A 104,166-nucleotide genomic window follows, 5' to 3' on the forward strand; every position below is an offset into this window, starting at 1 on the left:
CGCCGCCGGTCTGGCCGCACGCTGCGAGGTCCAGGTCGCCTACGCCATCGGCAAGGCAGAGCCCGTCGGTCTCTTCGTCGAGACCTTCGGCACCGCCAAGGTCGACGTCCAGAAGATCGAGGACGCCATCGCCGAGGTCTTCGACCTCCGCCCCGCCGCGATCATCCGCGACCTCGATCTGCTGCGCCCGATCTACGCCCAGACGGCCGCCTACGGCCACTTCGGCCGCGAGCTCCCCGACTTCACCTGGGAGCGCACCGACCGCGTCGACGCCCTGCGCGCCGCCGCCGGCCTGTAAGCGGCGCAGCCCGCCCGACGAACGGCCCCGGACCCTCGTGGTCCGGGGCCGTTCGATGTCAGTGGGGTTTGCTAGAAATGCCTGTGTGAGCAGCGCGAACGAGTCCCAGCCGGAACAGCTCGCCCTGATCCGGGAAATGGTCGCCGAGGCGAAGGCCAAGGCGCCCAAGGCGAAGCCGCGCACCTGGCGGGGGGCCGCCGTGGCCGAGGAGCTGCCCGTCGCCCGGGTCCTCGTGAACAAGGGCGTCCTCCACCTCGACCGGCTCTTCGACTACGCCGTGCCCGCCGAGCTGTCGGAGGCCGCCCAGCCCGGTGTGCGCGTCCGGGTCCGCTTCGGCGCGGGCGGACACCGGGTGCACGGCGGCCGCCGCGAGGGCGGCGGGCTCATCGACGGTTTCATCGTGGAACGGCGTGCCGAGTCCGACTACGAAGGGGCCCTGGCCGCCCTCGCCCAGGTGGTCTCGCCCGAGGTGGTCCTCGGCCCGGGCATGCTGGCCCTCGCCCGGGCCGTCGCCGACCGGTACGCCGGAAGCCTGGCCGACGTGCTCCAGCTGGCCCTGCCCCCGCGCAGCGCCCGGGCCGAGGCCAGGCCCTCGCCCGCACCGCTGCCGCCGCCCCCCGCTCCCGAGCCCGGCGGCTGGACCCGCTACGGCGCCGGGCCCGCCTTCCTGCGGGCCCTGGCCACCGGAGGCACCCCGCGCGCGGTGTGGACCGCGCTGCCCGGTCCCGGCTGGGCCGACGAGCTCGCCCGGGCCATGGCGGCCACCCTCGCCTCCGGGCGCGGTGCCCTCGCGGTGGTGCCCGACGGGCGCACCGCCGCCCGGGTCGACACCGCCCTCACCGCCCTGCTGGGCGAGGGGAGGCACGCGCTGCTGACCGCCGAGTCCGGCCCCGAGAAGCGCTACGGGCAGTGGCTCGCGGTGAGCCGGGGTTCCGTCCGCGCCGTGGTCGGCACCCGGGCGGCGATGTTCGCCCCCGTGCGCGACCTCGGGCTGGTCGCGGTCTGGGACGACGGCGACTCCAGCCACAGCGACGACCACGCCCCCTTCCCGCACGTGCGGGAGGTGCTGGAGCTCCGCGCGGTCAGCGACGGCTGCGGCTTCCTGGCCGGGAGCACCAGCTGTACCGTCGAGGCCGCCCAGCTGGTGGAGTCCGGCTGGGCCCGGCCGCTCGTCGCGGACCGCGAGACCGTACGGGCCGTCGCGCCCCGCATCCGGACCGTCGGCGACGAGCTGCTGGCCCGGGACGGGGCGGCCCGCGCCGCCCGGCTGCCCAGCCTGGCCTGGGAGACCGTACGGGAGGGCCTGAAGAGCGGGCCCGTACTGGTCCAGGTGCCGCGGCGCGGGTACGTGCCCCGGCTGGCCTGCGAGCGCTGCCGGACGCCCGCCCGCTGCACGGTGTGCGCCGGGCCGCTGGAGGCCCCCGACGAGCGGGAGCTGCACTGCGGCTGGTGCGGGCGGGCCGAGAGCGCCTGGCACTGCGAGGAGTGCGGCTCCTTCCGGCTGCGGGCCCAGGTGGTGGGCGCGCGGCGGACCGCCGAGGAGCTGGGCCGCGCCTTCCCCGCCGTTCCCGTACGGACCTCCGGGCGCGACCACGTGCTGGACGAGGTGCCCGACCGGCCCGCGCTGGTGGTGTGCACCCCGGGCGCCGAGCCGGTCGCGGCGGGCGCCGGTTACGCGGCCGCGCTGCTGCTGGACGGCTGGGCGATGCTCGGCAGGCCCGACCTGCGGGCCGGGGAGGACGCCCTGCGCCGCTGGATCGCCGCCGCCTCGCTGGTCCGCGGCGACGGGCAGGTGGTGGTGGTCGCCGAGCCGACGCTGCGGCCCGTGCAGGCCCTGGTGCGCTGGGACCCGGTCGGGCACGCCGTGCGGGAACTGGCCGAGCGGGCCCAGCTGGGCTTCCCGCCGGTGTCCCGGATGGCCGCGGTGGCCGGCCGGGCGGACGCGCTGGAGGCCTTCCTCGAAGCCGCGGACCTGCCGGCGGACGCGGAGGTCCTGGGGCCCGTACCGCTGCCCGCGCGGCGCGGCGAGCCCTCCCCGGGGGAACGGGCACTGGTGCGGGTCCCGCCGGGGAGCGGGGCCGCGCTGGCCCGGGCGCTGAAGGAGGCGCAGGCCGCCCGGCTGGCGCGGGGGGTTCCGGCGGGGGAGGCGGTCCGGGTCCGGATCGACCCGCCGGACATCGGCTGACCCGGCGCACGCACCGGGTCCGGTGGCCCGGAGCGGGAGGGCGCGGGCACCGGTCGGGCCCGGACGTGCGAAACCCCGGCGGGGCGGCCACTGGGCCGCCCCGCCGGGGGTGGGTACCGCGCCGCGCCCGGCCGTCGGGGGTCGGCGTCCCGGCGGAGGCGGGCGGCGGTCAGCCGTTGCGGGGGCCGGGGAAGGCCGAGGTGCGGCCCGCCGGTACGGCCGTGGCGCCGGCCTGCGCATCTTCGCGCACGGGTTGCGGGGGAACCGAGCGCGCCGCCGGGATGGTGGGGACCGGTCCCAGGGTGCGGGTCGTGGTGCCCTCGGACAGCGGCTCCGCGGCCTCGGCGGCCTGCGCGCGGCGTGCGCCGTAGCGGCGGTGCACGGCCTGCTTGGTGACGCCGAGCGCCGAGCCGACGGCGTCCCAGGAGAAGCCGAGGGAGCGGTCGAAGTCCACCGCGGCGGTGACCAGCGTCTCGACGCTGTCCCTCAGCTCCTGCGCGAGCCGGACGGTGGGGGCGGGGGCCCTGCCGTAGACGACGAAGCCCGTGGAGGGCCCTGAGCGGCGCGGACGGTACACGTTTCCGAGCTGGGCCGTGAGCGTCCGCAGCGCGTCCACCTGCCGGCGAACCCGCTCGATGTCCCGCACCAGGAGGTGCAGGCTGGCCCGTGCTTGGGCGTCATGGGTGGCGTGGTCGGCCATGGAGAAGCCTCTCGAACCGGTGCTGGAGAGCGGATCGGGCCGCAGACACCGTTCTTGATCGCGGCCCGTTTCGGTCAATCTCTCTTGACCAACGCGTCAGCGGGCGCCCAGGTCACGCACTGGGGGCGTGTCGGCATATGCGAGGGGCGCGCGTGTGTGCGTACGCCCCCCGATACCGCAGGTGGGCCCGGGTGGGCGTCCCATAGACTGGTGTGCTGCTGACAGCCGAGATAGCGAGGTAGGACCCAGTGAAGCTCGTCTTCGCAGGCACCCCCGAGGTCGCCGTACCCGCCCTGGACGCCCTGATCGCCTCCGGGCGCCACGAGGTCGCTGCCGTCGTCACCCGGCCCGACGCCCCCGCCGGGCGCGGGCGGCGCCTGGTCGCCAGCCCCGTCGCCGAGCGCGCCGAGGAGGCCGGCATCGAGGTCCTCAAGCCGGTCCGGCCGCGCGACGAGGAGTTCCAGGCCCGGCTGCGGGAGATCGCCCCGGACTGCTGCCCGGTCGTCGCGTACGGGGCGCTGATCCCCAAGAGCGCGCTCGACATCCCCCGCCACGGGTGGGTCAACCTGCACTTCTCGCTGCTGCCGAGCTGGCGCGGGGCGGCTCCCGTCCAGCACTCGATCATGGCGGGGGACCAGGTCACCGGTGCCTCCACCTTCCGCATCGAGGAGGGCCTCGACACCGGTCCGGTCTTCGGGGTCCTCACCGAGGAGATCCGCCCGACCGACACCAGCGGCGACCTGCTGACCCGCCTCGCCTTCGCCGGGTCCGGACTGCTGTCCGCGACCATGGACGGGATCGAGGACGGCAGCCTGCGCGCCATGGAGCAGCCCGCGGAGGGAGTCTCCCTCGCGCCGAAGATCACCGTCGAGGACGCCCGGGTCGACTGGAACGCGCCCGCGCTGCGCGCCGACCGCGTGGTGCGCGGCTGCACTCCCGCCCCCGGGGCCTGGACCGTCTTCCGCGGTGAGCGCCTCAAGCTGATCTCCCTCGGGCTCGTTCCCGAGCGCACCGACCTGGCCCCCGGCGTGCTGGCCCCGGCCAAGAACAACGTCCACGTGGGCACCGGCTCGCACGCCGTCGAGCTGCTCTGGGTGCAGCCGCAGGGCAAGAAGCCGATGAAGGGCGCCGACTGGGCCCGCGGGGTGCGCATCGCTCCCGGCGAGCGCCTGGGCGCGCCCGTCGTAGGCTGATCCCGAGCCTCCCCTTCGCAACCGCACCTCGTAACCCCGGAGCACCTTTCACGTGAGCGAACAGCCCCGTCGTCGTCCCGCCCCCAAGACGGGCGCCGGCAAGCAGGCCAAGCCCTACCGCCGGCCGCAGAAGGACCCCGTCCGGCTGCTGGCCTTCGAGGCGCTGCGGGCGGTGGACGAGCGCGACGCGTACGCGAACCTGGTCCTGCCCCCGCTGCTGAAGAAGGCCCGGCAGGACGAGCGGTTCCAGGCGCGCGACGCGGCCCTGGCGACCGAGCTGGTCTACGGGACCCTGCGCCGGCAGGGCACGTACGACGCGGTCATCGCCGCCTGCGTGGACCGGCCGCTGCGCGAGGTGGACCCGCCGGTCCTGGACGTGCTCTCGCTCGGCGCGCACCAGCTGCTGGGGACCCGCATCCCCACCCACGCGGCGGTCTCCGCCAGCGTGGAGCTGGCCCGCGTGGTGCTCGGCGACGGGCGGGCGAAGTTCGTCAACGCCGTGCTGCGCAAGATCGCCGCCCACGACCTGGAGGGCTGGCTGGAGCGGGTCGCGCCGCCGTACGAGGAGGACGCCGAGGAGCACCTGGCGGTCTACCACTCCCACCCCCGCTGGGTGGTCAGCGCCCTGTGGGACGCGCTGGGCGGTGGCCGTGCCGGGATCGAGGACCTGCTGGAGGCCGACAACGAGCGGCCCGAGGTGACGCTGGTGGCACGCCCCGGCCGGTCCACGCCGCAGGAGCTGCTGGAGGCGGTCGGCGAGGACTCGGCGCTGCCGGGGCGCTGGTCCCCGTACGCCGTCCGGATGGCCGAGGGCGGCGAGCCCGGCGCGCTGGAGGCGGTGCGCGAGGGGCGCGCCGGTGTGCAGGACGAGGGCAGCCAGCTGGTGGCCATGGCCCTGGCGGCGGTCCCGGTCGAGGGCCGTGACGAGCGGTGGCTGGACGGCTGCGCGGGTCCGGGCGGCAAGGCGGCGCTGCTGGGCGCGCTGGCGGCGCGGCGCGGGGCGTTCCTGCTGGCCTCCGAGAAGCAGCCGCACCGGGCGCGCCTGGTCGAGCGGGCCCTGTCCGGGAACCCGGGTCCGTACCAGGTCATCACGGCCGACGGCACCCGGCCGCCGTGGCTGCCGGGCTCCTTCGACCGGGTCCTGATGGACGTCCCCTGTTCGGGCCTGGGGGCGCTGCGGCGCCGTCCGGAGGCCCGCTGGCGGCGTCGCCCGGAGGACCTGGAGGGCTTCGCGCCGCTCCAGCGGGCCCTGCTGCGCGAGGCCCTGTCCGCCGTGCGCGTGGGCGGTGTCGTGGGCTACGCGACCTGCTCCCCGCACCTGGCGGAGACGCGGGTGGTCGTGGACGACGTCCTCAAGGGCCGGGGCGCCGGGGCGCAGCCGGTGGCGGCCGAACTGATCGACGCCCGTCCGTACATGGAGGGCGTACCGGCGCTGGGCGACGGCCCGGACGTCCAGCTGTGGCCGCACCTGCACGGTACGGACGCCATGTACCTGGCCCTGCTGCGCCGGACGGCCTGAACTCCCGGGCGGCGGTGGTCACCCTTCCACGGAGCGCCGGCCGCGGATCGGCGACAGCAGCGTCGGTACGAAGGAGAGCGCCAGGAGGGCCGCGCCGGCCCAGAGGGTGGTGCGCAGGCCGGCGAGCTCCGCGAGGAGACCGGAGGCGGCCGAGCCGAGGGCGATGGCGCCGGTCAGCATGAACCGGAAGGTGGCGTTCATGCGGCCGAGGAGCGGGTCCGGGGTCAGGTGCTGGCGGAGGCTGACGCCCAGGACGTTGCCGCTGCCGATCGTCACGGTGGACACGAGCCAGCCCGCCCCGGCCGCCCACAGCCACGGCCCCCGGTCCGCCATCGGGACCAGCAGGGCCGCCGGCGTCAGGCTCAGGGTCAGGGCGGTGCCGTAGCCCGCCCGGGCCGCGAAGGGCCGGGCCAGCCGGGCGCCGCACAGCAGCCCGGCCCCGCCCGCGGCCCAGAACAGGCCGAGCGCCCCGGCGGAGAGGCCGAGCTCGGCCACGAAGAGCACCGGCAGCATGGCGTTGATCATGGAGCCGCCCAGGTTGTTCAGACTGGCCGTCAGTGCCAGGGCACGCAGCTCGGAGTGGCCCAGTACGTGCCTCAGCCCCTCGGAGATCTGCGCGCGCAGCGGGATCCGCGCGGCGGCGGGCGGCTTGGGGACCGGACGGACGCTCAGCATCCGCAGGCCGGAGCCGAGGTGCCCGAGGGCCGCGCAGGCCAGCGCGACGGGGGCGGTCAGCAAGGCGATCAGGGCGCCGCCCGCGCCCCGGCCCGCGATGTTCGCGACGGCCATCAGGGTCGCCAGGGCGGCGTTCGCGCGGACCAGGCCGCCCCGGCCGACGAGCTGGGGCAGGGCGCTCTGGGAGCCGACCTCGCCGAACACGGTGGCGCAGCCGGTGAGGAGCACGACGGCGTACAGCTGGGGCAGGGTGAGCACGTCCAGCCACCAGGCGAGCGGGAGCGAGGCGACGAGCCCGGCCCGGGCGAGGTCGGCGGTGATCAGGACCCGGCGGGTGCGCAGGCGGTCCACCCAGGCGCCGGCCGGGAGGCCGATGAGCAGGAAGGCGGCGGTGGACAGGGCCGCGAGGGCGCCGACCTGGGCGGGGCTCGCGTCGAGGGCGGTCAGGGCGAGCAGCGGGACGGCGATGTATCCGGTGTTGGCGGCGAACTGGCTCAGGGCCGCGGCGCCGAACAGGGCGCGGAAATCGGGATTGCGCCAGGGGCCGTCGTCGGCGGGGGGAACGGTGGGGGAACCGGTGGCGGGGGCGGTTGTCATGTACGTAACGGTGACCGCGACCCACCGCGAAGGACAAGCGAGTATCGGTGTCTTGATCAATTAAGCTGTGCTACGAGAACGGCGAGTTCCGGGGCCGTGGCCGGAAGTGTCCGGGAGCATGGCAGGCTTGGGGCATGGCCGTTCAGATCAATCCCAGCATCCTGTCCGCCGACTTCGCCCGTCTCGCCGAGGAGGCCAGGGCCGTCGAGGGGGCCGACTGGCTGCACGTCGACGTCATGGACAACCATTTCGTCCCGAACCTGACCCTCGGCGTGCCGATCGTGGAATCCCTCAGCCGGGCCACGGACATCCCGCTGGACCTGCACCTGATGATCGAGGACCCGGACCGCTGGGCGCCGCAGTACGTGGAGGCCGGGGCCGGCTCGGTTACCTTCCACGCCGAGGCCGCCGCGGCCCCCGTGCGCCTCGCGCGGGAGATCCGGGCCAAGGGCGCGCGGGCGGCCATGGCGCTCAAGCCCGGCACCCCGATCGAGCAGTACGAGGACATCCTCCCCGAGCTCGACATGGTGCTGATCATGACGGTCGAGCCCGGCTTCGGCGGCCAGTCCTTCCTCGACATCATGCTCCCCAAGGTCCGCCGGACCCGGGAGCTGATCGCCAAGCACGGGCTCGACCTCTGGCTCCAGGTCGACGGCGGGGTCTCGGCCACGACGATCGAGCGGGTCGCCGAGGCCGGCGCGGACGTGTTCGTGGCGGGCAGCGCGGTCTACGGGGCGGTCGACCCCGCCGCCGCGGTCCGCACCCTGCGCGAGCAGGCGGGCGCGGCCATCGCCGCCGCGCCCTGGGCCTGCGACCACTGAGGCGGGCGCCAGGGGACGGCTCGGTGAACGGAAGCCGTCCAGGCTGATCAATGGCCGTTGGATCTGACAGGATGAACGGCGAGTCGAGAGTGTGAACACGACAGTGTGAACAGCAGTGAGGAGAGCGCGGTGTCTGCAATGTCGGCGGGACGGTCAGCCCTGCGGATGGGACCCGCGGAGCTGGTGCAGGCGGCGGCCATGGCGCGCCGCTTCTACCTGGAGGGCAAGTCCAAGATCCAGATCGCCGAGGAGTTCGGCGTGAGCCGCTTCAAGGTGGCCCGGGTCCTGGAGACCGCCCTCGAACGCGACCTCGTACGCATCGAGATCCGGGTACCCGCGGAACTGGACGCGGAGCGCTCGGACGCGCTCCGCGCCCGCTACGGGCTGCGGCACGCCGTCGTGGTGGAATCGCCCGCCGACGCGAGCGAGGACGCCCCGGACCCGGAGAACCTCGGCGCGGTGGCGGCCGACCTGCTCGGTGAGCTCGTCAACGAGGGCGACGTGCTCGGGCTGGCGTGGGGGCGGTCGACCATCCACATGGCCGCCTCCCTGCACCGGCTGCCCCCCTGCACCGTCGTCCAGCTGACCGGCGTGTACGACGCCGGGACCGCCGAGCGCGGCTCGGTGGAGGCCGTACGCAGGGCCGCGCAGGTCTCGGGCGGGGACGCGCACCCGATCTACGCCCCGATGCTGCTCCCCGACCCGGCGACCGCGGCCGCGCTGCGCAGCCAGACCGGGATCGCGCGGGCCTTCGAGTACTTCGACAAGGTGACCGTCGCGGCCGTGTCCATCGGTTCCTGGGAGCCGGGGATCTCGACCGTCCACGACATGCTGACCGACGAGGAGCGGGCCCACTACGCCTCGCTCGGCGTCGCCGCCGAGATGTCCGCCCACCTCTTCGACAAGGAGGGCCGCCGGGTCGGACGGGACCTGGGCGAGCGCTGCATCACCGTCGAGGCGGACCGGCTGCGCCGGATCCCCGAGGTCGTGGCGATCGCGGGCGGGTTGCGCAAGGCCTCCGCCATCGGCGCGGTGCTCCGCTCCGGGCTGGTGACCAGCCTCGTCACGGACACGGCGGTCGCCGACTACCTGCTGACCGAGTCCGAACCCGGGCTGCGGCCGGCCCTGGACCGGGCCGACCCCGACGACTGACGGGGACGCCCGGACCGGGCCGGCGCCGACGGCAGACGGGCGCGTTCCAGCCGGTGCCGCGGGGGCGTCCGGGGCGAAGGGTGCGCAATCGAGACCTGCGCATGGGGCCGCGGGGCGCTCCGGGGGCGCATACTGGTTGTGATGACCAAGTCAGCAGTACCTCGCCGTCATTTGCCGTCAAGCCCGTTCAAGGCCCCCGCTGAGCCGCCCCTGAGGCGGTTCGACGTCGGCGACCGGGTCAGTCACGACGAGCACGGCCTCGGCCGTGTCGTCGGTGTGGAGGAGGGGGTCGCCGTCCTCGTCGACTTCGGATCGGTCCAGAAGCGCATCCTGAGTCCTTACTTCAAGATGTCCGCACTCTGACACCGCCTGGCTGTTCGCCACCGGATCGGATATTTGGCACGATCGGGGCATGATCCTCAGGAGCGTGCCCCGATCGTTGACGCGTGCGCTCGGAGCTCTGTTCCTGTGCGCCGCGCTGACCGCTGCCCTGGCGGGCTGCGGTGCCAAGGACGCCCCGGCGCGGCTCCCGTCCGCGGCGAGCACCGCCGCCGCCCCCGCGTGGGCCGAGGGAATGCCGACCGTACGGGCCGACGCGCTGCCGCCGCAGGCCCGCGAGGTGCTTGCGCTCATCGACAAGGGCGGCCCGTACGCCCACCGGCAGGACGGGACCGTCTTCGGCAACTTCGAGAAGGTCCTGCCGAAGCGCGAGCGCGGCTATTACCACGAGTACACGGTGCGCACGCCGGGCGAGCGCGGCCGCGGGGCGCGGCGGATCGTGACGGGTCAGGGCGGGGAGTTCTACTACACGGACGACCACTACGAGACCTTCAAGGCGGTTCTGCGATGAGCCTCGACCCGCGGCCGCTCGCGCCCGCCCTGGCCGCCGCGCAGGAGGCCGGCTGGAGCGTCGTACGGCTGGACCTCGACGGCGTGCGGAGCAAGGCGGCGCTGATGCGGCGCTGCGCGCGGGCCCTGCGGGCGCCGGAGTGGTTCGGCGGGAACTGGGACGCGCTGGCCGACGTGCTGGCCGACCTGTCCTGGCTGCCCGAGGCGCCCGGGCGGCTGCTGGCGGTGACCTCGTGGCGCGGCTACGCCGCCGACCGGCCGGACGACTGGGACACCCTGAGGGAGATCCTGGAGGGGGCGGCGGACTTCTGGCGGGAGCAGGACGGCGCTCCCGCGCTGACGGTGCTGCTGGCCGGGCCGGAGCCGCACTGAGGCACCGGCGCCTGCGCACCGGCGCGGAACGGGCCCGCCTGCTGGTCGACGTAGGACGCCGAGCGGTTCGCCGCCAAGGGGGTGCCCGCCGGATCGGTGGTCACCGCCCTGCTGGTGCCCGCGGCCGGCCCGGCCGCCGCCTTCGAGAAGGCCGCCGACCGGGCCACCCGCTGTGCGCCGCCGCCGTACGGATCACCCCCGACGGGCCGCGCATCGCGGTCACCGGAGCGCCCCCCGCCCCCTGCGCCTGCGCGGCGTCGAGGACCGGCTGCGCGGGGGCCCGTACGGGACGGGGACGGTGCTCGCGGCCTTCCGAGCCGAGCCCCGGGAACTGTTCGTCCCCGGGCGCGGCACCTTCGGCCGCATACCTGGGCCACCTCGCGGGCGTGCTCACCGCCCGCGCGCGCTGGCCCGGGCGGCCCTGATCACCGCCTGACCGCCCGCAGGGGACGCCAGGAGGAGGGGAGTTGCCCAGAGTGCCGGAACCGGCCGGGACGAGGACCGCCGGAGGGACCGGGCGGCGGTGTGCCGCCCGCGCCGCGAGAGCGTCCGGCTTCCCGTGCGGGTGCGGTGTACGGGCCCGGTTTGTGGCGGCCGGTGCCGCCGAAGGAGACGGGCAGGGAGCCGTCGACCTCCCCCTCCACACCCTCTGAAGGGGAGTCGAACACGGTCAAGCGCCGAGCCCGCCCAGGCCGATGTCCACGGCCGTCCCGGCGCTGTCGGCCTGGGCGCCCAGTGCGGGAACTGATCGACTCGCTGCGCTCCCGGCGGCGGGTCGTCGAATGGACCCGCCACGGCCGCACCGAGGGTGCGGTGACCCTGCTCACCTCGGCCGCCATCCCCGCCACCCCCGGAGAGGAACGCCCCGCGACCGCCCGGTCCGTCCCGGCCGCCCCGCTACCAGGGCCCGGCCCCGGCGGCGCCCGGCCGCCGGCCGTACTGCCGCCCCGGCCGCTGATCCCCGGGCAGTCGGCGCGCCGCGCCCACATCCCCTGACGCCCGCCGGCACCACCGGGGCGGGCCCGGTGCCCGAGCCGGGCCCGGGCCCGGCCCCCCGGCCACCGAACCGACGGCTCCGCCGGGCTACCCGGCCCCGCCCTTCACGTGGTCGATGACCTCGCGGAACTCCGCCGTCGGGGAGAACTCCACGAACTCGGTGTCCTCCAGCGCCACCGGGACGTGCCCGGGCGACCAGTAGTAGGCGTCCCCCGCCCCGTACTCCTCGTCCCCCTGGGCGGTGCGCATCCTGAGGCGGCCCTTGAGGATGTACCCCCAGTGCGGACACTGGCACATGTCCTCCGGCATCCCCTTGAGGGGCTCGCTCATGTCCGTCCCCTCGGGAAGGCGGAAGAACCCCACGGTGAGGTCCCCGCCGATCTCCTTGAGCCGTATCTCCAGGCCGTCGCCCTCCAGCTCGAGGGGCGTGCCTTCCCGCGTCGTCTTCGCCATGGGTCCTCCCGCCAGACCGGTGGAATCGTCCTCCTCCCACTCTCCGTCCGGCGGTCCGCGCCCGCCCGGCGGGACGGAGGTCCCGTAGGAAACGACCAGGCGGCCCGGAATGTCCTGGACGATCGGCCGGGGCGGCATGAACGCCAGGTCGTGGGAGAATGAAGTACGTGCGTTTCCTCGGCTGGCTGCCCCGTCGAGGCCGTAGAAAGATCCTTCGATCGACTGGGATGTTCAGCACGTGCGTTTCCTCAATGACCTGAAGCCGCCGTACGACCTGACGTACGACGATGTGTTCATGGTGCCGAGCCGCTCCGCGGTCGGCTCCCGCCAGGGCGTGGACCTCTCTTCGCCCGACGGCACCGGCACCACCATTCCCCTCGTCGTGGCGAACATGACCGCCATCGCGGGCCGCCGGATGGCCGAGACCGTCGCCCGCCGGGGTGGAATCGTCGTCATCCCCCAGGACATCCCGATCGAGGTCGTCACCGACGTCATCTCCTGGGTCAAGACCCGCCACCTCGTGCTCGACACCCCGATCACGCTGGCGCCCACCCAGACCGTCGCCGACGCGCTGTCGCTGCTGCCCAAGCGGGCCCACGGCGCCGGCGTGGTCGTCGACGCGGACAACCGCCCGGTCGGCGTGGTCACCGACCACGACCTCACCGGCGTGGACCGCTTCACCCAGCTCTCCGAGGTCATGTCGAAGGAGCTCTTGCTCATCGACGCCGACATCGACCCCCGCGACGCCTTCAACCAGCTCGACGCGGGCCACCGCAAGCTGGCCCCGGCCGTCGACGAGGACGGCAAGCTGGTCGGCATCCTGACCCGCAAGGGCGCCCTGCGCGCGACCCTCTACACCCCGGCCACCGACGCGAACGGCAAGCTGCGCATCGCGGCCGCCGTCGGCATCAACGGCGACTTCGTGGGCAAGGCCAAGCAGCTGCTCGACGCCGGCGTGGACACCCTCGTCATCGACACGGCCCACGGCCACCAGGAGTCGATGATCAACGCGATCAAGGCCGTCCGCGCCCTGGACCCGAAGGTCCCGATCGTGGCCGGCAACATCGTCGCCGCCGACGGCGTCAAGGACCTCATCGAGGCCGGCGCCGACATCATCAAGGTCGGTGTGGGCCCCGGCGCCATGTGCACCACCCGCATGATGACCGGCGTGGGCCGCCCGCAGTTCTCCGCGGTGCTGGAGTGCGCGGCCGAGGCCAAGAAGTACGGCAAGCACGTCTGGGCCGACGGTGGCGTCCGTCACCCGCGCGACGTGGCGATGGCGCTGGCCGCCGGCGCCTCCAACGTCATGATCGGCTCCTGGTTCGCCGGTACGTACGAGTCCCCGGGCGACCTCCAGCAGTCCGCCGAGGGCCACCTGTACAAGGAGTCCTTCGGCATGGCCTCGGCGCGCGCCGTGCGCAACCGCACCTCGGAGGAGTCGGCCTACGACCGCGCCCGCAAGGCGCTGTTCGAGGAGGGCATCTCCACCTCGCGGATGTTCCTCGACCCGGCCCGCCCGGGCGTCGAGGACCTGATCGACTCGATCATCGCGGGCGTCCGCTCCTCCTGCACCTACGCCGGTGCCGGCTCGCTGGCCGAGTTCGAGGAGAAGGCCGTCGTCGGCATCCAGTCCGCCGCCGGCTACGCCGAGGGCAAGCCGCTGCACGCCAGCTGGAGCTGACAGATCCCGTACCCGTGGCCCCCTTCCCCGCCGTGCCGGCGGGGAAGGGGGCCACGGGCGTTTCCCGGGAAGGAAGGGTCAGTCCTGCCGGGGGTCCGGACGCCCCGGACCCGGCGCCGAGGTGTGGACCCCCGGGCGGTACTTGGGGATCCGGACGGTGACCTTCATCCCGGCCCCGACAGCCGTCTCCACGACGAGCCCGTACGCGTCCCCGTACACCTGGCGCATCCGCTCGTCGACGTTGGGCAGCCCGATCCCCGAGGCGGACCCCGCCCGGTCCCCGGCCAGGATCCGCCGCAGCCGCTCCGGATCCATCCCCACGCCGTTGTCCTCGATGGTCAGCACCGCCTCCGCGCCCGCGTCCCGCGCAGCGATGGTGATCCGGCACTCCTCCGTGGAGTCCTCCACCCCGTGCTTGACGGCGTTCTCCACCAGCGGCTGCAGACACAGGAACGGCAGCGCCACCGGCAGCACTTCAGGCGCCACCTGCAAGGTCACCTTCAGCCGGTCACCGAACCGGGCCCCGGCCAGCGAGAGATACCGCTCGATCGACCGCAGCTCCTCGGCCAGCGTGGTGAACTCCCCGTGCCGGCGGAAGGAGTAGCGCGTGAAATCGGCGAACTCCAGCAGCAGCTCCCGCGCCCGCTCCGGATCCGTCCGCACGAACGAGGCGATCGCCGCGAGCGAGTTGAAGATGAAGTGCGGGGAGATCTGCGCCCGCAGCGCCTTGATCTCCGCCTCCATCAGCCGGGTCCGCGCCCGGTCCAGCTCCGACAGCTCCAGCTGTACGGAGACCCACCGCGCCACCTCCGTCGCGGCCCGCACCAGCACCGCCGACTCCCGCGACCCGTACGCGACCAGCGCCCCCAGCACCCCGTCCTCACCGGTCAGCGGCGCGAACACCGCCCACTTCAGCGGGCACCCCGGCCGCTGGCACTCCGTGCGCAGGCTCTGGCTGCGCCCCGACTCCAGCATCACCGCCACCCGGGCCATCGCCCGCCGCTCGTGGTGGTCGGCGCCCGGCCCGTCCCAGGCCAGCACCGTCTCCCGGTCCGTCAGGCACAGCGCCTCCGTCCCGAGCAGCGACCGCAGCCGCCGCGCCGCCTTGCGCGCGGCGTCCTCCGTGAGACCCGCCCGCAGCGGGGGAGCGGCCAGCGAAGCGGTGTGCAGCGTGTGGAAGGTGGCCCGCTCGACCGGTGTGCCCAGGTCCAGCCCCGCCACCCGCTCCCCGCGCCGCGCCTGCCACCGGCCCCCGGCCCAGCCCGCCCCCAGCAGCAGCGCCGCCCCCGCCACCGCCGGCACCAGCTCCGCCGCCCCCGCACCCGTCACCGGGCACCCCCCGCCGCCCGTTCCCCGGCCACGCCCTCGGGCAGGTGCAGCCGCGCCAGCGCGGCCGCCGTCCCCGCCGGAACCCGGGACCGGGTCGCCAGCGACACCAGCACCATCGTCAGGAACCCCAGCGGCACCGACCACACCGCCGGCCAGGCCAGCAGCGCGTGCGCCCACCCCCTCGGCGCGACCCCGCCCCGCGTCAGCAGCACCGCGCCCAGCGCGGCCCCGCCGCCCGTGAGCAGCCCGGCGACCGCCCCCGGCGGGGTCAGACCCCGCCACCAGATCCCGAGCACCAGCAGCGGGCAGAACGAGGACGCCGACACCGCGAACGCCAGCCCGACCGCGTCCGCCACCGGCACCCGGGTGCTCACCGCCGCGCCCGCCAGCGGCACCGCCATCGCCACCACCACCGCGAGGCGGAAACTCCCCACCCCGCGCCGGGGCAGCACGTCCTGGTGTAGCACCCCCGCCACCGCCATCGTCAGCCCGGAGGCCGTCGACAGGAACGCCGCGAAGGCGCCGCCGGCCAGCAGCGCCCCCAGCAGCTCCCCGAGCAGCCCGCCCAGCACCCGCTCCGGCAGCACCAGCACCGCCGCGTCCGCGTCCCCGGTCAGCGCGAGCTCGGGCGCGTAGATCCGGCCCAGCGCCCCGTACACCTGGGGCAGCAGGTAGAAGACCCCGAGCAGTGCCAGCACCACCAGGGTGGTGCGCCGGGCGGCCCGCCCGTCCGGGCTGGTGTAGAAGCGCACCGCGACGTGCGGCAGGCCCATCGTGCCGAGGAAGGTGGCCAGGATCAGCCCGTACGTGGCGTACAGCCGGTACTCGCCGTCGCCCCCGGACAGCGGCTGCGGCCGGCCCGGCGCGTCCGGTGCCGCGCCCGCCGGCGAGGCGGTGTCGGGAACCGCCGTCCCGGGCCGGAACTCCAGCCGGGCGCCCGCCTCCACCGTGTGCCGGCCGGGCGTCAGGGTCAGCGGGGCGTCCGCGTGGTCGCGCCCGTCCACCCGGCCCGTCACCGTCACGGCAAGCGGCGCGTCCACCGACAGCCGGACGTCGTGCCCGAGGGTGACGGCGGTGTGCTCCCGGAAGACAGCCGGGGCGTCGAAGGAGGCGCGCGGCGCCCCGTCCCCGGCCCAGGCCGCCAGCAGGAAGAAGGCCGGCACCAGCAGGGCGCAGAGCTTGAGCCAGTACTGGAAGGCCTGGACGAAGGTGATGCTGCGCATCCCGCCCGCCGCGACGGCCGCCGTGACCACGGACGCTACGACCACCCCGCCCGCCCAGTGCGGGGCCCCGGTCAGGACGGTCAGGGTCAGCCCCGCCCCCTGGAGCTGCGGCACCAGGTACAGCCAGCCCACGCCGAGCACGAACACCACCGCGATCCGCCGCACGGCCCGCGACTGGAGCCGGCCCTCCGCGAAGTCCGGCAGCGTGTACGCGCCCGAGCGCCGCAGCGGAGCCGCGACCAGCACCAGCAGCACCAGGTACCCGGCCGTGTAGCCGACGGGGTACCAGAGCATCCGCGGTCCCTGGAGGAGCACCAGCCCGGCGACGCCGAGGAAGGAGGCGGCGGAGAGGTACTCCCCGCCGATGGCCGCCGCGTTCAGCCGGGGGCCGACGGTGCGCGAGGCCACGTAGAAGTCCGAGGTGGTCCGGGATATCCGCAGCCCCAGCGCGCCGACCAGCACCGTCACCACGACGACGGCGGTGACCGCGGTCAGCGCGTACGTCTGGTTCACCGGAGGGTCCTTCGACGGGGGAGGGGATCCCGGGGAGTCTACGCAGCGCCTCCGCGCGGCGACAGGCCCGTTCCGACCCGCGCCCCTGTCCGTTCCGCCCGGTGCGCGGGCGCGCCGTCACACGGCCGGATCGCGGTGTTCCGCGCAGTCGCGCAGGGCGATCTCCAGCTCCACGTACGACTCCTCCGCGCGCCGGAAGGCCAGGATCAGGGACGCCTCCGCACGCGGCGGGAGCCGGTGACGGGTGCCCTCCTGGGCCTCGTACAGCACGTCGGCCCAGCGGGCGGCCGCGCTGCGCAGCCCGGCGAGCAGCTCCTCGGCCTCGGCGGGTCCCGGGGGCGGGGTGCGGGGCAGTCCGCTCAGCGCGTCCAACAGCGCCTCGATCTCGGACATATCGCTCCTCCCGGGCCGGATGGTCCACGATATGCCCGCCCGGCTCCCGCCGTGGGTCACTCCGGGAACCCCTGCGGCCGACGGGCCCGGCGGATCGCCGTACGCCCCTCCCGGCGCGACGAACGGCGCGCCGGCACGCCGGGCGGTCGCAGGGCGGCCTAGCCCGTCGCCTGGCGCATCAGCAGGTCCCGGAGCTGGCGGGCGTGGCGGCGGCTGACCTGGAGTTCGGCCGGGCCCACGCGGACGCTGGTGGTGCCCGCGTCCAGCCGGAGTTCGTCGATCCGGCCCAGCGCCACCAGATGCCGGCGGTGGATCCGTACGAAGCCGTGCGGGGCCCAGCGTTCCTCCAGGGCGGACAGCGGGATCCGCACGAGGTGGCTGCCCCCGTCCGTGTGCAGCCGGGCGTAGTCCCCCTGGGCCTCCACGTACGCGATGTCCGCGATGGCCACGAACCGGGTGACCCCGCCGAGTTCGACGGCGATCTGCTCCGGGGTCCGGTCGGTGGCGGGCGCCCCGGGAGCCGGCCTGCGCGGCGCCGGCACGGCCTGCCGCTCCGGCGCCTCCTCCCGGGCGGGCCCGGCGAGCAGCTCGCGGGCCCGCCGGACCGCCTCGGCCAGCCGCTCCGGCCGCACCGGCTTGAGCACGTAGTCCACGGCCTTGAGGTCGAAGGCCTGCACCGCGAAGCCCTCGTGCGCGGTGACGAACACGATCAGCGGCGGCCGGGCGAAGCCGGCCAGCAGCCGGGCGATGTCCAGCCCGGTCAGCCCGGCCATCTGGATGTCCAGGAAGACCACGTCGATGGCGTCGGGCCCGTCCGGCCCGCTCTCCACCGCGCGGGTGATCCGGCGCAGTGCCCCGGTGGCGTCCGAGGCGCCTTCGGCGCTGCGCACCCGGGGGTCGGAGCGCAGCAGGTAGAGGAGTTCCTCCAGGAGCGGCTTCTCGTCGTCGACGGCCAGTACGCGCAGCATGGGCCGAGTCTAGGTCGTCTCTCGCGGGCCTCGCCGGTCAAGCCGGGCACGGGCCGTGCGCGGGCGAACGGTGCGCGGCCCCCGCCCGGGGGGAGGGAGGCGGGGACCGCGCGGTTCCGGGTGGGGGCGGGGCTACGGGGCGCTGATGAGCGCCCCGTCGGGGGCGACGGCGTACCAGGTGCCTCCGACGCCCTGCCCGTTGGTGTCGCCGGGCTTCTTGTCGCCGGCGAAGGTGTAGAGGGGCCAGCAGTTGACCGTCTGCTGCTTCTTGCCGTCCGGGCGGTCCAGGACCAGGTAGTTCTTCTCGGTGATCCCCTTGGTGTCGGCCCGGTCCACCGGCGGTACCACCGGCCACTTGGCCAGGCAGTCCCCAGTGCACTTGGAGACCATGGGCCAGGCGGTGTCCGGCTTGAAGCGGTAGACGGTCATGCCGTTGCCGTCGACGATGTGGTCGCCCAGTACGGGGTCCTTGGCCACGGTCAGGGCGGCCGGGGCCCGCCCGGCCGCGGGGGGAGCGGCAGCCGCCGCCTTCGCGGCCTTCTTCCCGTCGGGGGCGAAGGCGAACCAGGTGCCGCCGACGCCCTGCCCGTTCAGGTCTCCGGCCTTGGTGTCCTTGGCGAAGCGGTACACGGGCCAGCCCGCCACCGTCAGCTGCTTGCCGCCGTCCTTGCGGACCACCTCGCCCAGCAGGGCCGGGTCCATGCCGGAGGCGGCCGTGACCTCGCCCGCCGCCACCACCGGCCAGGCCTTCGCGCAGTCCCCTTCGCAGGTGGAGGCGGGCGGCTTGGCGGTGTCCTTGTCGAAGCGGTACAGGGCGAAGCCCGCGCTGTCGGTGAGCACCTGCCCCAGCTGGTCGGTGGCCGCGATCGCCAGCTGCCCGGCCGGCTTGGCGTCGCCGGCCTCCTGGGCGGCCTGCTGTCCCCCGGCGTAGGGGTCGGCGGCGGGAGCCTGGACGGAGGCGGCCCCGGCCGGCCGGGTCGCGCCGTCCTTTCCGTTCGCGCCGCAGGCGGTCGCCGCCAGGGTGACGACGACCGCGACGGCGGCCAGGGAAGTTCCGCGCTTGATGCCCATGGTGTTCACTCCCACGTATGTGTCCGCCGGGTCCGCGACCTGTCCGGTGCGTCCGCGTCGTCGCGTCCTCGGACCCCGGCTGCTTGTGGGGGACACGGCGCCGCGGGGGCGCCCTGTTCAGCGGGAGCGGTATGGCGTGTTTCACTCACCGGGCGTCGAACCCGGCCCGTCGCAGGGCCGTGACCACAGCGAGGCCGAGCACCTGGTGCCCGGCGTCGTTGGGGTGCAGTCCGTCCGCGAGGTGCTCGGGTCCGAGCACGTCCCGCCCCGGCAGCAGCGCCAGCCGGCCGTCCCCGGCGGCGACCCGGTCCCGGACGGCCCGCTCCATGGCGTCCCGGAGCGCGCCCAGGGTGGCGCCGACGCGGTTGGGGGCGCGTTCGGCGTCGGGACGCAGCACGGGGGACAGGAGCAGCAGGGGGGTCCGCGGGTGGCCCTGTCGGACCAGGTCGAGGAACACGCGCGTGGTCTCGTACAGCAGCGGTGCCGTGAAGGGCACCCGGGACCAGCAGTTGGTGCCGAAGGCGAGGGTGAGGACGTCGGCCGGGAGCGCGGCGATCTGCTCGGCGGTGGCGAGTTCCCCGCACGCGGCGCCCGCGTAGCCGAGGTTGACGGTGTCGAAGCCCAGCTCGCGGCCCGCGACGGCGGGCCAGCCGTGGGCGGGGCGGGTGGACCACCAGCCCTCGGTGATGGAGTCCCCGTGCACCACCCAGCGCGGGGCCGCGGGGGCGGGGACGAGCTCGCCGCCGATCCCGCGCAGCCCCAGGACCAGCGGGGACTGTCCCTCGGGCGGGTACAGGGTGAAGGGGCCCCGCTGCCGGGGCAGGTCGAGGCGCACCACGGATTCCGCGGCGGGCTCGGTGAAGACCTCGGTGAGCGGCCCGTGCCGGTTCCACAGGGCGAAGCCGTGCGCGAGGTCGCGCAGCGCGTCGGCGGGGCCGGGCACGGTGGCCCGGTAGCGGACCTCCACCGCGTGCGCCGTCCGCGTCGTGAACTCCAGCCGCACCCCGATCGGGAGGGTGGCCCGCTCGCCGGTGTCCCAGGGCAGCCGCATGGTGTCGGCCGGGTCGGCGCGCACCGGGCGCCCGCCGTCCAGCCAGGCGACCCCGCGCAGGAAGGGTCCGGGGTCCTGCCACGGCCCGTCGGGGCCCAGTGGTGCTCTCACTCCGCGTCTCCGATCGTCGGGTACGGGGACGGCGCGCCGTCCCCGCCGTCCACGACCGGCGTCTGCCCCGTCGCGGCCGGGGCAGCGGCGGGGCGGGGAGGTGCGGGGCGCGGGCGGTGCCGGCGGTCCCGGCGGCCCGGGCCGGCCCGGCGGGGTGCGGGGGTGATCCAGTGGAACGGGTTCGGGTCCAGGAGGCACGCTGCGACAGATCTGACGAGGTGTCAAGAAAGGCGTCCCGAGGGGGGCCGTGCAGCGATCGATCATCAGTGCGCAACAAACGTCCATGCCGGACGGATCCGCGCAACGATCGTCCGCCAATGTGCAAGGATGGTGCATTACGGGCGGTATCACTCAGCTCGTAGGCTCACCCCCTGTACGTGGAGTGGCGCAGACCGCCTGCTCGGCGGTCCCCCCATGCCCAGACGGCCCGAACCCGTCTGTCAACTGCTCCGGACCGCTGCGGTCGACGCCCGACCCGTCCCCATCCGCAGTGTCAAAGGAGTCCCCCGTGCTCGACCAGGGCCAGGCACCCCCGCTCTCCCCGGAGACGCGCAAGCCCGTGAACCCGCTGCTGCGCCGCAAGCCCGTCGAGCGACTCGTCGCCGAGGGCGGCCAGGGCGAGGGCGGCACGCTGCGCCGCTCGCTCACCATGTGGCAGCTGACGATGATCAGCATCGGCGCCACCCTGGGCACCGGCATCTTCGTCGTCCTCGGCACCGCGGCCCCCAAGGCCGGCCCCGCCGTCACGATCTCCTTCGTGATCGCGGGCCTGACCGCCCTGTTCTCGGCACTGTCCTACGCGGAGCTGGCCGGCTCGGTCCCGGTCTCCGGCTCCTCGTACTCGTACTCGTACGCCACCATGGGCGAGCTCGTCGCCTGGATCTGCGGCTGGTGCCTGATCCTGGAGTACGCCGTCTCCGTCGCGGCCGTCGCCGTCGGCTGGGGCCAGTACCTCAACGAGTTCCTCGACGGGACCATAGGCGTCACCATCCCCGAATCCGTCTCCGCCCCGCTGGGCGAGGGCGGCCTCATCAACCTGCCGGCGCTGGTCGTCGTCCTGCTGTCGATGGTCTTCCTGATGCGCGGCGCCAAGGAGAGCGCCACCGTCAACTCGATCATGGTCGCGGTGAAGATCGTCACCCTGCTGCTCTTCATCGGCATCGGTGTCCTCGGCATCAAGGCCGGCAACTACACCCCGCTCGCCCCGCTGGGCATGACCGGCATCGCCGCCGGTGCCTCCACCCTCTTCTTCTCCTACATCGGTTTCGACGCCGCCTCCACCGCCGGTGAGGAGGCCAAGAACCCGAAGAAGGACCTGCCGCGCGCGATCATGCTCTCGCTGGGCATCGTCACCGTCCTCTACGTCCTCGTCGCCTTCGTCGCCGTCGGCGCCATGCCGTGGCAGGACTTCGAGGGCACCGAGGCCGCGCTCGCGCAGATCATGACCGACGTCACCGGCACCAGCGTCTGGGGCGTCGTCCTCGCCGCCGGCGCCGTCGTCGCGATCTTCTCCGTCGTCTTCGCCGTGCTCTACGGCCAGACCCGCATCCTCTTCGCGATGTCCCGCGACGGCCTCGTCCCCAAGGTCTTCGCCAAGGTCGACGAGAAGACCGGCGCCCCCCGCGCCAACGTGGTGATCGTCTCCGTGTTCTGCGGCGTCCTCGCGGCCTTCATCCCGCTGGGCAAGCTCGCCGACGCCACCAGCATCGGCACCCTCTTCGCCTTCGGTCTGGTCAACGTGGCCGTCATCATCCTGCGCGTCAAGCGCCCCGACATGCCGCGCTCCTTCAAGGTGGCGCTCTTCCCCGTCACCCCGATCCTGGGCTTCCTCGCCTGCGGCTTCATGATGTTCAGCCTCGATATGGCCACGTGGATGGTCTTCGGTGGCTGGATGGTCGCGGGCCTCGTGTTCTACTTCCTGTACGGCATCCGCCGCTCCCGACTGGCCATCGAAGAAGTGGCCACAGCAGAGAAGTGATCCGCCCGCAGTGCGACTGAACGATCTCGACGAACGCATCGTGCACGCCCTTGCCGAGGACGCCCGCCGCTCCTACGCGGACATCGGCTCCGAGGTCGGGCTGTCGGCCCCGGCGGTGAAGCGGCGCGTGGACCGGCTGCGGGCCGAAGGCGCCATCACCGGCTTCACCGTCCGCGTGGACCCCGCCGCGATGGGCTGGGAGACCGAGGGCTTCATCGAGATCTACTGCCGCCACAACACCTCGCCGGACGACATCCGGCGAGGGCTGGAGCGGTACCCCGAGGTGGTGTCCGCGTCGACCGTCACCGGCGACGCGGACGCCCTCGTCCAGGTCTTCGCCTCCGACATGAGGCACTTCGAGCGCGTCCTGGAGCGCATCGCGGGCGAGCCCTTCGTGGAGCGCACGAAGTCCGTACTCGTCCTGTCCCCCCTGCTGCGCCGCTTCACCTCGGGCGCACCCGCCTGACCGAGGCCGTCAGCGCGGCTGTCACAGGCCCGTGCCAGGATCCGGCACATGAAGATCCAAATCCCGCCGCCGGCCGACCCGCGCACCTCGACCGTCTACGCCGACTGGGCCCGGGCCCACGACCCGGCCGCCGGGCCGGCGGCCGCCGCCCTGCTCGACGAGGTCGGGCGGACGATCCACCGGGCGTACGAGAAGCCCGGACGGTTCGTCGACGGCCTCGAACGGCGGGTACGGGAACTGGCGCCGGCCCACCTCCCCTGGTTCTGGGACACCGTCGGGCACCGGCTGGCCGCCTGGCACCTGCGCTCCGCCGCCCGCGCCTACGCCCTGGCCCGCAAGGCCGAGGACACCCACCGCCTCCCCGTCGACCCCGACTGGCACCGCGCCAACGTCCTGCTGTACGCCCGCGCCGGGGCCCTGCCCACCGCCGCGCTCAGCGCCCACCAGGCCTGGCTGGCCGGAGCCCTGGAACCGGGCGCCGCGCACGAGGAGTACGTACGGGTCCTGCACGCCTGGGCCGCCTCGCCCGGGCAGCTCCCCGCCGACCTGGCCCGCCGCGTCCGGCTCTCGGCCCGCGCCGCCGGCCTGGACGCCGCCGAGGAGGCCCGCGTCCTGGGCCTCGTGCTCGCCGCCGCCCGGGGCAAGGAGATCCCCGACCGGCTGCTGGACGCCGCCACGCCCCTGCTGACCGCCCACCCCCCGGCGCCGGACGCCGCCACCCTGCTCCTCGACCTGTTCCCCGAGAGCCGCGGCGACGCCTCCTCCTGGCTGCGCCTGCTCCTCGGCTGCGGCGCCGCCGAGGCCGCCGCCGCCGGGCGGATCGCCCCCGAGGGAGGCCTCACCGGCTGGTTCTCCCGGTACGCGGGCTGCTACGCCCACGGCCGCAGCGGCGGCGGGGTCATGCGCCAGCCCATGCCCGCCGAACTCTTCGCCCTGCTCGCCCTCTTCGCCCCCCGGCTGCGCGCCTCCGGGACCCCGCTGCGGCTGCACGAGGACCGCTACCGCTACCGGGGGCTGGACGCCGACCTCCTCGACGCCTGCCTCGCCGAGGGCATCGCCGTCGAGGACCCCGGAGTCGCCGTCGAGCTGGTGTTCTGGGGCGGCCGCTCCCGGCGCGACCTCAAGACCCTCGCGGCCGACCCCGTCTTCGGGCCCCGCCTGGAAGGCACCGTCCACGCCGGCCTGCGCGGCACCGGCACCGCCATCAGCCGCCTCCCGCACAACGCGGGCATCGCCGCCGAGGTGCACGGCCGCGTCGAGAACCTCCTCGGCGCCCTGCGCGGCGGCGGCCTCGCCGCGGCCGACGAAGCCGTCGACGAACTCCGCACCCTCCTCGACCGGCCCACCGCCCGCGCCCTGGACGGCATCGACGAAGCCCTCGCCGCACTCGACCTGACCGGCCCGCTCGGCCGCGCCCTGCGCGCCGGACTCCCCGAGGAATACGGCTGGCACGCCCTCGAAGAGGCCGTCGCCGGCCTCGGCGGCCCCGCCGCCGTCACCGGAGTGACCTGCACCTGGCCCCTCCTGACCGTCTACGGCCCCGACCGGGCCGTCACCGTCGACCACGCGGGCCCGCGCGCCTCCTGCTCCTTCCGGGCGCCCGAGGGCGCGAGCGCGCTCACCGTGCACTACGTCGGCGGACGGTTCCTCGTCGCCTGGACGGACAAGCCCAAGGGCACCTTCGGCGAGCTCGCCTTCTGGACCGACCGCCCCCACGAGGTCTTCGAGCCCGAGCAGAAACTCGGCCTGCGCCGCTACGGCGGCATGATCCAGGGCGGCCTGGGCTACCACTTCGAAACCCCGGACGGCGGCGGACGCCACGAGGGCGGCTCCGTCCTGCGCCCCGGCGGCCGGGAGGGCATCGGCTCCTACGACTTCCAGATGACCGACGGCCGCCACTACTGGAGCACCGGCGGCCTCGGCCGCCGCCGGGAGGCCCTCACCCGCGTCGACCCGCACACGGGCGAGCCCCGACCGGACACCGCGCCGCCGGACTTCCACGCCCGGGCCGAGCTCCCGGCCGGCACGGAACGCTTCGAGGACTCCTGCCAGACCCTCGCCGTCCTGCCCGCCGGCGCCCCCGCGTCCCCGCTCGGCCAGGACGGCCGCCTCACCGGCTTCCGCGTCCTCAACCGCACCCCCTACCCGGGCCCCTCGCCGACCGAGTTCCTGCTGGAGGGCGTCGACGGCCGCCGCGCCGCCTACCGCAGCCGGCGCCCGGGCCGCAAACCCTGGGCGGTGCTGCGCATGCCCCGGGGCGGCGAGGACGCCGTGCTCGTCGGCCAGGAGTCCATCCGCTGCCACGCCGCCGAGGACAACTCCCTCCTGTGGCAGGTGCACGGCTTCCCCGGCTCCGACCGGCGCCGCACCCCCGGCTTCGGCGAAGCCGCGGGCCCCGTCCCGCCCCCCGCCTTCTGGCACTTCCTCACCCCGCGCTGCGAGACCTCCTCCACGACCCTGCGCGCCCTGGACGACACCGCCGTACGGGCCCTGCTCGACGCCGCCGTCGCCGGGGACCCGGCCCCCGCGCTGCCCGGCGGGCTCGAACCGCGCATCGCCGCCGGTGCCGGGCGGGCCGCCCTGCTCGCCGCCGACGTCCTGCGGCGCCTGGGCGAACTCGCCCGGCGGGTCGCCGTGATGCGCGCCGAGCCGGTCGTCTCCCTGTGCGCCGAAGTCCCCGACTCCGTGCTCGTCCCCGCCCTCCACCAGCTCGTCCCGCACCGCCCCCGCCGCTACGACGAGCCCGCGCCCGCCCCGCGGCCCGCGCTGCTCACCGCCGTCGCCGCCGACGGGCGCCACCTGCGCGGCGAGATCGGCGACGAGGCGCGCGTCCTGGCCCGGCCCGCCGCCCCCGGGACCTGGGAGCCGCTGGTCGGCGGGATCGGCGCCGTCGCCTGGCGGGCCGCCGTCGCGACCACCCCCGACGAGGAGCGGACGGCACTGGCCGCACTGCTGGAGACCTGGAGCGGGCAGCCCTTCGCCGAGGCCGGCGGCACCTGGCGAACCGGCCGGGCCGGGGAGGCGGCGCTGGCGGCCCTCCGGGCAGCAGGGCAGACCCTGGCCTCCGGAGCCGCCCGCGACGGCCTGGCCCCCTTCCTCCAGCGGGCCGCGGACCCCGCCCCCGCCGACGCCCGGGACTGCGTGACCGCCACCGTCGAGCACGACGACTCCGTACGCCTGCCCCGGCTGCTGGAGCTGCTCGCCGGGCGCGGCCCGCTGGCGGTGACGCCCGCCGCCCGGGAGGCCTTCGCGCGGCTGACCGGAGTCCGGGTCCCGGTGGCGGGCCTGGTCCTCGCCGGGTTCCCCGGCCGCGAGGACCACCGCGCGCACCTCGCGCTGCTGGCCTCCGTTCCGTTCAAGGCCGGCCGGACTCTCGCCGAGGAGTACGACGCCCTCTGCCGCCGCCTCGGCGACGCGGGCCGGCGCGCGGTCCTCGCCGCCGGCGTCCCGGCGGACCCGGCCGAGCTGTGGGAGCCGGACGGGACGCTCCGGGCCGCCGAACGGATGGCCGGCGCCTGGACCGGGCTCCTGGGCGCCGAGGAGTACGTGGACGAGGAACTCGCCGCCTCCCTGGAGGCCGAGCTCGGCCTGCCCCCGGCCTGGGCCCGCGCCCTGCCCGCCGGACGGGCCCCCGCCGGGGCGTCCTTCGGCGAGGACGGCCTGGTGCTCGCCGGTACCCGGACCGGCGGGATCCACCTGCACCACGCCGGGCCGGACGGCGCCGCCGGGGACTGGATCGACGCCGGGCGGCCCGCGCACCGCGAGGCCGCGTCCGTGATCGCCTGGGCGCTGACCGAGCGGCCCGTCGGGGACCCGGCCGCCCGGGGCGCCCTGGCCCTGTACGGGCGGCTGCGGGCCCAGCTGGAGGGTCCCGGCGCCCTCGTCCCCCTCGGCGGCTTCTTCGACGAGCTGGCCGGCATCGCCCGGACCGACCCGGAGTTCACCCCGTACGCGGGAGCCGTCCTGCCCTCCCCGCAGCTCCCGCGGGAGGGGGTGGCCGGGCCCTCCGCCCTCCTGGACGACGGGCTGTTCGTGGTGGCCGTGCCCAGCGGCGACAGCTTCCTGCGGCCGGCCGCCCTCGCCGACCCGCGGCGGACGGCCCGGGCCGAGCGGCTGGCCGCCACGGTGCGGGAGGGCTACCTGCTGACCGTCCTGCGACGGCACCGGGACCTCTTCGACGGCCTCGCCCGGCTGGCGGCCCGCGCCACGGACACACCGGTCCCCGAGGGCCGCTACGAGGCCGATCCGGCCCTCAGCGCCCCCGAGCTCGTCGCGGAGGCCGCCGAATCCCTCGGGGTCGGGCCCGACGCCGCCGCCCTCTACCTCCAGCTGCTGGCCCTGGCCCGACCCACGGACCGCGCCGTCCGCCGCTGGAACGGCTGGACGGCGGCGCGGCACAAGGCCGCGCAGGCGGAGCTGGCGGCGTCCGGCGCCGTGGAGAGCGGCAAGCGGCCCCGCGCGGGACGCACCCTGTTCGTCCCGGGCGGGTGGACGGAGCTCAGGGCCCCGCACCTCCCGGTGGAGCACGCCAAGCTGGCCGCGCACCTGGCGTCGGCCTCCGGTACGACGCTCCACGCCCCGCTGCTGCGCCTGCTCGCGCCACTGCCCCCGCACGAGCTGTTCGCCCGGGCCTGGGCGGCGGCGGCCGCCGCCGGAGGGGCGCTCACACGGTGACGGGGTGCTGTGCGGCGGGGCCGGTCAGCGCGCGGCGCTCCTCCTCGGTCAGCCCGCCCCAGACGCCGAAGGGCTCGCGGGTGCGCAGCGCGTGCTCCAGGCAGGCCGCGCGGACCGGGCAGCCCGCGCAGACCTGCTTCGCGGCGCGGTCCCGGTCCTCGCGTTCCTCACCCCGCTCACCGGCGGGGTGGTAGAACCGGCTGGGTCCGAGCGCCCGGCAGGCGGCCCGGGACTGCCACTGCCAGTGGTGGAGGGCGGCGCCGGGCAGACGTGAGAGGTCGGTCATGGTGGCTCCTTCCAGTGGCCTCGTCCCGCGTCTGACCGCTCGGAGCGCACTGAAACCCGCAACCGCCGCACCGGCGGGAAGCGGGAGCGCGGCGGCGGTCCTGACGACCGCTGATCTGCTGCGTGTTCATCGCCACGGCCGTCTTCCCGCCGCCCGCGCTCCCGTCCCGCCGACGCTACGGACACCTGCGGCGGGACTCAATGAACCCCGTGTTAAAGCGTGTTACGGATGATCGTTTCCTGCCTCGGGGAGCGCACGCCGATGAAGACCGGCTCGCGGCGCAGGGTGAAGCCCATCGACTCGTACAGCCGGACGGCGCCCGTGTTGTCCGCCATCGCGTGCAGGAAGGGCAGGTCGCCGCGGTCCCGGATCACGGCCGCCACCGACCGGATCAGCCGTCCCGCCAGTCCCCGGCCGCGGAAGTCCGGGTGGGTGCACACCGCGCTGATCTCGGTCCAGCCCGGCGGCCGCATCCGTTCCCCGGCCATCGCCACGAGCCGGCCCTCGTGCCGGATCCCGAGATAGGTACCCAGCTCGACGGTGCGGGGCAGGAAGGGGCCCGGCTCGGTCAGCCGCACCAGCGCCGTCATCTCCGCCACGTCGCCGGGGCCGAGCCGGACCGCCTCCGGCGCGTGCTCCGCCCGTACCGCCCGGCCGTCCAGCTGGACCCCGGGGATGCGCAGCACCGTCTCCCAGTCCGGCGGCGGGGTCGGCAGACCGGTCAGCCAGACCTCCTCGCCCGGGCCGGTCAGCGCGGCCAGGTCCGCCCAGGCGGCGGGGTCCTCCGGGTCGGCGAGGGAGGCGAAGGGGTTCACCTCCGGGAGGTAGCGGGCGGCCCCGCGCCCCGAGTACTCGGCGAAGGCGCGGTGCGGGCCGTTCAGGGCGGCCCACACCGGGTTGTCGAGCGGGGAGGCTGGGTTCTCGGCGGCCATGCGGTGCGGGATCCTTCCACGGGGGGTCGGCCGCAGGCTACGCTCCCGGGCCCCGCCCGGGCAGCCGGTTCGTCCCGCGGCCGTCAGCTCCCGCACCGCCCCCACCGGCCCTCCCGCACGCCCCCACCGGCCCTCCCGCACCGCCCCCACCGGCCCTCCGGGACCGCCTCCAACGCGCCGCGCAACGAATCTCCGCACATCGGGCGGAAAGCGCAACGAATCGATGCGCCCAGCGCAACGCTCAAGGCTTGTCCAGGTCGAACGTGCGAACGTACCGTTTTACGACCCCCACCCCACCTGTCACAGAGGTACGCCCATGCCCCCGCTGCGCACCGCACTCCTCCAGAGCTCCGGACGGCTCGGCGACACCGCCGAGAACCTGAAGCGGCTCGACGAGGCCGCGGCGCGCGCCGCACAGGGCGGGGCCGGGCTCCTCGTGACCTCGGAGATGTTCCTGACCGGCTACGCGCTGGACCTCCAGGAGGTGCCGGGGTACGCCGAACCGGCCGACGGCGAGTCCGCCCACGCCGTCGCGGGCATCGCCCGCCGCCACGGGATCGCCGTCCTGTACGGCTACCCCGAGCGGGACGGCGACACCGTCTACAACTCGGCGCAGCTGATCGGCCCCGACGGCGTCCGGCTGGCGAACTACCGCAAGACCCACCTGTTCGGCTGCTTCGAGCAGGAGGCCTTCACCCCCGGCGACACCCCCGTCGTGCAGGCGGACCTGAACGGCCTCCGCGTCGGCATCATGATCTGCTACGACGTGGAGTTCCCCGAGAACGTACGGGCGCACGCGCTCGCCGGGACCGACCTCCTCCTGGTCCCGACCGCGCAGATGCACCCCTTCCAGTTCGTCGCCGAACAGCTGGTCCCCGTACGGGCCTTCGAGAACCAGATGTACGTCGCGTACGTCAACCGGACCGGCCCCGAGGGCGAATTCGAGTTCGTCGGCCTCAGCTGCCTGACCGGCCCCGACGGGGTCACCCGCGCCCGGGCCGGCCGCGGCGAGGAAACGGTGTTCGGGGAGGTCGATCCCGAGCTGCTGAAGGCCTCGCGCGAGACCAACCCGTACCTGCGCGACCGCCGCCCCGGGCTCTACGCCTCCCTCGCCTAGGCCCTCCCGCTCCCCCTCCCCGCCCTCCCGCCCCGCCCGCCCTGCCGCAAGGAGACGTGCCCCCATGACGTCCACGGTGCCCACCACCGCCGTTCCGCACAGCGACGGCCAGCCGCCGATCACCATGTTCGGGCCGGACTTCCCGTACGCCTACGACGACTTCCTCGCCCACCCGGCGGGCCTGGGCCAGATACCGGCGACCGAGCACGGCACCGAGGTCGCCGTCATCGGCGGCGGTCTGTCCGGCATCATCTCCGCTTACGAGCTGATGAAGATGGGCCTCAAGCCCGTCGTGTACGAGGCCGACCAGATCGGCGGCCGCCTGCGGACCGTCGGCTTCGAGGGCGCCGGCACCGAGGGCCTGACCGCGGAGATGGGCGCCATGCGCTTCCCGCCGTCCTCCACCGCGCTCCAGCACTACATCGACCTCGTGGGCCTGCAGACCCAGCCCTTCCCGAACCCGCTGGCCGAGGCCACCCCCTCCACGGTCGTGGACCTCAAGGGCGAGACCCACTACGCCGAGACCATCGCCGACCTCCCGCAGGTCTACCGCGACGTCGCCGCCGCGTGGAACGCCTGCCTCGACGAGGGCGCCGACTTCTCCGACATGAACACCGCGATGCGCGAGCGGGACGTCCCGCGCATCCGCGAGATCTGGGCCAAGCTCGTCGAGAAGCTCGACGACGAGACCTTCTACGGCTTCCTCTGCAAGTCCGAGGCCTTCCAGTCCTTCCGCAAGCGCGAGATCTTCGGCCAGGTCGGCTTCGGTACCGGCGGATGGGACACCGACTTCCCGAACTCCATCCTGGAGATCCTGCGCGTCGTCTACACCGAGGCCGACGACCACCACCGCGGGATCGTCGGCGGCTCGCAGCAGCTGCCGCTGCGCCTGTGGGAGCGCGAGCCCGAGAAGATCCTGTACTGGGCCCAGGGAACCTCCCTGTCCTCCCTGCACGACGGCACCCCGCGCCCGGCGGTGACCCGCCTGCACCGCACGGCCGGCAACCGCATCACCGTCACCGACGCCTCCGGCGATATCCGCACCTACCGCGCCGCGATCTTCACGGCCCAGTCGTGGATGCTGCTGTCGAAGATCGAGTGCGATGACACGCTCTTCCCGATCGACCACTGGACGGCGATCGAGCGCACCCACTACATGGAGAGCTCGAAGCTGTTCATCCCGGTCGACCGGCCGTTCTGGCTGGACAAGGACGAGGAGACCGGCCGCGACGTCATGTCGATGACGCTCACGGACCGCATGACCCGCGGCACCTACCTGCTGGACAACGGCCCGGACCAGCCGGCCGTGATCTGCCTGTCGTACACCTGGTGCGACGACAGCCTGAAGTGGCTGCCGCTGTCCGCGAACGAGCGGATGGAGGTCATGCTGAAGTCCCTCGGCGAGATCTATCCCAAGGTCGACATCCGCCGCCACATCATCGGCAACCCGGTGACCGTGTCCTGGGAGAACGAGCCGTACTTCATGGGCGCGTTCAAGGCGAACCTGCCCGGCCACTACCGCTACCAGCGGCGCCTGTTCACCCACTTCATGCAGGACCGCCTCCCCGAGGACAAGCGCGGCATCTTCCTCGCGGGCGACGACATCTCCTGGACGGCCGGCTGGGCCGAGGGCGCCGTCCAGACCGCCCTGAACGCGGTCTGGGGCGTCATGCACCACCTCGGCGGCTCCACGGACGCCGCCAACCCGGGCCCGGGCGACGTCTACGACGAGATCGCCCCGGTCGAGCTCCCCGAGGATTAGTCCCTCTTGCCGCACCGCTCGCGCGGTGCGGCGCCAGGGCGCCTTACCGGCTTCGCGCCGCTGCGCCGGACTCCGTCCGGCGTGTGCGGGGCGGGGCCGGTTCGTGCGTCCGGGGCCGGTGGGCCGTGTGCGGGTGGCCGGCCGCCGCGCGGGGCTCGCCTCAGTCGCCGGCACATCCGGCCCCGCCGGCGTTTGAGGCGCGGGGGTCTGGGGCCGGAGCCCCCCCCAGGAAGGGGTCCGGGCGCGGCCCGGGGAACGGGCTAAGGGCGGGTGGGGGAACTCCGCCCGCGCAGCGGCTCGGCCCGGTGGCAGGCGACCGGCGGGGTCACCAGCCGACACGGCCCCGCGCAGCGAGCCGGCGGGGTCACCAGGCGGTCGGGCAGCACCGCGCAGCGGATCGGCGCTCCGTCGGGGTCAGCAGGCAGCGGCCCACCAGCCCCACACCGGCGTCGAGGGACTCCTCGAACTCCTCCGCCAGGTCGGGGGAGCGCCGCAGGGTCCACAGCAGACGGGCCGAGGCCCAGGCGCCCGCCCGGGCCCGCTCCAGGCTCCAGGAGCCCAGCAGGTGGGTGAGCGGGTCGGCGACCTCCAGCAGGTCCGGGCCGGGCATCAGGTCCTCCCGGATGCGTTCCTCCAGGGAGACCAGGGTGTCGCCGACCTGGTGGAAGTCGGCCTCGAGGGCCGAGGGCGGGCAGTCCAGCACGCGGCAGGTGGACACCACCGCCAGCGCCAGGTCGTGCCCGATGTGGGCGTTGATCCCGGCCAGCGCGTGCTGGAGGGGGCGCACCCCCGGGTGGCGGCGGTACTGGAGCAGCGGGCGCCAGCAGGCCGGAGCCCGGTCCGCCTCCACCGCCGCCAGGTACCGCTCCGCGAACCGGACGGCCAGCGTCTCGGCCCGCCGGGGTGCCGGGAACTCCCCCTGCCCGATCCGCCGGTACAGGGTGTGCGTCACGGTCATGTACACGCGGTTGAAGACGGCCACACCGTCCTGCGCGGGCAGCCGCTCGTCCAGGGCGCGCATTCGCGCGAGTACCGCTTCCATGTCAGGCAGCGTCCCAGCCGGGACGGCCCGCGCGGGGAACTTGGCCGTGCGCTTCGCCGGTTCGGGCGAAGACCCGTCAACCCCGCTTGTCGACCCGGGTGTCGTAGTCGGAGGTCCCGGAGTCGAGCAGGGGCTCCTGCTCCTTCAGGTGCGCGGGGGCGAAGTAGCGCAGCGCGTGGTAGCCGGTGATCACCACGATGGTGCCGAGCGCGATGCCGCCCAGCTCGAAGCTGTCGGTGAAGTGCAGCTCGACCCCGCCGACGCCGATGATGATGCCCGCCGCGGCCGGGACGAGGTTCAGCGGATTGCGCAGGTCCACCCGGCCGCTGTGCCAGATCTGCGCGCCGAGCAGGCCGATCATGCCGTACAGGATCACGGTGATGCCGCCCAGCACCCCGCCGGGGATCGCGGCCACCACGGCCCCGAACTTCGGGCACAGGCCGAAGAGCAGGGCGAAGCCGGCCGCCGCCCAGTAGGCCGCCGTGGAGTAGACGCGGGTGGCGGCCATGACGCCGATGTTCTCGGAGTACGTGGTGTTCGGCGGGCCGCCCACCGCCGTGGACAGCATGGACGCCGCGCCGTCGGCGGCGATGGCGGTGCCGAGCTTGTCGTCGAGCGGGTCGCCGGTCATCTCGCCGACGGCCTTGATGTGGCCGGCGTTCTCGGCGATCAGCGCGATCACCACGGGCAGTGCGATCAGGACGGCCGACCACTCGAAGGCCGGCGCGTGGAAGGACGGCAGCCCGATCCAGTCGGCCTTGCCCACGCCGGAGAGGTCGAGCCGCCAGTGGTCCACGGCCTCGGGTCCGCCCACCGTGGAGTGGATCTTCCCGAAGGCCAGGTCGAAGACCCAGGAGACCGCGTACCCGAAGACCAGGCCGAGGAAGATCGCGACGCGCGACCAGAACCCGCGCAGGCACACCACCGCGAGCCCGGTGAACAGCATGGTCAGCAGGGCCGTCCACTGGTCCTGGGGCCAGTACGTCGAAGCCGTCACCGGCGCCAGGTTGAAGCCGATCAGCATCACGACCGCGCCCGTCACCACCGGCGGCATCGCCGCGTGGATGATCCGCGCCCCGAACCGCTGGACGGCCAGACCCGCCAGGAACAGCGCGGCGCCGACGACGAAGACCGCGCCCGTGACCACCGCGCTGTCCCCGCCGCCCGCCCGGATCGCGGCGGCGACACCCACGAAGGAGAGCGAGCAGCCCAGGTAGGAGGGGACCCGGCCGCGCGTCGCGAGCAGGAAGATCACCGTCGCGATGCCCGACATCATGATCGCCAGGTTCGGGTCCAGGCCCATGAGGACCGGGGCGACGAAGCTGGCGCCGAACATCGCGACGACGTGCTGGGCGCCGAGCCCGGCGGTGCGCGGCCACGACAGCCGCTCCTCCGGCCGCACCACCGCGCCGGGAGCGGGCGTCCGCCCGTCTCCGTGCAGGGTCCAGCCCACGCCGAAGCCCATGTCCCACCACTTCCGTTCCGTCGGCCGATCAAGGATCCTGGCCGCCTGCCGTACGTTCACCGCAGCGGGCCAGCGCATATATTAAGGCCGTATAGGGGCTGGTTCGTCCCGATTGGCGGATCCGTCCGCTCCCGGTAGCCGCCGGCCCCCCAGGGCCCCCGCCCCCGCGGTCAGCGCGCACGCCAGCAGGGTCACCAGCCCGAACGAGACCACCAGCGAGCTCGCGTCCGCCACCGCGCCGATCGCCGACGGCGCGATCAGCCCCGAGGTGTAGGTGATCGTCGCCACCCCGGCGATGGCCTGCGCCGGAGCCGGGCCACTGCGCGCCGCCGCGGCGAAGGCCAGCGGCACCACCACCGCGATGCCGAGCCCGATCAGGGCGAAGCCCGCCATCGCCGCCACCGGATGCCGGACGCCGACCACGACCAGCCCGCCCGCGACGGCCAGCGCCCCGCCCGCCCGCACCGTGCGCACCGCCCCGAAGCGGTCGACCACCCGGTCCCCGGCGAGCCGGGCCAGCGCCATGGTCAGCGCGAAGGCGGTGGTGGAGGCGGCGGCCGGGCCCGCCGCCGCGCCCAGCACGTCCCGCAGGTACACGGCCGACCAGTCCAGGCTCGCCCCCTCGGCGAAGACCGCGCAGAAGCCCACCCCGCCGATCAGCAGGGCCGCCCTCGGGGGCCGGGCGAAGCGCGGCGGGGCCTCCTCCTCGTGCCCGGCGCGCAGGTCGAGCACCCCCCGTACGGCGAGCAGTCCGGCGGCGGTCAGGGCCAGCGCCGCCACCAGGTGGTGGGCCCGGGCGTCGGCCCCGGCGTGGGCGGCGGCCGTACCGGCGGCGGAACCCAGCAGCGCCCCCACGCTCCACATGCCGTGCAGCGAGGACATGACCGAGCGGCCGAGCCGGTTCTCCGTCTCCACCCCGAGGGCGTTCATCGCCACGTCCGACATGCCGGAGGTGGCCCCGTACACGAAGAGCGCCCCGCACAGGGTCCACAGGTCCGGCGCCAGCGCCGGCAGGGCCAGCGACAGGGTCCACAGCGCCAGCAGGACGCGCAGGGCGGGGCGGGCGCCGAAGCGGTGGCTGATCCGCCCGGCCAGCGGCATGGCGAGGGCCGCCCCCAGGGCGGGGAAGGCCAGGGCCAGGCCCAGGGTGCCCGCGCCGAGCCCGGTGTGCTCCTGGATCCAGGGGATGCGGGTGGCGAAGGAGCCGGTGACGGCGCCGTGCACGCAGAAGACGGCGGCGATCGCGAAGCGGGCGCGGCGCAGCCGCGCGGGGCTGAGGTCGGATTCCCCGGTCATGGGAGGTAAACTATCAGGGAGCCTGCCTGATAGTTAGTGGGACCGCCTCCCTAGGATGGGTGCCGTGACCCCTGCCAAGGTGCTGACCCCCGCCGCGACGGCCGTGCCGTCCCCCGCCTCGCCGAGCACGGCCCGGGCCATCAACGACCGGCTCGCCCTGGAACTCCTCCAGGAGCAGGGCCCCCTGACGGCGGCCCAGCTCAAGCGGCTGACCGGCCTGTCCCGCCCCTCCGTCGCCGACCTGGTCGAACGGCTCGGCGCGGCCGGGCTGATCGAGGTCGTGGGGGAGTCCGGCGCACAGCGGCGCGGCCCCAACGCGCGCCTGTACGGGATCGTCGCCGGCCGGGCCCACCTGGCCGCCCTGGACGTACGGACCGACAGCGCGACCGCCGTGGTCACCGACCTCCTCGGGCACCCCCTGGCGCGGGCGGCGCTGCCGGTCGACGCGGTCGGCGAGGCCGTGGCCCGCCTGGAGGAGCTGGCCCGGGAGGCCGGCGCGCGGCAGCTGCACACGGTGGTCGTCGGCGCCCCCGGACTGGTTACCCCGGAGAGCGGCGACCTGCGCGACACCGGCGGGCTGCCCGCCTGGCACCGGGAGCTGGTCGCCGCCCTCCAGCGGAGGCTGCCCGCCGAGGTGGTGGTGGAGAACGAGACCAACCTGGCGGCCCTCGCCGAACAGCGCGTCGGCGCGGCCACCGACCTGGACTCCTTCGTCCTGCTGTGGCTCGGCGCGGGCGTCGGCGCCGCCGTCGTCCTGGACGGGCGGCTGCGCCGGGGCGCCTCCGGCGGGGCCGGGGAGATCGGCTTCCTCCCGGTACCCGGCACCGCCGGGCTGCCCTCCGCCACCGACTGCGGCGGCGGCTTCCACTCCCTGGCCGGCCGCGCGGCGGTGGCCGCCCTGGCGGCGGAGCACGGTTTCACCGGGCCCGTGGAGGAGGCCGTGGCCGGCGCGGCCGGGGAGGCCTTCCTGGACGCCCTCGCCGAGCGGCTCTCCCTGGGGGCGGCGGCCGTCGCCGCGGTCCTGGACCCGGGCTGCGTGGTCCTCGGCGGGGAGCTCGGCCGTGCGGGCGGCCCCGGCCTCGCCGCCCGCGTCGAGCACCGTCTGGCCGCCCTGACCCCCGTCCCGACAGCGGTCCGCGCCACCGCCCTCGGCGGCCCGGCCGTCCTGGAGGGCGCCCGCCTCGCCGCCCGGGCCGCCGCCCAGGACGACCTGTTCGGAGGCTGAGCGGCGCGCGGTCCGAGCCCGCCGAGGCGGCCGCCGGCGCCCCCGGAACCCCGCCGAGGCGGCCGGCCGACGCCGCCCGGCTCCCCGGAGCTCAGACCCGCCGCGCCAGGAACTCCGCGTACGTGCCCCGCCCCACCGCGTGTGCCGGTGCCAGGTTGGCGCCGCGCCGGAAGGCCGCGTACGCCTTCCCCGCGAGCGGCAGCGCCACCACGCGGCGCCTGCGCCCGGTCGCCGCGAGGTGGAGGCGGCCCCACTCCACCAGCGTGCGGGTCTCGGGGCCGCCCATGTCCGGCACCCGGCCCGCCGCGACCGGAACCGCCAGCCGCGCCAGCCGGTCCGCGACCTCCTCGACGGCGATCGGCTGGACCCGTACCCCCTTCGGCAACGGCACCACCGGCAGCCTGGCCGCCATCCCCACCACCTGGGCCACCAGGTCGTGGAACTGGGTCGTACGCAGGACCGTCACGCCGAGCCCGGACTCCTCCAGCAGCCGTTCCACCGTGTGCTTCATCCGGTAGTAGCCGAAGGGGATGACGTCCACGCCGACGATCGAGATGTAGACGACGTTCGTGACGGTCCCCGCCCGCCGGGCCGCCCGGACCAGGTGCCCGGCGGCCAGGTCGTCGCCCTTGCCCGCGCCGCGCGTGTTGCTCGCGCAGTGGACCACCACCTGCACGCCGGCCATCGCCGCGTCCAGCCCGCTGCCGTCCCTCAGGTCGACGGGGTACTGGGCGGAATGCCGGCTCAGCGCCCGGACCTCGTGGCCCTGCTCGCGCAGCCGGGTGACGAGCGGGGCTCCGAGGGTGCCGGTGGCGCCGGTGACGAGGATCGTGCTCATGGTGCGGGGTCCTTCCCTGTCGCGGTGTCTTCGTACAGGTGACAGGACGGCCCGCCGGAATGTGACGGGCCCGGCGGGGAAGTTCCGTACGCGGGAGGACCCGGTGGCCGCCGGGCCACCGGGTCCTCGTGTTCACCGCGCTCGGCGGGGGAGGGTCAGCAGGCGCCCTGGTCCTTCCAGACGCCCCACTGACCGGTGGTGCCGGGCTCCTCGTTCTGCGTCCACCACTGGGCCTTCCAGGTGTGGCCCTTGTGCGAGACCACGCTGCCGGAGTTGTAGACCGTGCCCGCGACGTACGCCGGGCTGGTGCACGTCCCCGGGGTGGTCGGCGGGGTGGTCGGGGGAGTGGTGGGCGGGGTGGTCGGGGGAGTGGTCGGCGGCTGGGTGCCGCCGGGCTCCGCCGCCGTGGTGCCGCGCGCCAGGTCACCGGTGAGGGCGTAGGCGGTGCCGGAGATGTTCACCGTCCAATTGGAGGGCGTGGACACCGGCAGGTAGTAGTTGAACGCGAGGTCGACCGAGGCGCCCGGGGCCAGCGTCTGCCAGGCCGGGAGCTTCAGGGAGACCCGCTGGAAGTCGCCCTTGAGGCCGCCGACGTTGTTGCCGCTGTGGCCGGTGGCGATCACCTTGGTGCCGAAGCCGGACTGGTCCGAGGCGTTTGCCGGGGCCGAGGTGCCGTAGTCGAACTGGAACTCGGTGCCGCCGGGCAGCGTCGTCCTGGTGTTGTTGGTGATCTTGAGCTTGGGGGTGATCGGGTAGTTGGAGTCGCCCAGCTTGAACTCGGTGAACTCCGCCTTGATGTCCACGGCCCGCGCGGGCAGCGCGGCGCCCGCCTTCTTGGCGCCGTACGGGGTGGCCGCCTTGAACTTGTCGTACATCAGGGAGGTGAGCGTGTCGCCCATCTCGTACTGGCCCTTGGCCGCGTTGTAGGAGTAGTCGCCGGCCAGCTCCCAGACCATCGTGCCGCCGATGCCCTTGTCGATCACGTAGTCGGCCTTGGCCGCCACCGACTGCTCGTCCTCCGTCGACAGGAAGACCTTCTTCTGCGCGTTCCACAGCCACGGCGCCACCAGGGTGGAGTCGTACTTGCGGGCGTAGCTGCCGGTCAGGGTGGTGTTCGCGGGGAAGCCGTACCTGGTGACGTAGTCGCCGACGACGCCCTTCTCCAGGTTCTTGGCGTGCCACATCGGGTTGGAGCCCGCCGGGGACTCGGCCCCGTTGGCGTCCTTGTCGTGCCACAGGTTGTCGATGCCGACCGCGCCGTCACCGCACTTGGTCAGACCGGCGCCCGCCGGGCAGCTGGTGGCCGGGGCCTTGCCCCACAGGCCGTCCGTTCCGCCCTGCACGTTCTTGAAGCCGCGGGTGTAGTACGGCAGGCCGATGTTGATCCGGCCCGACGGCATCGAACCGCGGAAGTAGTGGTAGGCCCAGTCGGTGTTGAGGTAGCCGACTCCGCCGTACTGGGAGGTGGAGTAGACGCCGGCGGCGGCCAGTTCGGCGTCCTTGCCGTCGTCGAAGAGGGAGGCGTTGGGGCCGACGTACTCGTTCCAGGCGCCGTGCAGGTCGTAGGACATGATGTTGACGTAGTCCAGGTACTTCTGCATCTGGAACGTCTCCATGCCCCGCAGCAGGTAGCCGGAGGAGGGGGCGGCGACGGACAGCAGGTAGTGCTTGCCGTCGGCGGCGCCCGCGCGGTCGAGCTTCTCGCGCAGGGTCCTCATGAGGACGTCGTAGCCCTTGACCAGGCCGGCGCGGCGGGCGTTGGACAGCTGCCAGTCCAGCGGGTTGCCCGCGTCCTTCATGGTGGTCGGGTACTCGTAGTCGATGTCGACGCCGTTGAACCCGTACTTCCGGATGAACTCGACGGAGGAATCCGCGAAGGTCTCGATGCCGGCCGTGTTGACGGAGCCGTCGGCGTTGGTGGCCATCGAGTAGAACCCGCCGGAGGCGACCCGGTTGCCGTCGTCGCCGAAGTAGCCGCCGGTCTCGGCCCAGCCGCCGACCGAGATGAGCGTCTTGACGTCCGGGTACTGCTTCTTGAACTTGTTCAGCAGGTTGAAGTGGCCCTTGTAGGGGAGGGCCGGGTCCATCTCGGCGCCCGCGACGCCCGGCCAGGTCATTCCGGTGGCGGCGTTGTTCGCGTTGTCCGCGCCGACCGAGAGCTTGTTGTCGGCGCCGACGTGGGCGAAGGCGTAGTTCAGGTGGGTGACCTTGGACCACGGGACGTTGTTGACGAGGTAGGCGGGGCTGCCGTCCTTGCCTGTGCGCCATCCGGTGAAGTAACCGATGACGCGGCGCTGGTGGTCGGCGCCCATCTTCTCGCGGCCTTCGGAGTCGTAGACCGAGCAGTACGGGACGTCGACACCGGTGGTCTTGTACAGCCCGTCCGGGCGGCAGCTCTCGTGGTCGGCGGCGTGGGACACGCCGGCCGAGAGCCCGCCGGCCAGCAGACCGGCGATCGCCGCGCCGGATGCCAGCAGCATCGCTCTCGTACGTGTGGGGGACGGCATGGTGCCTCCTGGGGAGGGGAGGGTGGCGGGGCCAACGTGCGGCAACAGGCAGGAAGGTGGCGCTGGTTGGCCCGTGACGTGCGCACGTCGACAGGCCGGCTCCCGGGGAAGATGAAGGGAACGTTAAGAGGACTAGACCAACCCGTCAATAGGTCTGGACCAAAGTGCCGAGGGGTGGGATCGCGGCACCGCCGGCACTGGAGCGGCGCGCTCGAGAACGGCTCGCTTGTGAGCCAGGCCACAGCGCTTCACCCGCATGGCCGCCGAGCGCCCGTGGCACACTGGCCCTAGTACCAGTAGCAGCGCACTCCGGGGTCGGTGTAATTCCGAACCGGCGGTATAGTCCGCGACCCGTCCGCATCCAGCGGCCGGTTGACCAGGTGAGATTCCTGGACCGACGGTTAAAGTCCGGATGGGAGGCAGTGCGCGGCGGGCCAGTCACCGGTACGCCGCCGTCGGCGGTCCATCGGCGTATCCCCAGCGGATACGTGTCGGACGGACCGATTCCCCGGCCCCGGCGTTCCCGCGTGCCACCCGCTTCATCTGTCGTATCCCGACAGGCCCCGGAGTCCGTGCCCGATGAGGCAGGAGGACCCGGTGGCGACACACGCCGCGCAGGCAGCACCCGACCCGAGCATCACCGCGATGCGCCGGGCCATCGAGCTGGCCTCCCGCGGACTCGGCTCCACCAGCCCCAACCCCGTCGTCGGCTGCGTCATCACCGACCCCGCCGGCGCCGTCGTAGGCGAAGGCTGGCACGAGCGGGCCGGCGGCCCCCACGCCGAGGTCCACGCCCTGCGCGCCGCGGGACCGGCCGCCCGCGGCGGCACCGCCTACGTCACCCTCGAGCCCTGCAACCACACCGGCCGGACCGGTCCCTGCGCCCAGGCCCTCATCGAGGCCGGCGTCGCCCGCGTGGTCTACGCCGTCCCCGACCCGAACCCGCAGGCCAGCGGGGGCGGAGCCACCCTGCGCGCCGCCGGGGTCGCCACCGAGGCCGGGTTCCTCGCCGACGAGGCCGAGCGGGGCAACGCCGCCTGGCTCACCTCCGTACGGCTGGGCCGCCCGCACGTCACCTGGAAGTACGCCGCCACCCTCGACGGCCGCAGCGCCGCCGAGGACGGCAGCAGCCGCTGGATCACCTCCGCCGAGTCCCGCGCCGACGTCCACCGGCTGCGCGCCGAGGCCGACGCCGTCCTCGTCGGCGGCGGCACCCTGCGCGCCGACGACCCGCACCTGGCCGTACGGGGCATCGAGGGGGCCGTCCAGCCGCTGCGCGTCGCCGTCGACACCCGCGCCGGCCTCCCGCCGACCGCCCGCATCCTCGACGACGCCGGCCCCACCCTGATCGTCACCGGCGAGGACGCCGACACCTCGCAGCTGCCCGGCGCCGACGTGCTCCGGCTGCCCCTGCACGACGGCCGCGTCGCCGTCCCGGAACTCCTGGAGCGGCTGTACGGGCGCGGAGTGCGCTCCGTCCTCCTCGAAGGCGGCCCCACCCTCGCCGGAGCCTTCCTGGAAGCCGGGGCCGTGGACCGGGTCGTCGGCTACATCGCCCCCGCCCTCCTCGGCGCCGGACCGGCCGTCCTCGCCGGCGCCGGCATCACGAACATCGCCCACGCGGTCCGCCTCGAGATCACCGAGGCCGTCCGCACCGGCACCGATCTGCGCATCACCGCCGTTCCCGCCAACGCCCCCAAGGAGCACTGAGTGTTCACCGGAATCGTCGAAGAACTGGGCGAGGTCACCGCCGTCGAGCAGCTCGCCGAGGCCTCCCGCTTCCGCCTGCGCGGCCCCGTCGTGACCGAAGGCGCCAAGCACGGCGACTCGATCGCCGTCAACGGCGTCTGCCTGACCGTGGTGGACACCGCGGACGGGGAGTTCACCGCCGACGTCATGCAGGAGACCCTCAACCGGTCCAGCCTCGGCGCCCTGACCGCCGGCTCCCGGGTCAACCTGGAGCGCCCCATGGCCCTCGGCGGACGGCTCGGCGGCCACCTCGTGCAGGGGCACGTCGACGGCACCGGCCGGATCGTCTCCCGCACGCCCTCCGAGCACTGGGAGATCGTCAAGGTCGCGCTGCCGGAGAACCTCGCAAGGTACGTCGTAGAGAAGGGCTCTATCACTGTGGACGGCGTCAGCCTCACCGTGGTCGAGGCCGCCGCCGACTACTTCACCATCAGCCTCATCCCCACCACCCTCGCGCTGACCACCCTCGGCATCAAGCAGAGCGGCGACCCGGTCAACCTCGAGGTCGACGTCCTCGCCAAGTACGTCGAGCGCCTGCTGGCCGCCGGCGTGAACCCCCTCCACGCGAAGGAGACGGAGCAGTGACCGCCCTGACCTGGCTCAACGCCCAGGCCTTCGAGGTCTTCGGCCAGAAGGTCATCTGGTCCGACATGATCGGCAACCTGATCGGCCTGGCCGCGCTCGCCCTCGGCTGGCGCCGCTCCATATGGACCTGGCCCGCGCAGCTCCTCTCCGGCCTGATCCTGGTCGCCGCCTACGCCTCCGCCCACCTCGCGGGCGGCGTCGGCAAGCAGCTCCTGGTGATCTCGGTCGCGGTCTGGGGCTGGCGCGCCTGGCAGCTCGGCCGGCAGAAGGCCCAGGACGGCTCCATCGCCGTGCGCACCGCCACCTGGCGGGAACGCGGACTGCTCCTCGCCGGAGCGGCCGCCGGCACCCTCGCCGTGGGCGGCCTGTTCACCCTCTACCCGAACCTGTCGTGGAGCCCGTGGGCCGACGCCTACATCTTCGTCGGCACGATCGTGGCGATGGTGGCCCAGGCCCGCGGCCTCGTCGAGTTCTGGTTCGCCTGGCTCCTCGTCGACCTCGTCGGCGTCCCCCTCGCCTTCAACAGCGGCCTGGCCTTCTCCGGCCTCGTCTACGTCGTCTACTTCGCGCTCGTCCTGTGGGGCGCCTACGACTGGTACCAGCGTTCGCGCACCACCCCCGCCACGGCCCTCGAAGGAGCAACGGCATGACCACCATCCTCAAGTCCGTGCCGGACCCGGCCTCACCGGACGCCCAGGAGACCTTCCTGCTCGACCCCGTCGAGCAGGCCATCCGCGACATCGCCGCCGGCCGCCCCGTGGTCGTCGTCGACGACGAGGACCGCGAGAACGAGGGCGACCTCGTCATCGCCGCCGAGAAGGCCACCCCGGAGATCGTCGCGTTCATGATGAGCGAGTGCCGGGGCCTGATCTGCGCGCCGATGGAGGGCGACGAGCTGGAGCGCCTGGAGCTCCCGCAGATGGTCCAGAACAACACCGAGTCGATGAAGACCGCCTTCACCGTCTCCGTCGACGCCGGCGCCGAGCACGGCGTCACCACCGGGATCTCCGCCGCCGACCGCGCCACCACCCTGCGCCTGCTGGCCAACGGCACGTCGCAGCCGGGCGACTTCGTCCGCCCCGGCCACGTCTTCCCGCTGCGCGCCAAGGCCGGCGGGGTCCTGGTCCGCAACGGTCACACCGAGGCCGCCGTCGACCTCGCCCGCCTCGCGGGCCTGCGCCCCGCGGGCGCCATCGTGGAGATCGCCGGCGAGGACGGGGTCATGCTGCGGCTGCCCGAGCTGATCCCCTTCGCCCGCAAGCACGGCCTGACGATCATCTCCATCGAGGACCTGATCGCCTACCGCCGCTCCTCCGAGCCGACCGTGCGCCGCGAGGCCGAGGTCAGCCTGCCGACCGCCGTTGGCGAGTTCACGGCGTACGGCTACCGCTCCACCGCCGACGGCGTCGAGCACGTCGCCCTCGTCCACGGCGAGGTCGGCGACGGCGAGGGCGTCCTCGTCCGGATGCACTCCGAATGCCTGACCGGAGACATCTTCCAGTCCCAGCGCTGCGACTGCGGCCCGCAGCTCCAGGCCGCCATGGCCCGCATCCAGGCGGAGGGCCGCGGCGTGGTCGTCTACCTGCGCGGCCACGAGGGCCGCGGCATCGGACTGCTGTCCAAGCTGCGCGCCTACGAGCTCCAGGAGCTCGGCCGCGACACCCTGGACGCCAACCTGGAACTGGGCCTGCCCGCCGACGCCCGCGACTACGGCGCCGGCGCCCAGATTCTCGCCGACCTCGGCGTCCGGAGCGTGCGGCTGCTGACCAACAACCCCGACAAGTCGGCCGCCCTCGTCCGCCACGGCATCGCCGTCTCCGGCCGGGAGTCCATGCCCATCGAGGCCGGCGAGCACAACCTGCGGTACCTGCGCACCAAGCGGGACCGGATGGGCCACGACCTGCCCTGGCTGGAGGGTGCCGTGCACACCTCCGCCTGCGGCAACCAGTAACCACCCAGACACACCACTCGTACACACCAGCGGAACGAAACACCGAGGAGCAGAGCTGTGAGCGGCAAGGGCGCACCCGAACTGAGCGTGAAGAACTGCGGAGACCTCCGGGTGGCCGTGATCGCGGCCCAGTGGCACGAGAAGGTCATGGACGGCCTCGTCGACGGCGCCCTGCGGGCCCTGCACGAGCTGGGCATCGACGAGCCCACCCTGCTGCGCGTCCCCGGCAGCTTCGAGCTCCCGGTCGTCGCGAAGGTCCTGGCCGGACGCGGATACGATGCCATCGTCGCCCTCGGCGTGGTCATCCGCGGCGGCACCCCGCACTTCGACTACGTCTGCCAGGGCGTCACCCAGGGCCTGGTGCAGGTGTCGATCGACACCGGCGTCCCCGTCGGCTTCGGCGTCCTGACCTGTGACAACGACGAGCAGGCGCTGGACCGCGCCGGCCTCGAAGGGTCGAACGAGGACAAGGGGCACGAAGCGGTCACCGCCGCCGTCTCCACCGCCATGACCCTGCGCACCGTCAGCGAACCCTGGCGGTAGTCCACGGAGTGAACCCCGGCACCGGGGGCCCCGGGTGAACCCGTACCCTGAAGGCATCATGGCGAACACACCCACCAAGAGCTTCGAAGAGCTCTTCAGTGAACTCCAGCTCAAGGCCGCCAACGGCGACCCCAGCACCTCCCGCACCGCCGAGCTCGTCGGCAAGGGCGTCCATGCCATCGGCAAGAAGGTCGTCGAGGAGGCCGCCGAGGTCTGGATGGCCGCCGAGTACGAGAGCAAGGAAGCCGCCGCCGAGGAGATCTCCCAGCTCCTCTACCACGTCCAGGTGATGATGGTGGCGCGCGGGATCTCCCTCGACGACGTCTACGCGCACCTTTAGGCCGGAGCCTTTCGCACCGGGGCCCCCGGGGCCCCGCCCACACTTTCGCACCTACGCACCAAAGGAAGCCCATGCTGCGCATCGCCGTCCCCAACAAGGGTTCACTCTCCGGACCGGCGTCGGCGATGCTCCATGAGGCCGGCTACCGCCAGCGCAAGGAGTCCAAGGAACTCGTCACGGTCGACCCCGACAACGAGGTCGAGTTCTTCTACCTCCGCCCGAAGGACATCGCGATCTACGTCGCCTCGGGCAAGCTGGACATCGGCATCACCGGCCGCGACCTGCTGCTGGACTCCGGCGCCAACGCCGAGGAGATCCTGCCGCTGAACTTCGGCCGCTCCACCTTCCGGTACGCCACCAAGCCCGGCACGGCCAAGGGCCCCGAGGACTTCGGCGGGATGACGATCGCCACCTCGTACGAGGGCATCGTCGCCAAGCACCTCGCCGACCAGGGCATCGACGCCTCCGTCGTCCACCTGGACGGCGCCGTCGAGACCGCCATCGAGCTCGGCGTGGCGCAGGTCATCGCCGACGTCGTCGAAACCGGCACCAGCCTGCGCAACGCCGGCCTGGAGGTCATCGGCGAGCCCATCCTCAAGTCCGAGGCGACCGTCATCCGCCGCACCGGCGCCCCCGCCGACGACCCCAAGGTCGCGCAGTTCCTGCGCCGCCTCCAGGGCGTCCTGGTGGCCCGCAGCTACGTGATGATGGACTACGACTGCCGCGCCGAGCACCTGGAGCGCGCGGTCGCCCTCACCCCGGGCCTGGAATCCCCGACGGTCTCCCCGCTCCACAACGAGGGCTGGGTCGCGGTCCGCGCCATGGTCCCCGCCAAGGACGCCCAGCGGATCATGGACGACCTGTACGAGCTCGGCGCGCGGGCGATCCTCACCACCTCGATCCACGCCTGCCGCCTCTAGCGGACCGCCGGCCGGGTCCGTCCACGGACCCGGCCCGCCGCCCCGTACGGCGCGCGACCCCCGCGCCCTCCCTCCCGCACGCCCCGTCCAGAAGGCCCAGCGCACCATGAGCGAGTCCGCCGCCCAGCCCGCACCCCCCGCCCTGCCGGTCACCTTCCGGCCGAACCGCACCCGGGCGGTGCTGCTGAGCGTCGGTGCGGCGATGTTCGCCACGATCACGGCGATCGCCCTGCTCCTGGAGAGCCTCGGCCCGGGCGAGCGGATCAGCTTCGTCTTCACCGCCGTCCTGCTGAGCTCCGTCCTCGTCCTGCTCAGCCGCCCCAAGGTGGTCGCGGACGAGAGCGGCGTCACCGTGGTGAACCTCACCACCACCCGCCGCCTGGCGTGGGCGCAGATCCTGCGCGTCAACCTCCGCCCCGGCGACCCCTGGGTGTTCCTCGACCTCAGCGACGGCACCAGCCTGCCCGTTCTCGGCATCCAGCCCGGCATCGCCCGGGCCCGCGCCATCGCCGACGCCCGCGCCCTGCGCGCCCTCGCCGAAACCCGCGGAACCGGCGCGAACGGCCACTGACCCCGACGTGCCGCGGCCGCTGCGTCCCATTGCGGCGATCTCAATGACTACCCTGGTGGCGGGGCGCGCCCGTGCGCCCTCCCACCGCCCCGGGACCCCGTGGCCCGTGGGCACCTGCGACCAGAGGAGTGACTCCCTCCAGCAATGGACGGACCGTCCGGTAATATCCGCGCCGCCCTCCCCACGGAGGCGGCGGCATGACCATCCCGCTACTGCTGCTCGTGGCGGCCTTCGCACTGATCCTCGCCAACGGTTTCTTCGTGGCGGCCGAGTTCGGCCTCGTCACCGTCGAGAAGCCCGAGGCCGAGCGCGCCGCAGCCGAGGGTGACCGCCGTGCCCGCACGGTCGTCGAAGCCCTGCGGGAGCTGTCCTTCCAGCTCTCCGGCACCCAGCTCGGCATCACCATCACCTCCCTCGTCGTCGGAATGCTCGCCGAACCGGCCCTCGCCGCCCTGCTGTCGGGGCCCCTCACCGCCACCGGCCTGCCCGCGGGCGCCGTCTCCGGCGTCGCCGTCTTCATCGGCATGCTGCTCGCCTCGGCCGTCCAGATGGTCGTCGGCGAGCTCGTCCCGAAGAACTGGGCGGTCTCCCGGCCGCTCCAGGTCGCCCGCTTCGTGGCCGGCCCGCAGCTGGTCTTCTCCCGGGCGTTCCGGCCCGTCATCGCAGGCCTCAACTCCGTCGCCAACCGCCTCGTGCGGGCGCTGGGCGTCGAGCCCGCGGAGGAGATGGCCTCCGCCCGCACCCCCGGCGAGCTCGTCTCCCTGGTCCGCCATTCCGCCCAGGCGGGCGCGCTCGAACAGGACACCGCCGACCTCTTCGTACGGACCCTCTCGCTGGGCGAGCTCACCGCCCAGCACGTCATGACCCCCCGGGTGAAGGTCAGCGCCCTCCAGCACACGGCCACCGCGGCCGACGTGCTGAACCTGACCCGCGCCACCGGCCTGTCCCGCTTCCCGGTCTACCGCGAGCGCATCGACGAGGTCACCGGCGTCGTCCACCTCAAGGACGCCCTCGCCGTGCCCGAGTCCGAACGCGCCCGCACCTCCGTCGGCCGGATCTGCGTCGCCCCGCTGCTGGTTCCCGGCTCCCTGCCGGTGCAGCCGCTGCTGGAGCGGCTGCGCAGCGAACAGCCGATGGCCGTGGTCGTCGACGAATACGGCGGCACCGCCGGCGTGGTCACCCTGGAGGACATCGTGGAGGAACTCGTCGGAGAGGTCCGTGACGAACACGACCTCGCCGAGGACGACAGCCCCGAACTGGCAGCCGTACCCGCCGAGGACGGCCGGCCCTCCTGGGAGGCCGACGGCAGCTGCCGTGTGCACACCCTGCGCCGGATAGGCCTCGACGTGCCCGAGGGGCCGTACGAGACCGTCGCCGGGCTCGTGGCCGACCTCCTCGGCCGCATCCCCGCCCCCGGGGACCGCGCCGAGCTGCCCGGCTGGAGGCTGTCCGTACGCCAGGTCCGGCGCAACCGCGCCGAACGGGTGCGGCTGGTCCGCCTCGGCTCGGTACCGGCCCCCGCGAGCGCCCAGCCGGCCGCCCAGCTCGAAGGCGCCGCCCGGTGAACGCGCTCCAGCTGCTCTTCGCCCTGCTCCTCGTCCTGGCCAACGGCTTCTTCGTCGGCGCCGAGTTCGCGCTCGTCTCCGTACGCCGCAGCCAGATCGAGCCCCTGGCCGGCGAGTCCAAGCGGGCCCGCCAGGTGCTGTACGGCCTGGAGAACCTGCCGCGGATGATGGCCGCCGCCCAGTTCGGCATCACCCTGTGCTCGATCACCCTCGGGGCGGTCGCCGAGCCCACAGTGGCCCGGCTGCTGGAGCCGGCCTTCCACGCCGCGCACGTGCCCGAGGGCCTGATCCACCCCCTCGGCTACGTGGTCGCCCTGTCCGCGGTGGTCTTCCTGCACCTGGTCATCGGCGAGATGGTCCCCAAGAACCTCGCCATGGCGGCCCCCGAAAAGGCTTCCCTGTGGTTCAGCCCCGGACTGGTCGCCTTCGCCCGCCTCTGCGGCCCCGTCACCACGGCCCTCGGGGCGTGCGCGGTGCTCGTCCTGCGGCTGTTCAAGGTCGAACCGAAGGACGAGGTGGAGGCCGTCTACACCAGCGCGCAGCTGGGCCGGCTCCTCAAGGACTCCCGCCGGGCCGGGCTCCTCGAACCGGTCGAGCAGGAGCGCCTGGAGGACGCCCTGGAACTGGGCAGCCGCGCGGTCACCGACGTCCTGCTCAGGCGGGACCGCCTCGTCACGGTGGACCCGGCCGTCACCCCCCGCCAGATCGAGCAGCTGACGGTGCGCACCGGCTACTCCCGCTTCCCCGTCCGCTCCGACACCGGGGCCTTCATGGGGTACCTCCACGTCAAGGACGTCCTCGACCTGGAGGACCGCGAGCGGGCGGTGCCGCAGCGGGTGTGGCGCCGGATGACCACGCTGTGCTCCACCCTCCCGCTGGACGACGCCCTCAGCGTGATGCGCCGCGACGCCACCCACCTCGCCCAGGTGGCCGACCCGTCGGGCCGGATCCTGGGCCTGGTGGCCCTGGAGGACGTCCTGGAGATGCTGGTGGGCGAGGTCCGCGACCCGGCCCACCGCCCGCACGCCCGCGCCTGATCCCCTCCGGCGCGGGCGGGCCCCGGCCCGCGCCGGGGCTCAGGCGGGGATCAGCGCCTCCCACTCGTCCCGGCCCGGGCCGTCGTGCGCCGGGGAGAACTCCGGGCGGGCGGCCAGCCAGGCGGTGACGTGCCGGTCCACCTCCTCGGTGGCGTAGGCGTCTGCGGCGGGCCGCAGGAGGTGGCGCACCTGGGCCCGGGCCCTCATGACCACGGGGTCGTCGAAGGCGCAGGCGCCCACGGCAGCGGCCCGCCGGTCCGTGAGCGGTGCGCCCTCGGCGAGGCGCTGCTCGTTGCCCCGGTCGGCCGTGACCTGGGCGTCGAACCAGGGGCGCAGGGCCTCCACCGTCCAGGCGTGGTAGCCGGCCGGGTCCGCGGCGATCCGGTCCGCGTGGGCCGCGAGGTGCTGGGCGGCGCGCAGCCCCAGGGCGGCGCCGTGCCCGAGGGTCGGGTTGGTGTGGATCAGGCTGTCCCCGGCGTTGACCAGCCCGGTGACCACGGGCCCGGCATCGTCGGTCAGGGAGGTCCAGCGGTTGTCCAGGCCCGCCATCGCCAGGACGGGCGACCGCGGCTCGGGGTCCAGGCCGAGCCAGGCGGCAGCGGCCGGAAAGCGGCGGGCGGCGGCCTCGAACACGGCCGGGTCGGTGAGCGCGCCACGGGTCGGATCACCCGTCGAGACGACGAGGTGCAACGCGAAGGTGTCGTTGTCGGAGGGGAAGACTCCGGCGAGCGCGAACGGTGAGGCGGAGCCGGTCTTCACCCTTCCGGGGTGGCGCGGGCCGTCGGCCCGCAGCTCGTACCAGCGGCACAGGTAGGCCAGCCCTGTGCGGTGGCTGTCGACCACCGGAGGGCGGCAGCCGGCCGCGGTCAGCCACGCGGGGACCGGCGAACGCCGGCCCGAGGCGTCGACGACGAGGTCCGCCGGGTGAGTCCGTTCCCCCACCCGCACGCCGGTGACCCGGGGCGGACCGCCCTCCTCGAAGACGAGGCCGCTCACCCGGGCGCCCCGCCGCACGTCGACCCCGGGCTCGCGCCGCACGGCGGCGGCCAGGGCTGCCTCCAGCACGATGCGGCGGGTGCGCAGGGTCACCAGCTCCTCGTCGCCGGGCCGGTGCGGCGGATGCTCGCCGAACCAGTCGAACTCGTGGTACTCCCGGGCGCCGCGCGCCAGCACGTCCGCGTACACGTCGGGGGTCTCCGCGCGCAGGACGGTGCGTACGGGGGCGAGGAACGAGTGCGGCTGGACGGCTTGCGGGACCCGGGGTCGCTCCCAGTGGAAGAAGTCCCGGTCGAGGTCCTCTCCGGCCTCCCGGGAGTCCTGTTCGTACAAGGTGACCGGATGGCCCCGCCGCCCGAGCATGAGGGCCGTTCCCAGCCCGCTGATACCGCCGCCGATCACTGCAACCCGCGCCATCGAGGCTCTCCTTCGCGCCGTGTTGCGGGTCGAGCCTACCGTCCGATGATCTTTGGCCGGACCGGGGTCCCCCTCCCCGGTCCCACCGGTCCGGCCGCAGCGGCGTCGCGTCGCCGCGCGTCGCCGCGCGGCGCGTCAGGACGGGCTCGGGCCGCGGCCCGAGAGGACCTCGCCGTAGGCCTGCATCAGGTCCGGCAGGCGCAGCGTCGCCAGGTCCTCCCGGGAGGGCTCACCGGCGAAACCGGCCAGCCGCAGGTCCCGGTACGCGCAGCTCTTCTCGTACAGGGTCCGCAGGAACCGGCCGTTGCCGAGCTCGTCGATCCAGCCCTGCTCCACCACGTGGCCGCTGATGCTGCGCAGCTCCTCCCGCGCCTCCTCGTCCCAGCAGTCGCCGTTCGCCTCCGCCAGGACCCCGCCGATCGCGGTCAGTTCCGTCGGCCGGTAGCTCGGGAAGTCCACGCGGGTCGTGAACCGCGAGGACAGTCCCGGATTGGCGGCCAGCAGCCGGTCCATCCCCGCGGGGTAGCCCGCCAGGATCACCACCAGGTGGTCCCGGTTGTCCTCGGCCCGCTTCAGCAGCACCTGGAGGGCCTCGTCGCCGTACGCGTCCCCCTTGCTGTAGCCCGAGTTGGACAGGCTGTACGCCTCGTCCACGAACAGCACCCCGCCAATCGCGGAGTCGATCAGCTCGTTCGCCTTGACGGCGGTCTGCCCGAGGAACTCCCCGACCAGGTCGGCCCGTTGCGCCTCCACCAGGTGGTCCCCGCCCAGCAGCCCCAGCGCGTAGAAGACCCGCCCCAGGATCCGGGCCACCGTGGTCTTGCCCGTGCCCGAGGGCCCCGAGAAGACGAAGTGCCGCTTCGGCGGCTGCACCGGAAGCCCCTGGGCGGCCCGCAGCCTGGCCATGTGCAGCTGCGCCGAGAGGGCCTTCACCTGCCGCTTCACCGGCTCCAGGCCCACCATCCGCTCCAGCTCCGCCAGGGCCTCGGCGAGCAGGGCCGGATCGGCCGGCCCCGCCGGGATTCCGGGCGGGGCGCCCTGCGGGGGCACCGGAAGCCGGTGCCGTACGCCTTCCACCCGGCCCGTCCCCGGCGGCTCTCCGGGCGTCGGCGGATCGGCCTGCGCCTGCCCGTCCGGCGCGATGTCCTGGACCGGCCCCCCACCGCCGCCGCCCCCGCCGCCCAGCGCGACCGCCGCGTAGTGCCCGGCCGAGCCCTCGCTCAGGTGGCCGCCGTAGCCGCCGTAGCCGAAGGCGTCGGCCATTCCCGCCATGTCGTCGGGGTCGGTGCTGTCCTCGATGGCCGTCAGCCGCGCCGCGGTGTCCATGAACGCCGGGTCCACCCGGTGCACCGCCCGGTACAGCGGCAGCGCCGCCGCGCTGCGCCCGGTGCCCTCGCGGGCCCTCGCCAGCCAGTACCGCAGCTCCTTGCGCTGCGGCTGCTCGCTGCGGCACCGCATCAGCGCGGCCGACAGCATCGGCTCCGCCTGCCCGTACATTTCGAGCCGGACCCGCGCCATCCCGCCGAAGAGCCCCGCCTCGATTCCGAGGAGCGGGTCGAGCACCAGCGGCTCGGTGTGCCGTACGAGCTGCTCCCAGTCCTTGACCAGGTAGGCCCGGCAGGCGTGCAGGAACCGCACCTGGGGGTCGGTGTCCACCGGCGGCAGCGCGGCGAGGGCCTGGTCCAGCTCGGGCACGTGGCGGCCGTCCAGCCAGTGCGAGGCGTGGGCCAGCAGCAGGTCCCGCCGGCTCTCCAGCACTGGCTGTACCCACCAGCCCAGCCAGTACCAGGAGTTGAGGGTCCGCCGGTGCCGGGCGCGCTGCTCGCCGAAGCGGTCCCGGTGGGCGTACATCCGCAATAAGGCGTTGGTGGTGTCCACCCGCAGCGCGTGCAGTCCCAGCCAGGCGTCGGCCATCGCGGGATCCAGCCCGACGGCCGTGCGGAACTCCTCCTCGGCCTGCGGGTAGGCGCCCATCGTGCAGGCGTCGACCCCGCGCAGCCAGGCCAGTTCGGCCGGAGCGTGTGCGCTGCCCGGCATGCCGAAGTCCATCACATCCCCCACAAGCATGCCCCGTGGTGCGCGCCGAACTCCGCGCCGCGCACGCGAGTTGCCGACCCCGCCGATGAAATCAGGGCTGCATCGTACCTGCGGTGACGCACCTTACCCAGGGTGCGGTGGACACGGGTCGGGGACGTATCCGGGAGGCGCGGGGTGACTCAGGGTGAGGAGCGGTGGGCGGAGCGGCACGTGCCGCACCCGGTCCGGGACAGAGCGAAGCCCCCGATCACGGGGGAACAACCGGGGGCTTCGCGTCCGCGGCGGCCTTCGCAGACCGCGCATTCAGAACGTACGGCGGCGGCCGGGCCCGGGTCAAGCGGGTCGGGAAAGCCCCGCGCCGCCATCTGCCCGGGCCCGCTCAGGCCTGGGGGAGTCCGTGACGCTCCGTGTCCGAACGGGCCGTTCCCGGGGTCGCAGAAGCCCCGGAAGTCCACTCGTATCCCGTACCGCTCTGGCGTACCAAGGTGTCGGCGAAGGGGCGTGAAGGGTCGTCCGAGAAGTGCGCGCGCTCCGCGCGCTCCCATCCGTCCCAGAAGCCGGACAGTTCGCGCCCGTCCCGGTTCCGTCCGCGTCCCCAGGACACCTCGCGGGGGGTCTCCATCCACAGCAGCCGCGCCAGATGGGGTCGCAGCGCCCGCCGGCCCGCCCCCACGCCCTCGACGAGCAGCACGGGCGCCGGTTCCAGTACCCGCTCCGGACCGAAGCGGCGCTCCACCCAGTCGTACGCGGCCCAGTGCGCGGCCCGTCCGGCGGCGAGCGGCTCCAGCACCTGCGCCCGCAGCCGTTCCGGCCAGCCGAACGGCTCCTCGTGGGTGGCGACGTCGTCCAGGTGCAGCACCGGCGCGCCGCCCAGGGCCGCCGCGAGCCGCTCGGCGAAGGTGCTCTTGCCCGAGCCGGCGTGCCCGTCGATCCCGATCAGCCGAACGGGACCGAGGGAGGGCGGCAGGGCGGCGATCTCCCGCGCGAGTGGTTCGAGTGACTGCTGAGGCTGCACCCGGCCAGGGTAAGGGCCCCGACACGGGCCCCGGGCTTCGCCGTCGCGCGGCCGGGAACTGGAAAGGTGGAGCAGCCGCACCACCAGACCGATCCCCTGGGGGAACACGCCGATGACCGCACCCACGCCACGCAGGGCCCTGCTGGCCGTCGCCCTCGCCGCCGCCACCGCGGCCACCGTCCCCGGAGGCCGGGCCTCGGCTGCCGACCCGACGGCCGCATCCGACCCCACCGGCGCATCCGACCCGACGGGCGCCGCGTCTCCCGAGCGGACCCCCGGGGAAGCCGCGGGCGGCGGCGCGGCCGCGGCCCGGACGGTCGACAACCGGTTCTGGTACACGTACGCCCACTGGCAGGCCGGCACGCACCGCGGCACCACCGCCGTCGCCGGTGCCCGCCCGGGCCTGGAGATCGCGACCCCGGCCGGCCGCACCGAGTACACCGACCCCCACACGGCCCGCAAGTCCACCTGGGAGTACGCCACTTGGACTTCGCCCGTGCACCGCTCCACCGTCCCGGCCACCGAGGCCGTCGCCTCCTGGAACGCCCGCACCCCGGCCGGCACCTGGGTCCAGACCGAGCTGCGCCCCGCCTACGGCGACGGCACCCGGGGCCCCTGGTACGTGATGGGCCGCTGGGCCGCCGGGGACGGCGACATCCGGCGCACCTCCGTCGACGGGCAGACCGACGGCCGGACCACGGTCTGGACCGACACCCTGGCCGTGGACGCCCCGGCCGCGGGCCTGCGCATCACCGGCTGGCAGCTGCGCCTGACCCTCCACCGCAAGCCCGGTGCCGCCCGGGGCCCGAGGGTCTGGCTGGCCGGGGCGATGGCCTCCGCCGTCCCGGACCGGTTCACCGTCCCGGCCACCGCCCCCTCGGGCCGGGCGCACGAGCTGAAGGTGCCGCGCTACTCGCAGGAGGTCCACGCCGGCCGGTACCCCGAGTACGACAACGGCGGCGAGGCCTGGTGCAGCCCCACCTCCTCCCAGATGGTCATCGAGTACTGGGGCCGCAAGGCGAGCGCGGCCGCCCTGAGCTGGGTCCGCCCCGGATACGCCGACCCCCAGGTCTGCCACGCGGCCCGCTCGACGTACGACGCCGCGTACAAGGGCTGCGGGAACTGGCCCTTCAACGCCGCCTACGCGGCCACCTACCGCGACATGGCCGGGGTGGTCACCCGGCTGGCCTCCCTGGCCGAGCTGGAGACCCTGGTCCGGGCCGGGATCCCGGTCATCACCTCCCAGTCGTTCCTCGCGCAGGAGCTCACCGGGGCCGGCTACGGCACGGCGGGGCACCTGATGGCCGTGATCGGCTTCACCGCGGCCGGGGACGTGATCGCCAACGACCCGAACTCGGCGGACAACGCGTCGGTGCGCCGGGTCTACAAGCGCCGGGAGTGGGAGAACGTGTGGCTGCGCACCAAGCGCCGCAACGCCGCCGGGAAGACCGTCTCGGGCAGCGGCGGCGTCTGCTACCTCTACGCCCCGGCCCGGCCGGGGGCGGACCAGGTCAGGGCGCTGCGGGAGGTCGGGGTGCTTTGAGGGCGGATTCCGGGAAAGCCCGTCGGTTCGAATGGCTGAATGGGTGAAATGCGGGCATAAAGGTCATATAAGGCTTCTCTAGGAGGCAGCCCACTATGACCACCCATTCGAGCATCGAACACCACCCGGACCTCGCCGAGATGCGGAATCGGTTCGAGCGAGTGACGAGCACTCCCGCCGCGCAGGCCGTGGAGGCGCTGGCCCTGATCACGGGCCTCTACCTGGCGGCTTCGCCATGGATAGCCGGGTTCAGCGTGCTGGGCCCGCTGGCCATCAACAACCTGATCGCCGGTCTGGCCTTCTGCCTGTGCATGGGCGGGCTGGGGACGGCGTACGAGCGCACACACGCGATGGCCTGGACGGCGGTCGCGATCGGCGCCTGGACCATCGTGGCCCCCTGGGTCATGGCCGGTGAGATGGACACGACCCGCAGTGTCGTCAGCAACGTCATCACCGGCGCGGTCGCCCTGTGCCTCGGACTGGCCATGGTCGCCATGGGCGGTCGCCAGCGCACGGGGAACGCGGCGCACGCGGCGCGTACCACCCGTACGACGCCCTGACCGGGAGCGCATCCCGCCGCCGGGCCCCGGCAGCGCCTCCGAGCTCCGGAGGCCGCCGGGGCCCGGCGGCGTGACCGGTGCCACCAGTGACCGTCGTCATATACCGCGAAAGCCGTGAACGCTGGCACATTGGACGGCATGACCGCACACACCGCAGCCCTCACCGCCCACGCCCGCCGCCTCGTCGCCACCGGCGGCCCCAAGGAAGACTCCGCCTGGCTGGAGCACGTGCTCGGCTGGACCCTGGTGGTGGTCGTGGCCATGTTCGTCACGCAGCTCGGCTGGCTGTGACCGTCGCGTCCGCCCCTCGCCGCGTCCGCCCCCGCCGCGCCCGCGCCGAGGTTGGCACCGAGCGCGATCGGGGGGTTCGTCCCCGGCTGTCCCACTCCTCGAGTCCTTCCCGAGGAGCCCGCGAGCGCACCGGATGATCATGGCGATCCCGCACCGGTGACGTAAAGCGCCTGATCGGGCATACTCAAGCCGCCGCAGCCGCTGTTCGAGCCCTTCCGCGATCCGGGAGGGCAGCATCGGCTGTGAGAGCACCGAGACCCGGCGGCGCGTCCCACACCTCACGCGTCGCCGCCGTGCCCGACGAGGGAGGAGAGCGCCGCCATGACAGACCGCGCCCCGCAGCCGGTGGACCGTCAGCTGCCCACCGAGGAGTCCCGGGACCTCCTCACGCTCGTACGAGAGATCGCCCAGCGGGAGATCCGCCCGCACGCCGCCGACGAGGAGGAGACCGGCCGGTTCCCCCGCGAGGTCTTCACCCTGCTGTCCGAGTCCGGTCTGCTCGGGCTCCCGTACGGCGGCGAGTTCGGCGGCGGCGACCAGCCCTACGAGGTCTACCTCCAGGTGCTGGAGGAGCTCGCGGCCGCCCGCCTGACCGTCGGCCTCGGCGTCAGCGTGCACTCCCTGGCCTGCCACGGCCTCGCCGGATACGGCACCAAGGAGCAGAAGGCCGCCCACCTGCCCGACATGCTCGGCGGCGGGCTGCTCGGGGCCTACTGCCTCTCCGAGCCGGCCGCCGGCTCCGACGCCGCCTCGCTCACCACCAAGGCGGTCCGCGACGGCGACGACTGGCTGATCACCGGCACCAAGGCCTGGATCACCCACGGCGGCGTCGCCGACTTCTACACCGTCCTCGCGCGCACCGGAGCCCCCGGCGCCAAGGGCATCACGGCCTTCCTCGTACCCGGCGACGCCCCCGGCCTCACGGCGGCCGTCCCCGAGAAGAAGATGGGCATGAAGGGCTCGCCCACCGCCCAGCTGCACTTCGACGGGGTCCGCGTGCCCGACGCCCGGCGGATCGGCGAGGAGGGCCAGGGCTTCACCATCGCCCTCGCCGCCCTCGACGCGGGCCGGCTCGGGATCGCCGCCTGCGCCATCGGCGTGGCCCAGGCCGCGCTGGACGAGGCCCTCGCGTACGCGCTCGGCCGCAAGCAGTTCGGGCACCCGATCGCGGACTTCCAGGGGCTGCGGTTCATGCTGGCCGACATGGCCACGAAGATCGAGGCGGGCCGGGCGCTGTACCTCGCGGCCGCACGGCTGCGGGACGCGGGCAAGCCCTTCTCCCGGCAGGCGGCGATGGCGAAGCTCTTCTGCACGGACGCGGCGATGGCCGTCACCACGGACGCGGTGCAGATCCTCGGCGGCTACGGCTACACGGCGGACTTCCCGGTGGAGCGGCTGATGCGCGAGGCGAAGGTGCTCCAGATCGTGGAGGGCACCAACCAGATCCAGCGCATGGTCATCGCCCGCCACCTGGCGGGCCCCGAAACCCGCTGACGCCGGACGCGTGACGGCTCTCGGCCGCCGAGGTGAACCCGCGGGGGTTCTGCCGTGTCGCCGAGAGCCGTCCGGGCCGGGCGGAGAAGATCATGGGCGGTGATCCGTCCCACGCGCTCCGGACCGTTCCTGCCGTACGTGCTGCTGGTCGCTCTGCTCGCCGTCCTCGCCGTGCAGGCCGGAGGAGGGCGGGCCCGGGCCGCCGGGGCGGTGGACTCCTGCCGAGCGGACCAACTGCGCGGGGCCAAGGTCACCGCATCGGCGGCCTTCGCCCACCGCGGCCGTGACGACACCCTTCTCACCAGCGTGATGGAAGTGCGGGCTCCGAGGAGCTGGGAGCGCGCTCCGGACCTGCTCCTGGACGCCCGCTCACCGCGTTACCGATCCGCGCTGCGCTGCCTGCTGGGGAAGGTCACGCAAGAGAGCACCTACAAGGTCTCCGAGTGGCGGCTCAAACCGCTGACCGTGACGGCCGACGGCACCTGGACCACCGTCCACTACGAGGCCGTCGCATGGGTTCAGCAGCTTGACTCCTACCCCGTGGGGCCCTGGCAGCTCGACGCCCGCAGGAACGAGTGGACCATCGCCTTGCGGCCGCCGCCGAATCTCGCCGGGGCCACCTGGGAGGAGGTGCGGGTCCGGCTGGGCGGCCCCGGTGCCATGTCGGTCACCCCGGCGCCGGCCTTCGGGGAGAAGGGCACCGAACTGAAGTGGCGGAACCTGAAAGGCGAGCAGACCTTCCGGGTGGCGTTCCGTCCGCCCCCGGCACAGCAGTGGCTTGCCATCACCTGGACGGAGGGCGAGTTCTGGGAGACCTTCGGCCTCAGCAGTGCCTCGGGTGCCTTCTGGTACCTGCAGGCGAGTGCGTTGCTGCTGCTCTGTGCGAGGAGGCTCCGGCGCGGTCTGGGCGACGATCCGACGCCGAGGGAGGAACAGTCGCTCAGGCTGATGAAGACCTGGGCGCTCCTACAGGCGTTGTTCGTCCTCGTGGTCTACCTGGGTGACAACGCCTACCGCTTCATCCGCGGGCAGATGTCCTGGGCGGGGTATTACGATTCGGGCCTCTGGCTCTTCACGACGCTGGCGCTCGGGCTCGTCCTGTGCTTCCTGGGCAGGGTGGGGAAGGCCTTCCTCACCGGGGTGTGCGCCTTCACCCTCTGTCTGGCGGCAGCCCACGTCTATGTCGAACGGTCCGAGTCCACCCTGCTGACCAGCAGCGACGCCAAGATCCAACCACCCGGCTCCTGGATCGTGCCGCTGGTCCTCCTGGCGGTCGTCTTCGTGTGCCTGCTCGGGCTGGTCTCGTCGGGGCAGAGAGTCCTGCTCATGGGCGACGGAGGGCTGACGCGCCGGCTGATGGCATCGGTCGCCTTCGTGGTGGCGGCCTCGGTCGTCCTGTGGGCCTTCGTCGCCTTCGAGCGGGACTGGGAACACCGCAGCTGGCTCGCCGACCCCGGCTGGCAGACGTACGGACAGCAATGGGACACCGCCTACGACGAGTGGTGGTGGCGGTTCCCCAGCGAGGCTCTCTTCTCGCTGACGCCGCTGGCTTCCTACCTGACACCGCTGGTCCTGGTGGGGGCGCTCCGGGTCTGCCGTTCCGAACACCGCGAGGAAGACTCGTTCACGCCCGACCGGGCCGAGAAGTTCCTGCTGGTGGTGCTGTTCGTGCTCACCGCGGTACCCAGCTACGCCTTGTACTACGGTTTCTCGGGCGACATCGTCGTCTTGGCCGTCAGCCTTGCCGCGGCCTGGGGGCTGCTCGCTCTGGGACAGGCCAGGTCCGTGCTGGAGCAGCCCTCGGCGGACAACACCCCGCTCGGGAGGACCGTGTCGAGGACCGACCGCTCCGACTTGCTGCGCCTGGCGCGACGCTTCCGGCAGCTCCAGTCGCGGCTGCAGCGCGCGGGCGCCGGCCAGTCCGCCGAACGCACCCCGACACAGGAGTCGATCGAGCGCGAGATCGACGCGTTGGACCGGTGTCTGCCGGAAGGGGTGCGGCCGGTTGACCTGCCGTTCGCCTGCGGGCCCATGCCCACGTGGTGGGGCAATGCCTGCCGGGGCGCACTCGTCGCGTGCTGGGTCGGCCTGCCCGCCACCGCCCTGATGTACTGGACGGAGATGATCCGCAACGAATCGTGGCTCGTGATCACTCAGTCCGGCAGCGGCTTCCTCGACATCCTCTCCGAGGTCCTGTTCTGGCACTCCACCTGGGTGGCCGGAGGGTTCTTCCTCGGGGCTCTGTGGCGCGACCTCCCCGGACGGCACGGGCCGAGCAAGGCATTCGGTGTCGCCGCGGCGTTCGCCGTTCCGGTCGCGGCCCACCAGGTGATCGCCCAGACCATCGGTCAGAGCATGCAGGGGACGACCCCGGCCATGGCCGCCTTCGCCTCGGTCATGACGTTCACCGGCCTGGTCATGGACGTGCAGACGTTCCAGAGCGAGCGGCGCTACTGGCCCACCAGCGCCGGCCTCGTCGCGTACGTCTACCAGATGCGCTTCGCCTCGCTGGCGTTCTGCCTGGCGCAGCTCGTGGCGGTCGTCACGATCTGGAAGACCCTGCGCGAAGGGGGACCGCTGACCCCCCCACCCCGGTGAGCCGGCCGGTACGCGTCCGCTCAGGATTCGTACAGCGGGCCGCTCGGCCAGATCGGGGAGGTGGCGATCCGGGACCACTCCGGGTCGCGGTGCCCCGGCAGGGTGCGGCCGTCGGCGGCCCAGCGGGCCAGCAGGTCGCCGTAGATCGGCGGGTCGGGCTGGCGGGGCCGGCCGTGCTGGCGGGCCGGCTGCGGAACCGCCTGCTGAACCGATTCTTCGTACCCCGGCGGGGTGGGGCGCCGCCTGCGCCCCGCCCTCGCCGACGGCGTTTCGAGGGTGGTCATGCACCGCCAACGCCCGATCCGACGCACGGGTAACCCCTCCCCGCCCGCGCCCATCCGTTCGAGCCGTCCCACGCGCGCGGGGTCGTGCGCCCCGCCCCGCCGTCCCGCGCGGCACGGTGGCCGGGAGTGCCGGGCCGTCAGGGCGTGCCACGGCTCTGGCCGGGAGCGGGATATCTGACGTACCGTCATATCCGCTCAGCAGCCCTGCCCGCCCCCGCGCTCCAGGAGGTTTGCCGTGCCCGCGGACCGCCCCGTCGCCCTGGACGAATACCCCGTCCACCAGGCCCCGTTGTCGATGAAGCACCACGTCAGCGGGGACCGCAACGCCTACGACCGCTGCATCTTCCACGTCTTCGACCACGCCGGCCGCGCCGTCCTCGTCCTCGGCCTCGGCGTCTACCCCAACGCCGGGGTCATCGACGCCTACGCCACCCTGCGCCTGGGCGAGGAACTCCTCGCCGTCCGCGCCTCCGACGCCCTCACCGACGACCGGATGAACCTCTCGGTGGGACCCCTGTCCATCACCGTCGACGTACCGCTCAAGCGGCTCACCCTGCGCTGCGACCCCGACCCGGCGGACCCGCGCGGGCTGTCGTACGACGTCACCTGGACCGCGGAGTTCCCCGCCGTCTGGGAGCCCCACCACGTCCAGCGCCGCGGCGACCGGCTCATGCTCGAAGGCCGCCGCTTCGTCCAGGCGGGCGGCGTCACCGGCACCGTCCGGGCCCGGGGCGAGGAGTTCACCGTCACGCCGGGGGAGTGGACCGGCACCCGCGACCGCAGCTGGGGAGTGCGCCCGATACCCGGCGAGGACGGCGGCCGCGCCGCCGAGGAGCACCGCCCCGAGGGCTTCCACTGGCTCTGGATCCCCGTCCGCTTCGAGGACCGCTTCCTGATGGTCATCGCCCAGGAGGACGCCGACGGCCACCGCACCCTCAGCGAGGCCGTCCAGGTCTTCCCCGAGGACAGCGGTCGCCACGACGTCCAGCTCGGCTGGCCGCACACCGAGATCCGCTACCGCCCCGGCAGCCGTCATCCCGAGAGCGCCGTCGTCCACCTCACCGAGCCGTCCCGCAAGCCCCTCGAACTCGGCGTGCGGATCCTCAACTCCTCCCCGCTCGCTATCGGCGCCGGCTACCCGCCCGCCACCGACTGGCAGCACGGCACCTGGCAGGGCCGGGGCTGGACCGACCGCCGCGCGTACGACCTCTCCGACCCGGCCGCGCACCCCATGGCCGCCTTCGGCGTCACCGACCACTCGGCCCGCTTCACCCTGGACGGGCGGACCGGCTTCGGCATCTTCGAACACGGCAGCTTCGGCCGACACGACCCCAGCGGCTTCGCCGACCACTCCTCCGTCGCGCCCTGACCCCCACCAGAGAGGAAGCGCCGCCCATGGCCACGGCACCCCGCCCGCGCACCTCCACCCGCGAGCCCGAGGAACTCGGCCGCCGCCTCGCGGCCTGGCTCGACGGCCGCCTCCCGGGCGCGAAGGTCGTCAACACCTCCGTCCCCGGCTCCAACGGCATGTCCAGCGAGACCCTGCTCTTCGACATCGAATACCCCGACGCCCCCGTCCGCGGCTGCGCCCTGCGGCTGGCCGCCGACCCGGCCGCCTACACCGTCTTCCCCACCTACGACATGCCGCGCCAGCACCGGGTGATGAGCCTGGTCGCCGAGCACACCGACCTGCCCGTCCCGCGCGTGCTGTGGCTGGAGGAGGACCCGGCACCGCTGGGGGCGCCCTTCTTCGTGATGGCCCGAGCCGAGGGCCGCGTACCGCCCGACGTCATGCCCTACACCTACGAGGGGAACTGGCTGCACTCCGCCACCGACGCCGAGCGCGCCGCACTCCAGGAGGCGAGCATCTCCCTCCTCGCCCGGCTGCACGACCGGTTCCCCGCCGAGGAGGCCGCGTTCCTGCTCCCGGCGGGCGAGGGCAGCCCGCTGCGCCGTCACGTCGACGCGCAGCGCGCCTACTACGAGTGGGTGGTGTCCGGCCTGGCGCGCTCACCGCTGCTGGAGCGGGCCTTCGACCGGCTGGAGCAGCTCTGGCCGGCCGACGAGGGCGAACCGGTCCTGAACTGGGGGGACGCCCGCATCGGCAACATCGTCTACGACGGCTTCCGGCCGGTGGCCGTCCTCGACTGGGAGATGGCCGCCTACGCCCCGCGCGAGGTCGACCTCGGCTGGACCGTCTACCTGCACCGCTTCTTCCAGGACCTGACCGTGAGCTTCGGCCAGCCGGGCCTGCCGGACTTCCTGCGCCGCGAGGACCTGGAACGCCGCTACGCGGAACTCACCGGCCACACCCCCGCGCACATGGAGTTCCACACCCTGTACGCGGCCCTGCGGCACGGGATCGTCATGCTCCGCATCGCCTACCGGCAGGCGTACTTCGGCGAGGTGGAGGTCCCCGCCGACCCCGACGGCCTGATCCTGCACCACGCCGGCCTGGCCGGCATGGTGCAGGGCACGTACTGGTAGGCGCGGACGGCGGACGCGAGCCCGCTCAGGCGGCCTGCGCGTGCTGGCTCTTGCGGGGCAGCGGGGCCGCCTCCGGCCGCACGGGACGCGAGCCCGGCCCGCCGACGTGCGAGAACGGCTGCGTCCGCCAGTCCAGGCCCTGCGGCAGGTCGAGGTGCACGACGGCCTCCAGCTCCTGCTGCTCCGGCAGGAGCGCGCCCAGCGTCGGCAGCGCGTCCGCGACCGGGCGGCCGGTGCCGGCGCACACCGTGAGCCCGAACGGGTTCCACGGGGTCAGGCACAGCGCGTGCTGCGGCAGGTGCTCCTCGTCGGCGACGAGGGCGATCGACTGCCCGCAGTCGGGGCAGACCGCGTGGTGGACGTCGAAGTCCTCGGCGTCGCCGGGTTCGAGGTACTCCCCGTCGTCCGCGTAACCGGTTCCGACGGATTCCAGGGGCTCCGGCTCGGTACGGCCGGCGCGCTTGGTGTTCTGCATGGATGTATTCCCCCTTGGGTGGGCCGGGCGGGCAGGTACTTCGGCCACGGCCACACCAAGCACTTCCCGTCGCGCGGCACGAGTAACCACCAGAGCGGGATGTACGCCCGTACATGCCTGTGGCTTTGGTCACATGCCCGCCGCAGGTGCCACTTCTGCGTGGACACCGCTGTGCCTGGAGCCGCTCGGGGCAATAGGTTGTGCGGCTATGAGCGCAATGGAGGAGCTGGACCGCCAGATCGTGGATCTGCTCGTGCGGGACGGGCGGATGAGCTACACGGACCTGGGCAAGGCCACGGGCCTGTCCACGTCGGCGGTCCACCAGCGAGTACGCAGGCTGGAGCAGCGCGGCGTCATCCGGGGGTACGCGGCCGTCGTGGACCCCGAGGCCGTCGGGCTGCCCCTGACGGCCTTCATCTCGGTCAAGCCCTTCGACCCGAGCGCCCCCGACGACATCGCGGACCGGCTGGCGGGCGTACCCGAGATCGAGGCCTGCCACAGCGTGGCCGGCGACGAGAACTACATCCTCAAGGTCCGCGTGGCCAGCCCCCTCGAACTCGAGGACCTCCTCGGCCGGCTGCGCGCCCTGGCCCACGTCTCCACCCGCACCACGGTGGTCCTCTCCACCCCCTACGAGGCCCGTCCGCCCCGCGTCTAGGGGGCCTCCGGCGGACCTCGAGGCGCGGCGCCCCCTCGCGCAAGGCCCCCGTCCCGCGCGACGGCCCCCGGTACAGCCCGCGCCCGCGCACGGCCGCCCGCCCCCACCCGGGGAAATCCGCGGCGGGCGGAGGGGCGAGACTGGTCCCCATGACCGACCGCACCTCCTCCGCCGACGCCGCCGGAGCCCACGCCCCCACCGCCGGAACCACCCGCACCGTCCTCCTGCGCGGAGGCGAGGTGCACAGCCCCGCCGACCCCTTCGCCACCGCGATGGTCGTCGAACGCGGCCGCGTCGCCTGGGTCGGTTCCGAGGGCGCCGCCGACGCCTTCGCGCAGGGCGTGGACGAGGTCGTCGACCTCGGCGGGGCGCTCGTCACCCCCGCGTTCACCGACGCCCACGTCCACACCACCTCCACCGGCCTCGCCCTCACCGGCCTCGACCTGACCGGGGTCCGCTCCCTCCCCGAGGCCCTCGGCCTCGTACGGGCGTACGCCGCACGGCGGCCCGCCGACCGGGTGCTCCTCGGCCACGGCTGGGACGCCGCCCGCTGGCCCGAGCGCCGCGCCCCGCGCCGCGCCGAGCTCGACGAGGCCGCCGGGGGCCGCCCCCTGTACCTGAGCCGGATCGACGTGCACTCCGCCGTGGTCACCACCGCCCTGCTGGACCTCGTCCCCCAGGTGCACCCGCACGGCGACGAGCCGCTGACCAAGGACGACCACCACGCCGTGCGGCGGGCCGCGCTGGACGCGCTCGGTCCCGCCCAGCGCGCCGAGGCGCAGCGCGCGGCCCTGGACCGGGCGGCCTCCCTCGGCATCGGCTCCGTGCACGAGTGCGGCGGGCCGGACATCTCCTCCGCCGAGGACTTCGCCGGGCTGCTGGAGCTGGCCGCCGGATACCCCGGCCCACGCGTCCACGGCTACTGGGCCGACCGCGACCTCGCCCTCGCGAAGGAACTCGGCGCGGTCGGCGCCGCCGGTGACCTCTTCGTGGACGGCGCCCTCGGCTCGCACACCGCCTGCCTGCACGACCCGTACGCCGACGCCCCTCACACCGGCACCGGCTACCTGGACGCCGCCGAGGTCGCCGAGCACGTGGCCGCCTGCACCGGGGCGGGGCTCCAGGCCGGGTTCCACGCCATCGGCGACGCCGCCGTCGCCGCCGTGGTCGAGGGTGTGCGCGCGGCCGCGGAGAAGGTGGGCCTGGACCGGATCCGGGCCGCCCGCCATCGCGTGGAGCACGCCGAGATGATGACCCCGGACACCATCGCCGCCTTCGCCGAGCTCGGTCTCACCGCCTCCGTGCAGCCCGCCTTCGACGCGGCGTGGGGCGGGGAGGACGGCATGTACGCCGACCGGCTCGGTGCCGGCCGCGCGCGCACCCTCAACCCCTTCGCCGCCATGCTCAAGGCCGGTGTCCCGCTGGCCTTCGGCTCGGACGCGCCCGTCACCCCGCTCGACCCCTGGGGCACGGTCCGCGCCGCCGCCTTCCACCGCACCCCCGAGCACCGGATCTCCGTGCGGGCCGCCTTCGCCGCCCACACCCGGGGCGGCTGGCGGGCACTGGGCCGCGACGACGCAGGCACCCTCGTGCCCGGCGCCCCGGCCGACTACGCGGTCTGGCAGACCGGCGAACTGGTGGTCCAGGCCCCCGACGACCGGGTCGCCCGCTGGTCCACCGACCCCCGCTCCGGCACGCCCGGCCTGCCCGATCTGAGCCCGGGCGGCTCCCTTCCGGTGTGCCTGGCGACGGTGGTCGGCGGCCGGGAGGTATTCGTACGGCCACAGGGGTGATCCACCCCGTCTCGGTGCGGTACCGGCGGCCCGGCCCGGATAGGTTCGGCCCGGTGCACCACAGGACGTCCCCGCCGGACCGCTCCGTCCGCTCTGCGCGCCCGCGCTTGGTGGGCGAGGGAAGGTTTCACCGGCGGGGGCACCCCCGGCGACAGCCGGGGGAGGGGTGGCCCCGGACCGGGCCCGGCGGCCCAGTAGACAACGGCTCGGCGCCCGCGGCCAGCGGGAGCCGGTCCGGCCCGAAGGGCCGCCGGTCCCGGTCGCCGGCTGTTCTAAACTCATCCTGCTGTGACGGGATGTACGAAGAACACACAAGGGGACCCAGTGAGCGACGGCGGACAGCGGACCTACGGGCCCCTCGGCACCACCCTGGTGATCATTCCGACGTACAACGAGGCCGAGAACATCGGCCTGATCACCGGCCGCGTCCGCGCCGCCGTCCCCGAGGCCCACATCCTGGTCGCGGACGACAACAGCCCCGACGGCACCGGCAAGCTCGCCGACGAACTGGCGGCCGCCGACGACCACGTCCACGTCCTGCACCGCAAGGGCAAGGAGGGCCTCGGCGCCGCCTACCTGGCGGGCTTCGCCTGGGGCCTGGAGCAGGGCTACGGCGTGATCGTGGAGATGGACGCCGACGGCTCCCACCAGCCGGAGGAGCTGCCCCGGCTGCTCACGGCGCTGGGCGGCGCCGACCTCGTGCTCGGATCCCGCTGGGTGCCGGGCGGCCGGGTCGTCAACTGGCCCAAGAGCCGGGAGATCCTCTCCCGCGGCGGATCCACCTACTCCCGGCTGATGCTGGACGTCCCGATCCGTGACGTGACCGGCGGCTACCGCGCCTTCCGCCGCGAGACCCTGGAGGGGCTCGGCCTGGACGAGGTCGCCTCCGCGGGTTACTGCTTCCAGGTGGACCTGGCCCGCCGGGCCGTCCGCAAGGGCTTCCGGGTCGTGGAAGTGCCCATCACCTTCGTCGAGCGCGAGCTCGGCGACAGCAAGATGAGCAAGGACATCGTCGTCGAGGCCCTGCTCCGGGTCACCCAGTGGGGCCTGAAGGAGCGCGCCGCCAAGCTGGGCGGCAGGCGCCGCGCCTGACCCGTGCCGCTGGGCCGACCGACCCCTAGGGGATGCCCGGTACCTCCGGCTGAGACCGCTTTTACGCGGCTCCGGGCACACTGGAGGGTATGACGACCGGCACTGGTTCACTGAGGACCGGCACTTCGACGGCCCCCCGGCGGCGCTCGCCCGCCCGTACGTTCATCCCCCTTGCGGTCGCCGCCTGGCTGATCCTGGAGATCTGGCTGCTCGGCCTCGTCGCCCGGCAGGCCGGCGGTCTCGCCGTCGCGGCGCTGCTCGCGGGCGGCCTGGTGCTGGGCGTGGTGGTCATCAAGCGGGCCGGCCGCCGCGCCTTCAAGAACCTCACCCGTAGCTTCCAGCAGGCCCAGGAGCAGGCGATGGCAGGCGCGGCACCCTCAGCGCCGCGGCCCCAGAAGGGCTCGGGCAACGCGATGACGATGCTGGCCGGGCTGCTGCTGATCATGCCCGGTCTGCTCTCCGACGTGGCCGGCCTGCTCCTGCTGCTGCCTCCGGTACGGGCCTTCGCCGGCCGCCGCGCCGAGCGCACGCTGGAGCGGAAGATGGCCGCGGCCACCGCGGGCGGCTTCGGTGACGCCTTCACCCAGGCCCGGATCCACTACCCCGACGGCAAGGTCGTCCAGGGCGAGGTCGTCCGGGAGGACCCGCCCGGGCGGCAGCCCGGCCCGGACGCGGACCGCCGGCCGCCGCTGGCCCCGTAGTCCGGAGCCCGGAGCCCGGAGCCCGGAGCCCGCAGTCCTCGGGCGGGCCGTAAGACGACGGGGACGACGCGGACGCGAAAACGCCGAGGGGCCCCGCCACATCAGTGGCGGGGCCCCTCGGCTATTGCGCTGTGTCCGCGTCTCAGGCGGACTTGCGGCTGTCGCGCGGATGCACGGCAATGTTCATGGCGCCGGAGCGCAGGACGGCCAGCCTCTCGGCCAGCACCTCCTCCAGCTCCTCGCGGGTGCGCCGCTCCATGAGCATGTCCCAGTGCGTTCGCGCAGGCTTGCCCTTCTTCTCTTCGGGCCCGTCCCCGTCCACCAGGAGTGCCATGGCGCCGCACGCCTTGCACTCCCACTCCGGCGGAATCTCTGCCTCAACCGAGAACGGCATCTCAAATCGATGTCCGTTCTGGCATGCGTACTCCACCGCCTGGCGCGGGGCCAGATCGATGCCGCGGTCCGTCTCGTAGCTGGTAACCACGAGCCGCGTACCGCGGAGAGCTCGCTCACTCATGAATCGTGCCTCCCGGGCTTGTCGCCCACAGGACAGGTGTCGCTGTCGTCGTCATCCGGTCAACGTCCGGTCGGCGGTATAGATTCCCGCTCCGGGTCACGCGTCGCCCGTCGTGCCGCCCCTTGTTGTACCCACCAGTGCCCGTTTTGTCACATCTGGCAGCAGATGTCACCCAACGTCTATACTTCTTATGCGCGCAGTAACGGTCCGCCTGGCAGGCCAAAGGCGTACACTACCGGCCCTTTGCCGCAACGTCGAAATTCGTTCGGAATTCGTTCGTGAGTCCGGGGCTCCGACGGGCGGCGGGCGGGCCGGACCGGGGCCCTGACGGGCCCCGGTCCGCGTTTCAGAGGCGTACGGGAACAGGATTCCCCGCCGCCTCCACCGCGCGCCGCACCGGCACCCGCGCCAGCAGCACGAAACCCAGTGCGAAGAAGACCACCAACGAGATGATCGCGTCCCGGTAGCTGCCGGTGACCTGGTACGTCAGGCCGAAGACCAGCGGTCCGACCCAGCTCAGCCCCCGGTCGCTCATCTCGTACGCCGAGAAGTACTCGGCCTCCTTGCCCGCCGGCACCAGGTGGGAGAAGAGCGAGCGCGACAGCGCCTGGCTGCCGCCCAGCACCAGCCCGATCATCGCGGCCAGCGCGTAGAACCACATCGGTGTCCTCGCCGGCAGGAAGTAGCCGGCCGCCAGCGTCAGCGCCCACGCGGCCAGCGAGCCGAGGATCGTCCGCTTGGCCCCGTACACCCGCGCCAGCCGGCCCATCGCGAGCGCGCCCGCCACCGCCAGCACCTGCACCAGCAGCACCGCGCCGATCAGCGTGGACTGCTCCAGCTCCAGCTCCTCGGAGCCGTAGATCGAGGCCTGGGAGATCACCGTCTGCACGCCGTCGTTGTAGATCAGGTACGCGAGCAGGAACGACAGGGTCAGCGGGTAGCGCCGCATGTCCTTGAACGTGGCCACCAGCTGCTTCCAGCCGCTCACGGCCGGGGCCCCTCCCGCCCCCTCCTTGACCACCGCCCGGTCCCTCAGCCGGCGCAGCGGGATCAGCGCGAAGGCCCCCCACCACAGGCCCGCCGAGGCCAGGCAGATCCGTACGGCCTCGCCCTGGGAGAGGCCGAGGGAGTCGTGGCCCAGATAGAGGGCGAGGTCCACCACCAGCATCAGCGAGCCCGCCGTGTAGCCGAAGGCCCAGCCCCGCGAGGAGACGGCGTCCCGCTCGTCCGGGGTGGAGATCTGCGGAAGGTAGGCGTTGTAGAGCACCATCGACACCGACAGGGAGGCGTTCGCGACGATCAGCAGCAGCCCGCCCAGCAGATAGCGCTCACCGCCCAGGAAGAACATCGCCGCCGTCGCCGTGGCGCCGGTGTACGCGGCCACGGCCAGCAGAGGCTTCTTGCGCCCCGTCCGGTCGGCGACCGCCCCCGCCAGCGGCATGACCAGCACGGCGAGGATCACCGAGGCCGAGACCGAGTAGGCGAAGAAGGAACCGGCGCGCACCGGCACGCCCAGCGGGTACACATAGCCCCCCGCGTCCGCGGCGGCCTTGGCCACCGAGGTGAGGTACGGGCCCAGGAACACCGTGAGCACGCTCGCCGAGTACACGGACACCGCGAAGTCGTAGAAGTACCAGCCGCGCTGTTCGCGCTTGCGTGCGGCGGCCGCCGCGGCGGACGGTCTGCCGTCCTCGGCCCCGGGCTCCGCCTCGTCCGTCGTCTGCGCGCTCATCCGAGAGCCCCCTCGCTGGTCCCCGTACCGCACGGTCCCGGGCACCGCGCGCGGCGGCCGGGGGTGTCAGGCCCAGGCCCCGCGCCGGTCCAGCACCGTGCGCAAGATGTCGATCCGGTCGGTCATGATGCCATCGACACCCAGGTCGAGGAGAGCCTCCATGCGTTCCGGTTCGTTCACGGTCCACACGTGCACCTGGAGCCCCCGCTCGTGCGCGGTCCGCACGAAGCGCCGGTCCACCACCCGGACGCCCCCCTGGGTCTCCGGGACCTGAGCCGCCACCGCGCCCGCCCGCAGGGCCGCCGGGATCGCGAAGGACCGCAGCCGCAGCCCCAGCACCCCGCGCACGCCGTACGAGGTCGCCAGCCGGGGCCCGGCGATCCGCTGCGCCCGGGCCACCCGGCTCTCCGAGAAGGAGCCCACGCACACCCGGTCCCACAGACGGGCCCGGGCGATCAGGTTCACCAGCGGATGCAGGGCCGACTCGTCTTTGACGTCCACGTTCCAGCGGGCCTCCGGGAACTCCTCCAGGAGGTCCTCGAAGAGGGCCAGCGGCTCGCTGCCCGCCACCCGCGCCTCGCGCACCCGGCTCCAGGGCAGCTCACGGATCCTGCCGCGCGTGCCGGTGACCCGGTCCAGGGTGGGGTCGTGGAACGCCACCAGCTTCCCGTCCGCCGTCGCGTGCACATCGGTCTCGAAGTACCGGTAGCCCGCGCCGGCGGCCCTGCGGAAGGCGGCGGCGGTGTTCTCCAGCCCGTCCGCGGCCCCGCCCCGGTGGGCGAAGGGGATCGGAGCCGGGTGGTCCAGGTAGGGGTGCCGAAGGCGTACGTCAGTCACGGCGGCAGTATGCCCGCTGCCTGCGCCACCCGTCTGGCCGGTGCGGACCGCCCCATGACAGTCTGGACCCGCACGGCCAATCCAATACCGGCTCCGGAATCCCGATCCCGGGGCCAATTCGACGAAGGTGGACCGGACACCATGGCCCAGTGGACCTCAGCGGTCGGTGCCGCGCAGCTCGCCCGGCTCATCGCCTCCCAGCAGGAACGGCCCGCGCCGCCCGGAGCCCGCAAGCCGCCCGCGTACCGCACCCTGGCCGACGGCATCCGGCTGCTCGTCCTCGAAGGCCGCGTCCCCGTCGCCGCCCGGCTGCCCGCGGAACGGGAGCTGGCCGTGGCCCTGTCGCTGAGCCGCACCACCGTCGCCGCCGCGTACGAGGCCCTGCGCGGCGAGGGCTTCCTGGAATCGCGCCGGGGCGCGGGCAGCTGGACCGCCGTGCCGGCCGGGAACCCGCTGCCGGCCCGCGGCCTGGAACCGCTGCCCCCCGAGTCCCTCGGCTCGATGATCGACCTCGGCTGCGCCGCCCTCCCGGCGCCCGAACCCTGGCTGACCAAGGCCGTCCAGGGCGCCCTGGAGGAACTCCCGCCCTACGCGCACACCCACGGGGACTACCCGGCGGGCCTTCCCGCGCTGCGCCGGATGCTCGCCGACCGCTACACCGAGCGGGGCATCCCCACCATGCCCGAGCAGATCATGGTGACGACCGGGGCGATGGGCGCCATCGACGCCATCTGCAGCCTCTTCGCGGGCCGGGGCGAGCGGATCGCCGTGGAGTCCCCCTCCTACGCCAACATCCTCCAGCTCATGCGCGCCGCCGAGGCCCGCCTGGTGCCGGTGGCCATGGGGGCGCGCCTCGGCGGCTGGGACATGGACGTCTGGCGGCAGGTGCTGCGCGACTCGGCCCCCCGCCTCGCCTACGTCGTCGCCGACTTCCACAACCCGACCGGTGCCCTGGCGTCGGAGGACAAGCGCCGGGCGATGGTCGAGGCGGCCCGCTCCGCCGGGACCGTGCTGATCGCCGACGAGACCATGGCGGAACTCCAGCTGGACGCGGACCTCGTCATGCCCCGGCCGGTCTGCTCGTTCGACCCGGCGGGCTCCACGGTGATCACCGTGGGTTCCGCCAGCAAGGCCTTCTGGGCGGGGATGCGGATCGGCTGGGTCCGGGCGGCTCCCGACATCATCCGCAGCCTGGTCGCGGCCCGGGCGTACGCGGACCTCGGCACTCCGGTCCTGGAGCAGCTCGCGGTGAACTGGCTGATGCGCACCGGCGGCTGGGCGGAGGCCGTCGGGCTGCGCCGCGACCAGGCCCGGGAGAACCGGGACGCGCTCGTCGCGGCGGTGCGCCGGGAGCTGCCGGACTGGGAGTTCGAGGTGCCGCGCGGCGGGCTCACGCTGTGGGCCCGGGCGGGCGGGCTGTCCGGGTCGCGGCTGGCCGAGGTGGGGGAGCGGGTCGGCGTCCGCGTCCCCTCGGGCCCCCGGTTCGGCGTGGACGGGGCCTTCGAGGGGTACGTCCGGCTGCCGTTCACGGTCGGAGGGCCGCTGGCCGAGGAGGCCGCCGCCCGCCTGGCGGCCGCGGCCCGCCTGGTCGGCACGGGGGCGGGGGGCAGCGGGGCGGAGCCCCCGCGCACCTTCGTCGCGTAGGCCGTCCGGCCCCGCTCCCTACGGCGCCTCCGCCGGGACCTCGGGGGTCTCCGAGGCGTCGGCCGAGGACGGCTGCGGCCGGACCGCCCGGAGCGGCCGGGCGGGGACCGCCGGACCCTCGCCGCCCTGCACCGGCGCCTGCCGCTCCGGCAGCAGCTCCAGCACCGCCTGGCGGTGCCCGGGGTGCGAGGCGTCGTCGTAGGGGTCCGGCGTGGCCGGTACCTGGAGGCGGTGCACCGGCCCCGTACCGAGCCGCGCGTACCCCCGCCCCGGCGGCAGCTGCTGGGGCGGCGTTGTGTGCGGGGGGAGCCCGAGGACGTCGGCGACCTGCTGGACGGGGGCCGCTCCGAGCACGACCCGGGCGCGGGTGTGCTGCCAGACGGCGTCGTTCAGCAGCTCCAGGTGGTCGAAGTGCTCGGCGACCACCACCGTGACGTGCGCGGCCCGCCCGTGCCGCAACGGCACCTGGAGCTGGGCGAGGGGATCGGGGCGCCCTTCGGCGGCCGCCAGGTGCGCGAGCACGCTGGGCCGGTCCAGCAGCATCCACAGCGGGCGCCGCGCGTCCTCGGGCGCGGGGCGGCCCGCCTCGCGGGCCCGGTGCGTCGCGATCAGCCGCCGCTCGGTCTCGTGCGCCGCCCACTCGACGGAGGCCTCCGCCCCGGCAGGGCCGCACTCGACGGCGAGGACCCCGGCGCGGCCGGCCAGGCAGGCGTACTCACCGCTGCCGCCCCCCTCGACGATCATCACGTCGCCGCCCTGGCGCAGGGCCTGGAGGGCGATCGACCGCAGCAGGGTGGAGGTGCCGCTGCCGGGCTGGCCGACGGCCAGCAGGTGCGGCTCGGCGGAGCGGGGGCCGGTCCGCCAGATGACGGGCGGCACGTCGGCCGGCTCCTCCCCTTCCAGGACCGGCACGGTGCGCTGGACGCCCCCGGCGTCGGTGAAGCCGAGGACGGTCTCGCCCGGCGCGGTCACGAACGGCTGGGCGGCGATGTCGGTGGGCAGGGCCGCCAGCACCCGCAGCCGGAGCCGGTTGCCCTCCTCGTCCCAGTCGAAGCGGTACTCCCGGCCGCGCCCGGCCTTGGCGTGCAGCAGGGCCTCGATGCGGGCCCGCGAGGCGGGTTCTCCATCCGTGAAGTAGGCCGGGTAGCGGATGCCGAGCCGGACGACCCGGCCCGCCGCGTCGAACTCGTAGTCGCTGAAGGCCTCCTCCCACGCCCCGCCGTGGGCGAAGAGCGGGCTGGGGTCCTCCGGTGCGGAGAAGTACGGCACGAGCGCCTCGTACAGCGAGCGCAGCCGCTCGGCCTCGGCGTCGCCGGGCCCGGACGCGGCCGGGGAGCGGTCGCGTCCGTGCCAGGCCGCGACCGCCATGACGGTGATCAGGGCGGCGAGGGGTCCGTAGGGGACGACCGCCACCACGAGCACGCAGGCGGCCCCGAGGAAGAGCGCCGGACCGCGCTTGTCCTTCGGGGTGGAGGCCCATCTGCGCCGCCCGGCGGAGGCCAGGACGCGCAGGCCGCGTCCGATGACGATGAGCGGGTGGAGCACGTCGGTGGCGCTGTCGGCAGCCGTGCGGGCGAGGTCGCGGCCCCGGGTGAGCGACGCGTTGCCGCTGCTGAGGATGCGGGGGAGTGGGCGCCGGGCCACGGTCGTCTCCTGGAGTCGTGGTGGTGCGGGACTGGGGTGTCGGGGGGCCCGGGCGCTGCCGGACCGGGCGGGAGCCGGGGGCAGGGGCCGCGGGCCTGGTCGTAGGTGTACGGCTGGGCGTGGAGGGGCCCGGGCGGGGCCGGAGCCCGGACGGAGCCGGAGCCGAGCGGGGCCGGAACCCCGGCGGGGCCGGGACCGGCCGTGGTCCGCCGGACGGCCCCTACAGCTTGATACCGCCGAGCAGGCTCGCGAGGCTGGCCGTACTGGCCGTGATGCTCGGTGCGATGGCGGAGCCGGCGAGGAAGAAGCCGAAGAGCGCGCAGACGAACGCGTGCGAGAGCTTCATCCCGTCCTTCTTGAAGAACAGGAAGCAGATGATGCCGAGCAGGACGACACCTGAGATGGACAGGACCATGACGTTCTCCTGATGAGTCGGGGCTCCTGGTGGGTGGGGACGGTCACCATCAGTTGTTCCAGGCTCACAGGAAGTATCAATGCGATAAAAGCTGCATACGGGTGAATCCCGGCTTTTTTCACTTGACCGGACGCGCCTGACTGGCGCGCCCGGCTCCCGCGGTGTCGCGGCGCCGCCGCCAGGCATCCTTGCCTCGGACCGGCCCCGCCGTGTCCCCGGGCGGGCGCTACCCTGGCGATTCACCCGTACGGACGCAGTGCCGTGCGCCGTCCTGCCCTCCCGGCCTGGGGAAACTCCTCCCGGAAGGGGACGTTCACGCGGCCCGGACGGTGCGCCGCGGGTGGCGCCGACAAGCCAGAGACCGAAAGGCGGTACGACCGATGAGCGAGCACCAGGACGTCCCCGACGAGGATGTCGTCGAACTGGCCGGCAAGATCTTCGACCTCGCCCGCCAGGGTGAGGCCGCGATGCTGGCCGCCTACCTGGACGCCGGGGTTCCGGCCAATCTCACCAACGACCGCGGCGACACCCTCGTCATGCTCGCCGCCTACCACGGCCACGCCGAGGCCGTCACGGTCCTGCTGGAGCACGGCGCCGAGGCGGACCGCGCCAACGACCGCGGCCAGACCCCCCTCGCGGGCGCCGTCTTCAAGGGCGAGGAGGCCGTCATCCGCGCGCTGCTGGCCGGCGGCGCCGACCCGGCCGCCGGTACCCCCTCCGCCGTGGACACGGCCCGCATGTTCAACAAGGCCGACCTGCTGGAACTGTTCGGAGCCAAGTAGTCCGCTTTTTCCCGGGCGCCGCCCGGTCCCGAGGGCCCCGCCACCTCACGGCTTGGTCACGGCGCCCTTAAATGTGGTCGCGGCGCACAAACCGCCTGGGTCATCATGGCGTCGGATTCGATTCGCGGACATGACGGACGGGCAGGAGCGGGCTGGACACGACACGGGTGTCCACACCGGCCCTGCCGCACCGGCCGCCGTGGTCACGAAGCACCGACGAGAGTGAGAAGGCAATGGTCTACATCGAGCGGAACCAGACGGCGGACGTCCTCACATGCTGTTACGCGGCTCTGTGAATCCCGATTCCCGGTCGCGTCCCCAGCTTGATTTGAGGCCATTCCCATGTTCGAACCAGTCATAGCGCCGAGCGGTACCCTGCTCGGGCTCCTCCAGCGAGGCCGCGGCGACGGCACCCTGCACGCGCTCGCCGCGCCCAGACCGGAGGCCCTCGCGGCACTGAACCAGTGCGTGCTGCGCGACCCGCGCCAGGACTGGCAGGTGGAGAACCGCTCCCTGTACTACGCACGCCTGTACCTCGACCTCGACGGCCCCCTCGGCGAGATCGAGGCCCACCTCTTCGGCGCCGACGACCTCGTCGACGAAGAGGAGCACCGGACCGGCCTCGCCCTGTCCGTCCTCGGACACCTGGCCTCCTACGGCCGCGACGACGCCCTCATGCTGCTGCGCCGCTACGCCGCCTCCGGGGCCAACTGGGCCTGGGCCCTCGACGAACTCGCCCTGCGCGACGACGACGGCGGACTGCGGTCCCTCGCCGCCCCCGTCCTCTCCCGGTTCCCCGCCACCGCCGAGGGCGAGGCCCGGCTGGCCGCCGCCGTCCGCGACGCCTACGAGCCCCGTCCGTGGGCCCTGTGGGAGGAGCTGCCCGCCTACGCGGAGCGCCTGCGCGCCGCCCGCCAGCAGGGCTCCTTCGACCGCTGGCAGCGCCAGATGACCCCCGGCGGACCCCGCCCCGGATGGGGCGTCCAGGCCGTCTTCGACTGGGCCGCCGACGGGCTGCGCCGGGGCACCCCCCTGCACGTGCCCGCGGCGCGCTGCCTGGCGGCCGTCGCCGCCCCCGAGGACCGCTCCGCCATCCTCGCGGCCGCCGCCGGAGCCTGCGGCGAGGCCGCCCGGGCCACCGCCCTGCACCACCTGGTCCTCGCCGAACCGGAGAACCCGGCCGTCCTGGACCTGATCGAAGCCGCCGGGGACGAGCCGGCGGTGGCCGCCTACGAGCGCATGAGCGGCCCGGCCGCCCTCGACCGGGCCCGCCGCTGGATCCACCGCCCCGACGCCCTCGGAGCGGCCGCCGCCGCCCTCCTGGCCGCGGGCGGCGGCGCCGACGACGCCGGACTGGTCCTCGGCGCCCTCCGCAACACCGTCCGCGCCGCCGGCCCGGACTCCTTGCGCCTCTTCGCCCTCGTGGACGGAGCCGGCCGGCTCTCCATCGGCTGCGCCGCCCCCGTCCTGCGCCACGTCTACCGCGAGACGGCCTCCTCCCACCTGCGCGGCCGCACGGCCCGGGCCCTCGCCGCCACCGACCCCACCTTCGCGGCGGGCTTCGCCGTCGAATGCCTCTGGGACTGCGAGGAGACCACCCGCGAGGTCGCGGCCCGCCACGCGGAGACCGCCGACGCCCGCGTGGCCCCGCGCCTGCGCCGCCTGGCGGCTGACCCGGCGGAGGAGGAGGACGTCCAGTCGGCGGTCCGCAGCCGCATCGCCCCCGAGTCTGCGGTATAGCCCGGGGCGCGTCCCCAGCAGCCGGACCCCGCCCCCGCGCGGTGGCCCGGCCCGGGCCCCGTCAGCGCGCCGGCGCCCGGCGGGGCCGCCCTTGCGTCGCGGGGACGAAGCGGACCGGCAGGCCCGGCCGGGCCTGCGCGGCCGCGTCCAGGGCCGGCCCCGGGGGCACCACCCCGACCACCGGGTAGCCGCCCGTCACCGGATGGTCGGCCAGGAAGACCACCGGGAACCCGTCCGGCGGGACCTGTACCGCACCCAGCACCATCCCCTCGCTCGGCAGCTCCCCGCCCCGCGCCCGGGCCAGCGCCGGGCCCGCCTCCGTGCGCAGGCCGATCCGGTTGGACGCCGGGGACACCCGGTACGCCGAGGAGAGCAGCGCCGCCAGCGAAGCCCCCGTGAACCAGTCGGCCCGGGGGCCAAGGAGCAGCGGCAGCATCAGTTCCCCGACCGGCGGTCCCGCCGGGGCCACCACGTCGGCCACCGGGACCGGATCCGGGCCGGCCGGGCCCACCGCCAGCACCGACCCCGCCGTCGGCACCGGCGGCCCGAGCCCCGCCAGCAGGTCCGTCGAGCGGCTGCCCAGCACCGCCGGCGCAGCGAAACCTCCCCGCACCGCGACGTAGCCGCGCAGCCCGTGCTCCGCCCGGCCCACGTCCAGCTCCGCCCCCGCGCGCAGCCGCACCGGCGCACCCCAGGCCGCCGGGTGCCCGCAGACGCGTACCGCGCAGGGCGCGCCCGTCACCGCCACCGTCACCGGCGCCAGTGCGCGCAGCCGCACCCCGTCCAGGGTCGTCTCCAGCGAGGCGGCGCCCGGCGGGTTGCCCAGCAGCCGGTTGCCCAAGGCGTGCGCGGCCGAGTCCAGCGCCCCCGACCGGGGCACGCCCAGGTGCGCGTACCCGGGCCGGCCCAGGTCCTGGAGGGTGGTCAGCGCCCCCGCCCGCAGCACCAGCAGCCCGCTCACGCGCCCGCCTCCCCGACGAACCGCACCCGCACCCCGGGCGCGAACAGCGCCGCCGGCTCCCGCGCGGGGTCCCACAGCACCGCGTCGGTCGACCCGATCAGCTGCCAGCCGCCGGGGGAGGAGCGCGGGTAGACCCCCGCGTACTCCCCGGCCAGCGCCAGCGAGCCCGCCGGGACCGCCGTACGGGGCGTCGCCCGCCGGGGCAGCCACAGGTGTTCCGGGAGCCCGGTGAGGTAGCCGAAGCCGGGCGCGAACCCGCAGAAGGCCACCCGGAAGACGATCCCCCCGACCAGCTCCGCGACCTCCCGCTCGGCGACGCCCCACGCGCCGGCCACCTCGGCCAGGTCCGGGCCGTCGTAGCGCACCGGGACGGTCACCAGCGGCCCCCGCGTCCCGGCGAGCGGCGGCACCTCCCAGCGGGCGATCCGCGCCGCCAGCGCGGCCGGCTCCGCCACGCCGTCCAGCAGCACGGTCCGCGCGGCCGGCACCACCTCCCGTACGCCGCCCAGCTCGCCCGCCTCCCGCCGGCGTAGCAGCTCGGCGTGGAGCGCCGCCACCTCCCCGGCCGAGTCCACCTCCACCAGCAGCGCCTCCGAGCCCACCACCAGCGTCCGGCGGCCGCTCACGCGAAGGCCTCCACCCGCACCCCGGCACCCTCCAGCGCCTCCCGCACGCGCCGGGCCAGTCCCGCCGCCCCAGGGGTGTCCCCGTGCAGGCACAGCGAGCGGGCGGCCACCGCCACGGCGGAGCCGTCGGAGGCCGCCACCGTCCCTTCGGCGGCCATCCGCACCGCGCGGCCGACCACCGCGTCGGGATCGTCCAGCACCGCCCCCGGCCCGCCGCGCGGCACCAGCGTCCCGAGCGGGGTGTACGCCCGGTCGGCGAACGCCTCCGGCACGGCCTCCAGCCCGGCATCCCGGGCGGCCGCCAGCAGCAGCGAGCCCGGCAGGCCCAGCACCGGCAGCCCGGCCTCCCCGGCGGCCAGCCGGACCCCGGCGACCACCGCGGCGGCCTGGCCGGCGTCGTGGACCGTGCGGTTGTACAGCGCACCGTGCGGTTTCACGTACGACACGCGGGATCCGGCCGCCCGGGCGAACACCTCCAGCGCCCCGATCTGGTAGGCCACCTCCGCGGCCAGCTCCCCGGGCGGCACGTCCATCGACCGCCGTCCGAATCCGGCCAGGTCCCGGTAGGAGACCTGCGCGCCGATCCGTACGCCCCGGGCGGCGGCCAGCTCGCAGACCCGGCGCATGATCGACGGATCGCCCGCGTGGAAGCCGCAGGCCACGTTGGCGCTCGTGACCACCGACAGCAGGGCGTCGTCGTCGGTCAGCGTCCAGCGTCCGAAGCCCTCGCCCAGGTCGGCGTTCAGGTCGATCAGAGGTGTGATCATGGAAGCCATGCGGTGAGCGTAGAACAGCGGCCGCGCCGCGCCGCCCGCCGCCGGGACCCGATCCGGCGGAAACCATGCCGTTTGGGATGTTGTCCCCGACACCGCCTACTCTTTCCGTCGTGACTCTCCCAGCCCCGGCGAAACCCCTTCCATCCCCGGCGCCGGGCCCCGCCGCCGACGAGGGCCTCGCCCGCCGGCTGCGCGCCCTCGCCTGCACCGCCCCGCTGCACGACCTCGACGTACGCAAGGCCAATCTGGCGGGCGAGTACGGGGTCTACGCGATGGCGGAGGTCGCGCTGTCCGCGATCGACCTGGTTACGCTCAACATGGACTTCGACACCGGCGCCGACCACGAGCAGATAGTGGCCCGGCTGCTGCCGCGCGTCGCCGCCCAGGCCCCCCGGCGGCCCGCCGCCGAACACGAACGGGTCGCCCGCTGGGTCCTGGAGAACCTGATCAACGTCGGGAGCGTGGACCGGGGCTTCCGCGCGATCTACGGCACCTTCGGCCCCGACGGGGTGTACGTCCGCCGGGACTACGACTTCAAGCTCATCGAGGAGGTACCCGGTCACGGCGGCGCGGTCTACCTGCGGACCACCGACGAGGCGGTCAACGTCCTCGTCGGCGCCCTCGACACGGACGTCACCAGCGCCCAGATCGCCGCCGAGGTCAAGCTGGAGGTGCTGATCAGCCGCGGCCGGCTGGCCGACGCCCAGCTCGCCGCCGAGCAGGCCCGCTACCGGACCGTCCAGTACGCCGAGACCCTGCGCCGCACCCTCGACGCGACGCGGCGCAACGTCCGCGCGGTCGACTGGCTCCAGGCCGTCCCCGACATGATCGCCGAAGCGCTGGAGCACGTCGCCGACCGCTACCGGCACGAGAACGCGATCCTGACGAACATCCGCAAGGCCCGCGACGAAGCCGAGGACCCCGAGAACAAGCGGCGCGCCGCCGAACTCGTCGACATCGTCAAGGACTGCATCCGCCGGCACACCCAGCTCCAGTCCCGGCTGCTGGACGCCGGCCCGCTCTTCCGCGCCGAGCAGGACCGCCAGGCCTTCGCCGCGCCCGCCCGTCGCGCCGGCATCGACCTCTACGGCCAGCTCGTCGCGCCCCTGCTGCCGCTCCCCGTGGAGCACGCCGCCCGGGTCACCGACGCCTTCTTCGCCGCCGGCACCGGCCTGCGCACCCCCGTCTCGGTGCGGGTCGCCGACCTGGTGGAGATACTCCTCACCCCACCCGTGGAACGGGAACACCTCGGCGCGGAGATGCCCGAGCCGGACCTCATCGCCACCCCCGACGACAGCCGCTTCAGCGAGGAGCAGCTCGCCGCCGCGACCCAGCTCCTGGACCTGCCGCACGACGCCCCGCGCAGGCTCTCCGGCCTCCTCGCCGAAGCGCGCCGCGCCGACCCCGAACTGCCCTACCTGGTGGCCCTCCTCGCCGTCCACGCGGCGAGCCCGGCCGTGGGCACGGCGTACCGCCAGGGCGAGGAGAGGCTGCTGTTCGCGGTGGACGACGGCACGCAGCTCGACGACCCGGAGTTCGGCGGCGCCGACCTGATCGTCGGCACGGCCCTCCTGGACGCCGCGGGCATGGCGGCGGCCCGCTCGGAGGCCGTATGACCCCGCCGGTTCCGGTGGCCGTGCCCGCCGCCCGCCCGGCGTACGGCCCGCCCACCGGCGGTACCGCGCGCGGGCGCGGGCCCGGGCCGGCCGCACCCGTACCACCGTTCGAGCACCACCGCACCGCCGAGGAGACCCACCCGTGAGCGACCACCACGCCGAGCACCCCGCGTGGAGCGAGCCCGACGGCCCGTCGGCCCCCGCCGCGCCCGCCCAGGCCGCCGCCGCCCTCACACCGGCCGACGCCGCCGACGCGGCCCGGCTCGTCGGGTTCGGGCTCCAGCCCAAGCTGCTGCCCGCCCGGGACGCCGAGTACGCCGAGCTGCTGCGCCGCTACCGCGAGGACCCCGCCTTCGGACGGCTCGCCGACGCCGTCGCCACCGGCCTCGGCCTCGTCGTCCTGGAGGTGTCCCCGCGCGCCGGAATGGCCGTCGCCGCGGGCGAGGATTCCGTCTTCGCCGTCCGCATGGGCGACTACGCCCGCCGCACCTCCGCCGACGGCGGCGACCGCTTCCTGCACGGCCTCGCCCACCTCGCCGTCGCCGCCCTGGCCTTCCCCCGCCCCGAGGACCTCGCCGACGACGGCTACATCGGCCGCGTCACCGTCAACGGCGTCGACGCCTTCGTCCGGCAGACCTGCCGCCGCCTGGAGGAGCGCGCCGAGGAACTCGGCGAGAACACCGACCCCGCCTCCGACGCCCCCGGGCTGGAATCCGCCTGGCGGGTCTACTCCCGCCGCAGCGCGACCGGCGCCACCAAGGACGCCCGCCGGCTGGCCGGCTCCACCACCGGCATCGTCGGCAAGGCGGCCGCCTTCCTCACCGAATCCGGCTTCCTCCAGCGCACCGGCGACGACGCCGGCGGCACCTACCGCACCACCCCCCGCTACCAGCTCCAGGTCCGCGACATGGCGGGCACGGCGGCCATGGCCGAGCTGCTGGAACTCGGCGTGGTCCCCGTCAGCGACGGCTCCGCCACCCTCCTGCCGCCGCCCGAGGGCGACGACCTGGAGCTCGCGGCCGACGCCGGCCTGCCGTTCCACGCCTGATCCACCCGCGTTCCACGTCTGATCCAGCCGCCGTTCCGTACCGAGAACGCACCGAGAACACCGAGAAGCAACGAGAGTCCGCCGCCATGTACGAGCTGTCCCGGATCCGCCTCTACTCCATCGGGCCCGCCGGCGCACGCTACGCCGACACCGTGCTCGACCTGCGCGGAGTCGGCGAACCGGTGCCCCACCCGGCGCCCGCCCAGGCGGAGTTCTTCGAGGACGAGCCCACCGGCCCGCCCCGGCGCCCCGCGCCCGCGGGCGTGCTCTTCCTGGAGAACGGCGGCGGCAAGTCCGTCCTGCTCAAGCTGATCTTCTCGGTGATGCTCCCCGGCCACCGCAACACCCTCGGCGGCGCCAGCTCCGGCGTCCTGCGCAAGTTCCTGCTCGCCGACGACTGCGGCCACGTGGCCCTGGAATGGCAGCACACCCAGACCGGCGAATGCGTGGTCGTCGGCAAGGTCAGCGAATGGCGCGGCCGCCAGGTCTCCAACGACCCCCGCAAGTTCGCCGAGGCCTGGTACTCCTTCCGCCCCGGGCCGGGACTGAGCCTGGACAGCCTCCCGGTCGCCGAGGCCACCTCCGTCCGCCCGCCCGTCGAAGGCGCCTCCGGCGCCCAGGGACGCCGCCGCACCATGAAGGGCTTCCGCGACGCCCTCACCGAGGCCGGCAAGGCGTACCCGCACCTGGAGGTGTACTGGGAGGAGATCCACGACCGCTGGAACGAGCACCTCACCGAACTCGGCCTGGACCCCGAACTCTTCCGCTACCAGCGCGAGATGAACGCCGACGAGGGCGAGGCCGCGGGACTCTTCGCGGTCAAGAAGGACTCCGACTTCACCGACCTGCTGCTGCGCGCCGTCACCGACACCCGCGACACCGACGGCCTCGCCGACCTGGTCCACGGCTTCGGCAACAAACTCGGCCGCCGCGCCGAGCTGATGGCCGAACGCGACTTCACCGCAGGCTCGGTGGACCTCCTGAACCGCATCGTGGAGGCCGCCGAGACCCGCTCCCGGCTGCGCGACGTCCACGCCGGAGCCGAGCGCCGCACCCGCACCCTCGCCCGGCGGCTGTCCGCCCGCGCCTCGGAGGAACGCGGCCGCGCCGCCGACCTCGCCCAGCGGGTCACCGACGCCGCCCACGCGGTCACCGCCGCCGAGTCCCAGCGCGCCCGCAGCGCCGCCGTCTCCGCCGAACTCGCCTACCGGCACGCCTCCCTGGCCCTGACCGTCGCCGACAAGGCCGCCGCCGCCCAGCGCCGCGAGCTCCTCGAAGCGCGCACCCTGCACTCGGCCTGGCAGGCCGCCGAGACCGTACTGCGCCACCGCGCCGCCGCCGACCGCTCCGCCCGCGTAGCCGCCGCGATCCTCGAGGCCGAACGCGACGCCGCCCCCGCGCTGGCCGCCCGCGCCACCGCCGCCGCCGAACTGGTACGCGCCCTGCACACCGCCGCCGAGCAGGGCGAACGGGCCGCCAACGAGGAGGAGGAACGCTCCGCCGAACTGCAGGCCGTCGGCGAGACCGCCCACCGCGACGCCACCTCGGCCGCCACCGCCGCCCAGCGCGCCCGCAGCGAGGCCGAGCACCTGCGCGCCCGCCTCGCCGAGGTCGAGCAGGAGACCGCCGACGCCGTCCGCGCCGGCTGGCTCGACGACACCGCGCCCGACGCCGACCCGGCCCGCGCCGCGCTCGCGGCCAGCGACGCCGAGAAGGCCGCCGTGGCCGCCTGGGACGAGGCCCGCGAGGCCGCCCGCAGCGCCGCCGAGGCCGCCCGCGAGGCCGCCTCCGCAGAGTCCCGCGCCGAACTCACCGCCGCCCGCGCCGCCGACGCCGCCGACGCCGCCGAGGCGGCCCACGCGGCGGAGGACCGCGCGGCCGCCTCCCTGGCCGCCTCACCGCGCCTGGCGGAGCTCCTGGGCCTCCCGCCCGTCCCCGAGACCTTCCTGCCGCACCCGCGCGCGGGCCGCGCCGCCGACTCCGCCGCCGGGTCCGTGGCGGCCCCCGCGGGTTCCGGTACGCCGGGCGGGGCGGCGGGCGGGCCGTCGGGCCGGGGTGCCGCCGAACCCGTCCCGGCCGCGAGCGGCGGCACCCCCGGCCGCGCGGGCGCCACCACCGCGACCGCCGGCGACCCCGGCCGCCCCGGGGCGGCCGGACCCACCGCCGGAGGACTCACCGCCGAGGACCTCGACCGCAACGCCGACACCCTCCGCGAACTGCTGGCCGACACCGTCGGCTCCGCCGAACGCCAGCTGTTCGAGCTGCGCACCGCCGCCGCCGACGACGCCCGCATCCTCGGCGCGCTCGGCGACGGCGGCCTGCTGCCGCCCGGCCCCGACGTCCTCGCCACCGTCGAGTACCTCGGCGAGCACGGCATCCCGGCCCTGCCCGGCTGGCGCTACCTCGCCCAGTCCGTGGACCCCGCCGACCACGCGGCCGTCCTCGCGGCCCGCCCCGAACTCGTCGACGGCGTCGTCATCACCGACCCCGACACGCACACCCGCGCCCGCGAGGTGCTCTCCGGCGCCGCCCTGCTGCCCCGCTCCACCGTCGCCGTCGGCACGGCCGCCGCCCTGCTGGCGCCGGTCCCGCCGGCCGCCGGTTCCGACGACGCCGTCTTCCTCGTACCGCCGAACCCGGCCATGCACGACGAGCACGCCGCCGACGAGGAGCGCCAGGCGCTGCGGGCCCGCGCCACCGCCCGCGACACCGAGATCCGCGACCTGGCCGCCCGCCTCGCCGGAGACCGGGAGCTCGCCGCCCGGCTCGCCTCCTGGCGCACCGGCTGCCCGCCCGGCCGTCTCGCCGAGCTGGCGCGACAGGCCGCCGCCGCCCGGACGTTCGCCGAGGAGGCCGACGCCGAGCTCGCGGAGGCCCGTACCGCACGCGCCGAGGCGGACGAGGCCGCCGCGGACGCCGCACGCGTCCGCGACGAGCGCCAGGACACCGCCCAGCGCGCCCGCCGCGCCGCCGACGCCCTCGCCGGCCTCGCCCACCGCCTGCGCGAACGCTCGGGCTGGCAGGCCCGCGTCCGTGAACTCGCCGAGGAGGCCGCCGAGTCCGAGGCCCGGGCCGAGGCCTGCCTCGACCGCGCCCGCGCCGCCGACGAGGACCGCCGCGCCGCCCAGCGCGCCGCCGACGACGCCCGCCGCACCGCCCGCGCCCTGCGCGCCGAACGCGCCGAGATCGCGGGAGCCCCCGAGCCCCTCCCCGAGGACGACGGCTCCGACGGGCACCGGCCGCCGCTGCCCGACCTCCGCGAGGCCTACCGCGCCGCCTCCCGGCTGTACGAGAAGGTCGGCGTGGGCGCCGACCTGCGCGCCGAACAGGCCCGCGCCGAGAGCGACGAGAGCGCCGCCCTCGCCGAACTCGACCGGCTCACCAACAAGGTCCGCACCCGGGCGGCCCAGCTCCTCGAGGGCACCGACGGAGCCGACGGCCCCTCCCGGCAGGCCGCCGCCGCCCGCGCCGAGGCCCTCGTCCAAATGCTGGAATCCCGTGCCTCCGCCGCGAGCGAGCAGCTCGGCCGGCTGCGCGGCGAAGCCGAACGGCACGCCCCCGCCGAGGGCGACGCGCACACCGAGCTGCCCGAGGAGCTGGTCCCGGCCGACGTCGAACAGGCCCAGGGCCTGCTGCGCACCGCCACCGCGCAGCTCGCCGCGCACTCCGCGGCCGTGGAGTCCGCCCGGGCCGCCCACGCCGACCTGCTGCGCGCCCACCGCGCCGCCGAGGACGGCGCCGGAGGCTTCGACGAGACGGCGGTCCTCCTGCGGGACCTGCTGCGCGACCAGAACCACCCGGAGGACGAGCAGGAGCCCGCGGCCCACGCCGGCACCCTGGAGGAGGCCCGGCAGTCCGCCGCCGAGGCCCGGCGCTCCCTGCGCGCCTGCGCCGCGGACCTCTCCGCCGCGGAGTCCGCGGTGCGCGAGGCGAGCGACGTCCTGGTCCGGCACGCCAACGCCAACCGCTACGAGCAGGTACGCACCCCCGCGCGCCAGCAGATCCGGGAGCTGCCCGCTTCCGCCCTGCCCGAGCACGCCGCCGCCTGGGCGGCCGCGTTCGCCCCGCGCCTGCGCGTGCTCACCGACGAACTCGCGCAGCTGGAGCGCAACCGCGACAGCATCGTCGACCGGCTGCGCGGCCTCGTGGAATCCGCCCTGGCCACCCTGCGCTCCGCCCAGCGCCTCTCCCAGCTCCCCGAGGGCCTCGGGGAGTGGTCGGGCCAGGAGTTCCTGCGGATCCGCTTCGAGGAGCCCGACCAGGCGACGCTCACCGAGCGGCTCGGCGAGGTCATCGACGAGGCCACCCGCACGGCCGTGAAGAAGAACGCCGCCTTCGGCGAGGGCCGCCGCGACGGCATGTCCCTGCTCCTGAGGGGCGTGCAGGCCGCCCTCGAACCCAAGGGCATCTCCGTCGAGATCCTCAAGCCCGACGCCGTGCTGCGCGCCGAGCGCGTACCCGTCGGCCAGATGGGCGACGTCTTCTCCGGCGGCCAGCTGCTCACCGCCGCCATCGCCCTCTACTGCACGATGGCCGCGCTGCGCAGCAACGACCGGGGCCGCGACAAGCACCGTCACGCGGGCACGCTGTTCCTCGACAACCCGATCGGGCGCGCGAACGCCACGTACCTGCTGGAGCTCCAGCGGGCCGTCTCGGACGCCCTCGGGGTCCAGCTGCTGTACACGACGGGCCTTTTCGACACCACGGCACTAGCCGAGTTCCCGCTGGTCATCCGGCTCCGCAACGACGCCGACCTGCGCGCGGGCCTGAAGTACATCAGCGTCGAGGAACACCTGCGCCCGGGTCTGCCGCAGCCGTCCCCGGAAGGCGAGACGATCCACGGCGAGATCACCGCCACCCGCATGTTCCGCCGCACGGGAGCGGCCTCTTCCGCATGACGCCCTCCCGGGCCGGGGCGACTACCCCGCTTCCTTCCGCATGACGCCCTCCCGGGCCGGGATCACCCCCGGCCCGGGGCCGTCAGGCGGCCCTCGTGGCCCGGTATGCGGCCCCGGCGGGGTTCGCGCGCCGCGCTGCTCGGTTCCGACAGGACGCCGTGGCGCTGGTTCCACATCTGGCGGGTGATCCACACGTCCAGCACCGCCCAGGTGGCCACGATGGTGGCCGCTATCCCGATGAGCACCATCGGGAAGGCCAGCCAGGACCCGGTCAGCGCGAGGAAGAACGTGATCGTGGCCTCCGTCAGCGTCACGGCGACGATCAGCACCGCCCGCACCGCCGACGACCGCACCGGGTCCGGCATGCGGCGCCGCCGGGCCGGCTCCTCCACCCACAGGCCCCGCCCCGGCACCCCGGCCGCCGCGCCGTCCTCTTCGTACATCCTCATGGTCCGCTCACTTCCCGGCCGCCGCTCCGCCATGCCGCGCCACGCGCCCGCCCCGCACCGCCATTCCCTGCCCTGTCCGTCAGACGACGGGGAGCACCCGGAAAGTTCCGTATACCGGACCCGGAACGCAGAATTCCAGCCATCCGTTCGAACAAGGGACCTGATACCCCACCACGTGTCATCTGCCACATATCGGCGCGGACTTGACCGGAGGTATCGGACAACTGGTGATCTTCGTCCGGCGGGCAGGCCGAAAACGTCCGGACACCCCTGCGTAGCCGCTCCATGTCAGTAGTAGGCTCACGCCGTTTAAATGACGGAACACCGACCCCTGACAACGGGGTTGAGCTGGGGGAGGCTGGGGAGGCCATGCGCTTTCGCGGGAAGTCCATCCGCCGGAAGATCGTGGCGTTGCTCCTGGTGCCGCTCGTCTCCCTGACCGCCCTCTGGGGCTTCTCCACGGTCATCACCGGCCGGGAGGCAGTACAGCTGCTCGACGTCGCGTACGTCATCAAGAAGGTCGGCTACCCGATGGAGGACGTCGTACGCGTCGTCCAGAAGGAACGCAGGCAGACCCTGGTCGTCCTCGGCGATCCGCGCGCCGCCACCGCCACCGCGGAACTCACCAAGAGCCGCACGGCGACCGACACGATGGTCCGCTCCATCACCGCGAACGCCCTCGACCCCCAGGTCACCGACGAGCTCAGCCCGCAGGCCCGCCAGCGCCTGCGGTCGATCACCGAAGCCTTCCGGGGCATCACCGCGCTGCGCCGCTCCGTCGACCAGGGCTCGCTCAGCCCCGCCCAGGCCCTGGACCTCTACAGCCGGCTCGTCGACCCCTGCTACGAGTTCCTGATGAATCTCCACGCCCTGGAGAACGTCGAGATGGACCAGCAGGGCCGCGCCCTCGTCGGCATCACCCGCGCCCGGGAGACCCTCTCCCGCGAGGACGCGGTCGTCGCCTCCGCCCTCGCCGCCGGCAACGTCGCCGCCGGCGACGTCCGCCGCGTCTCCGACTTCGCGGCCAACCGCGGCCTGCTGTACGAGTTCAACCTCGCGATCCTGCCGGCCGAGGACCGCAAGCTCTTCCAGCAGTACTGGAACGGCCCCCAGACCAAGGCGCTGCGCGACGCGGAGGAACGGTTCATCACCGGCGGCGCCGGCAAGAACCCCCGCATCACCGCCGCCCAGTGGGACGAGGCCGCCACCAAGGTCCTGGGCGACCTCGCCACCATGGGCACCGCCGCCGGCGACCGCTACCAGAAGCGCGTCGAGCCGATCGCCGTCGGCGTCCTCGTCCAGGCCGCGGTCGCGGGCGTCCTCGGCTTCCTCGCCCTCGCCTTCTCCCTCGTGATGTCCGTGCGCATCGGCCGCGACCTCATCCGGGACCTCTCCCGGCTCCGCAAGGAGGCCCACGAGGCCTCCGGCGTCCGGCTGCCCAGCGTGATGCGCCGCCTCGCCGCCGGAGAGACCGTCGACGTCGAGACCGAGGCACCCCGCCTGGAGTTCGAGAAGGACGAGGTCGGCCAGGTCGGCCTCGCCCTCAACAGCCTCCAGCGCGCCGCCGTCGAGGCCGCCGTCAAGCAGGCCGAGCTGCGCCGCGGCGTGTCCGAGGTCTTCGTCAACCTCGCCCGCCGCAACCAGGTGCTGCTGCACCGCCAGCTGACCCTGCTCGACACCATGGAACGGCGCACCGAGGACACCGAGGAACTCGCCGACCTGTTCCGCCTCGACCACATGACCACCCGCATGCGCCGCCACGCCGAAGGCCTGGTGATCCTCTCCGGCGCCGCGCCCTCCCGCCAGTGGCGCAAGCCCGTCCAGCTCATGGACGTCGTACGCGCCGCCGTGGCCGAGGTCGAGGACTACGAGCGGATCGAGGTGCGGCGCCTGCCCCGCATCGGCATCGAGGGCCCGGCCGTCGCCGACGTCACCCACCTGGTCGCCGAACTCCTCGAGAACGCCACGGTGTTCTCACCCCCGCACACCGCCGTCCAGGTCCACGGCGAACGCGTCGCCAACGGCTTCACCCTGGAGATCCACGACCGCGGCCTCGGCATGAACCCGGAGGCGCTGCTCGACGCCAACCTCCGGCTCGCCGAGACCCCCGAGTTCGAGCTCTCCGACACCGACCGCCTGGGCCTGTTCGTGGTCAGCCGCCTCGCGCGCCGCCACAACGTCAAGGTCGTCCTCCAGCCCAGCCCGTACGGCGGCACCACCGCGGTGGTCTTCCTCCCGGCCGACCTCCTCACCGAGGCCCCCGACACCAACGGCAGCGGCATCCGCCTCGACGCCGTGAAGGGGGTCCGGGGCGTCAGGACCGGCCCGGGGGCCAAGAGTTCCGCGCGGCCCGGGCGGACCGCCGTCGACCGGGCCCAGTCGGCACGCCGGCTGCCCGCCGGCGTCCTCAACGGCCCGGTCGAGCTGGAGGACCCCCTCGGCCCCCTCGGTCTCCTCGGCCCGGACGGTCTCGACGACCCCGCCGGACTCGACGAGGTCGCCACCGGATTCACCGGCATCACCGGCCTCACCGGTGTCGGCGGCCGCCCGCCCATGGCCACCCTCGACGACGAGACCCCGCCCGGCGGGATCCCGCGCAGCGCCCTCCTCGGCACCGACTCCGCGGACCGGCCCCTGCGCGGCCACCCGCACGGCGCGGGGCGCGCCGAGCGCGGCCCCTGGAAGCCCGACCGCGACCGCGAGCGGGAGCCGCTGCCCCCCACCGGTCCGGTCCGCCTGGAGAGCTCCCGCCCCGAGCCGGCCCACCCGGACGGCCCCCGGGCCGGCGGAACCGTCCCGCTGCCCCGGCGGCGCCCCGCGCCCACCCTGGTCGCCGAGCACGGCCGCCGGGTGGAGCCCCGCCCGGCCGCCGTCAAGGGCCCGGCGCGGCCGCGTACCGCCCCCGAGGAGCCCGCCGCGGCGGGCGGCCCCGCGCCCGGCCCCGGAGGCTTGCCGCGCCGGGTCCGCCAGGCGAACCTCGCACCCCAGCTCAAGAACGCCAAGGCCCCCGCCGCGGCGCAGCCCTCCGACGACCCGGTGACCGACCGGGACGCGGAGGACGTACGCACGCGCATGTCCGCCCTCCAGCGGGGCTGGACGGCGGGCCGCGACCAGCACGCACAGCAGCAGTCCGAGACCGAGGCCGGCCGCTCCGGCGCCGGTCCCGCGCACGAGAACGAAGGGGACGGTCGATGACCGCACCGCAGACCGTAAACGACACCAGGGGCCGCGGCTCCGGCCCGCTCAACTGGCTCCTCGACGAGCTCGTCGACAAGGTCGGCAGCATCCGCAAGGCGGTGGTCCTCTCGGGCGACGGCCTGCCGACGGGCAGCTCCAAGGACCTGACCCGCGAGGACAGCGAGCACCTGGCCGCCGTGGCCTCCGGCTTCCACAGCCTGGCCAAGGGCGTCGGCCGCCACTTCGACTCCGGGCGGGTCCGCCAGACGGTGGTCGAGCTCGACGAGGCCTTCCTCTTCGTCATGGCCGCGGGCGACGGCAGCTGCCTGGCCGTGCTCTCCGACTCCGACTCCGACGTGGGCCAGGTCGCGTACGAGATGACGCTCATGGTCAAGCGCGTAGGCGACCACCTGGCGACCGCCCCGCGCTCCGGACTGCCAGCCGGAGGGTGAGACGGACGGCATGAGCGATCCAGGCCAGGACCACCCCACGCCCGACCGTCCGACGCCCGAGACCGGTCACCCGCACTGGTTCGACGACGAGGCGGGTCCCGTCGTACGCCCGTACGCCATGACCCGCGGCCGGACCAGCCACGCCGCCCAGCACCGCCTCGACCTGATCGCCCTCGTCGTCGCCGAAGCGGCGGCCGACGATCCGGTCTGGGACATGACCCTCTCCCCGGAACACGCCCACATCCTCGGGCTGTGCCGGGAACGCCCCCAGTCGGTCGCGGAACTCGCCGCGGACCTCGACCTCGCCATCGGCGTGGTCCGGGTCCTGATCGGCGACCTCGTCGACGAGGAGCTGGTCCACGTGACCCGGCCGGTCCCGCCGGCCGAACTGCCCGATGAATCCATTCTGCGAGAGGTGATCGATGGCCTTCGGGCGCTCTAGCCGCACCGGCGCGATGCATGCCGTGTCGCCGGTCGAGCCGCTGACCCTGAAGATCCTGGTCGCGGGCGGTTTCGGGGTGGGCAAGACCACCCTGGTCAGCGCGGTCAGCGAGATCCGCCCGCTGCGGACCGAGGAGCGGCTCTCCGAGCCGGGTGCCGCCATCGACGACACCGGGGGAGTGGAGGGCAAGAGCACCACGACCGTGGCCATGGACTTCGGCCGCATCACCCTCCGCGAGGACCTGGTGCTCTACCTCTTCGGCACGCCCGGACAGGACCGCTTCTGGTTCCTGTGGGACGAGCTGGCACAGGGCGCCCTGGGCGCCGTCGTGCTGGCGGACACCCGCCGGCTCGCCGACTGCTTCGCCGCCATCGACTACTTCGAGCGGCGCGGCATCCCTTTCCTCGTCGCGGTCAACTGCTTCGACGGGGCCGACCGCCACCCGGTGGTGACCGTACGGGAGGCGCTCGACCTCGACCCCGAGGTGCCGGTGCTGCTCTGCGACGCGCGCGACCGGGAGTCCGTCAAGGACGTCCTGGTGGGAGTCGTGGAGCACGCCATGTCGCTGGCCCGGGCCCGCCGCCGGACCATGAGCGCCTCGTCCGAGGTCCTGTCGTCAAAGTAGCGCCGCCGGGGGGGGGACTCCGACGGCAAGGCCCGGCCGGGTCCCCGCGTGGAGGCGGCCCGTACCCCCGCCGACTGGGGTACGGGCCGCAGCTCTCATGGGGGGTCGGGGGGTCCCGGTCGCGCGGGACCGTGGAGCGAGTGTGAACCCGCCGCCCGGGGCCGTCAAGCACCCTGACGGCAGCATTTCCCCGCGCCGCTCACCGCACGGCCACCACCGCCGAACCGTGCCCGAACAGCCCCTGGTTGGCGGTGATCCCGGCCCGTGCCCCCGGCACTTGACGGGCGCCGGCCGTACCCCGCAGCTGCCAGGTCAGCTCGCACACCTGGGCGATGGCCTGCGCGGGCACCGCCTCCCCGAAGGAGGCCAGCCCGCCGCTCGCGTTGACCGGCACCCGCCCCCCGAGCGCCGTCGCCCCTTCCCGTACGAGCTTGGCGCCCTCGCCCTCACCGCACAGCCCGATGTCCTCGTACCACTCCAGTTCCAGCGCGGTGGACAGGTCGTACACCTCGGCCAGCGACAGGTCCCGCGGCCCCAGCCCCGCCTCCTCGTACGCGGCACGGGCGATCGAGGCCCGGAAGGAACCGGCCTCGGGCACCACGGCGGCCGCCGAGTCGGTCGCGATGTCGGGCAAGTCCAGCACCGTACGCGGATACGTGGGCGTCACCGTCGACACCGCCCGGATCCGCACCGGGGCGGCCACCCCGCGCGCCCGCGCGAAGTCCATGCTGCTCAGCACCAGCGCCGCGCCCCCGTCCGAGGTGGCGCAGATGTCCAGCAGCCGCAGCGGATCGGCCACGAGCGCCGAGGCCGCCACCTCCTCGGCGGTGACCGCCTTGCGGTACCGGGCGTTCGGGTTGTGCGCCCCCGCCGCCGAGTTCTTCACCTTGACCAGCGCGAAGTCCTCGGCCGTGTCCCCGTGCAGGGCCATCCGGCGGCGGGCGTACAGCGCGAAGTAGGCGGGGTTGGTCGCCCCCAGGATCCGGAACCGCAGCCAGTCGGGATCGTCCGGCCGGTCGCCCCCGGCCGGGGCGAAGAACCCCTTGGGCGCGGCGTCGGCACCCACCACCAGCACCACGTCCGCCAGCCCGGCGAGGATCTGCGCCCGGGCCGCCCCGATGGCCTGGGCCCCGGAGGCGCAGGCCGCGTACACACTGGTGACCCGGGCTCCCTGCCAGCCGAGCGCCCGCGCGAAGGTGGCCCCGGCGACGTAGCCCGGGTAACCGCCGCGCACGGTGTCGGCGCCGACGACGGACCGCACGTCGGTCCACTCCAGCCCGGCGTCGGCGAGCGCGGCCCGGGCGGCGGCCCGCCCGTACTCGACGAAGCCGCGGCCCCACTTGCCCCACGGGTGCATGCCGGCCCCCAGGACGGCCACGTCCTCGCTCACCGCGCCCCCTCCACCGGCTTGAACCACCAGGTCAGCCAGGTGGTCGCGGCGTCCTCGTCCAGCACGCCGGGGACCACCTCGACCTCCATGCCGACGGTCAGGTCGGCGACCGTCACCCCGGGCGCCGCCTGCCCGAGCACGACCATCCGCTCGGCCTCCAGCTCCACCGCGACCAGGGTGTACGGCTCCCAGGGCGCGTCCGGGTCGGAGACGTAGGGGGCGGGCGGGCGGTACCGCCCGTCGGTGTAGGACCAGACCCGGCCGCGCGGGGACAGCGGTACCTCGGCGAGCTCGCCGCCGCCTGGGCAGTGCGGATTGCGGCAGTACGCGTCCTCGCGCGGGAAGAACACCGTGGTGCAGGCGGAGCACCGGGTGCCGAGCAGGCGGAAGCCGCCTCCGGCGCCCGCATCGGTGAACCACCCGCTCACCACGGGTGTGCGTGTGCGTTCCAAGTCCCCTCCCGGGCAGCGTGATCTGACGGAGCGTCAGAAGTCTGCCACGGGCCGTCCCGCCGCGACAGAGACCGGGAAGTCGAAGGCGGTCTCCGGGAACGCCTCCGGCCGCAGGGTGAAGTGCCACCACTCCTGCGGCAGGTTCACGAAACCCTGCCCCTGCAGGACCCGCCGCAGCAGCAGCCGGTTCTCCCTCGCCGCGCCCGTCACCCGCGGATCGTCCGTGTTCGACAGCGGCCCGAAGAAGTCGAAGGCCGTCCCCATGTCCAGCTCCCGCCGCGCCGGCAGCGCCACCAGCGTCACGTCGACCGTGCTCCCGCGGCTGTGCGAGGACCTCGCCGCGATGTACCCCTCCGGAATCAGCCGCTCCTTGTCCAGGTCCGGGTAGTACTCGGCCTTCGTCGACTGGTCGGCCGGGTCGCCCGCCCAGCGCACGAACCGGTCCACGGCGCGCTGCGGCCGGTAGCAGTCGTACACCTTCAGCGCGTACCCGGACCGCAGCAGCTCCCGCTGCGCCCGCCGCAGGGCCGCGGCCGCCGGACGGGCCAGCAGGCACACCGGCTCCTCGTAACCGTCCACGGCGGCACCCGTGAAGTTCCGCGGGCCCGCGTACCGCATGTCCTCCACGATGCTCGGATCCACGTCCCGCAACGCCACGAACCCCGGCACCCCCGCCGAGGCCCCCGGCACCCCCGCCGAGGCCCCCGGGAGCACCGCCAGTACCGCCGCAACCACCAGCGTCCTCATGCCCCTTGGCATACCATCGCCGCATGCCGGCACAGCTGAGGGACGCGCACTGCTCCACCTGCGGAGCTCCGTTCGACACGGACTCCTGGCCCCGGACGTGCCCCGCGTGCGGCGCCGTCACCTACCGCAACCCGCTCCCGGTGGCCGTGGCCCTGCTCCCCGCCGAGGACGCCGCCGGCACCGGCCTGGTGGTCGTCACCCGCAGCATCGAGCCGGCCCTGGGCGGCATCGCGCTTCCGGGCGGGTTCGTGGACTTCGGCGAGGACTGGCGCACGGCCGTGGTCCGCGAACTCCGCGAGGAGACGGGCATCGAGGCCCCCGCCGCCGACGTGGCCCTCGCCGACGTCCTCAGCTCACCGGGAGGCCACCTCCTCGTCTTCGGCCTCCTGCCGACGCGGCCGGCCTCGGCCCTCCCCGCCTCGGCCGCCACGGACGAGACGACGGGCTGGCACCTCCTGCGCTCCCCGGCGGAACTGGCCTTCCCCCTCCACACGCGCGCGGCGGCCGCCTGGTTCGCGGGCCACTACGCCCGGCAGGGCGCCTGAGGACGGCGGCCTCGCCCGGCAGCCGCTTCCACCGCTCGGCGACCGGCTGCCGGCCTGCCCCAGGGGCACGACGCCGTGTCCCCCCACGCGCCCTGACCGCGAACGGCCCGGCGGCCGGCGCCACGGCGCGTACGCGGGCCGGGCACAGGGGTCCGCCCCGCACGGGACCCGCCCCCGAGCCCCTGCTACACGGGCAGCTCCATCAGCAGCGACGCCAGCCCGACCACCCCCACCACCGTCCCGGCGACCACCGCGCCCCGCGCCCACAGCGCCCCCGCGGGTAAGGGCCGCGCCCGCTCCCGCAGCACCGCCCCGACCGCCAGCGGCAGCAGCGCACCCGCCGCGCACCCGGCCCACACCACACCGAAAACCGGGACGGGAACGCCCTGCGTCCCCAGCCACCACCGCACCAGGGCGGCCGCCGGCGCCGACACCGGGGCCACCAGCACCCCCACCGCGACCGGCCGCGGCCACGCGCTCACCCGGGCGGTCCAGCGCCCCAGCGCCGCGAGGGCCTTGACCAGCAGCAGGCCGTGCAGGAACCCCGCCACGCCCAGCAGGGCAGCGGCCACCCCGAGCTCGGAAGGCGAACCGGCCGGAACCACCCCGGTGACCAGCAGCAGGGCCCACACCGTGAGCGGCTGCCACGCCCCCACCACCTCGGAACCCGGCACCCGGTCCCATCGCCGCACGGTGGCCAGCACCCGCCGGCCCGGCGCCAACCGGTCCGGCGCGTACGCCCGCGCCGGGCTCGTCAAGACCATCACACACTCCCTGCTCAACCGGACCGGCGACGGCGGACCCGCCGCCGCCCGCAGGATCCCCGGCCCCCCTCCACCGGAGCTATACGCCCCATGGTCCCGATTCGCCCTACAGGCCCCGCACCTCCACCCCGCTCACCGCACCCCCCGCCTCGTCCTCCACCACCACCGCCCCACCGGCCCACCGCACGGTGTACCGCTCCACCTCGCCCGCCTCGAACCCCGGCCCCGGATCCCGGATCACCACCCCGCCACCCGTCCGCCCCCGGGCCGGGGCCCACGCCTCCAGGCCCACCTCCCCGTTCCCCCGCCGCACCGGAAGCACCGCCCCCGCCCGCGCCAGCACCGGCATCCGCCCCGGCGGGGCGTCGAACAGCACCTGCCCGGGCCCCTCGTACGCCACCCCCGTGGCCGTGTCGTACCAGCGCCCCCGCGGCAGCCGCACCGCCCGCCGGTCCGCCCCGCACTCCAGCACCGGCGCCACCAGCAGCGCGTCCCCCAGCAGGAACGCGTCCTCGCAGTCCCGCAGCCGCCGGTCCTCCGGCGCCCCCCACCACACCGGCCGCACGTACGGCGCCCCCGTCCGCCGCGCCAGATGGGCCAGCGTCACGAAGTACGGCCGCAGCCGCTCCCGCTCCGCCAGCACCGCCCCGGCCCGCTCCGCGACCTCAGGCCCGAACTCCCACGGCTCCCGCCGCCCCGCCCAGAGCGCCGAATGCGTCCGGAACAACGGCAGGTACGCCCCCAGCTGCAACCACCGCAGGTACAGCTCCGGCGACGGAGACCCCCCGAAGCCCCCCACGTCCGGACCCGAGTACGGCACCCCGCACAGCCCGAGCCCCAGCACCAGCGCCAGCGACGCCCGCAGCCCCTCCCAGCTGCTCTCCACATCACCGGACCACGTGCCCCCGTACCGCTGCATGCCCGCCCACCCCGACCGGGAGAACAGGAACGGCCGCTCGGCCGGCCGCAGCCGCACCAGACCCTCCCATCCGGCCCGCGCCATCAGCAGCCCGTACACGTTGTGCGCGGCCCGGTGGTCCCCGCCCGCCCCCTCCAGCGCGTGCCGTGCCGACCGGGGCAGCGTCGCGTCCCCCCACGGCGCGAACGACACCGGCTCGTTCATGTCGTGCCAGAAGCCCGCGAAGCCCTGCGCCAGCCGCTCCTCGTACAGCCCGCCCCACCACTCCCGCGCCGCCGGGTCCGTGAAGTCCGGGTACGCGCACTCGCCCGGCCAGACCTCGCCCCGCACCTCCCGCCCCCGCGCGTCCCGTACGAACGCCCCGTGCGGCCCCACCGCCCGGCCCGAGGCATGCACCGCGTCCCCCGCCTTCACCGCCGGGTCGACGATCGACACCAGCCGAACCCCGCGCGCCCCCACCTCCCGCGCCAGCCCCCGCAGATCGGGGAACGCCTCCCGGTCCACGGTGAACACCCGGTGCCCGTCGAAGTGGTCGATGTCCAGGTGCACGGCCGACAGTGCCAGCCCCCGCTCTTCGTACCCGGCCACCACCCGCCGCACCTCGGCCTCGCTCCCGAACCCCCACCGCGCGTGCTGGTAACCCAGCGCCCACTCCGGCGGCACCGCGGCCGCCCCCGTGAGCCCCGCCCACCCCTGCATCACCCGCGCCGGCGTCCCCACCAGCACCCAGCACCTCGGCGGCCCGCCCTCCAGCCGCAGCTCGCTCACCCCCGGCCGGTCCGGCCCCGAGCCGGCCCCCTCCTCACCCCCGCGCAGGACGACCAGCCCCTCCCAGGGGTTGTCGTAGAACGCCAGGTGCGTCCCCGCGTCCGCCACCACCACCTGCACCGGCATCGTGATGTACAGCGGATCCGTGTCCGGCCCGAACCCGCCCTTCGGATCCGTGTTCCACAGCCGGTACTCCCCGTCCCGCAGCCGCGGCCCCCGCGCCCTGCCGCCCAGCCCGAAGAACCGCGCGTCCGCCGGCACCTCCGCCCGCTGGAGCCACCGCGAACCGCCCTCCGCCGGCCCCCGAGCGCCCTCCGCGCCGTCGCCGCCCTCCGCCGGGTCCCACCAGCGCGGCGGCAGCTCCCGCCGCAGCACCGCCCCGCCCGGCGTCCGCACCTCCACCGCACCGTGCCGGGACACGGCCACCGTCACCCGCTCCGACACCACCCGCCAGCCGCCGCCCGTGTCCGGCTCCAGCACCGCCCGCGCATCCGGCTCGGGGCCGGTGCCCACCACCGCGTACGACGGCACCGGCTCGGCCCCGTCCCAGCCCCAGAACACCGCACCGCCCACGGTCACCCGTACCAGCAGCTCACTGCGCGCGAACCGCAGCACACCACCGCCCGGCCGGGCCTGCGTACCCGTCAGCAGGCCCGGCACCCGGGCCCGCTCCGCGCCCCGGCGCGGCAGCCCCTCGGCGTCCGCCCGCCGGTGGCGCCACGCCGAGCGCCAGGCCCGCCGTCCGCGCGCCGTACCGAGTTCCCTCACCGCACGCACCAGACCACGACCGTCCATGCCGGTCACCCTGCCACCGGACCCCGGCCGCGCGGGCGGGGTTCAACTGCCGTTCACCCGGAAAACGATCAGCCCGTACGCTCCGGGACGGCTCTGGTGCGGATGTCGATCACATGGCATGGTCCCTGTGAGCCGCCGCGCGCACACCGACGCCGCGACGGCGCCGTACGCACACGAAGCGCGAGCGCCAGACTTGACCGGGAGCCGACCCATGACCTCTGCCACCCAGCCGGAACCCCTCTGGTCCCCGAGCCCCGACAGGATCGCCGGAGCCCAGGTCACCCGCTTCCAGGACTGGGCGGCCGAACGCTTCGGCGCCCCCGCCGACGGCGGCTACCCGGCCCTGCAGCGCTGGTCCGTCGACGAGCTCGACACCTTCTGGCAGGCCGTCGCCGAGTGGTTCCAGGTCCGCTTCCACGCCCCCTACCAGGAAGTCCTCGCCGACCGCTCCATGCCGGGCGCACGCTGGTTCACGGGATCCACCCTCAACTACGCCGAGCACGCCCTGCGCGCCGCCGAGGACCCGGCCCGCGCCGACGACCCCGCCCTGCTCCGCGTCGACGAGACCCACGAACCCACCCCCGTCACCTGGGCCGAGCTCCGCCGCCAGGTCGGCTCCCTCGCCGCCGAGCTGCGCGCCCTCGGCGTGCGCCCCGGCGACCGGGTCAGCGGCTACCTCCCCAACATCCCCGAAGCGGCCGTGGCCTTCCTCGCCACCGCCGCCGTCGGCGGAGTGTGGACCTCCTGCGCACCCGACTTCGGTGCCCGCAGCGTCCTCGACCGCTTCGAGCAGGTCGAGCCCGTCGTGCTGTTCACCGTCGACGGCTACCGCTACGGCGGCAAGGAGCACGACCGCCGCGAGACCGTCGCCGAGCTCCGCGAAGGGCTCCCCTCGCTGCGCGCCGTCGTCCACGTCCCGCTGCTGGGCACTCCCGCCCCCGAGGGCACCCGCGCCTGGTCGGAGCTGACCTCCTCCTCCGCCGAGCCCGTCTTCGAGCCGGTCCCCTTCGACCACCCGCTGTGGATCCTCTACTCCTCCGGCACCACCGGAGCGCCCAAGGCCATCGTCCAGTCCCAGGGCGGCATCCTCCTCGAGCACCTCAAGCAGCTCGGCCTCCACTGCGACCTCGGACCCCACGACCGGTTCTTCTGGTACACCTCCACCGGCTGGATGATGTGGAACTTCCTCGTCTCCGGTCTGCTCACCGGCACCACCGTCGTCCTGTACGACGGCAGCCCCGGCCACCCCGACACCGGCGCCCAGTGGCGGATCGCCGAGCGCACGGGGGCCACCCTGTACGGCACCTCCGCCGCCTACGTGATGGCCTGCAAGAAGGCCGGCGTCCACCCCTCCCGAGACTTCGACCTCTCCGCCGTCAAGTGCGTCGCCACCACCGGCTCCCCGCTGCCCCCCGACGGCTTCCGCTGGCTCCACGAGGAGGTCGCCGAAGACCTCTGGATCGCGTCCGTCAGCGGCGGCACCGACGTGTGCAGCTGCTTCGCCGGCGCCGTCCCCACCCTCCCCGTCCACATCGGCGAGCTCCAGGCCGCGTGCCTCGGTACGGACCTCCAGTCCTGGGACCCGGCCGGCAAGCCCCTCACCGGCGAGGTCGGCGAGCTCGTGGTCACGGCCCCCATGCCCTCCATGCCGATCCGCTTCTGGAACGACCCGGACGGCAGCCGCTACCGCGACAGCTACTTCGAGATGTTCCCCGGCGTCTGGCGCCACGGGGACTGGATCACGATCACCGACCACGGCTCCGTCGTCATCCACGGCCGCTCCGACTCCACCCTCAACCGGCAGGGCGTCCGGATGGGCTCCGCCGACATCTACGAGGTCGTCGAACGCCTCCCCGAGATCAAGGAATCCCTGGTCATCGGCCTGGAGGAGCCGAACGGCGGCTACTGGATGCCCCTCTTCGTCCACCTCGCCCCCGGCGCCACCCTCGACGAGGCACTGCGCAAGAAGATCGCCGCGACCATCCGCGAGCAGCTCTCGCCCCGCCACGTCCCCGACGAGGTCATCGAGATCCCGGCCGTCCCCCACACCCTGACAGGCAAGCGCATCGAGGTCCCCGTCAAGCGCCTGCTCCAGGGCACCCCGATGGACAAGGCCGTCAACCCAGGCTCCGTCGACCACCCGGAGCTGCTCGCCTTCTACGAGGAGCTCGGCCGCACCCGGAGGTGACTGTCAGTGGCGGTGGTTACCGTGAGTGAGCAAGTGATCGCACGCTCAGGGGGAAACCATGAACGCCACGCCCGACACACCGCACACCACGAACCGCAGGACCACCACCTCGCGCCGCCGTGCACTGCGCCGCGAGGTCCCCAGCACCGTCGGGCTCCTCACCGACCCCGGGGACTTCGCGGCCATGCGCGACTACCGCACCTTCGGCTTCGACCAGCACGAGGAATACGCCGACTACCTCCACCACGTCGACGCCCTGCTGCGCTCCCTCGCCGCCCAGGGCATCCACACCACCGTCGCCCTCTTCGACCCCGGGGAGTACGCCGACTACTGCGCGGAACACGGCCTCGACCCGGACAGCCCCCGCACCCGCACCCGCTTCACCGCCGAGCTCGCCGGCGGCCCGACCCTGCCCTACGCCGGCCAGCCCGTCGAGGAACTCGTACCGCTCCTCGTCGACGAAGCCGTCCGGCAGTCCACCTGGGAGTACGCCACCGAGCTCCTCGCCGGCGTCGGAGCCTGTGCGGACTGCGGCGAGGACATCGGCAAGGCCTCCTTCGAACGGGCCGCCGACATGCTCGAACGCCTCGTCGCCGGAGCCGGCCCCGGCCACCACCACCTGGTGTGCAGCGTCCCCGCCGAGGAGCAGCAGCTGATCGCCGTCCTGCACGCCGAAGCGGCCGGCCGGCCCGGAGGCCGCCCCCGCGTCCAGGGCCGTGAAGGCCTGGACTTCGTGACCGTCCTCGCCGCGGGCCTCGCCCTCGGCGGCGCCGGGGGACTGGTCCTGCGGAGCACCACCGACGGCTTCCGCGACCGGGTCCACGGCTGGCGCCTGGACCGCGGCCGCCTGGTGGCCCTCACCGCCGCGGCCGTGTTCGACGCCTACTGCACGGACGCCGACACCGGCGACCCCGTGCCCCCGGAGCCTGGAGTCGAATACTGCCCCGGCTACGAGGTGGACGTCCCCGGCCCGCACCGCGAGTAGACCGCCCGGCACCCGCACCGGGAACGCCCGAGGGGCCCCCGCCACCGGCGAAGGCCCCTCGGACGCCCAGGCGTACCGCCCGCTACTCGCCGGACAGCACCGCCTGCGCGGCCCCCCGCGCCTCCTCGGCGCTGTCGGCGGCGCGGGCGGCGGCGGCCGCCCGCTCGCACTGCGCGAGGGTGTACTTGGCGAGCGTCGCCCGCACGTACGGAATCGAAGCGGCGCCCATCGACAGGGAGGTGACCCCCAGACCCGTCAGGACACAGGCCAGCAGAGGATCCGAAGCGGCCTCACCACACACACCGCAGCTCTTGCCCTCCGCGGCGGCGGCCTCGGCCGACATCGCGATCAGGTCGAGCAGCGCCGGCTGCCAGGGGTCCTGGAGCCGCGACACCGCACCCACTTGCCGGTCGGCGGCGAAGGCGTACTGCGCGAGGTCGTTCGTACCCAGCGACAGGAACTCCACCTCCTGGAGGATCGAGCGCGCCCGCAGCGCGGCGGAGGGGATCTCCACCATCGCCCCGAACTTCGCCACCACACCGGCCTCGCGGCACGCGTCCGCGAATGCCTTCGCGTCCTGGCGGTCGGCCACCATCGGGGCCATGACCTCCAGGTAGACCGGCAGCCCCTCCGCGGCCTTCGCCAGCGCGGAGAGCTGCGTGCGCAGCACCTCGGGGTGGTCCAGCAGGGTGCGCAGACCGCGCACGCCCAGCGCCGGGTTCGGCTCGTCCGCCGGCGTCAGGAAGTCCAGCGGCTTGTCGGCTCCCGCGTCCAGCACCCGTACGACGACACGCCCCTCGGGGAACGCCTCCAGCACCTTGCGGTACGACTCGATCTGCTTCTCCTCGGACGGCGCCTTCTTGCTGTCGTCCAGGAACAGGAACTCCGTACGGAACAGGCCCACGCCCTCGGCCCCGGCCTCCACCGCGGCCGCCACGTCCGCCGGCCCGCCGACGTTGGCCAGCAGCGGCACCTTGTGGCCGTCGGAGGTCGCACCCGGACCGGAAGAGGCGGCCAGCGCCGCCTTCCGCTCCGCCGCCGCGGCCGCCAGCTGGGCCCGCTTCTCCGCCGTGGGCTCCACGTACAGATCACCGGTGCTGCCGTCGACGGCGATGACCGTACCCTCGGCGATCTCACCCGCACCGGGCAGGGCCACGATCGCCGGCACACCCAGCGCCCGCGCCAGGATCGCGCTGTGACTGGTCGGGCCGCCCTCCTCGGTCACGAACCCGAGCACGAGCGTGGGATCCAGCAGCGCGGTGTCGGCGGGAGCCAGATCACGGGCGATCAGCACGTACGGCTCGTCACTGTCCGGCACGCCCGGCATCGGCACGCCCAGCAGCCGCGCCACGATCCGGTTGCGCACGTCGTCCAGGTCGGCCACCCGCCCGGCCATGTACTCGCCGGCCCCCGCGAGCAGATCGCGGTAGGACGCGAACGCGTCGTAGACAGCGCGCTCGGCGGTGCTGCCGACGACGATGCGCCGGTCGACGTCCGACATCAGCTCGGGGTCAGTGGCGATCATCGCCTGGGCCTCGAGCACGTGCTGGGCCTCGCCGCCGGCCAGCTGGCCGCGTGCGATCAGGTCGGCCGACACGGCCTCCACGGCCTGACGGGCGCGCCCCTGCTCGCGCTCCGCCTCGTCCGCGGCGATCTGCTTCGCCGGCGGCTCGAGCACAGCCGTACCCATGTGCCGGACCTCGCCGATCGCCACACCGTGGCTCACGCCGACGCCTCGCAGCGTTGTCTCCATTTCACCCGTCTCCGATTGAGCGGCGGATCCAGCCGCCGCGATGGATATCCGACTCCGGCCCGCCCGTGCGGGCGGGCACGTCACTGCCAGCTGAAGAGCTGGTCCCCGGCCTTGACGTCGTCGTCCTCCATGACGCTGCCGAGGGAGTCGGCCGTGGCCTCGAGCGCCACGACCGGGCAGATCGGCGACTTGCCGGCGGCCTCGACCGCGGCGGGGTTCCAGCGGATGACGGCCTGACCGCGGGTGACGGTGTCGCCCTTGTTGACGAGCAGCTCGAAGCCCTCGCCGTTGAGCTGGACGGTGTCGATACCGAGGTGGGTGAGAACACCGTGGCCCTCGCTGTCGACGACCACGTACGCGTGCGGGTGAAGGGAGACGACCACACCGTCGACGGGGGACACCGCCTCCGACGCCTCGCGCACGGGGTCAATGGCGGTGCCCGGTCCCACCATCGCGCCGGAGAACACCGGATCGGGCACTGCCGCGAGTCCGATGGCGCGCCCGGCGAGTGGGGACGTCACGATGGTCATGGGGGCCTCCCAGGGGGTGGGGCTTCTTGGTGCCGCCGTCACTACGTGTTGCGAACGGCGTACTCGTCAGAAGGATATGTCACGGGTTGTGCGGGTTCGCCCGATGTTGATCCCGATCCGGGCTGGACCCTTCCGCACGGAGACTAGTGGACTAGACCGGTGGACTAGACCATACGCGGGATTCGATTTGCCCGCTCCCCCGGGGAGATGTACAGTCGTGAGTCCCGCCAGGACGGACCGCGTAAACACCTCGCGAACAGTCGGGACGGGATTCCTCCTCAACCAGTGATCGCTTCCATCTCCACTTGATCCTTTCCGTATGCCCTCAGGGCGAAACGGCAAGCGGTCGGAGAGACGGAAATTCGCTGATAGAGTCGGAGCCGCCGGAAAGGGAAAGCGCGAAAGCGCAGAACACTCGAAGGCGCCGAGGAAATCGGACACGAAAGAGTCTGATAGAGTCGGAAACGCAAGAACGAAGAACAGAACGAAAGCCCGGAGGAAAGCCCGAG

89 protein-coding genes and 1 riboswitch are annotated in these 104,166 nt (G+C 74.4%); of the genes, 52 read left to right on the forward strand and 37 right to left on the reverse strand.

The window, feature by feature from the left end:
• Positions 1-298 (forward strand): methionine adenosyltransferase domain-containing protein (locus ACFY7H_RS28460; RefSeq protein ID WP_386275817.1); only part of this gene is annotated, 298 nt, incomplete at its 5' end.
• A gap of 55 nt (positions 299-353) precedes the next feature.
• Positions 354-2,483 carry a primosomal protein N' gene (locus ACFY7H_RS28465; RefSeq protein ID WP_388943619.1) on the forward strand — a complete coding sequence of 710 codons (2,130 nt, stop codon included), beginning with the start codon at positions 354-356 and terminating at the stop codon, positions 2,481-2,483.
• A 169-nt stretch (positions 2,484-2,652) separates the two neighbouring features.
• Here the strand turns inward: ACFY7H_RS28465 and ACFY7H_RS28470 are convergent, their stop codons facing one another.
• Positions 2,653-3,183, reverse strand: coding sequence for a hypothetical protein (locus ACFY7H_RS28470; protein WP_388943620.1), 531 nt, complete (start codon positions 3,181-3,183; stop codon positions 2,653-2,655).
• 248 nt (positions 3,184-3,431) lie between these two features.
• On the opposite strand from ACFY7H_RS28470, the gene fmt reads away from it, so the two are divergent.
• Together fmt and ACFY7H_RS28480 are read left to right on the forward strand one after the other, a co-directional pair.
• Positions 3,432-4,376 carry a methionyl-tRNA formyltransferase gene (fmt, locus tag ACFY7H_RS28475; protein WP_388943623.1) on the forward strand — a complete coding sequence of 315 codons (945 nt, stop codon included), beginning with the start codon at positions 3,432-3,434 and terminating at the stop codon, positions 4,374-4,376.
• A gap of 52 nt (positions 4,377-4,428) precedes the next feature.
• Positions 4,429-5,895, forward strand: coding sequence for an RsmB/NOP family class I SAM-dependent RNA methyltransferase (locus tag ACFY7H_RS28480; RefSeq protein WP_388943626.1), 1,467 nt, complete (start codon positions 4,429-4,431; stop codon positions 5,893-5,895).
• 18 nt (positions 5,896-5,913) lie between these two features.
• Here ACFY7H_RS28480 and ACFY7H_RS28485 read toward each other — a convergent pair whose 3' ends face one another.
• Positions 5,914-7,167, reverse strand: coding sequence for an MFS transporter (locus tag ACFY7H_RS28485; protein ID WP_388943629.1), 1,254 nt, complete (start codon positions 7,165-7,167; stop codon positions 5,914-5,916).
• A gap of 134 nt (positions 7,168-7,301) precedes the next feature.
• On the opposite strand from ACFY7H_RS28485, the gene rpe reads away from it, so the two are divergent.
• The 6 genes from rpe to ACFY7H_RS28515 all read left to right on the forward strand — a co-directional run bounded on the left by rpe (position 7,302) and on the right by ACFY7H_RS28515 (position 11,357).
• Positions 7,302-7,988: a ribulose-phosphate 3-epimerase gene (rpe, locus tag ACFY7H_RS28490; protein ID WP_388943631.1), complete on the forward strand. Its 687-nt coding sequence runs from the start codon at positions 7,302-7,304 to the stop codon at positions 7,986-7,988.
• 138 nt (positions 7,989-8,126) lie between these two features.
• Positions 8,127-9,140, forward strand: coding sequence for a sugar-binding transcriptional regulator (locus ACFY7H_RS28495; RefSeq protein ID WP_042800630.1), 1,014 nt, complete (start codon positions 8,127-8,129; stop codon positions 9,138-9,140).
• Between the two features lie 141 nt (positions 9,141-9,281).
• Positions 9,282-9,503, forward strand: a complete 222-nt coding sequence (locus ACFY7H_RS28500) for a hypothetical protein (protein WP_388943635.1) — start codon at positions 9,282-9,284, stop codon at positions 9,501-9,503.
• A gap of 49 nt (positions 9,504-9,552) precedes the next feature.
• The gene (locus tag ACFY7H_RS28505; RefSeq protein ID WP_388943638.1) at positions 9,553-9,990 is read left to right on the forward strand and encodes a ribonuclease domain-containing protein; all 438 of its coding nucleotides are present in this window, start codon (positions 9,553-9,555) and stop codon (positions 9,988-9,990) included.
• Positions 9,987-10,361 carry a barstar family protein gene (locus tag ACFY7H_RS28510; RefSeq protein ID WP_388943641.1) on the forward strand — a complete coding sequence of 125 codons (375 nt, stop codon included), beginning with the start codon at positions 9,987-9,989 and terminating at the stop codon, positions 10,359-10,361. Before ACFY7H_RS28505 ends, ACFY7H_RS28510 begins: the two co-directional genes overlap by 4 nt.
• Before the next feature lie 735 nt (positions 10,362-11,096).
• Positions 11,097-11,357, forward strand: coding sequence for a hypothetical protein (locus tag ACFY7H_RS28515; protein ID WP_388943644.1), 261 nt, complete (start codon positions 11,097-11,099; stop codon positions 11,355-11,357).
• A gap of 87 nt (positions 11,358-11,444) precedes the next feature.
• Here ACFY7H_RS28515 and ACFY7H_RS28520 read toward each other — a convergent pair whose 3' ends face one another.
• The gene (locus ACFY7H_RS28520; protein WP_388943647.1) at positions 11,445-11,810 is read right to left on the reverse strand and encodes a hypothetical protein; all 366 of its coding nucleotides are present in this window, start codon (positions 11,808-11,810) and stop codon (positions 11,445-11,447) included.
• Between the two features lie 238 nt (positions 11,811-12,048).
• Between ACFY7H_RS28520 and ACFY7H_RS28525 the strand changes: the two genes are divergently transcribed.
• On the forward strand, positions 12,049-13,491 hold the full coding sequence (locus ACFY7H_RS28525; RefSeq protein WP_388943650.1) for a GuaB1 family IMP dehydrogenase-related protein: 1,443 nt from the start codon (positions 12,049-12,051) through the stop codon (positions 13,489-13,491).
• 78 nt (positions 13,492-13,569) lie between these two features.
• On the opposite strand, the gene ACFY7H_RS28530 is transcribed toward ACFY7H_RS28525, so the two are convergent.
• The 6 genes from ACFY7H_RS28530 to ACFY7H_RS28555 form a co-directional block, all read right to left on the reverse strand.
• Positions 13,570-14,820 (reverse strand): sensor histidine kinase, encoded by a 1,251-nt coding sequence (locus tag ACFY7H_RS28530; protein ID WP_388943651.1) that lies wholly within the window; start codon positions 14,818-14,820, stop codon positions 13,570-13,572.
• Positions 14,817-16,556, reverse strand: a complete 1,740-nt coding sequence (locus ACFY7H_RS28535; protein WP_388943654.1) for a cation acetate symporter — start codon at positions 16,554-16,556, stop codon at positions 14,817-14,819. Before ACFY7H_RS28535 ends, ACFY7H_RS28530 begins: the two co-directional genes overlap by 4 nt.
• 117 nt (positions 16,557-16,673) lie before the next feature.
• A complete protein-coding gene (locus ACFY7H_RS28540) occupies positions 16,674-16,949 on the reverse strand; it encodes a hypothetical protein (protein WP_388943656.1) in 276 nt (91 codons plus the stop codon).
• Positions 16,950-17,107: 158 nt separating this feature from the next.
• On the reverse strand, positions 17,108-17,917 hold the full coding sequence (locus tag ACFY7H_RS28545) for a LytR/AlgR family response regulator transcription factor (protein WP_388943658.1): 810 nt from the start codon (positions 17,915-17,917) through the stop codon (positions 17,108-17,110).
• A gap of 132 nt (positions 17,918-18,049) precedes the next feature.
• Positions 18,050-18,988 (reverse strand): SCO0930 family lipoprotein, encoded by a 939-nt coding sequence (locus tag ACFY7H_RS28550; protein WP_388943661.1) that lies wholly within the window; start codon positions 18,986-18,988, stop codon positions 18,050-18,052.
• 145 nt (positions 18,989-19,133) lie between these two features.
• Complete coding sequence (locus tag ACFY7H_RS28555) at positions 19,134-20,150, reverse strand: GDSL-type esterase/lipase family protein (protein WP_388943664.1); 1,017 nt, start codon at positions 20,148-20,150, stop codon at positions 19,134-19,136.
• Positions 20,151-20,658: 508 nt separating this feature from the next.
• Here ACFY7H_RS28555 and ACFY7H_RS28560 point away from each other — a divergent pair.
• From ACFY7H_RS28560 to ACFY7H_RS28570, 3 genes are read left to right on the forward strand one after another with little or no spacing between them, the layout of a single operon-like run.
• Complete coding sequence (locus ACFY7H_RS28560) at positions 20,659-22,128, forward strand: amino acid permease (RefSeq protein ID WP_388943666.1); 1,470 nt, start codon at positions 20,659-20,661, stop codon at positions 22,126-22,128.
• A 10-nt stretch (positions 22,129-22,138) separates the two neighbouring features.
• Positions 22,139-22,594, forward strand: coding sequence for an Lrp/AsnC family transcriptional regulator (locus tag ACFY7H_RS28565; RefSeq protein ID WP_007262967.1), 456 nt, complete (start codon positions 22,139-22,141; stop codon positions 22,592-22,594).
• A 48-nt stretch (positions 22,595-22,642) separates the two neighbouring features.
• Positions 22,643-27,268 carry a hypothetical protein gene (locus ACFY7H_RS28570; RefSeq protein ID WP_388943669.1) on the forward strand — a complete coding sequence of 1,542 codons (4,626 nt, stop codon included), beginning with the start codon at positions 22,643-22,645 and terminating at the stop codon, positions 27,266-27,268.
• Here the strand turns inward: ACFY7H_RS28570 and ACFY7H_RS28575 are convergent.
• On the reverse strand, positions 27,258-27,554 hold the full coding sequence (locus ACFY7H_RS28575; protein WP_388943673.1) for a WhiB family transcriptional regulator: 297 nt from the start codon (positions 27,552-27,554) through the stop codon (positions 27,258-27,260). The genes ACFY7H_RS28570 and ACFY7H_RS28575 overlap by 11 nt on opposite strands.
• A 212-nt stretch (positions 27,555-27,766) precedes the next feature.
• On the reverse strand, positions 27,767-28,486 hold the full coding sequence (locus ACFY7H_RS28580) for a GNAT family N-acetyltransferase (RefSeq protein WP_388943676.1): 720 nt from the start codon (positions 28,484-28,486) through the stop codon (positions 27,767-27,769).
• Between the two features lie 316 nt (positions 28,487-28,802).
• On the opposite strand from ACFY7H_RS28580, the gene ACFY7H_RS28585 reads away from it, so the two are divergent.
• Both ACFY7H_RS28585 and ACFY7H_RS28590 read left to right on the forward strand, forming a co-directional pair.
• On the forward strand, positions 28,803-29,603 hold the full coding sequence (locus ACFY7H_RS28585; RefSeq protein WP_388943678.1) for a carbon-nitrogen hydrolase family protein: 801 nt from the start codon (positions 28,803-28,805) through the stop codon (positions 29,601-29,603).
• Between the two features lie 64 nt (positions 29,604-29,667).
• Positions 29,668-31,365, forward strand: coding sequence for a flavin monoamine oxidase family protein (locus tag ACFY7H_RS28590; protein ID WP_388943681.1), 1,698 nt, complete (start codon positions 29,668-29,670; stop codon positions 31,363-31,365).
• 364 nt (positions 31,366-31,729) lie between these two features.
• On the opposite strand, the gene ACFY7H_RS28595 is transcribed toward ACFY7H_RS28590, so the two are convergent.
• The 3 genes from ACFY7H_RS28595 to ACFY7H_RS28605 form a co-directional block, all read right to left on the reverse strand.
• Entirely contained in the window at positions 31,730-32,407 is a 678-nt protein-coding gene (locus tag ACFY7H_RS28595) for a DUF5995 family protein (protein WP_388943684.1), read from the reverse strand.
• 76 nt (positions 32,408-32,483) lie between these two features.
• The gene (locus tag ACFY7H_RS28600; protein WP_388943820.1) at positions 32,484-33,872 is read right to left on the reverse strand and encodes a uracil-xanthine permease family protein; all 1,389 of its coding nucleotides are present in this window, start codon (positions 33,870-33,872) and stop codon (positions 32,484-32,486) included.
• Between the two features lie 81 nt (positions 33,873-33,953).
• Positions 33,954-35,168, reverse strand: a complete 1,215-nt coding sequence (locus ACFY7H_RS28605) for an MFS transporter (RefSeq protein ID WP_388943687.1) — start codon at positions 35,166-35,168, stop codon at positions 33,954-33,956.
• A 55-nt stretch (positions 35,169-35,223) separates the two neighbouring features.
• On the opposite strand from ACFY7H_RS28605, the gene ACFY7H_RS28610 reads away from it, so the two are divergent.
• Positions 35,224-36,393, forward strand: a complete 1,170-nt coding sequence (locus ACFY7H_RS28610; RefSeq protein ID WP_388943690.1) for an ROK family transcriptional regulator — start codon at positions 35,224-35,226, stop codon at positions 36,391-36,393.
• A gap of 91 nt (positions 36,394-36,484) precedes the next feature.
• On the opposite strand, the gene ACFY7H_RS28615 is transcribed toward ACFY7H_RS28610, so the two are convergent.
• Complete coding sequence (locus tag ACFY7H_RS28615; RefSeq protein WP_388943693.1) at positions 36,485-37,231, reverse strand: SDR family oxidoreductase; 747 nt, start codon at positions 37,229-37,231, stop codon at positions 36,485-36,487.
• Positions 37,232-37,386: 155 nt separating this feature from the next.
• Positions 37,387-39,738 carry a chitinase C-terminal domain-containing protein gene (locus tag ACFY7H_RS28620; RefSeq protein ID WP_388943697.1) on the reverse strand — a complete coding sequence of 784 codons (2,352 nt, stop codon included), beginning with the start codon at positions 39,736-39,738 and terminating at the stop codon, positions 37,387-37,389.
• Positions 39,739-40,038: 300 nt separating this feature from the next.
• A riboswitch (FMN riboswitch) is annotated at positions 40,039-40,168 on the forward strand.
• 149 nt (positions 40,169-40,317) lie between these two features.
• Between ACFY7H_RS28620 and ribD the strand changes: the two genes are divergently transcribed.
• From ribD to ACFY7H_RS28670, 10 genes are all read left to right on the forward strand, one after another.
• Complete coding sequence (gene ribD / locus ACFY7H_RS28625) at positions 40,318-41,448, forward strand: bifunctional diaminohydroxyphosphoribosylaminopyrimidine deaminase/5-amino-6-(5-phosphoribosylamino)uracil reductase RibD (RefSeq protein WP_388943699.1); 1,131 nt, start codon at positions 40,318-40,320, stop codon at positions 41,446-41,448.
• On the forward strand, positions 41,449-42,072 hold the full coding sequence (locus ACFY7H_RS28630; protein WP_388943702.1) for a riboflavin synthase: 624 nt from the start codon (positions 41,449-41,451) through the stop codon (positions 42,070-42,072).
• Complete coding sequence (locus tag ACFY7H_RS28635) at positions 42,069-42,722, forward strand: nicotinamide riboside transporter PnuC (protein ID WP_388943704.1); 654 nt, start codon at positions 42,069-42,071, stop codon at positions 42,720-42,722. The genes ACFY7H_RS28630 and ACFY7H_RS28635 overlap by 4 nt, the downstream gene beginning before the upstream one ends.
• Positions 42,719-44,023, forward strand: coding sequence for a bifunctional 3,4-dihydroxy-2-butanone-4-phosphate synthase/GTP cyclohydrolase II (locus ACFY7H_RS28640; protein ID WP_388943706.1), 1,305 nt, complete (start codon positions 42,719-42,721; stop codon positions 44,021-44,023). Before ACFY7H_RS28635 ends, ACFY7H_RS28640 begins: the two co-directional genes overlap by 4 nt.
• A gap of 57 nt (positions 44,024-44,080) precedes the next feature.
• Entirely contained in the window at positions 44,081-44,566 is a 486-nt protein-coding gene (gene ribH, locus ACFY7H_RS28645; protein ID WP_007262951.1) for a 6,7-dimethyl-8-ribityllumazine synthase, read from the forward strand.
• 58 nt (positions 44,567-44,624) lie between these two features.
• Positions 44,625-44,906, forward strand: a complete 282-nt coding sequence (locus ACFY7H_RS28650; RefSeq protein ID WP_388943709.1) for a phosphoribosyl-ATP diphosphatase — start codon at positions 44,625-44,627, stop codon at positions 44,904-44,906.
• 71 nt (positions 44,907-44,977) lie between these two features.
• Positions 44,978-45,826 (forward strand): ATP phosphoribosyltransferase, encoded by an 849-nt coding sequence (gene hisG / locus ACFY7H_RS28655; RefSeq protein ID WP_388943711.1) that lies wholly within the window; start codon positions 44,978-44,980, stop codon positions 45,824-45,826.
• Between the two features lie 106 nt (positions 45,827-45,932).
• Entirely contained in the window at positions 45,933-46,397 is a 465-nt protein-coding gene (locus ACFY7H_RS28660; RefSeq protein WP_388943713.1) for a PH domain-containing protein, read from the forward strand.
• Positions 46,398-46,594: 197 nt separating this feature from the next.
• Positions 46,595-47,962 carry a hemolysin family protein gene (locus ACFY7H_RS28665; RefSeq protein ID WP_388943715.1) on the forward strand — a complete coding sequence of 456 codons (1,368 nt, stop codon included), beginning with the start codon at positions 46,595-46,597 and terminating at the stop codon, positions 47,960-47,962.
• A complete protein-coding gene (locus tag ACFY7H_RS28670) occupies positions 47,959-48,999 on the forward strand; it encodes a hemolysin family protein (protein ID WP_388943717.1) in 1,041 nt (346 codons plus the stop codon). The genes ACFY7H_RS28665 and ACFY7H_RS28670 overlap by 4 nt, the downstream gene beginning before the upstream one ends.
• 39 nt (positions 49,000-49,038) lie before the next feature.
• Here ACFY7H_RS28670 and ACFY7H_RS28675 read toward each other — a convergent pair whose 3' ends face one another.
• The 3 genes from ACFY7H_RS28675 to ACFY7H_RS28685 form a co-directional block, all read right to left on the reverse strand.
• Positions 49,039-50,412, reverse strand: a complete 1,374-nt coding sequence (locus tag ACFY7H_RS28675; RefSeq protein WP_388943719.1) for an FAD-dependent oxidoreductase — start codon at positions 50,410-50,412, stop codon at positions 49,039-49,041.
• A 135-nt stretch (positions 50,413-50,547) separates the two neighbouring features.
• Positions 50,548-52,461 carry an AAA family ATPase gene (locus tag ACFY7H_RS28680; protein ID WP_388943722.1) on the reverse strand — a complete coding sequence of 638 codons (1,914 nt, stop codon included), beginning with the start codon at positions 52,459-52,461 and terminating at the stop codon, positions 50,548-50,550.
• A 367-nt stretch (positions 52,462-52,828) separates the two neighbouring features.
• Positions 52,829-53,464, reverse strand: a complete 636-nt coding sequence (locus ACFY7H_RS28685) for a uridine kinase (RefSeq protein WP_388943725.1) — start codon at positions 53,462-53,464, stop codon at positions 52,829-52,831.
• A gap of 112 nt (positions 53,465-53,576) precedes the next feature.
• On the opposite strand from ACFY7H_RS28685, the gene ACFY7H_RS28690 reads away from it, so the two are divergent.
• The 5 genes from ACFY7H_RS28690 to ACFY7H_RS28710 all read left to right on the forward strand — a co-directional run bounded on the left by ACFY7H_RS28690 (position 53,577) and on the right by ACFY7H_RS28710 (position 59,950).
• Entirely contained in the window at positions 53,577-55,007 is a 1,431-nt protein-coding gene (locus tag ACFY7H_RS28690) for a peptidase C39 family protein (protein WP_388943727.1), read from the forward strand.
• 95 nt (positions 55,008-55,102) lie between these two features.
• Positions 55,103-55,567, forward strand: coding sequence for an SPW repeat protein (locus tag ACFY7H_RS28695; RefSeq protein WP_388943729.1), 465 nt, complete (start codon positions 55,103-55,105; stop codon positions 55,565-55,567).
• A 138-nt stretch (positions 55,568-55,705) separates the two neighbouring features.
• Positions 55,706-55,858: an SCO1431 family membrane protein gene (locus ACFY7H_RS28700; protein WP_388943731.1), complete on the forward strand. Its 153-nt coding sequence runs from the start codon at positions 55,706-55,708 to the stop codon at positions 55,856-55,858.
• Between the two features lie 321 nt (positions 55,859-56,179).
• Positions 56,180-57,352, forward strand: coding sequence for an acyl-CoA dehydrogenase family protein (locus tag ACFY7H_RS28705; RefSeq protein ID WP_388943733.1), 1,173 nt, complete (start codon positions 56,180-56,182; stop codon positions 57,350-57,352).
• Between the two features lie 99 nt (positions 57,353-57,451).
• Complete coding sequence (locus ACFY7H_RS28710) at positions 57,452-59,950, forward strand: DUF6185 family protein (RefSeq protein WP_388943736.1); 2,499 nt, start codon at positions 57,452-57,454, stop codon at positions 59,948-59,950.
• Between the two features lie 20 nt (positions 59,951-59,970).
• Here ACFY7H_RS28710 and ACFY7H_RS28715 read toward each other — a convergent pair whose 3' ends face one another.
• On the reverse strand, positions 59,971-60,234 hold the full coding sequence (locus ACFY7H_RS28715; protein WP_388943739.1) for a hypothetical protein: 264 nt from the start codon (positions 60,232-60,234) through the stop codon (positions 59,971-59,973).
• A gap of 295 nt (positions 60,235-60,529) precedes the next feature.
• Here ACFY7H_RS28715 and ACFY7H_RS28720 point away from each other — a divergent pair, with 295 nt between their 5' ends.
• Positions 60,530-61,603, forward strand: coding sequence for a hypothetical protein (locus ACFY7H_RS28720; RefSeq protein ID WP_388943823.1), 1,074 nt, complete (start codon positions 60,530-60,532; stop codon positions 61,601-61,603).
• 26 nt (positions 61,604-61,629) lie between these two features.
• Entirely contained in the window at positions 61,630-62,721 is a 1,092-nt protein-coding gene (locus tag ACFY7H_RS28725; protein WP_388943741.1) for a phosphotransferase family protein, read from the forward strand.
• A gap of 25 nt (positions 62,722-62,746) precedes the next feature.
• Here ACFY7H_RS28725 and ACFY7H_RS28730 read toward each other — a convergent pair whose 3' ends face one another.
• Positions 62,747-63,196 carry a hypothetical protein gene (locus ACFY7H_RS28730; protein ID WP_388943743.1) on the reverse strand — a complete coding sequence of 150 codons (450 nt, stop codon included), beginning with the start codon at positions 63,194-63,196 and terminating at the stop codon, positions 62,747-62,749.
• Positions 63,197-63,413: 217 nt separating this feature from the next.
• On the opposite strand from ACFY7H_RS28730, the gene ACFY7H_RS28735 reads away from it, so the two are divergent.
• The 4 genes from ACFY7H_RS28735 (at position 63,414) to fxsA (ending at position 67,440) form a co-directional block, all read left to right on the forward strand.
• Complete coding sequence (locus ACFY7H_RS28735) at positions 63,414-63,854, forward strand: Lrp/AsnC family transcriptional regulator (protein ID WP_164721043.1); 441 nt, start codon at positions 63,414-63,416, stop codon at positions 63,852-63,854.
• A gap of 149 nt (positions 63,855-64,003) precedes the next feature.
• Positions 64,004-65,647, forward strand: coding sequence for an amidohydrolase (locus ACFY7H_RS28740; protein ID WP_388943746.1), 1,644 nt, complete (start codon positions 64,004-64,006; stop codon positions 65,645-65,647).
• Between the two features lie 324 nt (positions 65,648-65,971).
• Complete coding sequence (locus ACFY7H_RS28745) at positions 65,972-66,739, forward strand: polyprenol monophosphomannose synthase (protein ID WP_388943750.1); 768 nt, start codon at positions 65,972-65,974, stop codon at positions 66,737-66,739.
• Positions 66,740-66,828: 89 nt separating this feature from the next.
• On the forward strand, positions 66,829-67,440 hold the full coding sequence (gene fxsA / locus ACFY7H_RS28750; protein ID WP_388943752.1) for an FxsA family membrane protein: 612 nt from the start codon (positions 66,829-66,831) through the stop codon (positions 67,438-67,440).
• Positions 67,441-67,582: 142 nt separating this feature from the next.
• On the opposite strand, the gene ACFY7H_RS28755 is transcribed toward fxsA, so the two are convergent.
• The 3 genes from ACFY7H_RS28755 to ACFY7H_RS28765 form a co-directional block, all read right to left on the reverse strand.
• Positions 67,583-67,957, reverse strand: coding sequence for an RNA polymerase-binding protein RbpA (locus ACFY7H_RS28755; protein ID WP_007262928.1), 375 nt, complete (start codon positions 67,955-67,957; stop codon positions 67,583-67,585).
• 346 nt (positions 67,958-68,303) lie between these two features.
• Positions 68,304-69,689 carry an MFS transporter gene (locus ACFY7H_RS28760; protein ID WP_388943755.1) on the reverse strand — a complete coding sequence of 462 codons (1,386 nt, stop codon included), beginning with the start codon at positions 69,687-69,689 and terminating at the stop codon, positions 68,304-68,306.
• Positions 69,690-69,755: 66 nt separating this feature from the next.
• On the reverse strand, positions 69,756-70,526 hold the full coding sequence (locus tag ACFY7H_RS28765; RefSeq protein ID WP_388943758.1) for a glycerophosphodiester phosphodiesterase family protein: 771 nt from the start codon (positions 70,524-70,526) through the stop codon (positions 69,756-69,758).
• A 141-nt stretch (positions 70,527-70,667) separates the two neighbouring features.
• Here ACFY7H_RS28765 and ACFY7H_RS28770 point away from each other — a divergent pair, with 141 nt between their 5' ends.
• A complete protein-coding gene (locus ACFY7H_RS28770; protein ID WP_388943760.1) occupies positions 70,668-72,170 on the forward strand; it encodes a PLP-dependent aminotransferase family protein in 1,503 nt (500 codons plus the stop codon).
• A gap of 18 nt (positions 72,171-72,188) precedes the next feature.
• Here ACFY7H_RS28770 and ACFY7H_RS28775 read toward each other — a convergent pair whose 3' ends face one another.
• Positions 72,189-73,814 (reverse strand): hypothetical protein, encoded by a 1,626-nt coding sequence (locus tag ACFY7H_RS28775; RefSeq protein WP_388943763.1) that lies wholly within the window; start codon positions 73,812-73,814, stop codon positions 72,189-72,191.
• A gap of 220 nt (positions 73,815-74,034) precedes the next feature.
• Positions 74,035-74,229, reverse strand: a complete 195-nt coding sequence (locus ACFY7H_RS28780) for a hypothetical protein (RefSeq protein WP_008743136.1) — start codon at positions 74,227-74,229, stop codon at positions 74,035-74,037.
• A gap of 380 nt (positions 74,230-74,609) precedes the next feature.
• Between ACFY7H_RS28780 and ACFY7H_RS28785 the strand changes: the two genes are divergently transcribed.
• A complete protein-coding gene (locus tag ACFY7H_RS28785; protein ID WP_388943766.1) occupies positions 74,610-75,011 on the forward strand; it encodes an ankyrin repeat domain-containing protein in 402 nt (133 codons plus the stop codon).
• A gap of 342 nt (positions 75,012-75,353) precedes the next feature.
• A complete protein-coding gene (locus tag ACFY7H_RS28790; protein ID WP_388943768.1) occupies positions 75,354-76,751 on the forward strand; it encodes a HEAT repeat domain-containing protein in 1,398 nt (465 codons plus the stop codon).
• Positions 76,752-76,812: 61 nt separating this feature from the next.
• Here the strand turns inward: ACFY7H_RS28790 and ACFY7H_RS28795 are convergent, their stop codons facing one another.
• From ACFY7H_RS28795 to ACFY7H_RS28805, 3 genes are read right to left on the reverse strand one after another with little or no spacing between them, the layout of a single operon-like run.
• On the reverse strand, positions 76,813-77,703 hold the full coding sequence (locus tag ACFY7H_RS28795) for a biotin-dependent carboxyltransferase family protein (protein WP_388943827.1): 891 nt from the start codon (positions 77,701-77,703) through the stop codon (positions 76,813-76,815).
• 5 nt (positions 77,704-77,708) lie between these two features.
• Positions 77,709-78,338 (reverse strand): allophanate hydrolase subunit 1, encoded by a 630-nt coding sequence (locus ACFY7H_RS28800; RefSeq protein ID WP_388943770.1) that lies wholly within the window; start codon positions 78,336-78,338, stop codon positions 77,709-77,711.
• A complete protein-coding gene (locus ACFY7H_RS28805) occupies positions 78,335-79,093 on the reverse strand; it encodes a LamB/YcsF family protein (RefSeq protein ID WP_388943829.1) in 759 nt (252 codons plus the stop codon). The genes ACFY7H_RS28800 and ACFY7H_RS28805 overlap by 4 nt, the downstream gene beginning before the upstream one ends.
• A 98-nt stretch (positions 79,094-79,191) precedes the next feature.
• Here ACFY7H_RS28805 and ACFY7H_RS28810 point away from each other — a divergent pair, with 98 nt between their 5' ends.
• From ACFY7H_RS28810 to ACFY7H_RS28825, 4 genes are all read left to right on the forward strand, one after another.
• Positions 79,192-80,730, forward strand: coding sequence for a hypothetical protein (locus ACFY7H_RS28810; RefSeq protein WP_388943773.1), 1,539 nt, complete (start codon positions 79,192-79,194; stop codon positions 80,728-80,730).
• Positions 80,727-80,876 carry a hypothetical protein gene (locus ACFY7H_RS28815; RefSeq protein WP_388943775.1) on the forward strand — a complete coding sequence of 50 codons (150 nt, stop codon included), beginning with the start codon at positions 80,727-80,729 and terminating at the stop codon, positions 80,874-80,876. The genes ACFY7H_RS28810 and ACFY7H_RS28815 overlap by 4 nt, the downstream gene beginning before the upstream one ends.
• The gene (locus ACFY7H_RS28820) at positions 80,873-81,778 is read left to right on the forward strand and encodes a hypothetical protein (protein ID WP_388943777.1); all 906 of its coding nucleotides are present in this window, start codon (positions 80,873-80,875) and stop codon (positions 81,776-81,778) included. The genes ACFY7H_RS28815 and ACFY7H_RS28820 overlap by 4 nt, the downstream gene beginning before the upstream one ends.
• An 86-nt stretch (positions 81,779-81,864) precedes the next feature.
• Positions 81,865-86,676, forward strand: coding sequence for a hypothetical protein (locus tag ACFY7H_RS28825; RefSeq protein WP_388943780.1), 4,812 nt, complete (start codon positions 81,865-81,867; stop codon positions 86,674-86,676).
• 62 nt (positions 86,677-86,738) lie between these two features.
• Here the strand turns inward: ACFY7H_RS28825 and ACFY7H_RS28830 are convergent, their stop codons facing one another.
• Positions 86,739-87,125 (reverse strand): hypothetical protein, encoded by a 387-nt coding sequence (locus ACFY7H_RS28830; RefSeq protein ID WP_388943783.1) that lies wholly within the window; start codon positions 87,123-87,125, stop codon positions 86,739-86,741.
• Positions 87,126-87,494: 369 nt separating this feature from the next.
• On the opposite strand from ACFY7H_RS28830, the gene ACFY7H_RS28835 reads away from it, so the two are divergent.
• From ACFY7H_RS28835 to ACFY7H_RS28850, 4 genes are read left to right on the forward strand one after another with little or no spacing between them, the layout of a single operon-like run.
• Positions 87,495-90,320, forward strand: a complete 2,826-nt coding sequence (locus ACFY7H_RS28835) for a nitrate- and nitrite sensing domain-containing protein (protein WP_388943785.1) — start codon at positions 87,495-87,497, stop codon at positions 90,318-90,320.
• The gene (locus tag ACFY7H_RS28840; RefSeq protein WP_388943788.1) at positions 90,317-90,754 is read left to right on the forward strand and encodes a roadblock/LC7 domain-containing protein; all 438 of its coding nucleotides are present in this window, start codon (positions 90,317-90,319) and stop codon (positions 90,752-90,754) included. Before ACFY7H_RS28835 ends, ACFY7H_RS28840 begins: the two co-directional genes overlap by 4 nt.
• A gap of 10 nt (positions 90,755-90,764) precedes the next feature.
• Positions 90,765-91,196 (forward strand): DUF742 domain-containing protein, encoded by a 432-nt coding sequence (locus tag ACFY7H_RS28845; RefSeq protein ID WP_388943790.1) that lies wholly within the window; start codon positions 90,765-90,767, stop codon positions 91,194-91,196.
• Positions 91,177-91,821, forward strand: a complete 645-nt coding sequence (locus tag ACFY7H_RS28850) for an ATP/GTP-binding protein (protein ID WP_388943793.1) — start codon at positions 91,177-91,179, stop codon at positions 91,819-91,821. Before ACFY7H_RS28845 ends, ACFY7H_RS28850 begins: the two co-directional genes overlap by 20 nt.
• Positions 91,822-92,020: 199 nt before the next feature.
• Here ACFY7H_RS28850 and ACFY7H_RS28855 read toward each other — a convergent pair whose 3' ends face one another.
• From ACFY7H_RS28855 to ACFY7H_RS28865, 3 genes are read right to left on the reverse strand one after another with little or no spacing between them, the layout of a single operon-like run.
• Positions 92,021-93,211: a lipid-transfer protein gene (locus ACFY7H_RS28855; protein ID WP_388943796.1), complete on the reverse strand. Its 1,191-nt coding sequence runs from the start codon at positions 93,209-93,211 to the stop codon at positions 92,021-92,023.
• Entirely contained in the window at positions 93,208-93,642 is a 435-nt protein-coding gene (locus ACFY7H_RS28860) for a Zn-ribbon domain-containing OB-fold protein (protein ID WP_388943832.1), read from the reverse strand. The genes ACFY7H_RS28855 and ACFY7H_RS28860 overlap by 4 nt, the downstream gene beginning before the upstream one ends.
• A 54-nt stretch (positions 93,643-93,696) precedes the next feature.
• Entirely contained in the window at positions 93,697-94,410 is a 714-nt protein-coding gene (locus tag ACFY7H_RS28865; protein ID WP_388943799.1) for a M15 family metallopeptidase, read from the reverse strand.
• 23 nt (positions 94,411-94,433) lie between these two features.
• Here ACFY7H_RS28865 and ACFY7H_RS28870 point away from each other — a divergent pair, with 23 nt between their 5' ends.
• Positions 94,434-94,955 (forward strand): NUDIX domain-containing protein, encoded by a 522-nt coding sequence (locus tag ACFY7H_RS28870; RefSeq protein ID WP_388943801.1) that lies wholly within the window; start codon positions 94,434-94,436, stop codon positions 94,953-94,955.
• Between the two features lie 185 nt (positions 94,956-95,140).
• Here ACFY7H_RS28870 and ACFY7H_RS28875 read toward each other — a convergent pair whose 3' ends face one another.
• Together ACFY7H_RS28875 and ACFY7H_RS28880 are read right to left on the reverse strand one after the other, a co-directional pair.
• Positions 95,141-95,719, reverse strand: coding sequence for a hypothetical protein (locus tag ACFY7H_RS28875; protein WP_388943804.1), 579 nt, complete (start codon positions 95,717-95,719; stop codon positions 95,141-95,143).
• 106 nt (positions 95,720-95,825) lie between these two features.
• Positions 95,826-98,201 carry a TIM-barrel domain-containing protein gene (locus ACFY7H_RS28880; RefSeq protein WP_388943807.1) on the reverse strand — a complete coding sequence of 792 codons (2,376 nt, stop codon included), beginning with the start codon at positions 98,199-98,201 and terminating at the stop codon, positions 95,826-95,828.
• Between the two features lie 211 nt (positions 98,202-98,412).
• Here ACFY7H_RS28880 and ACFY7H_RS28885 point away from each other — a divergent pair, with 211 nt between their 5' ends.
• Both ACFY7H_RS28885 and ACFY7H_RS28890 read left to right on the forward strand, forming a co-directional pair.
• On the forward strand, positions 98,413-100,389 hold the full coding sequence (locus ACFY7H_RS28885; protein WP_388943809.1) for an acetoacetate--CoA ligase: 1,977 nt from the start codon (positions 98,413-98,415) through the stop codon (positions 100,387-100,389).
• 58 nt (positions 100,390-100,447) lie between these two features.
• Entirely contained in the window at positions 100,448-101,374 is a 927-nt protein-coding gene (locus ACFY7H_RS28890) for a hypothetical protein (RefSeq protein WP_388943812.1), read from the forward strand.
• A gap of 82 nt (positions 101,375-101,456) precedes the next feature.
• Here ACFY7H_RS28890 and ptsP read toward each other — a convergent pair whose 3' ends face one another.
• Both ptsP and ACFY7H_RS28900 read right to left on the reverse strand, forming a co-directional pair.
• Positions 101,457-103,127 (reverse strand): phosphoenolpyruvate--protein phosphotransferase, encoded by a 1,671-nt coding sequence (gene ptsP / locus ACFY7H_RS28895; protein ID WP_388943815.1) that lies wholly within the window; start codon positions 103,125-103,127, stop codon positions 101,457-101,459.
• Positions 103,128-103,207: 80 nt separating this feature from the next.
• On the reverse strand, positions 103,208-103,657 hold the full coding sequence (locus tag ACFY7H_RS28900; protein WP_388943818.1) for a PTS glucose transporter subunit IIA: 450 nt from the start codon (positions 103,655-103,657) through the stop codon (positions 103,208-103,210).
• Between the last annotated feature and the right edge of the window lie 509 nt (positions 103,658-104,166).

The sequence above is a fragment of the Streptomyces sp. NPDC012794 genome, assembly GCF_042901085.1.
Classification (GTDB): domain Bacteria; phylum Actinomycetota; class Actinomycetes; order Streptomycetales; family Streptomycetaceae; genus Streptomyces.

Bases quoted from the DNA above. Each gene is read 5' to 3' on its own strand.
- ACFY7H_RS28465 (WP_388943619.1), top strand. From the start codon at position 354: ATGTCAGTGGGGTTTGCTAGAAATGCCTGTGTGAGCAGCGCGAACGAG.
- ACFY7H_RS28470 (WP_388943620.1), bottom strand. From the start codon at position 3,183: ATGGCCGACCACGCCACCCATGACGCCCAAGCACGGGCCAGCCTGCAC.
- ACFY7H_RS28485 (WP_388943629.1), bottom strand. From the start codon at position 7,167: ATGACAACCGCCCCCGCCACCGGTTCCCCCACCGTTCCCCCCGCCGAC.
- rpe (WP_388943631.1), top strand. From the start codon at position 7,302: ATGGCCGTTCAGATCAATCCCAGCATCCTGTCCGCCGACTTCGCCCGT.
- ACFY7H_RS28495 (WP_042800630.1), top strand. From the start codon at position 8,127: ATGTCGGCGGGACGGTCAGCCCTGCGGATGGGACCCGCGGAGCTGGTG.
- ACFY7H_RS28500 (WP_388943635.1), top strand. From the start codon at position 9,282: ATGACCAAGTCAGCAGTACCTCGCCGTCATTTGCCGTCAAGCCCGTTC.
- ACFY7H_RS28505 (WP_388943638.1), top strand. From the start codon at position 9,553: ATGATCCTCAGGAGCGTGCCCCGATCGTTGACGCGTGCGCTCGGAGCT.
- ACFY7H_RS28510 (WP_388943641.1), top strand. From the start codon at position 9,987: ATGAGCCTCGACCCGCGGCCGCTCGCGCCCGCCCTGGCCGCCGCGCAG.
- ACFY7H_RS28520 (WP_388943647.1), bottom strand. From the start codon at position 11,810: ATGGCGAAGACGACGCGGGAAGGCACGCCCCTCGAGCTGGAGGGCGAC.
- ACFY7H_RS28540 (WP_388943656.1), bottom strand. From the start codon at position 16,949: ATGTCCGAGATCGAGGCGCTGTTGGACGCGCTGAGCGGACTGCCCCGC.
- ACFY7H_RS28545 (WP_388943658.1), bottom strand. From the start codon at position 17,917: ATGCTGCGCGTACTGGCCGTCGACGACGAGAAGCCGCTCCTGGAGGAA.
- ACFY7H_RS28550 (WP_388943661.1), bottom strand. From the start codon at position 18,988: ATGGGCATCAAGCGCGGAACTTCCCTGGCCGCCGTCGCGGTCGTCGTC.
- ACFY7H_RS28570 (WP_388943669.1), top strand. From the start codon at position 22,643: ATGAAGATCCAAATCCCGCCGCCGGCCGACCCGCGCACCTCGACCGTC.
- ACFY7H_RS28575 (WP_388943673.1), bottom strand. From the start codon at position 27,554: ATGACCGACCTCTCACGTCTGCCCGGCGCCGCCCTCCACCACTGGCAG.
- ACFY7H_RS28580 (WP_388943676.1), bottom strand. From the start codon at position 28,486: ATGGCCGCCGAGAACCCAGCCTCCCCGCTCGACAACCCGGTGTGGGCC.
- ACFY7H_RS28585 (WP_388943678.1), top strand. From the start codon at position 28,803: ATGCCCCCGCTGCGCACCGCACTCCTCCAGAGCTCCGGACGGCTCGGC.
- ACFY7H_RS28590 (WP_388943681.1), top strand. From the start codon at position 29,668: ATGACGTCCACGGTGCCCACCACCGCCGTTCCGCACAGCGACGGCCAG.
- ACFY7H_RS28595 (WP_388943684.1), bottom strand. From the start codon at position 32,407: ATGGAAGCGGTACTCGCGCGAATGCGCGCCCTGGACGAGCGGCTGCCC.
- ACFY7H_RS28600 (WP_388943820.1), bottom strand. From the start codon at position 33,872: ATGGGCTTCGGCGTGGGCTGGACCCTGCACGGAGACGGGCGGACGCCC.
- ACFY7H_RS28605 (WP_388943687.1), bottom strand. From the start codon at position 35,168: ATGACCGGGGAATCCGACCTCAGCCCCGCGCGGCTGCGCCGCGCCCGC.
- ACFY7H_RS28610 (WP_388943690.1), top strand. From the start codon at position 35,224: ATGGGTGCCGTGACCCCTGCCAAGGTGCTGACCCCCGCCGCGACGGCC.
- ACFY7H_RS28615 (WP_388943693.1), bottom strand. From the start codon at position 37,231: ATGAGCACGATCCTCGTCACCGGCGCCACCGGCACCCTCGGAGCCCCG.
- ACFY7H_RS28620 (WP_388943697.1), bottom strand. From the start codon at position 39,738: ATGCCGTCCCCCACACGTACGAGAGCGATGCTGCTGGCATCCGGCGCG.
- ribD (WP_388943699.1), top strand. From the start codon at position 40,318: ATGAGGCAGGAGGACCCGGTGGCGACACACGCCGCGCAGGCAGCACCC.
- ACFY7H_RS28640 (WP_388943706.1), top strand. From the start codon at position 42,719: ATGACCACCATCCTCAAGTCCGTGCCGGACCCGGCCTCACCGGACGCC.
- ACFY7H_RS28650 (WP_388943709.1), top strand. From the start codon at position 44,625: ATGGCGAACACACCCACCAAGAGCTTCGAAGAGCTCTTCAGTGAACTC.
- hisG (WP_388943711.1), top strand. From the start codon at position 44,978: ATGCTGCGCATCGCCGTCCCCAACAAGGGTTCACTCTCCGGACCGGCG.
- ACFY7H_RS28660 (WP_388943713.1), top strand. From the start codon at position 45,933: ATGAGCGAGTCCGCCGCCCAGCCCGCACCCCCCGCCCTGCCGGTCACC.
- ACFY7H_RS28665 (WP_388943715.1), top strand. From the start codon at position 46,595: ATGACCATCCCGCTACTGCTGCTCGTGGCGGCCTTCGCACTGATCCTC.
- ACFY7H_RS28675 (WP_388943719.1), bottom strand. From the start codon at position 50,412: ATGGCGCGGGTTGCAGTGATCGGCGGCGGTATCAGCGGGCTGGGAACG.
- ACFY7H_RS28680 (WP_388943722.1), bottom strand. From the start codon at position 52,461: ATGGACTTCGGCATGCCGGGCAGCGCACACGCTCCGGCCGAACTGGCC.
- ACFY7H_RS28690 (WP_388943727.1), top strand. From the start codon at position 53,577: ATGACCGCACCCACGCCACGCAGGGCCCTGCTGGCCGTCGCCCTCGCC.
- ACFY7H_RS28695 (WP_388943729.1), top strand. From the start codon at position 55,103: ATGACCACCCATTCGAGCATCGAACACCACCCGGACCTCGCCGAGATG.
- ACFY7H_RS28700 (WP_388943731.1), top strand. From the start codon at position 55,706: ATGACCGCACACACCGCAGCCCTCACCGCCCACGCCCGCCGCCTCGTC.
- ACFY7H_RS28705 (WP_388943733.1), top strand. From the start codon at position 56,180: ATGACAGACCGCGCCCCGCAGCCGGTGGACCGTCAGCTGCCCACCGAG.
- ACFY7H_RS28715 (WP_388943739.1), bottom strand. From the start codon at position 60,234: ATGACCACCCTCGAAACGCCGTCGGCGAGGGCGGGGCGCAGGCGGCGC.
- ACFY7H_RS28720 (WP_388943823.1), top strand. From the start codon at position 60,530: ATGAAGCACCACGTCAGCGGGGACCGCAACGCCTACGACCGCTGCATC.
- ACFY7H_RS28725 (WP_388943741.1), top strand. From the start codon at position 61,630: ATGGCCACGGCACCCCGCCCGCGCACCTCCACCCGCGAGCCCGAGGAA.
- ACFY7H_RS28730 (WP_388943743.1), bottom strand. From the start codon at position 63,196: ATGCAGAACACCAAGCGCGCCGGCCGTACCGAGCCGGAGCCCCTGGAA.
- ACFY7H_RS28735 (WP_164721043.1), top strand. From the start codon at position 63,414: ATGGAGGAGCTGGACCGCCAGATCGTGGATCTGCTCGTGCGGGACGGG.
- ACFY7H_RS28740 (WP_388943746.1), top strand. From the start codon at position 64,004: ATGACCGACCGCACCTCCTCCGCCGACGCCGCCGGAGCCCACGCCCCC.
- fxsA (WP_388943752.1), top strand. From the start codon at position 66,829: ATGACGACCGGCACTGGTTCACTGAGGACCGGCACTTCGACGGCCCCC.
- ACFY7H_RS28755 (WP_007262928.1), bottom strand. From the start codon at position 67,957: ATGAGTGAGCGAGCTCTCCGCGGTACGCGGCTCGTGGTTACCAGCTAC.
- ACFY7H_RS28760 (WP_388943755.1), bottom strand. From the start codon at position 69,689: ATGAGCGCGCAGACGACGGACGAGGCGGAGCCCGGGGCCGAGGACGGC.
- ACFY7H_RS28770 (WP_388943760.1), top strand. From the start codon at position 70,668: ATGGCCCAGTGGACCTCAGCGGTCGGTGCCGCGCAGCTCGCCCGGCTC.
- ACFY7H_RS28780 (WP_008743136.1), bottom strand. From the start codon at position 74,229: ATGGTCCTGTCCATCTCAGGTGTCGTCCTGCTCGGCATCATCTGCTTC.
- ACFY7H_RS28785 (WP_388943766.1), top strand. From the start codon at position 74,610: ATGAGCGAGCACCAGGACGTCCCCGACGAGGATGTCGTCGAACTGGCC.
- ACFY7H_RS28790 (WP_388943768.1), top strand. From the start codon at position 75,354: ATGTTCGAACCAGTCATAGCGCCGAGCGGTACCCTGCTCGGGCTCCTC.
- ACFY7H_RS28810 (WP_388943773.1), top strand. From the start codon at position 79,192: ATGTTGTCCCCGACACCGCCTACTCTTTCCGTCGTGACTCTCCCAGCC.
- ACFY7H_RS28815 (WP_388943775.1), top strand. From the start codon at position 80,727: ATGACCCCGCCGGTTCCGGTGGCCGTGCCCGCCGCCCGCCCGGCGTAC.
- ACFY7H_RS28825 (WP_388943780.1), top strand. From the start codon at position 81,865: ATGTACGAGCTGTCCCGGATCCGCCTCTACTCCATCGGGCCCGCCGGC.
- ACFY7H_RS28830 (WP_388943783.1), bottom strand. From the start codon at position 87,125: ATGAGGATGTACGAAGAGGACGGCGCGGCGGCCGGGGTGCCGGGGCGG.
- ACFY7H_RS28835 (WP_388943785.1), top strand. From the start codon at position 87,495: ATGCGCTTTCGCGGGAAGTCCATCCGCCGGAAGATCGTGGCGTTGCTC.
- ACFY7H_RS28840 (WP_388943788.1), top strand. From the start codon at position 90,317: ATGACCGCACCGCAGACCGTAAACGACACCAGGGGCCGCGGCTCCGGC.
- ACFY7H_RS28845 (WP_388943790.1), top strand. From the start codon at position 90,765: ATGAGCGATCCAGGCCAGGACCACCCCACGCCCGACCGTCCGACGCCC.
- ACFY7H_RS28850 (WP_388943793.1), top strand. From the start codon at position 91,177: ATGGCCTTCGGGCGCTCTAGCCGCACCGGCGCGATGCATGCCGTGTCG.
- ACFY7H_RS28865 (WP_388943799.1), bottom strand. From the start codon at position 94,410: ATGAGGACGCTGGTGGTTGCGGCGGTACTGGCGGTGCTCCCGGGGGCC.
- ACFY7H_RS28870 (WP_388943801.1), top strand. From the start codon at position 94,434: ATGCCGGCACAGCTGAGGGACGCGCACTGCTCCACCTGCGGAGCTCCG.
- ACFY7H_RS28875 (WP_388943804.1), bottom strand. From the start codon at position 95,719: ATGGTCTTGACGAGCCCGGCGCGGGCGTACGCGCCGGACCGGTTGGCG.
- ACFY7H_RS28880 (WP_388943807.1), bottom strand. From the start codon at position 98,201: ATGGACGGTCGTGGTCTGGTGCGTGCGGTGAGGGAACTCGGTACGGCG.
- ACFY7H_RS28885 (WP_388943809.1), top strand. From the start codon at position 98,413: ATGACCTCTGCCACCCAGCCGGAACCCCTCTGGTCCCCGAGCCCCGAC.
- ACFY7H_RS28890 (WP_388943812.1), top strand. From the start codon at position 100,448: ATGAACGCCACGCCCGACACACCGCACACCACGAACCGCAGGACCACC.
- ptsP (WP_388943815.1), bottom strand. From the start codon at position 103,127: ATGGAGACAACGCTGCGAGGCGTCGGCGTGAGCCACGGTGTGGCGATC.
- ACFY7H_RS28900 (WP_388943818.1), bottom strand. From the start codon at position 103,657: ATGACCATCGTGACGTCCCCACTCGCCGGGCGCGCCATCGGACTCGCG.